The organism is Streptomyces hygroscopicus subsp. hygroscopicus (assembly GCF_030269125.1).
GTDB classification, from domain to species: domain Bacteria; phylum Actinomycetota; class Actinomycetes; order Streptomycetales; family Streptomycetaceae; genus Streptomyces; species Streptomyces hygroscopicus_C.
The window spans coordinates 1-114,137 of record NZ_BSSM01000014.1 but is presented as its reverse complement, the minus strand read 5'-3'; the positions used below and the strand labels follow the sequence as shown (position 1 = coordinate 114,137).

The window sequence follows — 114,137 nt, the reverse complement described above, 5'->3', positions numbered from 1 at the left end:
CCCGTACGAGGTGTACCGGGCCAAGGACCAGCCGCTGGTGATCGCCGTCGGCAACGACCGCCAGTTCGCGGCACTCTGCCGCGGCCTCGGCGCACCCGAACTGGCCGACGACGCGCGCTTCGCCACCAACGCGGACCGGGTGGCCCGTGTCGACGAACTGGCGGAGAGGCTGGGCGAGTTGCTCGCCGCCCGCACCGCCGCCGAGTGGTTCGAGCACCTCACGCCCCTCGGGGTCCCCTGCGGGCCGGTGAACGACCTCGCCCAGGCCTTCGCCCTCGCCGACCGGCTCGGCCTGGCTCCCCGGGTGTCGGTGGACGGCGACGACGGGTCCACGCTGGATCTCGTCGCCAACCCGATCTCCCTCTCCCGCACCCCGCCCCGGTACGACCGCCGGCCGCCCCGCCTCGGCGAGCACACCGGGGAGATCACCGACTGGCTGGACTCCTGACCGTCGGGCCCGGCGGACCCAGTGGGTTCATCGGGCCCGCCCGACCCGGCGAACACACAGCACTCAGTTCCCTCACCTTCCCGCAGATGCTGCACTGAGTGTCACAATCGGGGTCCGGGTGCTACGTTCCCGTCCATGAGCTCCAGCAGCGCGGCGCCGGCCGCGAAACCGCCGATGCGGGACGCCCTGGTCGAGGCGGCCTTCCGGCTCTTCCTCGAACGCGGCTACGAGCAGACCACGGTGGACGACATCGTGGCCCTGGCCGGGGTCGGACGGCGTTCCTTCTTCCGCTACTTCCCCTCCAAGGAGGACGTGGTCTTCCCCGACCACGAGCGCTGCCTCGCCGAGATGACCGCCTTCCTCGCCGCGGGCGGCGAGGAGCACGAGCCGGTGCGGCGGGTGTGCGACGCGGTCCGCATGGTGCTGCGCATGTACGCGGAGAACCCGGCCTTCTCCGTGCAGCGCTACCGCCTGACCCGGAAGGTGCCGGGCCTGCGGGCGTACGAGCTGTCGGTGGTGTGGCGCTACGAGCGCGCGATGGCCGAGTACCTGCGCGGCCGGTTCGCCGGCCGCCCCGACGGGACGCTGCGCGCCGACGTGCTCGCGGCCGCGGTGGCCGCGGCGCACAACAACGCCCTGCGCTCCTGGCTGCGTTCCGACGGGAAGGGCGACGCGGAGGCGACGGTGGACCACGCGCTGGAGTACGTGCGGCGCGAGTTCGGGCAGCAGGATCAGCCGGCGCCCGTCACGGGCGGCCGCACCCCCGCGGGGACCGGCCCCGTACCGGAGGAGGGGGACGGCACACGCCCCGAGGACGTGCTGGTCCTCGTCACCCGGCGGGACGCCCCGCTGTGGCGGGTGGTGCAGGAACTGGAGACGGCGCTGGGCCGCGCCTGAGCTCCGGCACCCGGGGCCGTGCCCGCGCTCGGGAAAATTCGGGGTACCGAGTACCTTTACGAGTGACACTGGGTGCCATACTCTGTCGGTCGTGCGCGGTGGCCAGGCCGCCGGGCGCACGCGTGCGGGGACGCGCACGCGGGATTCCGGCCGAGTGCAGGGAGTTGACCAGGATGTACCACCACTCAGCGATCGCTCCGCACCCGGCGGCGGGCTCCGCGGCGGGTGTACTCGATCCCGCCCCCGCGGACGCCAGGGACGCCATCCTCTTCCAGCGCTGCACCTGGTGCGGCACCGCGATGTACCACCGGCTGCTGTGCCCGGTGTGCCAGGGCAGCGACCTGCGCACCGAGCGCAGCGAGGGCGTCGGCACCGTCCGTCACTCCACGATCGTGCACCGCAACACTCCGGCGGCGCGCAATGTCTCGCTGATCGAGATGGCCGAGGGGTTCGTCGTGCGGGGCCGGGTCATGGGTCCGCCGATCGGCATCCACAGCGGCGACCGGGTGCGGCTGTCGACCGCCAAGGACCCGGTGCGCGGCGAGCCGGTCTTCCAGCTGGTGGACGAGCCGTACCGGGCCTGGACCTGACACCCGCGTACGCCCGAGCACCGCGCACCGCGCACCTGATCCTCGTACGTCCGGTCCACGCGCATGTGATCCACCGCTTCCCCCTCACAGGCAACCCACAGGCTCCGCGTTCCGTCCTCCGGGAGCGAGGGCTCCCGGGACGGCCGGGGCGCCCGAGGTCGGGGGTCGAGGAGGAACCGTGGTCCGTGCCCGGTGCATATGGGTCACCGCCGCCGCGTTATGCGCGGTGGCGGGAGCGTCTCCGGGGGTGGCGGCCGCCCAGGGTCGACCGCCGTCGGCGGCGGTGTCGGCGTCCGCGGACGGCGCTGGAGCGCTGCCGCCGGGCTGGCGGCTGACCGGCGGGGGTTCGGCGCCCCGGCTGGAGTGGCGGTCCGACCGGCCGGTGCCGATGGGCGACGCGCGCGTCGAATTCCGCTCGGGTGGACGGCTGCTGGGGGTGCCGCGGCCGGGTGGTGACGGCCGCACCTTCCGGCTGCCGCTCGACCCGGCACGGAGGAACGGGCTCGACGGGCTGCAAGCCTGGTCCGGTGGCCGCCGGCTGGACGGCCCCACGGCCGGGGCGGCGCCGGCGTCACCCGGTTCACCGGTCGAACCCGCTCCCCCGTCCCCGCTCCCCGCGAACGGCGTGGACCCGGGCAGACCGGGTCCCTACCGCACGAGGACCGGTGAGTACACCCTGAAGTCGGTGCGGCTGCCGGGTTTCGCGGCGCCGGTGGAGATGCGCGCGGTGGTCGTCGCACCCGTCGGCGCGCCCGGCGAACGGCCGCTCGCGCTCTTCCTGCACGGCCGCCACTACACCTGCTACCGGGGCAAGGACATCACCGCCGACTGGCCGTGCGGGACCGGCTACCAGCAGGTGCCGAGCTACCGCGGCTACCTGCGCGACCAGCGGCTCCTGGCCTCGCAGGGCTACCTGACCGTCTCGGTCTCGGCGAACGGGATCAACGGCCAGGACGACGAGTCGGCCGAGGACGGCGGCGCCCAGGCGCGCTCCTCCCTGATCCGGCTCCACCTGGCCCGCTGGGCCGACTGGGCCCTGCACCCCGCCACCGCGCCGGCGATCGTCCGGGACGCACCTCGTGCCGATCTGTCCCGGGTCCTGCTCGTCGGGCACTCCCGGGGCGGTGAGGGCGTCAACCGGGCCGCCCTGGACAGCCTCTATCCGCCGCCCGCCGACCAGGACGGCTATCACGGCGCGGTGCGCTGGACCGTGCGCGGCATGGTGCTCGTCGGACCGACCGTCTTCGGCCAGAACCCCGGGCCCGACGTGCCGTCCACCACGATCCTGCCCGGCTGTGACGGCGACGTCTCCGACCTGGAAGGCGAGTTGTACGTCGACGGCACGCGCGCGGTCAGCACGGGTGCCGCGCTGCACAGTGCCGTGTACGTCGTCGGCGCCGACCACAACTTCTTCAACTCCGAGTGGACGCCCGGAAAGTCGGCGGCGCCGTCCGAGGACGACTTCTACGACGACCCGGACCGTCCGGACCCGGTGTGCGGCAAGCGCGCCGCGACCCGCCTCACCGCCGACCAGCAGCACCGGGCCGGTTCGGTGTATGTCGCGGCGGCGGCACGGCTGTTCGTGGCCGGCGACGACCGGGTGCGGCCGCTGCTGGACGGCTCCGGGAGGCGGGCGCCGTCGGCGGACCCCGCACGGGTCCTCGGCCATGCCGTGGGGGCGCGCCGCGGCGGCGGGTTCCTGCCGGACGACGGGGTGTCCGTGGCCGGCGGCAGGCTGTGCGCCGCCGTGGACCCCAGCCCGGCGAAGACCTGTCTCGGCGACGACGCCCACGGCTCCTCGCCGCACTTCGCCCGGTGGGAGACCGACCGTGAGTCCGGCCGGCACGCGATCGCGCTGCGCTGGACGCGCACCGGTGCCCGGACGCGGGTGACGGCGCGGCGGCCGCTGTCCCTGTCCGGTGCCGAGGACCTGGCGCTACGGCTGTTCGTGCCGCCCAACTCCCGTGGGACGCAACTGGACGTGACCCTCACCGACACCACCGGCCACCGCGCGACGCTGGGCCGGATCCGCGCCGACGGGCTGCCCGGCAGCGAGCGGACCGCCTCCTACTGGGGCCGCGAGTTCCGGGTCCCGCTGACGGCCGCCACCCGCGCCGGGCTCGATCTGCTGTCGGTCAAGTCCCTTGAGCTGAAGGCACGTTCGTCGTCCGGACGGGCCTGGCTCGTCGACGCGTGGGGCTGGCGTCCGGGGACTCCCGAGGCCCGTGCGGCGGCGCTGCCCCGCGTGGACCTCGGCCGGCTGACGGTCGCCGAGGGCGACTCGGGTGCGCGCACCTATCACGTCCCGGTCCGGGTGTCGGGCCACGGCAGCGGCCAGGTCCGTGTCCACGTCCTCGACCCGGCCACGGGCCACGGCACGGAGCGGCTGGTGACCGTGCATCCGGGCGGCCGTGACATCGACGTACCGGTCGAGGTCGAGGGCGACACCCGCTACGGTCCGGACCGGTCGTACGACGTGCTGGTCAAGGCGGTCCACGGCGCGGTCGTCGGCTCCTACCGGGGCGGCGTCACCGTCCACGACGACGATCCCGCCCCCACCATGAAGGTCACCCCGATCGCCGCCCGGGTCACCGAGGGCCGGTCGCTCACCTGGCGGGTCTCCCTGTCCCAACCGGTCGACGTGGACATGGGCGCCGTCTTCGGCGTCACCCCGCCCGCCACCGGCCCCGAACTGTCCACGAAGGACGTCGCCGCCTCCTGGCTGCGCGACGTCTCCGGCCGGTCCCCCGACCCCGAGCGCCCGTTGTCCGAGGTGAACGGCCTCTACCTCTGGATCGACATCCCGCCGGGCCGCACCGGCACGGACATCACTCTGCCCATCGTCAAGGACCACCTCGCCGAGCCCGAGGAGTCGGTCCGCTTCCGCCAACTGGACGACACGACGGGCGAACCGCTGCCGGACGGCCTGGCGCCGACGGGGTCGGTGGTGGACGCCCCGTAGCGGGAGGAGTTCCGGGTGGCCTCGGCCGTCAGTCGCCGAGGGTCACCCGGATGCCGACCGTACCGTCCACACCGCGGCGCAGACGGCTGCCCAGCAGGGTGAGGCGGCCGAGGAGGCCGTACTTGCGGGCGATCAGGGCGCGGTAGCGGGCGGTGGTGGCGGGGTCGGCGATCTCGGCGGTGGCGGGGGTCTGGTCGCCGGTCGGATTGCCGCGCAGGTCGCAGGGGCCGACGAGGACGCCGGCGCGGTTGCGGATGCGTTTGACCTTGAAGCTGTCGGCGGCCGTCCACACGCCGAGACTCGCGCCGTCCCGGACCACCCATACCGGGGTGGCGACGGGGGTGCCGTTCCCGCGGTAGCTCGTGACCAGCAGGTACTTTCCGGCGGCGAGCCGGGCCAGGCGCGATTCGTCGTCCATGACGGGGAGTCTACGGGCTCGGTCACTTCAGGGCGGCGGCCATGCGGCGCACCCCCTCGGCAAGGATCTCCGGCGAGGTCGCGAGGTTGAGGCGTACGCGGCCCGCGCCGCCCGTGCCGAAGGGAAGGCCGGACGAGAGGGCGACGCGGCCGCGGTCCAGGAAGACCTGGGCGGGGTCGTCGCCGAGGCCGAGGGCGTGGCAGTCGAGCCAGGCGAGGTACGTGGCCTCGGCGGGGAGGGCCTGGACGGCGGGCAGGTGTTCCGCGAGCAGAGCGGTGAGCAGGCGGCGGTTGGCCTGGACCCCGGTGAGCAGGGCGTCGAGCCAGCCGGTGGCCTCGCGCAGCGCGGCGGTGTGCGCGAGGACGGCGAGGTGGCTGGCGCCGTGGCCCACCTCCTCGGGCAGCCGCGCGAGGTCGGCGGCGGCGCCGGGCCCGGCCAGGGCGAGCGCGGCCTTGAGGCCCGCGAGGTTCCAGCCCTTGGAGGCCGACATCAGGGACAGACCGCGGGCGGCGGCGGGCACGCTGAGGTACGGCACGAAGGGGACGCCTGGGGCGGTGAGCGGGGCGTGGATCTCGTCCGCGACGACCCGCACCCCGTGCCGTTCCGCCAGTTCGGCGACGGCCGTCAGCTCGGCGGCGGTGTGCACGGTGCCGGTGGGGTTGTGCGGGCTGCACAGCAGGTAGGCGGCGCGCCCGCCGCCCGCCGTGGCCCGCCGGAAGGCCGCCTCCAGCGCCGTCGGGTCGATCCGCAGATCCGCGCCGAGCGGGGCCTCCACGACGTGGCGGTCCATATGGGTGATGAACGCGAAGAACGGCGGGTACACCGGTGGGTTGACGATCACCGGATCGCCCGGTCCGGTGACCAGTCGGAGCATTTCGACCACTCCGAGCATCACGTCCGGAACGATCGCCGTGCGCTCGACCGCGATCCCGTCCCAGTGCCAGCGCCGGGCGGCGAACCCGGCGAGGGCCTCGGCATAGGCGGTGCCGGCCGGGTACCCGGTGTCGCCCAGGGCGAGCGCCTCGGTGAGGGCGTGGACGACGGGCGGGGCGAGCGGGACGTCCATCTCGGCCACCCACAGCGGGAGGACGTCCTCGGGGTAGGTGCGCCACTTCATGCTCGTACGACGGCGCAGCCGCTCCAGGTCGAGGGCGCGCAGCGGATCCGGTTCGCCGGCGGTGTCGTGCGGGAAGCTGGTCATGGGGCACAAGATAGGGGGCCGCACGGTGAGCCGGAACGGGGCGGAGGAGACGGGCGGGGCGGCGGCGCTCCGCCGGGAGGTGGCCTGTGACGAGTCGGGATCGGACGGGGAGAACCTGACCGGCGGCAACACCGAGGTGTTCGCGCACGCGAGCGTGGCGCTGCCGGTGGACGTGGCGGCGGAGTGCGTGCGCGAGATCCGGCTGCGGATCCGTTCGCCCGCGGAGGAGTACAAGGCGAGCCACCTGCTGCGGGAGAAGCACCGGGCGGTGCTGGAGTGGCTGCTGGACGAGGGCGGCCCGATCCATGGGCACGCGCATGTGCGGCTGACGGAGAAGGCGTACTTCGTGGTGGAGCGGACCGTCGAGCTGCTCCTCGGGGACGTGGCGGAGGCCCGCCCGCTGTACCGGCAGGGACCCGGTGTCTTCGGCGAGCCGGGCTGGCGGGAGTTCCTGCGCGCGGCGAACCGCCTGCTGCGCGTCCGCCCGAACGGTGATCCGCTCACGGCCGGCGATCACTTCTTCCGCACGGTCGACACGCTGGCGCAGGCGCGACCGGGCACCGAAGCGGCCGGAACCCTGCGCCGGCTGTCCGGGGCCCGCCCCCGCGCGGACGCCTACCGCGAGGGCGTCGAGGCCGCCCCTCCCCTGTTCCCGGTCCTGAACCCCCTCTTCCCGGCGATCCGGCGCACGGCCGCCCACTGGAGCGCCGACGGGGTACCGGTGACGCTGGTCCATGACCAGCAGAACGCGCTGACACCGGGCCGGATCGCGGCGATCGTCCAGGGCGCCTGGCGCGACGGGATCGCCCTCGCCGGGCTGCGGCTGGTCGACTCCCGGGACGACGCGCGCGTGCAGATCGCGGATTTCCTCGCCGGCATCGCCCGCAAGATCGCCTCCGACCAACTGGCCGGAAGCGGCGACCCGTTCCTCGCCGCGCGCCTGCGGCCGTACGTCGGCGGCTGGACGCCCGCGGGCTCGGTGCCGGAATGGGGAGGTCCGGCGGCGCGGGACAACTCGGGGGATTAGATTGCGTCTTGAAGGTTGAACTACTCCTCCAGGCACCCAGGAGCTGACGCACGTGACCGACAACCCCGCAGCCACCAACGACGTGGCGGTGTCGCTGCGCGCCCGTATCAACACCAGCCAGCCGCACACGGCGCGGATCTGGAACTACTGGCTCGGCGGCAAGGACAATTACGAGGTCGACCGGGCGGCCGGCGACCAGATCCGCCAACTGCACCCGGGCATCGGGGAGTACGCGCGCGCCGACCGGCTGTTCCTGGGGCGGGCCGTGCGGCATCTGGTCAAGGACGTGGGCATCCGGCAGTTCCTGGACGTCGGCACCGGGCTGCCCAGCGCCGACAACACGCACGAGGTGGCCCAGCGCATCGCGCCGGAGTCGCGGATCGTGTACGTCGACAACGACCCGCTGGTCCTGGCGCACGCGCGCGCCCTGCTGACGAGTACCCCGGAGGGCCGCACCGACTACCTGGACGAGGACCTGCGCAATGTGGACGCGATCCTCGAACACGCCGCGAAGACCCTGGACTTCAGCGAGCCGGTCGCGTTGATGCTGCTCGGCGTGGTCATCTTCATCGAGGAGGACGAGAAGGCGTACGGGCTGGTGCGCCAGCTGATGGACCGGCTCCCGGCGGGCAGCCACCTCGTGCTGTCGCACACGGTCACGCACCCCGCGATGCCGGACGTGGACGAGGCGGTGAAGTTCTGGAACGAGCACGGCACGCCCAAGCTGACCCAGCGCAGGCCCGCGGACGTGGCGCGTTTCTTCGACGGTCTGGAGCTGCTGGAGCCCGGCGTGGTCTCCTGCTCGCGCTGGCGCCCGGAGCACGACAACGGGGCCGCGCCGGAGGAGGTCGCGATGTTCGGCGGGGTGGCCCGCAAGGGCTGAGGACGGTCCGTGGACCCGCGACTCCCGGTCGGGGTCGCGGGTTCGCGTCGCGAGGTCAGACTTCCCGGTACGGCCGTGGGGCCGCGGCGGCCCATTCCATCACGAGGCGCTGGTACTGCTTGCGCTGCTCGGTGGTCAGCGTCCCGCCCGATCGGCGCCACAGCGCCCGGATCTCCTCGTTGACCTCCGCGGCCGATCGCTCGGAGGCGGCTTCAAGAGTGGTGGACATGCTGTGAAGCATATGCCGATCGAAGTGAAGGCGCTGTGAGCAAGTACCCCCGAATGCGGACATTTCGGACCGTGTTACTCATCACGTCAATGTGTCAAGCGGTGTGCGGGAGTTCACACCCGACCCTCACCCGGCGGCCGTACCGGAACCGCCGGGCGAGGGTGAGCGACGACGCGACGCCCGCTCGGAACGCGCGCGGAGCACGCGCGGACGATCGGACGCTCAGGTGCCGGGCTTGCGGCCGTACACGAAGACATCGTCGCCCGTCCGCAGCAGCGACCAGTACTTCTTGGCGTCCTTGGGGGTCATGTTGACGCAGCCGTGCGAGCCCGGCGGGTTCCACATGCTCAGGCCCACCGAGTGGAAGGCCTCGCCGCCGTTGAAGAACTGGCTGTAGGGCATCGGCACGTCGTAGAGGGTCGAGACATGATGGAGGTCACGCCAGTAGACCTTCGTGAGGCCGGTGCGGGTGACGTACCCCTTGCGGCCGGTACGCACGGGCACGGGACCGTAGACGAGCTTCTTGCCGTCCTGGATCCAGCTGAGCTGGTGCGTCAGGTCCACACAGGCGATGCGGCCCTTGTTCACCGGGCACTTGCCGCTCTTGTTCGGGTTCTTGCCGATGGCCTTCTGCTGGTTCATCAGGTCCATGACGCCCCAGGTGACGGGCCCGGCGTAGCCGATGGTCGGCGTGATGCCGTGCTTGGCCTGGAAGGAGCGGATGGCCTTGCAGTCGGCGGCGGACTGGCGGCCGTCGACCGGCCGGCCGAGGAACTTCTCCACCTGTTTCTGGTACGGGCCCGTCGAGGCGGTGCAGTAGCTCGCGGCCTGGGCCGGTGCCGCGGTGAGGGCGAGTGTGAGCGGCGCCACCAGGCCGGTCAGGCCGAGGGCGACGACACCTCGTCTACGTATGTCCCCCATGAGGGCTCTTCTCCTTGTCCCCGGTTCGCGGGTGTTTTCGTGCGCGATTCCCACGATCTCGGACAAGTAGACCCGAGCGGGCACGCCAGGGTTGTGGTTCTGGTCACGCTGTGACGAAACGGTGAACTTCCTCACGACGGAGCCGGCCGCTGGGGGGCCTGCGGCCGTGGGACGAGCAGCAGGGGCTGGGCACTCCGGTGCGGGCGCGCCGGTGCCGAAGGACCGGTCGAGGTAGTCGGGCACGGCCCGACGCCGGTGAGGTCGGTGCCGAAGAGCCGGAAGGCGCGCCGGTCGAGCGCGCCGAGGAGGATCCGCAGCCGGTCCTCGGGATCCTCCGGTCCACGCCCAGGGCGACGGTGACGTCGAGGCCGCGGACGACGTCGTGTCCGAGGGCCGCGGCCGGGCCGCCGAGCGGCGGCTCCCAGGGGTGGTGGGTGTGCGTGCGCAGAGAGCCGACGAGGTCGCGGGCCGGGCGAGCGGCCACGTACCGGCGGGCGAGCCGGTCGGTCGTCCGGCCCACGCTGCCGCGCTCCCTGACCGGCTCCACCAGCGTCTTCGCCGTCGGGTACCGGAACCCCATCGACATGTGCCCCACGGCCTCCCGCACGCGGCGGCCCGCGCACGGACCGGGCGCGTCCCGCCGTGCGGGAGCCAAGGCATCGGAAGATTTGGCCAGTTCGAGTCGTTCGGCAGCGGTGCGCGCGGCGATGTCCGGTGCTTGCCCCGTTCCTCGACCGAGCGGGAGCCGGGGCAACCGCTGCGGGACCGGGACACGGACCATGCTCGAACGCCTCCGCACCGAGGCCGGACTCCCGCCACACCCGCCGTGGCGGTCCGCTCGGACTCCCGGTCAGCGGTAGCCGGTGGTGTCCGCCGGGCGGCCCGCGTCCTGGACCTCGACCAGATAGCGCCAGGCGTCGGGGCGGCTGCCGTCGAGGTCCGTGAAGCCGTACTCCCGGGCGAGGCCGCCGCTGGAGAGGGACTGCCCGTTGAAGCGGGCCACGGCGGGGTCGGCGGCCAGCGCGGCGACCGCCCGGCCGGTGAAGCGCGGGGTCTCCGAGATGGCGAAGTGCGGTTCGCGGTCGAGGACTTCGCGCCAGTTGTCCTCGCGGACGCCGTACAGGTCCAGCATCAGCTCCGAGCGCATCCAGCCGGGGGTGAGGGCGACGGCGGTGGCGCCGCGCGGGCCGAGTTCATGGCCGAGGGCGAAGGCCATGCGCAGGACGGCGTTCTTGGCGAGGTCGTAGAAGAAGTTCACCCGGTAGGTGTCCCGGTTGTAGGCGGCGGTGCCGTCGGTGACCTCCACGACCAGGCCGCCGGGCCGGCGCAGCAGCAGCGGGAGCGCGAAGTGGCTGGTGACGGCGTGGGTCTCGACCGCGAGGCGGAGGAGCCTGAGCCCGTTGTCGAGGTCGTGCTCCCAGACGGGGGTGTCCCACTCGAAGAGCTTCTCGCCGCCCCAGATGTCGTTGACGAGGACGTCCAGGCGGCCCTGTTCGTCCGCGATGCGGTCCACCAGGTCGCGTACGGCGGACGGCCGCAGGTGGTCGACGGGTACGGCGATGCCGTGGCCGCCGGCCGCGGTGACGAGGTCGGCGGTGTCCTCGATGGTCTCGGGGCGGTCGTACTCGGAGCGCCGGGCGCGGGTGCTGCGGCCGGTGACGTAGACGGTGGCGCCGGCCGCGCCCAGTTCGACGGCGATGCCCCGTCCCGCGCCCCTGGTCGCCCCCGCGACCAGTGCGACCTTGCCCTCGATCGGTTCCGACATGTCCGGCCTCCCGTGCGCCGTGCGTGTGCTGTCGTCCCTCAGCGTCACGCGGAAGCCGGACATCTTCTGTCGGGTTTCGCGGCGCGGATCGATCTCTACCGGGCGAGCCGCTCGGCGAGGGCGTCGCTGTCCGTCAGGAACCACAGCTGGTCGCCCTGGTCGGCCTCGCGCACGAAGTCGCGCAGGGCGTCGCTCGCGTCGATGTGGGCCGCCATGTCACCGACGACGGCGAGCCGCACCCGGTAGTTCGCGAACTTCTGGACGACGGCGCCCGCGACGCCCGACCGCAGCCGGAAGAAATCCTCCGCGATCCGCGCCACGGGCACCTCGACCAGCTGGGCGTCCTGCCCGTAGGCGTCGCCGATCAGGTCCAGCGCCGCGCTCTCGCCGTCCAGCGGCGGGCCGTCGGGAGCGCAGCGCAGGACACGGGTGCCGTGCAGGGTCACGACTGTGTTCTTGGTCATGACCGTGACCCTATGCACGGGCCGGGGCTCAGTGCCCGCGTTTGATCCATTCCTCCAGGTGGGGCGCCTCGGCGCCGATGGTCGTGGAGTCGCCGTGACCGGTGAGGACCTTGGTCTCGGGCGGGAGGGTGAGCAGCTTCTCGCGGATGGACTCGATGATCGTCGGGAAGTGCGAGAAGGAGCGGCCGGTGGCACCGGGTCCGCCCTGGAAAAGGGTGTCGCCGGTGAAGACGGCGCCGAGACCGGGGTCGTAGAGGCAGACCGCGCCGGGCGCGTGCCCGGGGGTGTGCAGCACGGTGAGGTCGGCGCCGGCCGCCTCGATGACCTGGTCGTCCACGAGGAGCCGGTCCGGTTCGCGGTCGGGGTGGGTCATCCGCCACAGCGTCAGGTCGTCGGGGTGCAGCCAGATGACCGCGCCGGTGCGGTCGGCCAGTTCGGGCGCCGCGTCGATGTGGTCGTTGTGGGCGTGCGTGCACACGATGGCGGTGAGCCGCCGGTCGCCGACGGCCCGGACGATGGCTTCGGCGTCATGGGCGGCGTCGATGACGATCGCCTCATGGTCGTCGCCGACGATCCAGACGTTGTTCTCGACGTCCCAGGTGCCGCCGTCGAGGGTGAACTGGCCCGAGGTGACGAGCCGTTCGATACGGGCGGTCATCAGAGCACCACCACCGAGCGCAGTACGTCGCCCTGGTGCATGCGCTCGAACGCCTTCTCCACCTCGTCCAGTCGGATGGTCTCGGTGACGAACGCGTCGAGCGGCAGCCTGCCTTGCAGATGCAGGTCGATGAGCATCGGGAAGTCGCGGGAGGGCAGGCAGTCGCCGTACCAGCTGGACTTCAGGGCGCCGCCGCGGCCGAAGACGTCCAGCAGGGGCAGTTCGAGCTTCATCTCGGGGGTGGGCACGCCGACGAGGACGACGGTGCCGGCGAGGTCACGGGCGTAGAAGGCCTGCTTGTACGTCTCCGGGCGGCCGACCGCCTCGATGACGACGTCGGCGCCGAAGCCGCCGGTCAGCTCGCGGACGGCCTCGACCGGGTCGCTCTGCCGGGAGTTGACGGTGTGGGTGGCGCCCAGGGCGCGGGCCTTCTCCAGCTTGCGGTCGTCGATGTCCACGGCGATGATCTTCGCCGCGCCCGCGAGGTGGGCGCCCGCGACGGCCGCGTCGCCGACGCCGCCGCACCCGATGACGGCGACCGAGTCGCCCCGGCCGACCTCGCCGGTGTTGATGGCGGCGCCGATGCCCGCCATCACGCCGCAGCCCAGCAGGCCCGCGACCGCCGGGGAGACGGACGGGTCGACCTTGGTGCACTGACCGGCGGCGACGAGGGTCTTCTCGGCGAACGCGCCGATGCCGAGGGCGGGGGAGAGTTCCTGGCCGGTGGAGGCGAGGGTCATCTTCTGCTTCGCGTTGTGGGTGTTGAAGCAGTACCAGGGGCGCCCGCGCAGACAGGCCCGGCAGTTGCCGCACACCGCACGCCAGTTGAGGACCACGAAGTCGCCGGGCGCCACCTCGGTGACGCCGTCGCCGACCGACTCCACGACACCGGCGGCCTCATGGCCGAGGAGGAAGGGGAAGTCGTCGGAGATGCCGCCCTGCTTGTAGTGCAGATCGGTGTGGCAGACGCCGCAGGCCTGGACGCGTACGACGGCCTCGCCCGGCCCCGGATCGGGCACCACGATCGTCTCGACTCGTACGGGCTCGTCCTTGCCCGGTGCGATCACGCCGCGTACTTCCTGCGCCATGGTCTGGTTCCTTCCATCGAGTGCTTACGGTGCAGACCCTACGCGCGTCCGATCGGCGGCGGGACGGGCCACGGCGGTGATCGTGGATCTTTCCCCCGGTGGGCAGTCACGGACGCGGCGGTGCGGCTCCGGCAGCCGGTCGCGGGCGGCACGGTGGCGGCGGGCGGCAGGTTCGTGAGCGTCACCGAACGGCGCGGTCTCACAGGGACGCACCACCGTGCGTACCTTCCTGACCAGGGATTCGCCCTCGCTGTCGCCGCCGTCGCGGCGCTCGCCCGCCTCGGCGGCGTGCGGGGGCGACGGCCGGTCTTCGGCGGCGTACCGGGACGCCTCGGGCTCCGCCGCCTCCGGCTCGGTCCCGGCACCGCCGCGTGTCGCCTCCGGCAGGGCGGCCGGGCCCTCGCGGGTACGTCACGGCGGGTGCGGCGGCCGGGTGGCGCGGTGCCCGATCCGGCGCGGCCGGGGGGCGGTGCCCATGCCGCCGTCCGGCGGCCTTCCCGGCGGCAGCTCCTCGCCCACCCGCCCGGCGCCCGGGGCTTCTTGTGAATCGCGCAAGAACGCGCCCGCCGACGACGTCCGATGATGGCGATTCCTTTGCGCGGTGCGGGAACCCGCCCGGTGTGTTCCCTTACCCGGCCGTGCCTGCATGGAGGCATGTTCGCCGATGGCCGCGAGGGACGTGTCGCATTCCTGTTCTCGGCCGGCGCCTCGCCGGGCCCCGGGACGGTCCGTGAACTCGCGGCGGCTCACCCGCTGTTCGCCGAGACGTTGGACGGGCTGTGCGCGCGCCTCGATCCCTATCTCCAACTGCCTCTGAAACGCGTGATGTTCGCGGATCCCGGCACCCGGACGTCGGCGCTGCTGGGGCGGGCGCCGTTCGCCGGCCCCGCGCTCTTCGCGCTCCAGGTGGCGCAGTACCGGCTGCTGCGGAGCTGGGGCGTGCGGCCCGATGTCCTGTTCGGGCATGCGGCGGGGCGGATGGCCGCCGCGCACGCCGCCGGGGTCCTCTCGTTCGCGGACGCCTGCCATGTGGTCGGGGCGCTGGCCCGGTTGCCGGGCGGTGCCCCGGGCGAGGCGCCACCGCGGTCGGCCCTCGCCGCCTGCGGCCGTGCGCTCGCCGCGCTCCGCCTCTGCCCGCCGCGGATCCCCCTCGTCTCCGACGTCACCGCCCGCCCGGTGACCGCCGAGGCGATCGAGCCGGGGTTCTGGCTGCCGGGCCCACCGACCCGGCGGTTCGCCGATGCAGTCGCCCTGCTGCACCGCAACGGGGTGCGCACCTGGCTGGAGCTGGGCCCGGAGGACACCCTCACCCGCGCGCTCCCCGGCTGCCTCCCGCCGGGCACCGCCTCCGCCCCGGGCTCGGCCTACGCCGTGGCCAGGGACTGGGCGGTGCTGGAGGCGGGCGGCGGCCCGGGACCCGGGAACGCGCCGGCGTGAGGCGCCGGCTCAGGCCTGGACGGCCGGCAACAGGCCCGTGACCGGGGCCACGATGTCGGTGACCTGGTGGAGTTCGCTGAGCTTGTTGAGTTCGCTGACCTGGTTCAGGGCCTTGAGCTGTTCGGAGACCGCGGGCATCTCCGCCTGCTGTGCGGCCGGGAGACCCCCGGCGGCGAGCGTGTCCAGCGTGGTCATGGGGTTGATCCGCCCGGTGTGCGCGGCGCTCGCGTCCGCCGCGTTGGCGAGGGGCGCGGCCAGGCCCGTGACCCCGGCGGCGAGACCGAGGACGGCGACGATACGGCGTGTTGAGATCATGCTCTCAGCAACGCCCGCGCCCCGGGCCGGACACGGGCGGCGGCCCCCGCTCACCCGTGAGGCGGAGCGCGTCCCGTGCGCTTGCCGAGGCCGCCGGGCCGGAGGACGCTCGAAGACGGGGCCCGCACGGTCCGCCGCGCGCCGGGCCGCGAGCGCCTGAAGGAGGTCACCATGGGCACCGCGACAGGCTCTGGCTTCGACACCGAGGCACTGCGTCGAGGCATCGAGGGGAACACCGGGAACACACTGCTGGCCCTGTACGCGGACGACGCGGAGATCCGCATCGTCGACCGCAACACCCAGCCCAGCCACCCCAAGGTCCTGCACGGCCGTGGCGAGATCGCCGAGATGCTCGACGACATCTACCGCCGCGACATGATCCACAAGCTGGAACGGTGCGTGGTGCAGGGCGACCACGCCGCGTTCACCGAGTCCTGCCAGTACGGGGACGGCACCCGCGTCCTCGCCGAGTCCATGATCACGCTGCGGGACGGGAAGATCGCCGAGCAGATTCTGATCCAGGCATGGGACGAATAGGCAGGAGATTCGCCAGGATCCAGGTCAGCTCGCGGCTGACCTGGACTTTCTCGGCCCGAGCGATGGTGGGACGGGCGCGGCCTCGGCGCCGGGGGCCGGTGTCGGCGGCGAGTGTGCCGGTGACGACGGCGGTGGTGCGGTCGGTGCTGAAGTCGGCGCGGGTGCGGCCGCGTACCGCGCTGCCGCGGGTCCCCCGTCGGCGGCGCGGCGGGGCGCGGTGAAGCGGCCCTCCCGACGCGGCGGGACGCGCCGGGACGTGAGCCGAGGCCGGTCTTCGCCCTTGGTCGCGGGATCGGCGCCGGAAGGCGGGGGCTCGGCGCGGCGGGGCGCGGGCCCGGACGTCGTAGCGGAGCGGACGTGGGTGTGGTGACGGCCGGGCCTCGGCGCCGTGCGCGCCTCGGTTACGCTGTACGCGGGCCGTGACTGGCGCTGAGGTGGAGAACCACCGGGGAGCGGTCCGTGGTGGTTGCCGCGCGCCTGGGCGAGAGAATCGATCCAGCTCAGGAGTGTGCCGCATGACCCAGGCCCGTCTCATGGACGGAACCGCCCTCGCCCGCCGCATCGTCGAGGACACCGCGCGCAGGGCCGCGGAACTCACCGCGCGGACCGGCGTCGCGCCCTGCCTCGCGACCGTGCTGGTCGGCGAGGACCCGGCGTCCGTGACCTACGTCCGGATGAAGCAGAACCGCTGTCGCAAGGCGGGCATCACCTCCCGGCACGTGGCCCTGCCCGCCAGCACGACCACCGCCGAACTCGTGGGTACCCTGCGGGAGTTGTCGGCCGATCCGACGGTGCACGGGATCCTGCTCCAGCATCCGGTGGGCGACCACGTCGACGAGCGGGCCGCGTTCGAGGCGATCGCGCCGGAGAAGGACGTCGACGGGGTCACGTTCGCCTCCTTCGCCACCATGAGCTTCGGCCTGCCGGGCTTCGTCTCCTGCACGCCGGGCGGCATCCTGCGGCTGCTGGACGAGTACGGGGTCGACCCGGCCGGTAAGCGGGCCGTGGTGGTGGGCCGCAGCGCGATCCTCGGCAAGCCCGTGGGCATGCTCCTCCTGGCCAGGGACGCGACGGTGACGTACTGCCACTCGCGCACCCGGGATCTGTCGGCGGCGGTCCGCGAGGCCGACATCGTCGTCGCGGCGGTCGGCCGGCCGCGGCTGATCCGGGGGCAGGACATCAAGCCCGGCGCGGTCGTGATCGACGCCGGCTACAACGCCGGGAACGTCGGCGACGTCGACTTCGACTCGGCCGTCGAGCGTGCCTCGCTGATCACCCCGGTGCCGGGCGGCGTCGGCCCGATGACGATCGCCACGCTGCTGGAGCAGACGGTGACGGCGGCGGAGGCCGCGGCCGGGGAGCCCGAGGCGGCCTGAGGAAGCAGGAACCCGGACCACACACGCCGGCACCGAGCACCGGACGAAGACGACGGCCGGGACCACCGCCGGGGAGCCCGAGACCGCCCGAGGAAGCAGGAACCCGGACCACACGCGCCGGCACCGAGCACCGGTCGGCCGCCACCCGGAACGGGCCACCCGGCACGGTTCACGGTCCGGGCCGCCGGGCCCCCTGGCCGCCGGGCCCCCTCACCGTCACCCGTTCACCCGGTGGTCAGCACCATCCGGAACCTCGCACCCCCCGACATCATCTTCCGGTACGCCTCGTCCGCCTCCCCGAGCGGCACCTTCTCCGTCATGGGCCGGATGCCGTGCAGGACGCTGAAGGCCATCGTGTCCTCGATGTCCCGCGAGGTCCCGGAGGGATGGCCCCGGACCACGCGCCCCGCCATGAGGAGTTGGTTCGGGTTGATGTCGAGGGGGGCGACGTCCGCGCCGATGACGACCAGTTCGCCGCGGTGGGTGAGGCCGTCGACCGTGGCGGAGATGGCCTCGGAGTTGCCGGCCGTGGCGAGGACGACCTTGGCGCCGCCGAGGGCCTGGAGCGCCTCGGCGACCGGGGTGGCGGCGGTGCTGTCGACGTAGTGGTGGGCGCCGAGTCGCTTGGCGAAGTCGGCCTTCTGGGGGCCGCGGGCGATCGCGACCGTCTCGAAGCCCATCGCCGCCGCGTACTGCACCCCCAGGTGCCCGAGGCCGCCGAGGCCGAGCACCGCGACCAGGTCACCCGGGCGCCCCGCGCTGCGCCGCAGCCCGTTGAACGTGGTCACGCCGGCGCAGGCCAGCGGCCCGGCGTCGCTCGCGGCCAGCGCGCCGGGGATCCGGGCCAGGGCGTCCACGGGCGCGATCACCTGCTCGCCGAAGCCGCCGTCGTAGGCCCAGCCCGGCACCTTGAGGTTCTCGCACACGATGAAGTCGCCCTCGCGGCAGGCCCGGCAGTGGCCGCAGCTGCCGCCGAACCAGCCCACGGCCACCCGGTCGCCGGCCTGCCACCCGCGGTCGCCCACTCCCTCGCCCAGTTCCTCGATCCGCCCGGCGATCTCGTGTCCGGGCACCTCGGGGAACGTCACGCCCGGCACCGCCGCGCTGACGAACAGCGCGTCGCTGTGGCAGACGCCGCACGCCTCGACCGCGATCCGCACATGACCGGGGCCGGGCCTCGGCACCTCGCGCTCGACCAGCTCGAACGTGCCGTTCGCCGCGGTCACTTGGGCGACTCGATAGCTACTCATGGATCTCTCCGGAGAAGGGTTCGCGAGCGACGGGAGGCGGCCGGGCCGCGGGTGAACGGGCGCGACGGCCGCCGCTCCCCCGGCGCCTGCCGGGACGGCCTGACCGGGCGGCGACGACGGCCCGCCCTCCCCAGCAGACCAGTTCCGGCCCGATCACGCGCGTCGAACGTCCCGGAGCCGGGCACCGGGGCCGGCCCCGGTGCCTGGGCCGCCTGGTCGTGCGGCCGAGGACTCCCCCTGTGACGCTGGGTAACGCTCGTCATACGGACAGCGCCACAGAGCGCTCCCGCATCGGCAATGGATTAACCCTCAACCGATCCGTGCCGCAGCGCTCGCCGGGTCCACACCCCGGTCATAGAGTGACCTACATCACGCCGGACCGGCTGATAACGACTCCTGCCCGCACGGTCTGGAGGGCGCATGACCCACATCAAGGTGAATGTCGACGGCACGACCTACGAGGACGACGTGGAGCCCCGGCTCCTGCTCGCCCACTATCTGCGCGACCGCCTCGGTCTGACCGGTACCCCGATCGGCTGCGACACCTCCAGCTGCGGGGCGTGCACGGTCGAGCTGGACGGCGCGACCGCCAAGAGCTGCTCGGTGCTGGCCGTCCAGGCGGACGGGTGCGCGGTGACCACGGTGCAGGGCCTGGCGAAGGACGGAGAGTGGACGGCGCTTCAGCGCGCTTTCCACGAGTGCCACGGACTCCAGTGCGGCTACTGCACCCCGGGCATGATCATGGCGGCGCGCGACATGCTCCGGGAGAACCCGCACCCCACCTCCGAGGAGGTGCGCGGGGCCCTGGAGGGCAACCTCTGCCGCTGCACCGGCTACCAGAACATCGTCCGCGCGGTGCTCGCCGCGTCCGGACAGCAGGACGGCTCGGGACCCGCGTCCCGTGCACAGGACACCCCCGGACGGCAGGTCAGCGAGGAGGTCACGGCATGACCGATCAGGCCGTAGCGGGCGAGGCCGAGGCCGGGCGGGAGGTCGGCCGCTCCCGGCTGCGCAAGGAGGACGCCCGGCTGCTCACCGGCCAGACCAACTGGACCGACAACATCCAGGTCGCCGGGCTGCTGCACCTGGCCATCCTGCGCAGTCCGATGGCGCACGCCCGCCTCACCCGTGTCGATGTCGCACCCGCGCTCGAACGCCCCGGGGTGCTCGCCGCGTTCAGCGGCGCGGATCTCGCCGAGGGGCTCGGCTCGCTGCCCTGCGCGTGGCCGGTGACGGAGGACATCGTGCTGCCCGACCATCCGCCGATCGCGGTGGAGGAGGTCCGTTACGCGGGCGACCCGGTGGCGGTCGTCGTGGCCCGCGACCGGTACGCGGCGGCCGACGCGCTGGAGGCGATCGAGGTCGACTACGACCCGCTGCCGCCGGTGCTCGACCTGGAGGCGGCGCTGGCCGAGGGCGCCCCGCTGGTCCACTCCGACAAGGGCACCAACCGCTGCTACACCTGGCCGCTGACCACCGGCGAGCCGTTCGACGCCGTGCGCGAGCGCGCCGAGGTGACGGTCAAGCGGCGCTACCACCAGCAGCGGCTCATCCCCAACGCGATGGAGCCGCGCGCGGTCGTCGTCACCCCGCTCGCCGCCTCCGGCGAGTACACCGTGTACTCGGCCACCCAGATCCCGCACATCCTGCGGATCATGCTGGCCACGGTCACCGGGATCCCGGAGCACAAGCTGCGGGTGATCGCCCCGGACGTGGGCGGTGGCTTCGGCTCCAAGCTCCAGGTGTACGGCGAGGAGGCCCTGGCCCTCGCGGTCGCCCGCAGGCTGGGACGGCCGGTGAAGTGGACCGAGTCCCGCTCCGAGGGCTATCTCGCCACGCACCACGGGCGCGGCATGATCCAGGACATCGAGGTCGCGGCCACCCGCGAGGGCCGGCTGCTCGGCCTGAAGGTGGACCTGATCGCGGACATGGGCGCCTATCTGATGCTGGTCACGCCGGGCATCCCGATCCTGGGCGCGTTCATGTACCCGGCGATCTACAAGATGGACTCCTACGAGTTCAACTGCACCGGCGTCTTCACGACGCGCACCCCGACCGACGCCTACCGGGGCGCCGGCCGCCCGGAGGCCACGTTCGCCATCGAGCGGATCATGGACGAGCTGGCCGTCGAACTGGGCCTGGACCCGGTGGAGCTGCGGCGCCGCAACTGGATCCGGCGCGAGGAGTTCCCGTACACCACGATCGCCGGACTGACCTATGACAGCGGCGACTACGAGGCGGCGACCGCGAAGGCCCTGAGCCTGTTCGGCTACGACGAACTCCGCGCCGAGCAGCGTCGGCGCAACGAGCGCGGCGACCCGGTACGCCTCGGCATCGGCGTGTCCACGTTCACCGAGATGTGCGGTCTGGCACCGAGCCGCGTGCTGCGCGACCTCAGGTATGGCGCGGGCGGCTGGGAGGCGGCGAGCATCCGGATGCTGCCCACCGGCAAGGTCGAGGTGGTCACCGGCACCAGCCCGCACGGGCAGGGCCACGAGACCTGCTGGAGCCAGATCGCGGCGGACGTGCTCGGCGTGCCGTTCGAGGACGTCGAGGTGCTGCACGGCGACACCAAGTCCTCGCCGCAGGGCATGGACACCTACGGTTCGCGGTCGCTGGCCGTCGGCGGCGAGGCCGTGCACCGGGCGGCGACCACGGTGGTCCACAAGGCCCGCAGGGTCGCCGCGCACCTGCTGGAGGCGAGCGAGCAGGACCTGGAGTTCCGGGACGGCGTGTTCTCCGTGAAGGGCTCCCCGGAGGCGCGCAAGTCCATCCAGGAGATCGCCTTCGAGGCGTTCACCAACCACGACCTGCCTGACGGCGTGGAACCGTCCATCAACGCGGAACACGTGGTCGACCCGGAGAACTTCTCCTTCCCGCACGGCACCCACCTGTGCGCGGTCGAGGTCGACACGGAGACCGGGTACACGAAGATCAGGTCGTACGTCTGCGTCGACGACGTCGGCCACGTGGTCAACCCGATGATCGTCGAGGGGCAGGTGCACGGCGGGCTCGCGCAGGGCATCGCGCAGGCGCTGTACGAGGAGGCCGTCTACGACGACGAGGGCAACCTCGTCTCCGGCACCATGGCCGACTATCTCGTGCCCTCGGCCGCCGACCTGCCGGAGTTCGTGACCGACCGGACGGAGACCCCCGCGTCGTCCAACGCGCTCGGGGTCAAGGGGGTCGGGGAGGCCGGGACGATCGCCTCGACGCCCGCCGTGGTCAACGCCGTCGTGGACGCGCTGCGGCCGTTCGGCGTGGACGACGTACGGATGCCCTGCACCCCCGAACGGGTGTGGCGCGCGGTGAGGGAGGCGACGGCATGATTCCCCCGGCATTCGAGTACGCCCGTCCGCAGACCGTCGAGGAGGCCGTACGGCTGCTCGGCGAGGCGGGCGACGAGGCGAAGGTGCTGGCCGGCGGCCAGAGCCTGCTGCCGCTCCTGCGGCTGCGCCTCGCCTTCCCCGAACTCGTCGTGGACGTGGGCCGGATCCCCGGCCTGCGCGGGGTGCGCGAGGACGGCGACACGCTGGTCATCGGCGCGCTCACCACACACCACGACGTGGTCCGCGATCCGCTGGTGCGCCGCCACGCCGGGCTGCTGGCGGCCGCCACGGCCACCGTCGCCGACCCCGCGGTCCGCCACCGGGGCACGCTCGGCGGCTCGCTGGCGCACGCCGACCCGGCCGGCGATCTGCCCGCGGTCGTCCTGGCGCTGGACGGCGAACTGGTGGCGGTCGGCCCGAACGGCGAACGCACGGTTCCCGCCCGGGAGTTCTTCGTCGACTACCTCCAGTCCGCCCTCGCCCCGGACGAGGTGCTGGTGGAGGTGCGGGTGCCCAAGGCGGACGGCTGGGGCTTCCACTACGAGAAGTTCCACCGGGTGGCGCAGTCCTGGGCGATCGTCGGCGTCGCGGCGATGGTGCGGCGGGAGAACGGGCACATCGCCGAGGCGCGGGTCGGCCTGACCAACATGGGCGCGACCCCGCTGCGGGCGGCCGCGGCGGAGTCGGCGCTGGCCGGTGCCGACGGGCCGGAGGCGGTGACGCGGGCGGCGCGGTCGGCGGCCGAGGGCGCGCAGCCGGGGCAGGACGCGTCGGCCTCGCCCGACTACCGGACGCATCTGGCACAGGTGCTGACCAAGCGGGCGGTGCTGACCGCGGCCGGGATGGGGTGAGCGCCGATCACCCGGATGGACGGCCCGGAGCAGGTGCGGGCCCGCCTGGAGGAGACGGGGTACCTCGTCGACGAAGGGCTGGCCGTCACCTGCTACCTGGCGCTGAGGCTGCACCGGCCGCTGTTCTGCGAGGGCGACGCGGGCGTCGGCAAGACCGCGCTCGCCTCCGCCCTCGCCGAGGCACTGGACGCGCCGCTGATCCGGTTGCAGTGCCACGAGGGCATCGACGCCTCGCAGGCCCTGTACGACTGGGACTTCCCGCGTCAGCTGCTGCACCTGCGGGCGGCGGAGGCGGCCGGCGTCAAGGACGCGGACCGGTTGGAGAGCGAGCTGTACGACCGGCGCTTCCTCATCGCCCGACCGCTGCTCCAGGCGTTGCAGACGCAGCCGTCGGTGCTGCTGGTGGACGAGATCGACCGGGCCGACGACGAGTTCGAGGCGTTCCTGCTGGAGCTGCTGTCCGAGTACGCGGTGACGATCCCGGAGCTGGGCACGCTGCGGGCGGAGGTGCCGCCGGTGGTCGTCCTCACCTCCAACCGGACCCGTGAGGTGCACGACGCGCTGAAGCGGCGGTGCTTGTACCACTGGTTCGACCATCCCGGCTTCGCCCGTGAACTCGCCATCGTGCGCCGCCGGTTGCCGGGAGTGTCGGCGCGCCTCGCGGAGCAGGTCACCGCGCTCGTCCAGGCGCTGCGCGGCGCGGACCTGGTGAAACCCCCGGGCGTCGCGGAGACCATCGACTGGGCCGAGGCACTGGACGCGCTGGGTGCCACCGAGGTCGACGCGGAACTCGCGGTCTCCACACTGGGTTCGGTCCTGAAGTACCGGGAGGACACGGACCGGGCCAGAGGGCTCGATCTGGCCGCGGTACTGGCGGCGCGAGGAGTGTGAGCGCTGTGACCGGCGACGGGCGGGAGGAGGCACGGGGGGCCGGGTTCGCGGGTCCGGGACCGGCGGGGGCCGACGCCGTACTGCTGGGTTTCGTACGGGCGTTGCGCGCGGCGGGAGTCGACGCGAGCACAGAGCGGGCGTACGCCTTCCTGCGCGCGGTGTCCGTGCTGCGGCCCGGCGTGCGGGCGGATGTGTACGCGGCGGGGCGGGCGACACTGTGCGGCGGGCCGGACGATCTGGAGCGGTACGAGCGGGTGTTCGCCGCCTACTTCGGTACCGTCCAGGGGTCCCCCGCGCGGCCGACGGTGCGCACCCCTCCCCCGCCCCGGCCGCGGCTGCGCGCGAGGGACGTGCCGGACGGCAGCCGTGCCCCCGGCCCACGCGACCCGTCGGGCCCGCCCACCGCCGCGCTCGCCAGCTCCACCGAGGTGCTGCGGCACCGTGACGTCGCCACGCTGGACGCCGGTGAGCGGGCCCAGCTCCAGCGGTTGCTCGCGGCGTTCGCGCTGCGCGGCGAGGCGCGGCGGTCGGCCCGGCGGCGGCCCGCGCGGCGCGGGGACGTGGACCCGCGCCGTACCGTCCGCGAGCTGCTGCGGCGCGGCGGCGAACCGGCCCGGCTGCGCCGGCACGCGCGCGTGGACCGGCCGCGCCGGGTGGTGCTGCTCGTGGACGTGAGCGGCTCGATGGCGCCGTACGCGGACGCGCTGCTGCGTTTCGCCCACGCGGCCGTACGGGGTGGCCGTGCGGAGGTCTTCACCATCGGCACCCGGCTCACCCGGGTGACGCGTGAACTCTCCCATCGCGACCCGGACCTGGCGATGGCGGCGGTCGCGGCGGCGGTGCCCGACTGGCGCGGCGGCACCCGGCTGGGCGAGCTGCTGCGCGAGTTCCTGAACCGGTGGGGGCAGCGGGGCATGGCGCGCGGCGCGGTCGTGGTGCTGCTGTCCGACGGCTGGGAACGCGACGATCCCGCGCTGCTGGGCACCCAGATGCGCCGGCTGCACGCGCTGGCGCACCGGGTCGTCTGGGCCAACCCCCGCAAGGCGCGTCCGGGTTACGCGCCGACGGCCGCGGGGATGGCGGCGGCGCTGCCGAGTGTGGACGAGTTCGTCGAGGGGCACAGCCTGGCGGCGCTGGAACGGCTCGCGGCGGTGGTGCGCGGGGCGGAGGCCGGTGCGGTGCCGAAGGCGGGGGTCGGTGACGGGGCGGTGCCGGTGGCAGGGGCTGAGCCTTGGTCCCCGATGGCTGAGCCTTGATCCCCGATGCCGATTCCCGACTCCTGATCCCTGATTCCCGATTTCCGCTTCCCAAGGAGCAAGTCATGGAGATGCACCACGAGTTCACCGTTCCGGTGCCGGTCGATCGGGCCTGGCCCGCGCTGCTCGACATCGAGCGGGTCGCGCCGTGTCTGCCGGGCGCGGTGGTGGAGGAGTACGACGGCAAGACCGTGACCGGCTCGGTGAAGGTCAAGGTCGGCCCGGTGACGGTGACGTATCGCGGTACGGCGGTGTTCGAGGAGCAGGACGCGCGGGAGCACCGGATGGTGCTGGTGGCGAACGGCCGGGAGACGCGCGGGCAGGGCACGGCCAGGGCGACGGTCACCGGCACGCTGACCGAGCGGGACGGCGGTACGGCGGTGTCGGTGCGGACCGACCTCACGGTGACGGGGCGGCCCGCGCAGTTCGGGCGCGGCGTGCTGGCGGAGGTGGGCGACCGGCTGGTGGGCCAGTTCGCCGACTGCCTGGCCTCCCGGCTGGCGGAGCGGCCCGGTGCGGCCACCGGGGCGGCGGGGATGGGCGAGGAGGCGGCGGGAACCGGGGAAGCGGCCGGAGCCGGGAAGGCGGCGGGGGCCGGGAGGGCGGGGGCGCCCGAGGCACGGCGTGCCGGGGAGGAACCGCCCCCACTGGACCTCCTGCGCACCGCCGGGGTGCCCCTGGCCAAACGCGCGGCACCGATCGCCGCGGCCCTCGCCGCGCTGGTCGTGGTGGTGCTGCGGCTGCGGCGACGCGGGCGGGGCCACGGGCGCAAGCGGCGCGGGTGAGGACCGCCGACGGGACTCACCGAGCCCCGGTGGCACGACCTGGGGCAGCCAGGCCGAACCGGCACCCTCGAACCGCGGGCCACACGGTGAACACCGGTACGAGGGGCACGGGCGCGAGCGGTCTCGGCCCGTGAGGGAAACGGCCTCGACTCGTACCGGAAAACGGCCGGGCCGCGCCTACTCGGGGTCCCCGGCCACCCGCGCGTGCAGATGCTGGTCGTGCCACCCGTCCGCGTGCAGCAGCGCGCCGCGCATCGTGCCCTCGGCGGTGAAGCCGGCCTTCTCGGCGACCCGGCAGGAGGCGGGGTTGCGGGTGGAGTGGCACAGCCGCAACCGGTGCAGGCCCAGGTCGTCCAGGGCCCAACGGGCCAGGCGCCGGGTAGCGGTGACGGCGAGACCGGCGCCGCGGGCCTCGGGCAGCAGCCAGTAGACGAGTTCGGCGGCGCCGCCCGCGAGGTCGATGTCGTTGAGCCCGATCAGTCCGATCACGACGCCGCCGGGGCGGGCGATGGCCCAGACGGCACCGGTCTCGCCCCGCCACCGCTCGTGCATCCTGGCGATCCGCTGCCGGGCGTCGGCGTGGTCGGCCACCGTGAACAGGTTCCACTGCCGGATCGAGGGGTCCCGCGCGGCACCGAGCAGCACACCGGCGTCGTCCGGGTGCCAGGGCCGCAGCTCTAGGCCCTCGGCGAGATCGAGAACGGGTTGCCCGCCGTCGGCCATGCGGCCCGCGGGTACGACGTCGGGTATCCCTGCGCTGGAGATCATCCGGCGATGATCGCACGCGGGCTACCGTCGCGGCAGCCGATGCAGGGTCACCCCGGTGAGCGCCCCGTCCCGGACTTCGGCCGTCAGATAGGTGCAGTGGGGCTGGCGGCGGCGGTCGGTCGGCGAACCGGGGTTGAGCAGCCGCAGCCCGCCGGGCGCCGTGCTGTCCCAGGGGATGTGACTGTGCCCGAACACCAGCACGTCCAGGTCGGGGAAACGGGCGGCACAACGGGTCTCGCGCCCCTGCGCCGCCCCCGTCTCGTGCACCACTCCGAAGCGCAGACCGCCGAGTTCGGCGTACGCCACCTCGGGCAGGCGCGCGCGCAGCTCGGGCCCGTCGTTGTTGCCGTACACCCCGACCAACCGGCGGCTGCGGCTCTCCAGCAGATCGAGCGTGGCGGCGTCCACCCAGTCCCCGGCGTGGAACACGACGTCCGCGCGCGGGAGTTCGGCCAGCAGCTCGTCCGGGAGCCGCTTGGCGCGCCTGGGCAGGTGGGTGTCGGACATGAGCAGGAGGCGCACGGCCCCAGCCTAGGCCGCGGAGCGCGTCAGGCGGCGGACGCCCGCGACGGCGGCGAGGGTGGCCGCGCCCGCGCCGAGGGCGGTGGTGCCGGGATGGCGCAGGAGGGCCTCCTGCCAGGAGTGGGCGTGGGCCTCGTCGTCGAAGGCTCCGTGGGCGCCGTGGTCGTCGGCGGGGGCGCGGTCGGCGGGGGTGAAGAGGTTGTCGTCGCCGGTGGGCGGGACACGGTCGGTCTGCTGGGCGTCGTAGCCGGTGCGGGCCAGGTAGCGGTCGAGGAGGGCGGGGAAGAGGCGGTTGGCCCAGATGGTGGCGGCGGTGGAGCCGCCGATGTAGTACTGCTTGCGGTGGGGATGGTCGGCTGCGTACACGACGCCGCGGGCGGCGACCTCCGGCTGGTAGATCGGCGGGACCGGCATGGGGTGCCGGCCCAGGCGGGAGCGGACCCAGTCGAACTGCGGGGTGTTGACGGCGGGCATCTGGGCGATCGTGAGGTGCACCCGGCTGCCGCGGTGCAGGAGTTCGGTGCGCAGGGACGAGCTGAAGCCGTTGACGGCGTGCTTGGCCCCGCAGTAGGCCGACTGGAGCGGGATCGAGCGTTCACCGAGCGCGGAGCCGACCTGCACGATGGTGCCCCGGTCGCGTGGGAGCATCCGGGCGAGGGCGGCGCGGGTGCCGTTGACGAAGCCCAGATAGGTCACCTCGGTCACGCGCCGGTACTCGTCCGCCGTGATCTCGTCGAACGGCGCGAAGACGGACGCGAAGGCGCAGTTGATCCAGACGTCGATCGGTCCGAACTCCCGCTCGGCGTCCGCCGCGACGCCCTCCGCCTGCGCCGGGTCGGCCATGTCGGCGGGCCGGACGAAGGGGCGGCCGCCGAGCGCCGTGACCTCGTCGGCGGCCGCCCTGAGGCCGCCCTCGCCGCGCGCGACCAGGACGACGTTGGCGCCGCGCCGTCCGTAGCGGCGGGCGGTGGCGCGGCCGATCCCGGCGCTGGCGCCGGTGATGACGACGGTCGTGGACATGGTCGGTTCCCTTTCCTCTTCGGTGAGTTCCTTTTCGGTGAGTTCCTCCTCGGCGAGTCCCTTTTCGGTGACGTTTCGGTGAGGAGGACGCCGCCGAGGAGCGGCCGCTCGATGCGGACATGGTCCTGGAACCGGGTACGGCTCGGCGCGTCGGTACGGCGGCTCCCGGGACTCCCGATCCCCGATCTTCACGGCCCCGGTGCGGACGGCGGTGTCGCGCGCGTCGATGGCGGGCCGGTCGCTCATGCGGGGCTCCTCAGGCGCGGCGCCGCAGCAGGCGCAGTCCGAGGGCGGCGCCCGCGGGGAGGGCGGCGGCCGTCGCCCAGCGGGCCGCGCGGGATGGCGGTGAGGGGCGGTCGGCCAGGCGCTCGGGGCGGTCGCTCGGCAGGTTGCCGTCGAGGGCGAACGCCAGCGCCTCGGCGAGGTGCAGGGCGCGGCGGCCGGTGCCCCCCTCCTCGATCTGGGTGCGGCAGCTGAAGCCGTCCGCGAGGAGCAGGCTGTCGGGGGCGGCGCCCCGGACGGCGGGCAGGACTCCCTGTTCGGCGACGGCCATGGACACCTCGTGGTGGCCGCGTTCGAAGCCGAAGTTCCCGGCGAGTCCGCAGCAGCCCTCGTCGAGGACGTCGGCGTCGAGGTGGGCGCGCTCCATCAGGGCGCGGTCGGCGTCGTCCTTCATGACGGCGTGCTGGTGGCAGTGGGTCTGCACGACGGCCCGGCGGGCGAGCCGGGGTGGCCGCCAGTCGTCCGGGGCGTGGTTCACGAGTTGTTCGGCGAAGGTGCGGACCTGTCCGGCGAGGCGCTGGACGTCCTGGTCCGCGGGGAGCAGTTCGGGGGCGTCGGCGCGGAACACCGCGGTGCAGGACGGTTCGAGCCCGACCACGGGGGTGCCGGCCTCCAGGTAGGGCGCGAGCGTGCCGAGGGTGCGTCGCAACACCCGTTTGGCGGTGTCGAGTTGGCCGGTGGAGATCCAGGTCAGGCCGCAGCACACCGGTTCCGTCGGGACGGCGACCCGGAATCCGGCGTCCTCCAGGACTCGGACGGCCGCGCGCCCGACCGCCGGGTGGAAGTAGGTGGTGAAGGTGTCGGGCCACAGCAGGACCGTGCGCGGGTCGGCCGGGTCCGGCGGCTCCCCGTCGCGGGCCCGCCACCACTGCACGAAGGACTCCTCGGCGAACACGGGCGCCGCACGGGCCCCGTCCACACCTGCCAGCAGCTTGCCCGCGCGGGCCAGACCGGGCGCGTGCAGCGCGGAGTTGACCAGGGACGGCGCGGCGCGGGACAGCCGGGCCCAGAGCGGCAGCCATCCCAGGGCGTAGTGCGCGGCGGGCCGGGGGCGGCCCTCGTAATGGTGCGCGAGGAACTCCGCCTTGAGGGTGGCCATGTCGACGCCGGTCGGGCAGTCGGACTTGCAGCCCTTGCAGGCCAGGCACAGGTCGAGCGCGTCGCGTACGGCGGTGGAGCGCCAGCCGTCCCGGATCGCGGAGTCGGCGTGTCCGTCGAGCATCTCGAACAGCAGCCGCGCCCGGCCGCGCGTGGAGTGCTCCTCCTCCCGGGTGGCCCGGTACGAGGGGCACATCACCCCGCCCGAGTGGCTGCGGCAGTTGCCGATGCCCACACAGCGCAGCACCGCGCGGGTGAAGGAGTGCTCGTCGTCGGGGAAGCCGAAGTGGGTGTCGGGGGTGGCCGGCCGCCAGTCGGCGCCGAGGCGCAACTGCCCGTCGACCGGCTGGGCCCGCACGACCTTCCCCGGGTTCATCCGGTCGTCCGGGTCGAAGAGTGCCTTCAGCTCGCCGAAGGCCGTGACCAGCCGTTCGCCGAACATCCGGGTCAGCAGTTCGCCCCGGGCCTGCCCGTCTCCGTGCTCGCCGGACAGCGAACCGCCGTAGGAGGTGACGAGGTCGGCCGCGCGCTCCAGGAAGCGGCGGAAGTCGGCGACGCCCTCGGCGGTCCGCAGGCCGAAGGGGATGCGGGTGTGCACGCAGCCCTGCCCGAAGTGGCCGTACAGGGAGGGGTGGTCGTAGTCGAACTCCTGGAACAGCCCCTTGAGGTCGCGCAGGTAGTCGCCCAGGCGCTCGGGCGGCACGGCGGAGTCCTCCCAGCCCTCCCAGGTCTCCCGGTCGTCCGGGGGGCGCGCGGTGACGCCGAGTCCGGCCTCGCGGGCCTTGAGCATCTTCTGCTCGCGCTCTGGGTCGTCGGAGAAGGCGATGTTCGCGTCCTTCTCGTCGCGGCCGACGGCGCGGAGCAGGGCGTGGGCCTGCTCGTCGACATCCTCCTGGCTGTGGCCGCTGTACTGCACCATCAGCCAGCTGTCGCCCCGGGGAAGGATGTTGAGGGAATCGAGGTAGGCTCCCTCCTCGCGCATCAGCTGGGCCATGCGCCCGTCCAGCGCCTCCAGCTGGGTGGGCGAGCAGTGCTCCAGGAGGCGGGGGACGTCGTCGGCGGCGGCGCAGATGTCGTCGTAGCCGAGGACGAGCAGCGACTGGTACGGCGGCACGGGCACGAGGTCGAGTTCGGCGCGCAGTACGGTCACGAGGGTGCCCTGGCCACGTCGAAGCCGTTCTCGGGCAGCAGGGAGTCGAGGTTGTAGCCGGAGACCCGGCGCGGGATCCTGGGGTAGCCGCGGCGGATGTCGGCCAGGTATTCGGTGGCGATGCGGTCGAGGCCGGCGTAGATCCCGGCGAGCCGGCCGCCGCCGGCGATGATCCGCGCCCGCTCGGCCGGCGGGGTGGGCCCGACCCAGGCGCGCTGCCCGTCGTAGGTGAGGATCTCCAGGCGCCGGACGTTGTCGACGGTCTTGCCATAGGCCTGGGCGGAGGCGCCGCAGGAGTTGTTCCCGATCATGCCGCCGAGGGCGCAGTGGCTGTGGGTGGACGGCTTGGGTCCGAACTGGAGCCGGTGGCGGGCCAGTCGGTGGTTGAGTTCGTCGAGGACGATCCCGGGCTCCACCACGCAGGTGCGCCGCTCGGCGTCCACGGTGATCAGGCCGGTGCAGTACTTGCTCCAGTCGATCACCACCGCGGTGTTGGTGGACTGCCCGGCCAGGCTGGTGCCGCCGCCCCGGGACAGGACGGGGGCGTCGAAGCGGGCGCACACCGCGACCGCGCGGGCGCCCGCCTCCACCGTGCGCGGGACGACGACACCGAGGGGCACCTGCCGGTAGTTGGAGCCGTCGGTGGCGTAGGCGCCGCGGCTGCCCGCGTCGAAGCGGATCTCGCCGTCCACCTCGGCGCGCAGTGCCGCGGCCAGCGCCGCCATGTCGCCCGTGCCGCCCATCTCACCAGAGGTCATCCGTACTCCTCGCGTCCGCCTGACCGCTTCTCGGGCCGAGCGCCGAGTACCCCGGGAGTTATTCAGGCAAAGCTGAACAGTTTCAGCTGGACAGCCATTCCTGACGGACCTAGGCTGACCGGCATGGAAGACATCTCCGACGCGGCCGCCCGCGCGGCGCGCGACCTGCGGGTCGTGTTCAGCCGGTTGCGGCGCCGTATCCGCGAGGTCGCGCGGGACGCGGACCTGACCCCCTCGCAGGAGTCGGCGCTGAGCCTGGTCGGCAAGCACGGCGCGGCCACCGCGAGCGCGCTGGCCGCCGCCGAGGGGGTGCGCCCGCAGTCCATGGCCACCACGCTGGCCGCGCTGGAGCAGCACGGCCTGATCCGCCGCACCCCCGACCCGGACGACGGCCGCCGTCAGATGGTCACCCTGACCGACGCCGGCCGGGCCCGCGTCGAGGGCAACAGGCAGGTGCGCGAGGAGTGGCTGGCGCGCGCCTTGCAGGACCGGTACTCCGACGAGGAACGGCAGACGATCCTCGCGGCTCTGGAGCTGATGCAGCGGCTGTCGCGGCCGTGACGGCGCGGCGCCGCCGCACCCTGCCCGAGGTCTCCTGCTCCGCAGCGGGCCGACCCTCCGAAGACCCGGCGGACCCCCGGAAACCCCCGAAGAACCCTGGAAAGGCCTGACCGACCCATGTCGCTCACCACGCTCGACCCCCGTACCGCCCTCGTCGTGATCGACCTCCAGCGCGGCATCGTGGGCTCCCCCACCCAGCCGCACTCGGGCGCCGACGTCCTGTCCCGCTCGGTGGAGCTGGCCGAGGCGTTCCGCGCCCGGAACCTGCCCGTCGTGCTGGTCCGGGTGTCCTTCGCCGCCGACTTCTCCGACGCCATGCCCGGCCGCACCGAGCAGCAGGGCGGCGGCGCGGCGTTCCCGGAGGGCTGGGACGTCATCGTCGACGAACTGACGGGCCACGACGGTGACATCCTGGTCACCAAGCACAACTGGAGCGCCCTCTTCGGCACCGACCTGGACGTGCAGCTGCGCCGCCGCGGCGTCACCCAGATCGTGCTGACCGGCATCGCCACCAGCATCGGCGTCGAGTCCACCGCGCGTGACGCGTACGCCATGGGCTACCACGTCACCCTCGCCACCGACGCGATGGCCGACCGCGACGCCGCGACGCACACGCACAGCGTCGAGAAGATCTTCCCCAGGCTCGGTGAGACCGGCACGACCGCCGAGGTCCTGGAGCTGCTGGCGAAGACGCACGGCTGAGCGCGGCGGCCGACCGCGCACGGCGGCCCGGTTCCCTCGCCGGTGGGGAACCGGGCCGCCGCGTTCTCCGGGCCGTATGCCGGGTGCCCGCGGACCAGGCACCGGGGCGCCGTGACGATGATCAGGCGCCCGAGTGCCGTGGGGGCGAAGCCCCGCAGGACGCACCGCCGTCGGCGCGCCGTACCGGGAGGAGCCCGTAGGACGGACCGCCGTCGGCGCGCCGCTCGGTCCTCGCCCCGCACGATGTCGTCCTCCGCGTACCGCCCCTGCCGCCGGGCCCCGGGGCGGTCAAGGACGGCGGGGACGCAGGTACGCACCCCTCGGTCCCGTCGGCCATGGGCTTGCGCCCACCCCGTCTCGGCCTGCGGTACGCACTGCTTCCCGGTCGTCTGCGCGGTCACGTCGCCTCATCCGCTTTCCGTCTGCCCTGGCCCCCCGGGGCCGGAACGTCGGCGCCGTGCGGACCTGGTGTGAGCTGTCCGGCGCGGGTAACCGCCCGGCGCGGCCCGCGAACGCCGGCCGCCCGGACGCGGCCGCTCAGGTGCGGCCGCCCCCACCGCCGCCGAAGGACCCGCTGGACCCGGGCGACCAGCGCGGACGGCTCTGGTCGTCGGCGCGCCGGGAGCGGATGTTGTCGAGCTGGTGCGGGGTGAGCCGCTCGCTCTCGTCGGCCGCCCTCGGCACCTCGCGCGGCTCGCGCATCTCACTGGTCTCGTGCACCGGGCCCGTCGGCGGCAGCTTGGGCTGCTCCTCGGGGCGCGGTGGAGCGGGCTCGCGCCGGCGCACCTCGAAACCCAGCCGGAAGGCCCAGATCAGTCCGCCGACCAGGACGACCCCGGCGACCAGGACGAGGACGTATCCGAAGGCCTGCCTGCCGGTGGCCGCTTCGTACATGGCAGTGTTCATGGACCCCGGGTACCCGGCGCGGGGAGACGGATACCAGGGTTCGCGCCTGTGCCGGCCCCGGCGCGTCAGCCGGCCGGCGGTCTCTCGCCGTGCCGCGCGGCGGCGCGTTCCACCTCGGCCTCGATGTCGGCGCGCGGACGGCCCGTCTCCTTCGCGTACTCGCTCAGCGCGGTCTGCGCATCGCGGGCGAGGTCACGCCAGGCGCGCAGGGCGGTCTCGTAGGTGCCCGACTGGGCGCCGGTCATGCCCCGTTCGGCCGGGGGACCGTACGTCTCCCGCAGCCCCTCGACCGTGGTCTGGGCCGCGTCGGCCGCCCGCTGCTTCTGCACCAGTTCTTCGAAGGTGTGTGCCACCCCATCGAATCTAGGCGCGGTCCGGCCGGCGCGCCTGTCCAACCGGCAACCGAGGCCCCCACGCGGCGAAGGCACCGAACGGCCTTCTCCTTGCCGAGACACGGCGCGTTCGCGCGGCGGTACGTCGTGGACGAGCGCGGCACGCCGGTCCCCGCGGTGGCGGACGGCACCGGCAGGCCGGTCCCGGACCGGCGAGCGCCGTCCTTCCAGGTGCCGGAGTTCCCGCGGCCGCCGCCGGGTGGTGCCGAAGGAGGGCCGGCGGCGCGCGGGGCCGGCCGCCGACGGGGCGGACGCGGTGACCCGGCTGGAGCGGGGGAAGGCGTTCACCGCACGGCGGGCCCTCCGAGGAGCGTCCCGGCCCGCACCCTCGACCGGGCCTCGCGCGGGGCGCTCGCCGTGCGCTGGGCGCCGCCACGGAGGAGTCTTGGTCCCGAGTGCGACACGCGGCCGTAGGAGGAGGTGGTCGGCGTGTCCGAAGGGCCAGGGCCCACGCGGGCACCGGCGGCCGCCGGGAGACCGGGCGGCGAGCCGGTGCTGTCGGTCGCGCTGGCCTCGATGATGGAGGAGGTGCACGCCCACTCCGGCGCCGTGTACCTGCTCCGTCGCGACGAGCCGGTGCTGGAGATGGCGGTGCACGCGGGCCTGCCCCGGGCGTTCGCGGCGCCGTGGGAGCGGCTGGGGCTCGGCGCGCCGCTCCCGGTCGTGGACGCGGTGCGGCGGCGGGAGCTGGTGTGGGTGAGCGGCGAGGAGGAGATGGCGGGGCGCTATCCGCGGGTCGCGGTGGTGCTGCCGTACCCGTTCGCGCTGGCCGCGCTGCCGGTGGCGACGGAACACGAGGTCTACGGCGCGGTGTTCGTGACCTGGCCCGGCGGGCATCCGTCGGAGCTGTCCGCCGAGGAGCGCGCCCGGCTGACCGCGGCCTGCGAGCGGCTGGCGGTCCGCCTCGAACGGGCCTCGGCGGAGCACAGGCCGCTGGGCCGTGAGCACGATCTGCTCGCGGCGCCCGCGCCGGAGCTGGCGGGCACGCTGGGCACCGTCGAGGCGGCCCGGATGGTGGCCCGGCTGCCGTACGGCCTGGTGTCGCTGGATCTGCGCGGCCGCATCGGCTACGTCAGCCCGGCCGCCGCCACCCTGCTCGGGCTGACCGCGGAGGAGCTGCTCGGCACCCTGCCGTGGGTGTCCGTGCCCTGGCTGAACGATCCGACGTACGAGGACCGCTACCGGGCCGCGCTGCTGAGCCAGCGGCCTACCTCGTTCGTGGCGCTGCGGCCGCCCGGCGACTGGCTGTCGTTCCGGCTGTACCCGAGCCTGACCGGGCTCAGCGTGCGCGTCGGACGGGCGCGGCCGATGGGCGACGTGGCCCCGGGCAGCGCGGTGGCGGAGTCGGGCGCGCCGCGGCTGGTGACGATCTCGCAGGTGCTGAGCCTGGCGGGCGCGCTGACCGAGGCGGTGGGGGTGCGGGACGTGGTGCGGCTGGTGTGGGACGAGCTGGCGCCGACGGTCGGCTGCCGGGCGATGGTGATGGCCTCGGCCGAGGCCGGGCGGCTGCATGTGCTGGGGCACCGCGGGTACACCGATCCGCACGCGGTGGACCGGTTCGACGGGCTGCCGCTGTCCGAGCGGACCCCGGGCATGCGCGCGCTGAGCAGCGGGGTGCCCGCGTTCTTCGAGTCCCGGGAGCAGCTGAGGCGGCTCTATCCGGAGCGCGGGGAGAGCCCGGACGGCTTCGCGGCCTGGGCGTACCTGCCGCTGATCGCCTCCGGTCGGCCGGTCGGCGCCTGTGTGCTGGCGTACGCCGAGCCGCGGGTCTTCCACGCCGACGAACGGGCCGTGCTCACCGCGCTCGGCGGGCTGATCGCGCAGGCCCTGGAGCGCGCGATGCTGTACGACGCCGAGCACCAGCTGGCGCACGGACTGCAACAGGCGCTGCTGCCGCACTCGCTGCCGGCGCTGCCGGGTGTGGAGGCGGCGGCCCGGTACCTGCCGGCCACCCAGGGCATGGAGATCGGCGGCGACTTCTACGATCTGGTGCGGGCCGGCCCCTTGGCGGCGGCGGTGATCGGGGACGTGCAGGGGCACAACGTCACGGCGGCGGGCCTGATGGGGCAGCTGCGCACCGGGGTGCGGGCGTACACCGCGGTGGGGCAGGGCCCGCACGAGGTGATGGTCAGCATCAACCGGCTGCTGGTCGATCTGGGCTCGGAGTTGTTCGCCAGCTGTCTGTACCTGCGGCTGGATCCGGTGGCCGGACAGGCCGTGATGGCGCGCGCGGGGCATCCGCCGCCGCTGCTCAGACGCCCCGACGGCCGGGTGCGCGTGCTGGACCTGGCCGGGGGCCCGCTGCTCGGCATCGAGGCGTCGGCGTCGTACCCGACGACGGAGGTGTCGCTCGCGCCCGGCTCGGTCCTCGTGCTCTACACCGACGGCCTGGTGGAAGCCCCGGGTGTCGACATCGAGGACGCCCTCTCCGAGCTGGGTGCCCGGCTCGCGGAGGCCGGCGATCTGCCGTTGGAGGCCCTCGCGGACGAGCTGATCCGCGCGAGCGTGCCGGCGGGGGCGCGGCTGGACGACGTGGCAGTGCTGCTCCTGCGGGCGGGCGACGGCTGAGTCCCCCACCCGGAACGACACGCTCCGCGGTCGATCGGTGGCGGTCGGTTCCCGTCGCGTACCGGAAGCCACGCTTCAGGGAATCTGCACATTGAATGCTCAACGAAGGCACCGCGGTCGGCTCTTCTGCACATCCGCGCGCCGCCTGCCCGCCTCCGGCGCGCGCGATTGCCGGGCACGGCGCCCGAGGCAAGCCCGCGGCCGCGACGATGCGGTGCGGCATGTGAAAAAGTCGCCGACAAGACGTGCCCGCGCCTGCACGGTTGAGTCCTCTCGTGCATCAAGTTCCCTGGTGAGGGCCCTGATTGAGTGGAAGCGCGCGCGGCCCGCGTGCTTTGATCCTTCGCACCGCGGGGGGCCGACGGGCCCCGGCGACGGAGCCCGCCACCCGCGGCCGCGGCCTTCCGTCCGTTTCCCGGCGGGGGCCGTTCCCCCCTTGTGAAGATCCATATGAAGGGAAGTTCCATCATGAACTCCACCCCCCAGGTCGAGACCGCCGAGATCGCCGACGCCGAGCTGGACGCCGTCTCCGGCGGTCTGCAGGTGAACGCCCTCGGCACCGTGACCGGCGCCGTCAACGGCATCGCCCCGGTCTCCGACCTGGCCGGCACGGCCATCGGCACGGTCGAGGGTGTCACCGGCCTGAACGTGGCCCCGGTCACCGGCCTGGTCGCCGGTCTCTGACCACCCTCCTCACGCCCGGCAGTCCCGGAGCCGCCCCGGCTCCGGGACTGCCGGGCGTCCCGAAACCCCGTCATCCGCACCACAGGTGAGGGAAGTTCCGTGCAGTTCCGCCAACAGGCTCTCGCCAAGCTCCGGTCGCCCCAGGAACTGGACCTCCCGGTGCGGCTCGCCCGCCCGCAGGGCCGGCTCGCGCTCGGTGTCACCGTGGCCGTCATGGCCGCGGCCTCCGTCTGGGCGGTCACCGGTTCGGTCGCCTCCACGGTGAACGCGGACGCCATCCTCACGCACGGGCAGGGAAGTTATGTGCTGCAGAGTCCCGTGGCGGGGCAGGTGACGGCCGTCCTCACCCGGCAGGGCGAGCAGCTGCCCGCCAACGCCCCGGTGGTCAAGATCCGTACCGCCCAAGGGGATTCAGTCGTGCGCACGGTCGCCGCGGGCCGCGTCACCACGCTCGCCGCCACCATCGGGCAGATCGTCCGGACCGGCACCGACGTGGCCGCCGTCGAGAAGGTCGCCCACCCCGGGGACCCGTTGTACGCCACCGTGTACGTGCCCGCCGAGAACGCCGCCGCCATCCCCGCACACGCCTCCGTCGACCTCACCGTCTCCTCGGTGCCGGCGCAGCGCTACGGCGTGCTGCACGGCCGGGTGCGCTCGGTGGACCGGTCCGCGCAGTCCGCCCAGTCGATCGCCGCGTTCCTCGGCGACAGCCAGCTCGGCCGGCAGTTCACCAGGGACGGCCGCCCGGTCGCCGTGACCGTGCGCCTGGACGACTCCGGGGAGACCAGGAGCGGTTACCGGTGGTCGACCGCCGACGGGCCGCCCTTCCGTCTGGAATCCATGACCCTCGCCTCCGCCTCGATCCGGCTGGCCGACCAGCACCCCGTCGATTGGCTGCTCCCGTGACGCCCGCTCCCCCGCAGACCCACGGCCGCAGACGCGCCGCGCCCGCCCGGCGTCCGGGCCCGAAGTCCCGTACCGGCAGGGCCCGTACACCCACCGTGCTCCAGATGGAGGCCGTCGAGTGCGGCGCCGCCTCCCTCGCGATGGTCCTCGGCCACTACGGCCGCCATGTCCCGCTGGAGGAGCTGCGCATCGCCTGCGGCGTCTCCCGGGACGGCTCGCGCGCCAGCAACCTCCTGAAGGCGGCGCGCGGTTACGGCCTGACCGCCAAGGGCATGCAGATGGACCTGGCCGCCCTCGCCGAGGTGCGCGCCCCGGCCATCCTGTTCTGGGAGTTCAACCACTACGTCGTCTACGACGGCATGGGCCGCCGCCTGGGCCGGCGCGGCATCCACATCAACGACCCCGCCAAGGGCCGCCGTTTCGTGCCCCTGGAGGAGTTCGACGGCAGCTTCACCGGTGTCGTCCTGGTGCTGGAGCCCGGCGCGGACTTCACCCGGGGCGGGCGCAAGCCGGGCGTACTGGGCGCGATGCCGGCCCGGCTGCGCGGCACCGCGGGCACCCTGCCCGCCGCGGTGCTGGCCAGCCTGCTGCTGGTCGCGGTCGGCGCGGCCGTACCGGCGCTGAGCCGCACCTACATCGACATGTTCCTGATCGGCGGCCAGACCTCGCTGCTCGGCGTGCTGTTCGCCTCGATGGCCGCCTGTGTGCTGCTCACCCTGGTGCTGACCTGGTTGCAGCAGGCCAATCTGCTGCACGGCCGGATCATCTCCTCCACCCTGACCAGCGCCCGCTTCCTGCGTCATCTGCTGCGGCTGCCGGTGACGTTCTTCGCCCAGCGCTCCCCCGCCGACCTGGTGCAGCGCCTCCAGTCCAACGACCAGGTCGCCGAGACCCTGGCCCGCGACCTCGCGGCGGCCGGTGTGGACGCGATCGTGGTCGTGCTCTACGCGGTGCTCCTCTACACCTACGACGCGCAGCTGACGCTCGTCGGCATCGGTGTGGCCCTGCTGAACGTCCTCGCCATGCGGCTGGTCGTACGGCTGCGCGCGACCCGTACGGCGAAGCTGCGCGCGGACACCGCCCGGCTGACCGACACCGCTTACACCGGGCTCCAGCTGATCGAGACGATGAAGGCGACCGGTGGTGAGGACGGCTACTTCCGCAAGTGGGCCGGGCAGCACGCCACCACGCTGGAGGAGCAGCAGCGGCTCGGGGTGCCGAGCGCGTGGCTCGGGGTGGTCGCGCCGACGCTGGCCACGTTCAACAGCGCGCTGATCCTGTGGATCGGCGGTCTGCGCGCCGTCGAGGGCCATGTCTCGGTGGGTCTGCTGGTGGCCTTCCAGGCGCTGGTCACCCGCTTCACCGCACCGCTCACCCGGCTCAACGGGGTGGCGGGCCGCATCCAGGACTTCGCGGCCGACGTGGCCCGCCTCAAGGACGTGGAGGACTTCCGGGCCGACCCGCTCCACGCCCGCGGCGGCCCCGGAGACTCCACCCGCCGACTGCACGGCCACGTCGAACTGGAGAACGTCACGTTCGGCTACAGCCCGCTGGACAAACCGCTGCTGACCGGCTTCGACCTGACCGTGGGCCCCGGGCGGCAGGTGGCGCTCGTCGGCGGCTCGGGCAGCGGCAAGTCCACGGTGTCCAGGCTGATCTCGGGACTGTACGCGCCCTGGGACGGGGTGATCCGCATCGACGGCCGCCGCCTGGAGGACATCCCGCGCGGCGCGCTCGCCGCCTCCGTCTCCTTCGTGGACCAGGAGGTCTTCCTCTTCGAGGGCTCGGTCCGCGACAACGTCGCCCTGTGGGACCCCTCGATCCCGGACGAGGCGGTGGTGGAGGCGCTGAAGGACGCCGCCCTGTACGAGGTGGTGGCGCGGCGGCCCGGCGGCATCCACGGCGAGGTCGAGCAGGACGGCCGCAACTTCTCCGGCGGGCAGCGCCAACGGCTGGAGATCGCGAGGGCGTTGGTGCGACGGCCGAGCATCCTGGTGCTCGACGAGGTGACCAGCGCGCTGGACGCGCAGACCGAGCTGGTGGTGATGGACAACCTGCGCCGCCGCGGCTGCGCCTGCGTGGTGATCGCGCACCGGCTGAGCACGGTCCGCGACAGCGACGAGATCGTCGTGCTCCAGCACGGCACGGTGGTCGAACGCGGGCGGCACGAGGAGCTGGTGGCGCGTGGCGGCGCGTACGCGGCGCTGGTCAGGGAGCGTTGATGACGTCTGTTCAGGAGGGGTACGACGGCGACCTGGTGCTCGGGGCACTGGGCACCCTCGGCACCCGGGTCGACTGCGCCGGGTTCACCCGCCTCGACCTGGCGGGGCCCGAGGTGCTGTGGCTGGTGGCGGCCGGCGCCCTGGACCTGTTCGCGGTGGACGCCGGCCGGCAGGGCCACTGGCACCACCTGGGCCGTCTGGAGGCGGGCGCGCTGCTGCTCGGCCCGGTCACGGGTCCCCAGCACACCCTGGTGGCCCGCCCGGTGCGCGACTGCGTGGTGCACCGGGTGAACCTCCGCGAGCTGTACCAGCCGGCGGGCACCCAGACCTGGTCGTACGACGAGTACGGGCGGCCCCAGTACGTGCCGCCCGCCTCCAGCCCGCTGGAGTACGCCCTCGCGCTCGGCGTCGGCCGCGGCCTGTCCGTCCTCTTCCAGGCCCCGATGGCCGAGGAGCGGCCCGAAGTCCCCACGGACGACGACGTGTTCTGGATGCAGGTGCCGCCCGGCAGCGTCCAGTACGGCTCCCTGTACGGCGCGGAGGCCGCCGCCGATCTGCTGGTGGACCCGGCGCTGTGGCAGTCGATGGTCGACCAGCAGTACCGGCTGCTGACCGCGCTGGACCGTTGGATCGAGCAGCTGGAGCGCAGCCACGAGACCCGGACGGCCGCCGGTATCAAGGCCGGTGAGGCCGCGGGCGCCCAGGCGGACCGCACCCTGCTGGCCTCGATCGGCCGCCGCTCGGGACGTCGTACGACGGCCGCCGACGCCGACGCCACGTACGCGGCCTGCGTGCTGGTGGCGGAGGCGGCCGGGATCACGCTGGCCGAGCCCGCGCGCAGCGGCACCGAGAGCGAGCGCCTCGATCCGGTCGAGCGGGTGGCGCTCGCTTCCCGGGTACGCACCCGCGCCGTACGCCTCGAAGGCCGCTGGTGGCGGGAGAACGTGGGCCCACTGGTGGGGCGGCGGGCACTGTCCGGGGCGCCGGTCGCGCTGCTGTGGCGGCGTGGCGGCTACGCGGCCGTCCACCCCGGCACCGGCCGGGAGACCCCGGTCGGCAAGGTGAACGCCGAGGACTTCGAGCCGCGCGCGGTGATGTTCTACCGGCCGCTGCCCGACCAGGCGCTCTCCCCGCTCGGCCTGCTCCGCTTCACCATGAGCGGCGCCCGCGGCGATCTGCTCGGCCTGCTGCTCGCGGGGCTGGTGACGGTGGCGATCGGAGCGCTGGTGCCGATCGCCACCGGCAAGGTGCTCGGCGAGTACGTGCCGAGGGCCGAGGAGGGCCTGATCGTCCAGGTGTGTCTGGCGGTCATGGTGAGCGGGGTGGTGTCGACGGCGTTCACACTGCTGGAGAACCTCTCCATCCTGCGCCTGGAGGGCCGCGTCGAGGCGGCGCTGCAACCGGCCGTCTGGGACCGGCTGTTGCGGCTGCCCACCCGGTTCTTCACCACGCGCTCCACCGGCGAACTGGCCAGTGCCGCCATGGGGATCAGCGCGATGCGCCGGATGCTGGCGGGCGTCGGCCCGGTGGTCGCCCAGTCGGTGACGGTCGGCGCGATGAACCTCGGCCTGCTGCTGTGGTACAGCGTGCCGATGGCGCTCGCGGCGGTCGGCATGCTGGTCGTCATCGCGGCCGTGTTCCTGGGGCTCGGGCTGTGGCAGGTGCGCTGGCAGCGGCGGCTGGTGGTGCTCGGCAACCGGCTGAACAACCAGGCCTTCCAGACCCTGCGCGGGCTGCCCAAGCTGCGCGTCGCGGCCGCGGAGAACTACGCGTACGCCGCCTGGGCACGGGAGTTCGCGCGCGGCCGGGAGCTCCAGCGGAAGGCGGGGCGGATCAAGAACCTGACCACCGTGCTCGGCGCGGTCTACCTGCCGGTGTGCTCGCTGCTGATGTTCATGCTGCTCGCGGGACCGGCGAAGGGCACACTGTCGGCGGCGGACTTCCTCACCTTCAACACGTCGGTGACGATGGTGCTGACCTCGGTCACCCAGCTGACCGGCTCGCTGGTGTCGGCGGTGGCCGCGCTGCCGCTGTTCGAGGAGATCCGGCCGGTCCTGGACGCCGCCCCCGAGGTCCGCGCCGCGAGCACCCGCCCCGGGCCGCTCTCCGGCGCACTGGAGGCCCGCCGCCTCTCCTTCCGGTACGCCGACGACGGCCCGCTCGTCCTGGACGACGTCACCTTCACGATCCGCCCCGGCGAGTTCGTCGCGGTCGTCGGCCCCAGCGGTTGCGGCAAGTCCACCCTACTGCGGCTGCTGATCGGCTTCGACCGGCCGGTCTCCGGCAGCGTCCTCTACGACGGCCAGGACCTCGCGGCGCTGGACCAGTCGGCGGTGCGCCGCCAGTGCGGGGTGGTGCTCCAGCACGCCCAGCCGTTCACCGGATCCATCCTCGACGTCATCTGCGGCACCGAGCCGTACACCCCCGAGGAGGCGATGGCGGCGGCGGAGATGGCGGGGCTCGCGGAGGACATCGAGCGCATGCCGATGGGCCTGCACACCATCGTCTCCGGCAGCGGCTCGGTCTCCGGGGGCCAGCGCCAGCGCCTGATGATCGCCCAGGCGCTGATCCGCCGCCCCCGCGTCCTCTTCCTCGACGAGGCGACCAGCGCCCTGGACAACGACACCCAGCGCATCGTCATCGACAGCACCCGCAAGCTCCACGCCACCCGCGTGGTCATCGCCCACCGCCTGTCCACGGTCCTCGACGCGGACCGGGTGATCGTGATGGAGGAGGGCCGGGTCGTCCAGCAGGGCAGCCCCGCCGAACTGCTCGCGGACACCACGGGACGGCTGCACGAACTGGTCCAGCGGCAGCTGGCGTGACGACGCGCCCCGGCACCGGGCCCGCCTACGGACTCGCCGCGCGCCGGGCCGGCCGTGGGGGATGCCGGTTCGGCGACCGGGGACGGCTTCGCGACCGGGACGGCGGCCCCGGAGGCCGGGGACGGCTTCGCGACGAACGGCGAACCCGACAGCCGGGGCGACGACCCGCAGGCCCGGAAACCGGGGCCACATCCCGAGAACCGGAAACCCCGACCCCGGCCACGACAGACCGAACGACCCGGAACCCGATCCCGAGGCACCAGGCCCAAGGGCAGGACCAGGCACGGCGATCCGCACACGGCGAGCCCGGAGCCCGGGGCGACGCCCCGGAGACCCCGAGTCCGAAAGCCGGGGACCACGACCCGGCCACGGCGGGCCCAACGCCCCGGAACCACGGCTCCGAGGCGGCGGGCGACGACGCGGACACGGTGAACACGAGACGCCCTGGCCGACGACCCGGAGACCCGCGACATCCGCAGGGGATCCGGTTCGCGGGCCGGGGGGTCGGAGCGGGTGTCCGCCCGGACCGTGAGGCGCGGCAGGGGACGCCGACGGCCGATCACCCGCGAGGAGCCGTCGTCCGTGTCTCGGGACACGCCGCCGCGGCTCCGTACGCCGTCCCGTCCTCCCGGGGGCCGGGCGACGTGCACGCGGAGGGTCAATGCCGGCCGCGGCGGGACACGGCGTCACGGAGGTGGTCCCAGGGGCCGCGCACCGGGGCGGCGCTTCTCCCCGCCGGGGCCGGTCCGGGTGCGCCCGCCCCGGGACGGGTCGGCGCGGAGGGCTCCGCTCCGCACGCCTTCGATTCCAGTTCTTGCAGGACATCGGCGGGACAGACCCCTTGGAGGCGCGGGAAGAGGAGCTGTTCCTGCACGACGACGTGTTCCGTCACCCGGGCGACCACCGAGACCAGGAGTTCCCCGAACCGCTCGTCGTCGGGCTCCCGAGCCTCCAGCAGGGTCAGCAGCTCCTCGATCTCGCGGTACTCGGCGAGCCGGCCCTCCGCGTGGGTACCGCCGTCCGGCAGGTACCGGCGCAAGGCCGGGCCCAGGTACTCGCGCTCCACCGCGAAGTGCCGGACCAGACGGGTGCACAGCTCCTCGACGAGCGTCTTCCGCCGGCTGCCACCGGGTGGCGAGCAGCGGATACGGTCGACAAGACGTTGGATCCTCCGGTGGTCCGCCGTCAGTACCTCGATGATGCCGCTCCGACTGCCCACTCCCACTCCCTGGTGGCCTTGTGCACCGCTCGGCGTCGTGTGCCGGGACGCGAACGGGGACGTCCGCCCGCTCGATCACCGCTGAAAAGCGTGCCCCCTCGGCATGCCTGCGCAACGCGCCTCGGGATCACGATCAAGATTGAAGCACGCGGCACTCGGCCGCTCCCCGGCACGCGGCCGACCGAGGCGCGCTGCGCGGTGCGGCACAAGACGTGGAGGAGCGTGGTGCGGCATGCTGCGGCAGCGCAGAGCGAGGGCGAAGGCGAAGGCGCGACAGGCGGCCTTCCAGGCGTACGTGGTGATGGACCGGCGCGCGCCGATCTCGGAACTCGCCGGACAACTGTTGCGCAAGGCATTCCCCGACCACTGGTCCTTCCTGCTCGGGGAGATCGCTCTCTACAGTCTCGTCGTCCTGGTGCTCACCGGCAGTTATCTGACGCTCTATTTCGATCCGAGCCTGGCCCAGGTGACGTACTCCGGCTCGTACGGGCCGTTGCAGGGCGTTCTGGTCTCGAAGGCGTACGAGTCGACCCTCCACGTGAGTTTCGACGTGCGGGGCGGCCTGCTGATCAGGCAGATGCACCACTGGGCCGCCCTCGTCTTCGTCGCCGCCATCGGCGTCCACATGCTCAGGATCTTCTTCACCGGCGCCTTCCGCAGGCCGAGAGAACTCAACTGGGTCATCGGCGTGACCCTGTTCATGCTGGCCCTCCTGGAGGGCTTCTGCGGCTACTCGCTCCCGGACGACCTCCTGTCCGGCACCGGCCTGCGCACCGCCAACACCATCGTGATGTCGATCCCGGTCGTCGGCACCTACCTGGCTCTCTTCGCCTGGGGTGGCGCCTACCCCGGCACCGTGCTCGGCCAGCGGCTCTACATCCTGCACGTGCTGTTCGTCCCGGGCCTGCTGATCGCCCTCGTCGCCGTGCATCTGTTCCTGGTGGTCTACCTCAAGCACACGCAGTGGGCGGCCCCCGGGAAGACCAACCGGAACGTGGTGGGGCAGCCCATGTACCCCTCGTTCGCGGTCAGGTCGACCGGGCTGTCCCTGATGGTCTTCGGCGTCACCGCGCTGCTGGCGGGCGTGGCACAGATCAATCCCGTGTGGGACTACGGCCCGTACGTCACCGACCAGGTCTCGACCGACGCCCAGCCCGACTGGTACGTCGGCTTCCTGGAAGGGGCCCTGCGGCTGATGCCGGCCGCGGAGACCGACATCGCCGGGCACACCTTCATGTGGAACGTCCTCCTGCCCGCGGTGGTCCTGCCCGCACTGCTCTTCGCCCTGCTGTACCTGTACCCCGTCTTCGAGCGGTGGGTGACCGGGGACCTGCTGGAGCACCATCTGTGCGACCGGCCCCGCGACCGGCCGGTGCGGACGGGTCTCGGCGTGGCGGGCATCGTCGCATACGCCGTGCTGCTCATGGCGGGCGGCAACGACGTGACGGCCTTTCTGTTCGGTTTCTCCGTCAACAGCCTCACCTGGGTCTTCCGCATCGCCCTCGTCGTCGGCCCCGTCGTCGCGTACCTCGTCACCAGGCGCGTCTGTCTCGCGCTGCAACTGCACGAGCGCCATCTGTACCAGGAGGGGGTGGAGACCGGTGTGGTCCGTCAGGACCTCGCGGGCGGCATGGCCGAGCGCCACACGGGCCTCGACCGGGCGCGCCGCTACCGCCTGCTGGTCAGGGAGCTTCCCCGGCCGCTCAAGGCCCCCGGACGCCAGGCACCGCTGCGCTCACGCCTTCGGGCGTCGCTGAGTTCCTGGTACTACCGGGACCGCGTCGAACCCCCCACGACGGCGGAGGAACGCCTGCAGATCGCCGGTCGCACGGCGGATCCGGTAGCGGGCGGCGTCGACGCCGAGGAGTGACCGGCGTCGTCACCCGGGGTGGGGGCTTCTCACTGGCCGACGGCGAGGAACAGGGCTCCGACCACGACCGACAGGACGATCTCGTAGCCGAGGACGACGCAGGCCAGCGTCACCACTCCCTTTTGCCACAGACGCGGTCCGCGGTAGGGAGGGAGCGGTGGCTGGAGCGACGGCTGGTCCGAGGGTCGGAGCGCCGCGTCGGTCGCGGTCGTGCCGGCCGCCGCGTGGGTGCGCCACCAGTCCCCCAGCGTTCGGACCTTCGCTTCGAACTCCGAGTCCCAGAGCACCCGTCCGACACGCGGTACCGGCAGGGGCGTCCGGCGGCCGTCCGCTTCGAGGAGGACCGGCCTGCGCCCGCCGCGGTGGCGCTCGACGGCGATCCCCCGGATCTCGTCCCGGGGCACGGTTCGGGGCCGAAGCCCTCGTACGACCAGGTGGTCGGCGGTGAGGACGACGCCTCTGCCGAGACTCAGGAAGCCCGCGCCCAGCAGCAGCGACATCGCGACGAGTGCGCCGAGCGTGCGGCTGAGGAGCGTCGGGTGGGCGGAGCCGGGACCCTCGGCGAACCCCGCCATCAGCGCGTCGGCCGCGAGCCAGCCGAGCAGCAGGACCGCGGGCACCGACCGGCTCGGCGCAGGTCGCATCACCAGTCGCTCGGGCAGCCGGCCGTAGGTGTGCCCCCATGCCTCGGGTTCACCGGCCGTGTCCTCGACTCGGGCCACGCCCCCGCCGGCGAGCCACCAGCCCCGGATGGCCGCGGCCTTCTCGTCGAACCGGCGGTCGCGGGACAGGAATCCGGAACTGGGCACGCGGAGCGGGGTACGGCGGCCGTCCGTCTCGTAGAGGACCACCCGCCGTCCTCCGGTGAACGGCTCCACCGCGACCTCGGCCACCCGGCTCCACGGGATGGTCCGGCGGCGCAGGTTGTGGACGACGACCGCCTCGGGGGTCAGGGTCACCCCGACGTAGCGGCTCAGCACCCACAGTTCGAGCGTGATGAGGAGCGGCAGCACCAGGGCGAGGATCCGCGAGCCGAACGGCATGTCGAACAGTCCGGGCCGCTGGTGCGCCCACAGCAGGGGGTTCGACCACTGCGTCAGCACGACGGCACCGAGGATCAGCGCCAGTGGCAGGGTCTGCTGCCACGAAGCCCGGTAGCGGACTCGGCCGATGGTTCCCGACGATTCCGCTCCGCCGTCGCGGGCTTCCTGGTTCACAGCTGTCGCACCCCTGCCGGACGATCAATGCGAGGCATCATGCCCGGCCGGGGACCGTTCACGCAATGGCCGGCGGCGGCCCCGGCCCGACGGGCAGCGGTCGGCCGCAGGGAGGGCGTTCCTCCTGGCCGGGGCGCCCTTGAACGACCTCACCGGCTCTCTCGGTTTCCGAACTGGAAGACCAGGCCGAAGACTCCCGGCCACAGGAGTCCGAACCCGATGATGATGATCCATACGCCGTAGACGATCCCGACGGCGATCACAGCCGCGCCCAGCGCGGTGACGACCGGGTAGCCGCTGTACGGGGGGAAGAAGTCCAGCGTACCGGTGCGCTCACGGATGTCGGAGTCCGGCCGGTCCTCGGGGCGCACCCCCTTGCGCCGGTAGTTGATCAAACAGAAGAACGAGATCACCGACGCCATGCCGAACGAGACGGTCAACGCGGCGATGCCGGCGGGTTCGCGCGCGAACCAGATGTAGGCCGCGTCGGTGAGGAGGAAGAACAGCGCGACGCCGGCGAAGAGGTACGCCTCGGATTTCATTCGCTCTGCTCTCCCAAGGTGTCCGGGGTCGGCTCGACCGTTCCGCGAGCCGACGGCCCCAGTTCCTCCCGCACCTCGGGGTGGTGCAGATCGAACGCCGGTGAGTCGGACCGTACGCGCGGCAGCGCGGTGAAGTTGTGGCGGGGCGGGGGGCACGACGTGGCCCACTCCAGCGAGCGGCCCCAGCCCCAGGGATCGTCCATGCCGACCTCGGGGGCGTGCTGCGCGGTCTTCCACACGTTGTAGAGGAAGGGCAGGGTGGAAAGGCCGATCAGGAAGGCGCCGATCGACGAGATGGTGTTCAAGAGGGTGAAACCGTCGGCCGGCAGATAGTCCGCGTAGCGGCGGGGCATCCCCATCTCACCGAGCCAGTGCTGCACGAGGAACGTGGTCTGGAAGCCGACGAACAGCGTCCAGAAGTGGATCTTCCCGAGGCGTTCGCCGAGCATTTTCCCCGTCATCTTGGGCCACCAGAAGTAGAAGCCGGCGAACATGGCGAAGACGATCGTGCCGAACAGGACGTAGTGAAGGTGGGCGACGATGAAATACGTGTCGGTCAGGTGAAAGTCCAGGGCCGGGGAGGCGATGAGGACACCGCTGAGCCCCCCGAGCAGGAACGTCACCAGGAAGCCGGCCGCCCACAGCATCGGCGTCTCGAAGGAGACGCTGCCCCGCCACATGGTCCCGATCCAGTTGAAGAACTTCACGCCGGTCGGAACGGCGATCAGGAAGGACATCAGGGCGAAGAACGGCAGCAGCACCGCGCCCGTGGCGAACATGTGGTGGGCCCACACGGTGGCCGACAGCATCGTGATCGAGATCGTCGCGGCCACCATGCCGACGTATCCGAAGACCGGTTTGCGGCTGAACACCGGGATGATCTCCGTGACGACGCCGAAGAACGGCAGTGCCACGATGTAGACCTCCGGATGGCCGAACCACCAGAACAGGTGCTGCCACAGCAGCGCGCCGCCCGAGGCGGAGTCGAAGACGTGCGCCCCGTAGGCCCGATCGGCCACCAGGGCGAACAGGATGGCGGTGAACACAGGGAAGGCCAGCAGCACGAGGATCGACGTGAAGAGGATGTTCCAGGTGAAGATCGGCATCCGGAACATGGTCATGCCCGGCACCCTCAGGCACACGATCGTGGCGATGAAGTTCACGGCACCGAGCGTGGTGCTCACGCCCGCCACCGCGAGCCCCATCGCCCACAGGTCGCCGCCGTGCCCGGGAGAGTGCACCGCGTTGTTCAGCGGGGCGTAGGCGAACCAGCCGAAAGGCGCCGCACCCTGGTCGACGAAGAAGCCGGACAGGACGATCAGTCCGCCGAAGAGGAAGAGCCAGTACGACAGAGCGTTCAGACGCGGGAACGCGACGTCCGGGGCACCGATCTGCAACGGCATGACGGCGTTCGCGAACCCGGCGAACGTGGGGGTCGCGAAGAGCAGCATCATGATCGTTCCATGGATCGTGAACAGCTCGTTGTACTGCTGGTTGGTGACGATCTGCAGGCCCGGACGAACCAGTTCCGCCCGCATGATCATCGCCAGCACACCGGCGAGCAGGAAGAACCCGAACGAGGTGATGAAATACAGATGGGCGATCTTCTTGTGGTCGGTGGTCGTCAGGTAGTCCCGGATCCGCACTCCGGAGGGCACCCGAGGTTCACGGGTGGTGACCTGCTGTTCGCCCGACCCTGGAAGAGTCTGTGCCATGAGCGCCCTCCACGCGCTGAGTCAATCGAAGCGGCCCCCGCGGGGGCGCGGTCGTCGCCATGAGGGTCGGTCCCCCGAGGTGAGCGCGAGGTCCAGGGGTGCCGGGCACCCGCACGTCCCATGCCGTTCGCGCCGCCCACGGCGTGTCGTCGGCGGTGCGGACCGGGGAGGCGGTGGGCGTGCCGACGCTCGGCACGCACGTTTGTGGCCGCTGTCCGCCCGCGCCTACGGCCGAACACCGAAGTGCCGGAGGCCCCGGCCCTGGTGGCGGAGTCCGGAAACCTCGTGGGCCACCTTGCCGGTTGACACGGCGTCAGCATGGCAGAGATGACCGCTCGACGCCTGTGACGCGACGGTGCCATCCGGGTTCACTCACCATCCGGCGGTCACCAGGTCGGTCTTGCGAGCCGACGACACCGCGGGCCTCGGTGTCCGGACGGGTGGGTTCATGGCGGCCGGATCCGCCGCAGGGACCGCAGCGCTCGCCGCGGTGCCCGACGCCGTCCCGGCCGGACTCCAGCAGCCGGGACGAGGGCGAGGGGACGGAAAGCGGGAGGGGGAAGGGCGCGGGGACAGCACGCAGGAGTGCCGGGGCGGCCACGTACGGCTGCCCCGGCCGATGTGCCGGCGTGTTCGTCGATCGTCTCCGGACCGACCGCCGGGCGCTGTGGCGTCGGCCACCGCCGTGCGCCATCCGGCGGAAGCGGAGAATGCCGGTAGCGGCGGGGGGTCCGTCGGCACCGGCACGTGCTCACGCCAGTTCGATGCCGACCTCCGGTGGCTGCTTGAGCGTGTTGTGGACGGTGCAGTGCGAGGCCACGGCCAGCAGACCGGCGCGGCGCTCCTCGGGAAGTTCCGGTGGCGCGACGATCACGATCCGCAGGGAGGCCACGCGGGCCGGACGGTCGGAGGCCATGGCGTACTGCGCACGAACCCGCAGTCCGGAGCGGGGCAGGCCGTGCCGGTGCAGGTAGCTTCCCGCGTAGAAGGCGACACAGGTGGCCAGGGAAGCGGCGAACAGTTCGACGGGCGTCGGCGCGGTGTCCGTGCCGCCCGCCTCGATGGGCTGGTCGACCTGGACGCGGTGCCCGCGGATGTCGACGCTGTAGGCGTCGCCGCCGACATGGGTGACCTCGAATCGGTGCACGTCGGCTTCTCGTGCCTGGGTCGTGCCACTGGTCTGGTGAGTGGTGCCGGTCATGACGTGCCTCTTCTGCCTGCGGACGTCCGGTGGTGGTCCCAGTGGACCGCGGACGGCTCGCCGGTGCGATGGGCCGACAGGGTGCCGCCGGGCCCGACCGGCCCTCCCCGGTGAGGCCACGCGGCGCCCGCGAGTCGGCACGCCGAACCGGGGTCCGCCTCGCTCGCCGGCCGCGGGGTCCGCCATGGGTGCGGGCGAACGGCCGGATCACCGCGCGAGGGGGGAGGGAGGCGTGCCCGGCGGGAAACCGTGTCCGGGAGGTCTGCGGCTTGCCGACGGGACGGAGAACACGTGAGGGCCACGACCACGGCCACGGGCCGGGCGGCCACGGCGGCGCCGGACAGTATCCGGCTGCCGGGGATCATCCCCGGGGTGCAGCTGGACGACTAGGGTTCCCTGTCCTCGTCGTGGTCGGTGTCCGGGTCGTCGTGGTGGTGGTCCGGCATCCAGTGGTGCTCGCAGAACCAGCGGCCGAACACGGCGCCGCCGTAGATGACGAAGCCGACGCCGATCAGCCAGGACTCCAGGACGAGGACGGTGCCGACCGCGCCGTAGCTGAGGGCGTTGGTGACGATGAGGGGCGTGAAGACGAGGTAGGAGAAGGCGCGCAGGCCGGCGAGACCCACCACGGTGGCCAGCGCGCCCGGCAGCAGTTCGCGCCAGCGGACCTGGTTGCCCAGCAGGAAGTGCTGCCCCCACCAGAAGAACAGCACCCCGCTCACCCCGGACAGCATGATCCGCTGGGAACCGTGCAGCGCCGCCTTGGTCGCCACCTCCTGGTAGAGGTACGCCGTGAGCACGACCAGCCAGGTGGCCTGCCGCCAGACCCGGTGCCAGGGCCCGGCGGCGAGGCCCCAGATGCGCTCGTAGGCGTTCTGCACGCTGCCCCCGAAGGACACGCCGAACACGGCGAGCAGGAGAGCGCTCCAGGCGCTGGTGGTGCCGATGACGCTGTGCGGAGGGCTGATGACGTCCGTGACCACGCGCGCCGACCGCCCGGACAGCCCCATGCCGTCGGTCAGCCAGGAGGCGAACCCGCCCTGCACCAGCGGGTCCGCGGCCGCGACCACGATGAGCAGGGGGGCCAGCGTCACCAGGGCCAGGGTGGCGAAACCCATGGCCCGGTGCATCAGCTCCAGCTCCCGGCCGTGCTCGAACAGGGCCTGGACACGGATCCACGCCCACGCGCGGTGCAGGCCGCGCCGCCACCGACTCACGGCACCTCCCGTGCTCACCGCGGCGCGCGTGCGGGCCCGACATGAACGCGCGCCTCCGATTCACTGTGGCACGGACCGGGCCCGACGCCACGGAGGAGGCGGCCAGTCGGGTCGACCGACGGGTACGGGCGGGCCGCGCGGCCGGTTCCCGGCAGCGTCCCGCACCCGCCGACGGACGCACCGAAGCCGTACACCGTCCGGCGGAGACACGCCCAGGACCCGGAAGCACCGAGCGCCCCAGGACAGGCAGCCACACCGCACGACCGGGACCACGACGGGCCACTGGCAGCAGGCCGCCCGAACCGGACCGTGACAGCGGCGACCGAACCCGGCCCGCGCGGCGGTCGGACACGCACCGCCAGCGACCCGGCGCGTGTCCGACCGGCCGACCGAGATGCCGGGGCATGTGCCCCGGCCCGCCGACCGAGGATCAGCGCAGCCCGTGCTCCCGCAACGGCCCCACCGTCAGCCCCGCCTCCCGGCAGTCCCCGACGACGGCCGGCAGCGCGGCGAGGGCCGCCCGCCAGCAGCCCGGCGCCGCCAGTCGGTCCGAGTCGTGGAGCAGGATCGTGCCGCCGCCCCACAGCTGCGCGGTGACCAGTGCGTGGACCGATTCCGGCGTGGCCTCCGCGCGCCAGTCCTTGCCCCAGGCGGTCCAGAGGACCGGGCGCAGGCCCGCGCGGCGGGCGGCCAGCCAGCGGGGGGAGGTGAGGATGCCGTAGGGCGGGCGGTACCAGCGGGGGCGGTGGCCGGTGAGGTCCCGTACCGCGCGGGCGGTGCGGGTGACCCCCTCGGACTCACGGGCGACGGCGGGGCGCCAGGGCCGGTCGTGGCGCCAGCCGTGCACCGCGACCTCGTGCCCGCGCCGGGCGGTCTCCGTGACCAGTGCCGGATGGCGCACCGCCTGCTCGCCGAGCACGAAGAAGGTGGCGCGCACACCGAGCACGTCCAGCGCGTCGAGGAAGCGCGGCGTGGCGAGCGGGTCGGGGCCGTCGTCGAAGGTCAGGGCGACGTGGTCGTGCCTCCCGGTACCCGCGAGCCCCGGGAACCACGGCAGCCGCACGCCGGGGAGCCACGTGGCGGCCGGACCGGCGTGGACGCCCGCGAGCGCGAGCGGCAGCAGCGTGGCGGCCGCGCGGAGGGCGCGGGCGGACGGCCGGGCCGCGTGTTCACTCATCGCGTCTCCCCGGGTGCCTGCCGCCCCGTTCGCCGGGGGTGTCCCAACCCCGGCGGACGGAGGACGCGTTCGCCAGTCCGATGCTGCCCGCGCCGATCAGCGCGATGCCGATGATCTCCGGGATGATCCGCAGCCCGAGCTGGACGGACTCCTCGAACAGCGCCCAGCCGAGCGCCACGCTGGTGAGCGCGTCGCCCAGGGTGAGCGCGGGCTGCGACGCGGCCAGCGACCCCGCGCCGAGCGCGCTCTGCAGCAACAGGAAGGCCACGAGCCCGACGGCGGCGGTGGCGTACGGCGACCAGTGGGAGAACATCGCGCCGGGCCCGAACCGCAGCTGCCCCACGGTCTCCTTGAGCAGCGCGGCGGTGGTCGCGAAGGACACCGCGGCGCCGAGCCCGAACAGCACCGCGCGGGCCGCCCCGTGTACCGTACGGGCGACCAGTACCAGCAGCACCACGACGCAGCAGGCCACCCCGCCCGCCATGAGCCACGCCCGGGACGTCGCGTCGGTGCGGCCCGGTCGCGGCGCGGCCGACAGCAGGAAGACGGCCAGCCCGACGGCGAGGGCGACGAACGCCGTCCACGTACGGCGGTCCGGGGGGCGCCGGAAGACGAGGCTGCCCACCAGCAGGGTGAACAGCAGCTCGGTGGCGAGCAGCGGCTGCACCAGCGAGAGGCTGCCCACGGCGAGCGCCCAGCCCTGGAGCACGGCGGACAGCATCAGCAGACCGACGCCCGCCAGCCAGTCCGGGCGCCGCAGCAGCCGCAGCAGCGCCCGCAGCATCCCGCCCGCCCCGCCGGCTTCCGCGGGGGCGTGCACCGCGGCGGCCCGGCGTTGCAGCACCGAGGAGGCGGCGTTCGCCAGCGCCGAGCACAGTGCCAGTCCGACGGTCAGCACGGCCGCTCACCCGAAGCGCGCGGCGAGCCGCCGGTAGAGCCCCGGCGCGGCGCCGCGCACCCGGGCGGGCAGCCGCAGCCAGCCGGGGACGTAGACCTCGTCCGTGCCGCGCCGCACGGCGGTGAGCACGGCGTCCGCGACCCGCTCGGGCGGCACCGGCCGGGGCCGGGACCGCCGGTAGGGGGCGCCCCGCCGGTCGAAGAAGGGGGTGTCGACCACGCCGGGGACCACATGGGTGACGCCGACGCCGGTGCCGCGCAGCTCGTAGCGCAGCGCGTCGGCGAACACGGCCACGGCGGCCTTGACCGCGGAGTACACCGCCTCACCCCGCACGCCGACGCTGCCCGCGACGGAACCGAGGAGCACGATCCGTCCGGACCCCGCCGCGACCATGTGGGGCAGCAGGCCGCGCACGAGGTGCAGGGTGGCCAGCAGGTCGGTGCCGACGAGTTCCTCGATGCGGGCGCGGGGCATGCCGGTGAAGTCGCCGGCCCAGCCGACGCCGGCGCCCGCCACGACCAGGTCCACGCGGCCGAGGTAGTCGAGGGCGGCCTCGGCCACCTCGCGGTCGGCGCCCGGCCGGTTGAGGTCCGCGGCGACGGTCACGGCCGACACCTCGGCGGCCACCTGCTCCAGACGGGTGAGGTCGCGGCCGTTGAGCACCATCCGCCAGCCGCCCTCGGCGGCCAGCCGGCGGGCCACGGCGGCGCCGATACCGGAGGACGCGCCGGTCACCAGGGCCGTGCCGCGGGGGGCCGGCTGATCGGCGTGCCGGGCGTCGGGGGCCGCCGCCGGGCCGGACCTCGTCACCGGCCGGGCGCGGTTCGACGGTCCTGCGGGGGGCGGGGCTTGGGACATGGTGGCGACCTCACTGCGACGGCGTGCGGTGTCCGCGAGTTCCTGGGCCGGACCTTCGCGGTGTATCCAGGGCGCCACAGCCTGAAAGTCCCCGCACCTCGGTGAGCGCGAACCGGGGTGCGGCGCCGGCCGGGTTCCGGTTCCGCCACGACGTACACGGCGCGCTTTCCCGGGCCCCATCGAAACGTTGCCGTTTCGCTGAAGCTCGTCTAGCCTCAAGGCGTACGAAACCGTTTCGTTTATGTCCGGCGCATGCCCCACGCGTGAACGACTTCCCCGGAGTGGTTCCCATGTCCCAGAAAACCCTGACCGACGCCCCCCGAACGGGGGCAGGGACCGCGGCACAGCACGTCGCCCCGCCCCGGCGCTGGTGGATCCTCGCGGTCATCGCCGTCGCCCAGCTGATGGTGGTCCTCGACGCCACGATCGTGAACATCGCCCTGCCCTCCGCCCAGCGCGACCTCGGCTTCTCCGACGGCAACCGGCAGTGGATCGTCACCGCGTACGCGCTGGCGTTCGCCTCGCTGCTCCTGCTCGGCGGCCGCATCGCCGACCTGTTCGGCCGCAAGCCCGCCTTCCTCGTCGGCGTCGTCGGTTTCGCCGCGGCCTCCGCGCTCGGCGGCGCCGCGAACGGCTTCGCCATGCTGGTCACCGCCCGCGCGCTCCAGGGTGCCTTCGGCGCGCTGCTCGCGCCGGCCGCGCTGTCCCTGCTCAACACGACGTTCACCGACGCCCGCGAGCGGGCCCGCGCGTTCAGCGTCTACGGCGCGATCGCCGGCGCCGGCGGCGCGGTCGGCCTGCTGCTCGGCGGGCTGCTCACCGACGCCCTGGACTGGCGCTGGACGCTGTACGTGAACGTGGCCATCGCGGTCGTCGCCTTCGCGGGCGGCTGGATCCTGCTGGGCAACCACCGCGACGCGGGACACGCCAGGCTGGACGTGCCCGGCACCGTGCTGGTCGCCGCCGGCCTCTTCTCCGTGGTCTACGGCTTCTCCAACGCCGAGACGCACCACTGGCACTCGCCACTGACCTGGGGCTTCCTGCTCGCGGGCGGGCTGCTGCTCGCCGCGTTCACCTGGTGGCAGACCCGCGCCGCGCATCCGCTGCTGCCGCTGCGGATCCTGCTGGACCGCGACCGGTCGGCGTCCTTCCTCGCGGTGCTGATCACCGGCGCCGGCATGTTCGGCGTCTTCCTCTTCCTCACCTACTACCTCCAGCTCAACCTCGGCTTCAGCCCCACGAAGACCGGCGTGGCGTTCCTGCCGATGGTCGGCGCGCTGATGGTGGCCGCGCAGCTCGGCACCACGCTGCTGGTGCCCCGGGTCGGACCGAAGGCGGTCATCCCGCTGGGCTTCGCGATCGCCACGGCCGGCATGGCCTGGCTGACCGGCATCGGCCTCGGCTCGCACTACGGCAGCGCCGTGCTGCCGCAGCTGATCGTGACCGGCCTGGGCCTCGGCCTGGTGATGCCGCCCGCCATGCAGCTGGCCACCGGCGGGGTCGCGGCCGAGGACGCGGGCGTGGCCTCCGCGAGCGTCAACGCGATGCAGCAGGTGGGCGGTTCGGTCGGTACGGCCCTGCTGAACACCCTCGCGACCAGCGCCGCGACCCACTACGTGGCCGGCCGTGACGCCACCAGCAAGCTGGTCCGGGCGCAGGCGACGATCGAGAGCTACACCACCGCCTTCTGGTGGTCGGCCGGCTTCTTCGCCGCGGGCGCGGTGCTCGCCTTCCTGCTCTACCGGCGCGGGGTGCCGCGCCAGGACGCGGGTGCGGTCGCGGTCGTCCACATGTGACGGCCGGCGTCGTGTGACAGCCCGGTCCGTACGCTCCGCCGAGCCGCGCCGTGCACGCCGGAGCCATCCGGTTCCGAGCCGCACCCACGGAGACACCCGGGCCGAGGAGCGATCAGAGGAACCGTCCGGGCCGAGGGGCCGCCGTCCGCAGGGGGACGGCGGCCCCTCGGCCGTGCGTGGGGACGGCCGCAGCGGGTAGCCGGAGCGGATCAGGACGACGCCGGTGGAAGGAGACACCATGTCCGGCGGGGACGACAAGCGGCCCGAGACGGCGCTGGAGGAAGTGCTGCACGAGGCCGAGGAGGCCGAGCGGCACGGCGAGGAGGGCGACGGCGGCGGCGAGGCGGCGGACGCCATCACCCCGAACACCGGGGCCCAGGAGCAGTCCCAGGGTGACCGGACGGCACCCGGACGGCGGCACTGACCTGGCCGGACCCGGGTACCCGGTCGCCATGAACCCACGAGGACCCGAGCTGCCGCCCGCGCGGGGCCCGCTGTCGGCCGCGCTCGTCGGCCATCTGCGCGGCGCCGGACCGCTGCCCGAACCCACCGGCGCCGAGGACCCCTACGGCGACGACGCGCAGCTCGCCCTGTACCTCTGCTACGAGCTGCACTACCGCGGCTTCGCGGGCGTGCCCCCCGACGCCGAGTGGGACCCGGACCTGCTCCGCCTGCGGGCCGCGCTGGAGTGCCGCTTCCTGGCCGCGCTGCGTGCCGACACGCCGGTGCACGAGAGCCTGGACGACGCGCTCGGCGTGCTCCTGGTGGAACCGGCCGACGGCACCGGCGTCACCCGTTTCCTGTGTGCCGAGGGCGAGTCGTGGCAGCTGCGGGAGTACGCGGCGCAGCGCTCCCTGTACCACCTGAAAGAGGCCGACCCGCACGCCTGGGTGCTGCCCCGGCTGTGGGGCCGGGCCAAGGCGGCGATGGCGGCGGTGGAGTACGACGAGTTCGGCGGCGGCCGGGCCGAACGGGTGCACGCGCGCCTGTTCGCCGACCTGATGCGGGACCTGGACCTGGACACGGAGTACGGCCGCTATCTGGACGCGGCCCCGGCCGAGATGCTGGCCGTCGTCAACCTGATGTCCCTGTTCGGCCTGCACCGCGCGCTGCGCGGCGCGCTGGTCGGCCACTTCGCGGAGGTGGAGATCACCTCCTCCCCCGGCTCCCGGCGGCTCGCCGAGGCGCTGCGCCGCACCGGCGCGGGAGAGGCCGCGCAGTTCTTCTACGACGAGCACGTGGAGGCGGACGCGGTGCACGAGCAGGTGGTCCGCCACGAGGTGATCGGCGGACTCCTGGAGGAGGAGCCCGAGTTGGCGGCCGACATCGCCTTCGGCATCGACGCGACCGAGTACCTGGAGGACCGGCTCGCCCGGCGGCTCCTGGACGCGTGGCGCGCCGGGCGCTCCGCGCTGCGCGTCCCCCTCGGACAGCCGAGCGCGGCATGACCCATACATCGGGAATGTCCGGGTACTCGCGGAATGTGATCGCTTTGCTGATTCCGGGTGTGTACGCCCCCCAGGACGACACCGCGCTGCTGACCGAGGCCCTGCGCGAGGAGGCCCTGCCGACCGGGGCGCGAGTGCTCGACGTGGGCACCGGAAGCGGGGCGCTGGCGCTCGCGGCGGCCCGGCGGGGTGCCGAGGTGACCGCGGTGGACGTGTCGCGGCGGGCGGTATGGACGGCCCGGATCAACGCCTGGCTGACCCGGGTGCCGGTGCGGATCCGGCGCGGGGACCTCTTCACGCCGGTGCGCGGACGGACGTACGACGTGATCCTCGCGAACCCGCCCTACGTCCCCGCCCCGCACTCCGGGCACGGGCCGCGCGGCCGGTCCCGGGCCTGGGACGCGGGGCACGACGGGCGGCTGCTGCTGGACCGGATCTGCCGGGACGCACCCCCGCTGCTCGCCCCCCGGGGCGTGGTGCTGCTCGTGCAGTCCGCGCTGAGCGACCCCGAGCGCTCCCTGGAACTGCTGCGCGACGCGGGCCTGAAGGCCGCCGTGGTACGGCGGCGCTGGATCGGCCTCGGCCCGGTGCTGCGCTCCCGGGAGGAGTGGCTGCGCCGGCGCGGGCTGCTCGCGCCGCACGAGAGAACGGAAGAGCTGGTGGTGATCCGTGCCGAACGAACCCGCTGAGCGTGCCCACGAACCCGCCGGCCGTGCCCGCCGGATCACCGTGCAGCGCCGGGGGCCGCTGCTCGTGGAGGGGCCGGTCGAGGTCGAACTGGAGGACGGTACGACGGTGTCCTCGGACCGCTTCCGTGTCGCTCTGTGCACCTGCCGACGCAGTCGGCGCTACCCCTGGTGCGACACAAGTCATCGCCGCAAGACCTGAGCACCGTTCGTTTTTCGCCGCTCCCCGGTAGGCCCCCCACGGACCTGCCCGGGGAGCGGCTCTGTGTGCCGGCAAGCCGGCGGGCGACCCCACTTCGCCCGACGGTCCGGCGCGAGATCGCGGGTACCCCGCTCCGAGAGGGCCGCACTCCCCAGTCACGGTCCTGATCCGGCGTCCACGGGGTCCCTGCGATCCCGGTCCTCGGGCAGCCTTCGCTAGAACGCGAAGAGGCTGCCGCCGACGGCGTCCCGCTCGCAGGAGTTGCCGAAGGTCCGCTCATAGGAGACCCGCCGGCCCTGCCACACACCCTGGGCGGTGACGACCACGGGGTCGTACAGCTTGTCGCACCACACGTCCTCGCGCGCCTGGAGGGCGTCGAAGTCGCCACCGACGGCGTGCAGTTCGGCGCACGCCTCGGGGGCGTCCGGGTGGGTGCCGGAGGCGCCCGGGGCGCAGCTGAGGGTGACGGCGCGTTCGGGGGTCGCGGTGGCCGCGTCGCCGCCGTGGCCGACGGTCAGCACCAGCGCCGACGGGGCGTAGAGCGAGGCCGGGGCGGCCTCCGGGGCGGCGACGGCGGCCCCGGTCAGGGGTCCGCAGACGGCGACGGCGGTGAGGCCGAGGGCCGCTGCCCAGCGCGCGGTGTTCCGCATGGTGTGCATCCTTCCGCTCGAACTAGACGGGTGCCGGCCCCGTTTCCGGTGGGACGTCGGAGCGGCGAGCGCCACTCTGCCGAGTCCCCCGCCGAAACACACATCGACCCCACAGGTTTCGGTAACATTTCGTGTTGAATCAGTGGCGTGAAGTCACGGAATTCGAACGACGGGACCCTGGAACTGGGCGGCGACCACTCCTGGGGAGTCGTCAATTGGCTGAAAATGAGCGGTTATTTAATCGTCCGGAAACATTCCGACACGGCCGCCCCGGACCCCCGTCATGACTCCCCGTGTTCATGTGGTGATCACCACCGCGATCGGCGGGCCGAGGGCACGCACGCGAAAGCCGGCGACCGGCAGTCTCCTGCCGGTCGCCGGCTCAGGCGCCTCGGGGCGGGCGAACCGCCGGGCCGTTCCCCGGGGTTCAGGACTCCGGGGCCGGGCGCGGGATCAGGGCGTGCACGACGCCGGCCAGGAGGGCGATGCCGACGCCGGTCAGGCACAGCACCCGGGCGGTCACGCCGTGGTCGACCAGGATGCCGCCGAGGGCCGCGCCGAGGGCCTGGCCCAGGTAGATGCCGGAGGAGTTGAAGGAGATCACGACGCTGGGCAGTGTCGGCGCGAGCGCGGTCAGCCGGTGGTTGTTCGGCGTGGCCACGGCCCAGCCGGCGGCACCGTTGAGCACCATGACGACGATCACGACGACCATCGAGGTACTGACCGTGAGCGCCGCGAGGGTGACGATCAGCAGGGCGATGGCGATGGTGAGAGTGCGTGCGGCACCCAGCCGGTCGGTGAGCCAGCCGCTGCCGAAGGAGCCGAAGATGCCGCCGACACCCCAGGCGAGCAGCGCGGTCGCGAGGCCGGTGCCGTGGATGTGGGCGATCTGCCCGAGCACGGTCGCCGTGTAGGTGTAGACCATGATGCTGGCGCCGCTGGCCAGGAGCATGAAGGCGACGATCGCCACGACCCGGCGGTTGGCCAGCACGGCGAACCGCTGCGCGAGCGGGATCGCCGGCGGGATCGGCAGGCCGGGCAGCACCAGCAGGACGCCGAGCAGGGCCAGCGCGCCGACGGCCGCGACGAAGACGAGGCTCGCCTCCCAGGAGAGGTGCTGGCCGATGGCGGTGCCGACGGGGACGCCGAAGACGGTGCCGACGGTCAGGCCGCCCAGGATCACCGACAGCGCGCGGCCGCGGCGGGCGGGCCCGGCGAGCGCGGCCGCGGCAGCCGAGGCGTTCGGGGTGTACAGGGCCGCCCCGAGGCCCGCGACGACGCGTGCCGTGAGCAGTAAGGGCAGGTTGGGCGCGGCGGCGGAGGCGAGGTTGGCGAGCACGAACAGCGCGAGCGCGACCGCGAGCAGGGGCTTGCGGGGCAGCCGGCTGGTCAGCGCGGCCAGGAAGGGCGCCGCGAGCCCGTAGGTCAGGGCGAACGCGGTGATGGTCTGCCCGGCGGCGCCGGTGGAGATGTGCAGGCCGTGGGCGATCTGCGGGAGGATGCCGGCCAGGACGAAGGAGTCGGTGCCCATGGCGAACGAGCCGAGGGCGAGGACGGCGACGGGCCTTCCCCAGGCGGGCGAAGACGAGGCGGGGGCGGGGCTGTTGATACCCGCGGTGGTGGATGACGTGGTCACGGGAACAGAGTGCGCCGCCTCGTGAAGCGGGTACAGAGGGGCAGTCATGCTGGTGTAATGACCACCAGGACAGGGCCGTTCGGGAGGTGCTTGTATGACCGACATGCAGCGTGAGCTTCTTGCGGCGTTCCTGCGGTCCCGGCGGGAGGCGCTCTCCCCCGAACAGGCCGGGCTGACTCCCGGGCGGCGGCGCCGTACCCCGGGGCTGCGCCGCGAAGAGGTCGCCCAGCTGTCCGGCGTGAGCCTGACCTGGTACACCTGGCTCGAACAGGGCCGGGACATCCGGGTGAGCCGGCAGGTCCTCGAGGCGCTCGCGCACACGCTCCAGCTCACCCGGGCCGAGCGTCGGCACCTGTTCACCCTCGCGGAGACGGCACTGCCGGCCGAGCGGCCGGAGCCGGTCGCGGTGAACCCGACCCTGCGCAAACTGGTGGAGACCCTCGACCCGTTCCCGGCGCACGTGATCAACGACAACTGGGACCTGCTGGCGGCGAACCGCGCCTACGCCTCCCTGGTCGGCGGTCTCGAACAGTTGCCGCAGGAGGAGCGCAACAGCATCTGGCTGCTGTTCACCCGGCCGCAGATGCAGTCGCTGCTGGTCGACTGGCAGCGCGAAGTCCGCGACATCCTGGGCCAGTTCAGGATCTCGGTGGGCCGCAACCCCGACGACCCGCGGACCGCGGCGCTCATCGACACCCTGACCCGCTCCAGCAGCCAGTTCCGCGCGCTGTGGTCCGAGCACCCCGTGCAGGCGTTCCGGCCGACCCTGAAGCGCTTCAGCCATCCGACGGCCGGGCGGCTGGACCTCAACTACACCAAGCTGGACGTGGCGGACACGCCGGGCCAGCACCTGGTGGTCTTCATGCCCGCCGCCGAGGAGGACGAGCGGGCCCTGGCGCGGCTGGTCGCCGAGTCCGGCCAGGCGGCCCTGCTGTAACGGGGACGAGTCCCGTCGTAGCGGGGCGGCCGTAGCGAGGCGGCCGTGACGCCGCGTCCCTGACGGGGAGTCCCGAGGCGTCCCCGGCGGGGCGCGCGGCGAGGCGCCCGTGGCGGCGGAGCCACGCCGTCGCGCGCGCCCGCCCGCACCCCACCGCTCGATCCCCTACCGCCCACGCCCACCCCGGAGCGGCCCCCACCCCGGAGCGGCCCCCACCCCGGAGCGGCCCCCACCCCGGAGCGGCCCCCGCCCCGGTGCCTTCGCGCGCCCGAGGACACCACGCCCACGCCGGTCCTCCCCCGCCCTGGCGGAATCCCACTTGACTGCCTGCCACTGCGTCAACCTGCGAAAATGACAGAGCAGTTGACTCCACATGACTCGTGCTGTTGAATCACTTTCATCGACAAGTCGGCCTGGAGGGCGGGACAAGCGATGGGGGACGACAGCACGGTCGGCATCATCCTGGCGGGCGGCAGGGGGGAGCGGGCGAAACCCATCACCCTCCAGTCGGCCGACTACATCCGCAGCAAGGCGCTCATTCCGTTCGCCGGCAGGCCACTCATCGAGTGGATCGTGGAGGCCTGCCGTGATCAGGGCATACGTCGCTTCTACGTGGTCGCGCAGGGGATGGAGAACCGCAGTCAGATCAAGCTGGTCCTCGGTCACGGAGAGCGCCACGGCGTGGAGATCGACTACTCACGGGCCCGCTTCGACCCGTACAACGTCGGCTCGGGCGCGGCCACCCTGCACAACCTGGAACAGTGGAACCTGACGGGGACAGCGCTCGTGCTCCCCGTCGACTCGCTGTTCGAGTTCTCGCTGGAGAGGCTGCTCACCGCCCAGCGGAACACCGACGCGGTGGTCACCGTGGCCGCCGTCTCCCGCACCCCCGAGGTGATCGCCGGCAAGTACGGCGTCATGCGGACCACCCCCGAGCACCTGGTCTGCGGCTTCCTGGAGAAGCCGCGCCTGTCCGTCATCGAGCGGGAGTTCCCCGAGATCACCCGGCCGGGCGGACCGCGCACCCTGGCCACCAACGCCGGGATGTACCTCATCGACTGCGCCCGGCTCCGGCTCGCCGCGCGCACCCCCGAACTCATCCGCCTCGCCCAGCAGCGCCTCGACTGGGGCAACGACCTGCTGCCGCGCCTCGTCGGCCTCGGCCACCCGGTGGCCGTCGAACCCATCGCCCGCCTGGGCGACCTGGGCAACATCCACGACTACCTGGACACCCTCGGCGACGCGCTCAACGGGCTCTACCCGCAGCTGGACCGCGCCCTCGGCGCCCCGCTGAGCACGAACCCGCGGTACTGGATCCACGAGTCCAGCCTGCGCTCCAAGGACCACATCACCGGCACCACCCTCGCCCAGAAGATCGCCGAGGGCAGCGTCGTCATCGGCCCCGGCGTGCGCATCGGCCGGCACGTGGAGGTCGGCGCCGGCGTCCGGCTGCGCGCCACCGACGTCGGCGACGGTGTCGACCTGCACGAAGGCGCCCAGGTCGAGGGCAGCGTGCTCGGCGACTCCGCCGTCATCGGGGCGTACGCGCACATCAGCGACTCGTACGTGGGCCCGATGGTGCAGGTGCGCTCCGACGCCCGCGACCCGGTCCGGCTCGAAGCCCTCTCCGCCGTCGGCGACGGTGCCCAGCTGTGGTCGGGCACCCGGCTGTCGGGCGTCAGCGTCTATCCGCGGCTGCGCGTGCCGGCCGTCTCCGGCGTGCCCAGCGGCACCCAGCTCACCAGCTCGGACGACGTCCTGCGGTGGGTGTGAGACCCACACCCCCGCCACCCCCCTCAGGAGAGCACCGTGAACACTGCCATCGCCGTGATCGGCGGCACCGGCCGGGTCGGCCGGATCGTCACCCGCAAGTTACTCGACCGCGGGGAGAGCGTCCGCGTGATCGGCCGCAGCACCGAGCGCGCCCGGCGCCACCTGCCGCCCCGCGCCCGCTTCTTCCTCGGTGACGTACGCGACCCGCAGTCCCTCTCCGTCCCGCTGCGCGACTGCTCGGCCGTCGTCTACACGGTGGAGCCCGGCACCGACACCACCGGACCCGACAGCCCGCAGAGCACCCTGCACTCCGGTGTGCTGAACACCCTGGACGCGCTGCTGCGCCAGGACGCCTTCGGGCGCGCCCAGTTCGTGCTCGTCAGCCAGCGCCATGTGACCCGCCCCGAGCACCCGATGAACGCCTACGGGCGGATGCTCGACTGGCGCCTCGCCGGCGAGAACGCGGTCCGCGCCTCCGGGCTCGACTACACGATCATCCGCCCCGGCTGGCTGACCGACCGGGCCGAACTGGCCGACGACGGCCGCGTCCACCTGGAACAGGGCGACCGCCGCGACGGCTACGTCGCCCTCCAGGACGTGGCCGAGGCCTGCGTGCAGGCCCTGTACTGCCCGTCCGCGAAGGGCCTGACCTTCGAGATGCGCAACGGCGCGGGCAACCCGCCGGGCGACTGGGAGCAGTTGTTCGCCGGGCTCAGCGCCGACGAGTCCGTGCCGGCGCGCGCCCTGGCCTGACCCCGGTCCGCCGCCGGACCGGACCCCGCAGACCCCCATCGTCGTCACACCGGCACCCGTACACCCCCATTGTCGTGAAAACGGAGACCACCATGACCGAGGCGCCGCAGATCTCGGCGGGACGCCCCCAGCCTCTGGGTTCCACCGTCGTCGACGGCGGAGTCAACTTCTCCGTCTTCTCCGAGCACGCCACCCGCGTGGACCTGCTGCTCTTCGACAAGTGCGACGACCCGGAGCCCTCGCAGACCATCCACCTGCACCCGGACAAGCACCGCAGCTTCCACTTCTGGCACTGCCATGTCGCCGGGATCGGCGCCGGGCAGGTCTACGCGTACCGGATGGACGGACCGCGCGACCCCAAGCGGTCCGGCACCCGCTTCGACCACCGCAAAGTGCTGCTCGACCCGTACGCCCGCGCCAACATCAACTCCCGCTGGAACCGCACGCTCGCCATCGGCCTCCAGGACAACGTCGAGACGTGCATGCGCAGCCTCGTCGTGGACCTGGACGACTACGACTGGGAGGGCGACCAGCCGCTGCGCACGCCGATGCAGGACACGGTCATCTACGAGATGCACGTGCGCGGCATGACGGCCTCCCCCACGTCACGGGTCGCGCACCCGGGGACGTTCTCCGCGGTCGTGGAGAAGATCCCGCACCTCAAGCGGCTCGGCGTCACCGCCGTCGAGCTGCTGCCGGTCTTCGACTTCGACGAGACACAGGTCCTGCGCGCCGGTCCGGACGGCACCCCGCTGCACAACTACTGGGGCTACGACCCCTACGGCTTCTTCGCGCCGCACACCGGCTACTGCACGTCGCCCCATCTGAACACGCACATCGCGGAGTTCAGGGACATGGTCAAGGCGCTGCACCAGGCCGGCATCGAGGTGATCCTCGACGTCGTCTTCAACCACACCAGCGAGGGCAACGAGTTCGGCCCGACCATCAGCTTCCGCGGCCAGGCCAACGAGGCGTACTACCACCTGTGGCCGCAGGACCGCAGCCACTACATGGACTTCACCGGCTGCGGCAACGCGGTCAACGCCAACCATCCCTTCGTCGCCAAGTTCATCATCGAGTCCCTGGAGTACTGGGTCACCGAGCACCACGTCGACGGCTTCCGCTTCGACCTGGCCTCCGAACTGTCGCGAGGCGACCAGGGCTACGAGATGGCGGTGCCGCCCGTGCTGTGGGCGATCGAGCTGTCCAAGGTGCTCGCCGAGACGAAGATCATCGCCGAGCCGTGGGACGGTGGCGGCCTCTACCAGGTGGGCCGCTTCCCCGGGAAGCGCTGGGCACAGTGGAACGGGCCGTTCCGGGACGACGTACGGCGCTTCGTGCGCGGCGACGCCGGGGTGGTCGGCGATCTCGCCAAGCGGCTCGGCGGCTCCGAGGACCTGTTCGGGCCGCAGAAGGAACTGCCCACCAACAGCATCAACTTCGTCACCTGTCACGACGGCTTCACCCTCAACGACCTGGTGAGCTACGACCACAAGCACAACTACGCCAACGGCGAGGCCGACACCGATGGCGCGCACGAGAACTTCAGCTGGAACTGCGGGGCCGAGGGCCCCAGCGACGACCCCGCCGTGGAGCGGCTGCGGGTGCGGCAGATCAAGAACCTGCTGTCGATCATGATGCTCAGCAGGGGCGTGCCGATGCTGCTGGCGGGCGACGAGTTCCGCAACAGCCAGAGCGGCAACAACAACGCGTACTGCCAGGACAACCCGACGTCCTGGCTGGACTGGGAGCAGGCGGAGAAGGAGGAGGAGACCTTCGAGTTCACCCGGCGCCTGATCGAGCTGCGCCGCCGCTACCGCACCTTCCGCGCACCCCACTTCTACACCGGGCACCTCAACTCCAGGCAGCTGCCGGACATCACATGGCACGGCACCCGACTGGAGCAGCCCGGATGGGAGGACACCAACGCCCGAGTCCTGGCCTGCACGCTCGGCGGGTTCCACGGCGATCCCGACCTGCATCTGATTCTGAACATGTACCACCTGGGACTGGACTTCGAGCTGCCGAGGGTCCGCGGACACCGCTGGCACCGCGTCCTCGACACCGCCCAGGCCGGCCCGCGCGACCTCCTTCCGGCCGGCCAGGAAGAGCGCCACGACGACGACACCTTCCACGCCCAGGGCCGCAGCGTCGTGCTGCTCGCGGCCCTGCCTGAAGCGAAGGAAACCCCCCGATGAGTGGAACCGCAGCACGTCGCCGCACGTTCTCCGACACTCTCGCCGGTTACGTCACGTACTTCAGCCCCACCGGCCGCCGCTTCGGTCTGCGCACCTCGGACGACCGGGAGTTCACCGTCCACCTGTCGCACAACGTCGCCTCCCGCATCGTGCGCAACCTCGGCGACGCCTACCGCGACACCACCGGCGCCACCCTGGACATGCTCGCCGAGGGCCGCTACCTCTTCGCGTACGGCATCCACTACGAGTGGGAGGACGGCGAGCGGTTCGAGGCGAAGGAGATCACCTTCCCCGAGGAGCGCCGCGGCAGCTACGTCTTCGAGCACCCGTCCTGGTGGGTCCAGCAGGCGGCCGCCATCGCCGACTTCTACCTGCGCGGCCACTTCCCCGACGGCACGTACGACTGGCGCAACTTCCGCACGCAGCTGACGCTGCACGGCACGCACCTGCCCGACTTCGACGGCGAGGACGTGCGCCAGGAGACCGACACCATCTCCCGGCTGGTGTACGGCCTGGCGACGGCGTACCTGCTGACCGGCGAGGACCGCTTCCTGGACGCGGCCGAGTCGGGCACCGAGTACCTGCGCGAGCACATGCGGGTCGCCGACGACCAGGACGGGTTCGTCTACTGGTACCACGGCATCGACGTCACCCCGAACGGCCAGCGCAAGGTCTACGCCTCGGAGTTCGGTGACGACGTCGACGCGATCCCGATGTACGAGCAGATCTACGCGCTCGCCGGTCCCACCCAGACCTACCGGATCACCGGCGATCCGCGGATCCTCAAGGACATCGACGGCACGGTCGCGCTGTTCGAACGGTTCTTCCGGGACCGGGAGCAGGGCGGGTTCTTCTCGCACCTCGACCCGATCACCCTCGACCCCGGCGCCGACTCGCTCGGGCCCAACCGGTCGCGCAAGAACTGGAACTCGATCGGCGACCACGCCCCGGCGTACCTGATCAACGCGTACCTCGCCACCGGGCGACAGGACTTCGCGAACCTCCTGGAGGAGACCGCGGACACGATCGTCGAGCGCTTCCCGGACGAGCCGAACAGCCCGTTCGTGCAGGAACGGTTCCACGCCGACTGGTCCCCCGACCGCACCTGGGGCTGGCAGCAGGACCGGGCCGTCGTCGGCCACAACCTGAAGATCGCCTGGAACCTGACCCGCATCAGGTCCCTCGTGGACAAGGACGGTTACGGCACGCTCGCCGAGCGCATCGCGGAGATCATGCCGGCTGTGGGCAGCGACCAGACGCGCGGCGGCTGGTACGACGTGGTCGAGCGCAAGGCCGACCCGGACAGCGGGATGCACCGCATGGTCTGGCACGACCGCAAGGCCTGGTGGCAGCAGGAGCAGGCGATCCTCGCCTACCTGATCCTGGCCGGCACCACGAACGACCCCGAGCACCTGCGTCTCGCGCGCGAGGCGGCGTCGTTCCACAACGCCTTCTTCCTCGACTACGACGACGGCGGCGTGTACTTCAACGTGCAGGCCAACGGCATCCCGTACCTGCTCGGCACGGAGCGCCTCAAGGGCAGCCATTCCATGGCCGGCTACCACTCCCTGGAGCTGTGCTACCTGGCCGCCGCCTACACCGGCCTGCTCATCAGCAACGACACCCTCACCCTGCACTTCCGCCCGCGCCCCGACGACCTTCCGGAGCGCACGCTGCGGGTCGCGCCCGATCTGCTGCCCGCCGGTTCCGTGGAGCTGACCGGGGTGTGGGTGGACGGGCTGCCGCACCACCACTTCGACGCGAAGGAACTGACCGTCCGGCTGCCCGAGGGCGGCGAACCGGTGCGGGTGCGCGTGGAGTTGGAGGCCGCGCAGATGCGGCTGCGGATGCGCACCGAGTTCGACGGCGGCACCGCGCACGTGCGCTGCGCCGGTGTCATCGACACCGCGGAGCTGGAGAAGTTCCGGCGCATCCTGGCCGAGGTGATGGCGGCCGAGCCCCAGCGCGTGGAGTTCCACCTGTGCGAGGTCGCGGCGATGGGCCGGCCCGCCATCAACGAACTCCTCTTCCAGCGCACCAAGGCCGGGCTCGACGTCGACTTCGTCATCGTCGGCTGCGCCCTGCCCGACGTCGCGGACGCGCTGCTCGCCACCGACGCCTTCCTCCTGGAGGGCGGGGACGCGTGCGCCCATGACTGAGTCCCTGTTCACGCCCTTAGATCCGCACCGCCTTGGGAGCATTGTGTCCTCTCCGACTCCCCCCTCCGCCCTGTCCTTCCAGTCGTACTGCGGCGACCTGTTCCGGGAGCTGGCCCGCTCCGACCAGCGGCGCTGGGGCGAGGTCTATCTGCGCGGCCTGCTGTCCGTGCCCGGCCGCAAGACGCCGACCCGGATCTCCGAGCATGTGCTCGGGCGGCCGGCCGTGCAGCAGCTCCAGCAGTTCGTGCACCAGAGCCCGTGGGAGTGCGGCCCGGTGCGCCGGCAGACGGCGCTGCGCCTGGCCCGAGCCTTCGTGACCGAGGCGTGGTCGGTGGACGAGGTCGTCTTCGTCAAGAACGGCGACCGCTCGGTGGGTGTGGCACGCCAGTACGCGCCGTCCCAGGAGCGCACCGTCAACTGCCAGCTCGCCTGTGCCGTCTCCCTGGTGGGCGCCGGCGGGGGCCTGCCGGTGAACTGGCGGCTGCTGCTGCCGCCCCGCTGGGACGGCGACGAGCAACTGCGCCGGGCCGCGCACGTGCCCCCGCAGGAGCGCTCCAGGCCCCGCTGGCAGTCCGTCATCGAGGCGATCGACGAGATGACCGAGGAGTGGCTGCTGGAGCCGCGTCCGGTGCTCGCGGACTGGCGCCACGAGGCGGAGACCGATCCGCTGCTGTGCGCCCTGGAGGCGCGCGGCCTCGGCTATCTCGTGCAGGTGTCGCCGCGCACCGCCGTCACCATGCCCCGGCCGCACTCCGCGCTGCCCGCGGTGCGCGGCACGGTCGGCGACCTCGCCGAGCACGTGGCCCGGCGCACCGAGCGCACCCCGGTCAGCTGGCACGACCGGGTGAGCGAGCGCAGGCACCGCTCGCAGTTCCTGTCCACGCCCGCGCTGCTGTGCTCACCGCCGGCGGCCGGCCGGGCCACCCCGGCGCACCGGCCGGTCCCCCGCTACCTGGTCACGGACTGGCCGTTCGGGCGGCCCGAGCCGCGCGCGTACTGGCTGACGAACCTGCCGGCCAGGCGGCTCGCCGAGGCGCTGCCGCTGGCCCACCTGCGCTCCCTGGCCGGTGCGGGCCTGCGCCGGCTGCACGAGGACTTCGGGCTCGGGGACTTCGAGGGCCGTTCGTTCCGCGGCTGGCACCACCACGTCACGCTGGCCTCGGCCGCGCTCGGCTACGCGGCGCTGCGCGCGGCGGCGCCGCTGCCCGAGCGGGTGCTCAGCGGCTCCGCGGTCTGAACGGCCGTGGCGCGCCCGTCCGTTCACCACCGGACGGGCGCGCCCGTGGCATGTCCGGCGCGCGGGCTACGACGGTGTCCTCGCCGCCTTGGTCCAGCCGACCTTCGTCCAGTCGATGTCGCCGAGCCCCGGTATCCCGTAGTTGGCGAGCCCTTCGCGGACCGCCATCATCTGCGGGCGCTGGTACAGCTCGATGTCGTGGCCGAGGCTCCAGATCTCGGCGTCCGCCTGGTTGTAGAGCGCCGTGGCGCGTTTCTCGTCGAGGGTGCCGGCGGCCCGGCGCAGCAGCTGGTCGACGGACGCGTCGCCGACCCTGCCGTAGTTGAGGAAGGACTGGGCGCCGCGCGGCCGTCGGTAGATCGACAGGACGTCGCTCGGGTAGGTGAGGTCCACGAAACGGAAGATCGCCAGGTCGAAGCCGCCCTGGTCCAGGTACTTGGCGATGTAGTCGTTCGCGGGCACCTTCACGATGTCGACCTCGATGCCGGCCTGTCCCAGCATCGACTGGACGAGCTGCGAGAGGTCGAGACCGAGGCGGTTGGTCGCCGCGCTGATGACGAACTCGAGCCGCAGCGTCCTGCCGTCCTTGGTGCGCGGCGCTCCGGCGGTCCGCTGCCGCCAGCCCGCCCGGTCGAGGATGCGGCGCGCCCCGGCGAGGTCGTACGTGCCCCACGCCGCGGAGTGGTCGACGTAGCCGGGCTGGTTGGTCATGAAGATGTGGTTGCCGAGCAGCGGCACGCCGACGGGCAGTCCCTTGGCGGCGACGTCCGCCAGCGCCTGCCGGTCCACGGCCTTCTGGACGGCGTGCCGCACGTCGATGTCGGCCAGCGGACCGGCCGCGCCGTTGAGCGCGATGTGCACCTCGTCCCAGGCGGAGCCGCACCTGATGGTGCTGTTCTCGGCGCCCTTCAGCTGTGCGTAGTCCTCGGTGGTGCCGGCGTTGACGGCGTCGATCTCCCCGTTGCGGTAGGCCTGGAGCGCCGCGTTGGGCAGCAGGGTGCGCAGCACGATCCGGTCGAGCCGGGGCCGGGCGCCCCACCAGCCGGGGTCGCGGACGACGGTGGCGGTCTCCGTGGTGTTGTCGAGCGAGGCCGTCCTGAACGGCCCCGCCGTGACCGGGACCTGGTCGAGCCAGCCCTTGTTGAACTGGGCGGGGGTGCCGGTCGCGGAGGCCGGGTACAGGGGGGTGAACAGCCGCTGCCAGTCGGTGTAGGGGGTGCGGAAGACGACCTTCACGTCGTGGGCGCCGGGCCCCTCGCTCACCGAGGCGATCTGGTCGTAGCCGGTCGGGTCGGCGACGTGGTAGCGGTCGTCGCCGAGGCCGATGGCCCGCCACTGGGCGGCGAAGTCCCGGACCCCGAGGGGCCGCCCGTCGGACCAGTGGGCCTTGGGGTTGAGCCGGTAGACCACGGTCTGCGGCGCGGCACGGGTGACCCTCGCCGACAGGAGGTAGTCGGCGTCGGGATGCGGGATTCCCCTGGCGTCGCGCAGGAAGAGGGCGGGTTCCACCAGTTGGACGAGCCGTGCCACCTCGTCGGTGGCGCCGTCGACCTGGTGGATGTTGAGCTGGGTGGGCCAGGCGGGGATGCCGAGGGTGAGGGTGCCGCCGTCGCGGAGTCGGTCGACGGGGGCGGCGCCGATGCCCTGGGCGCCGTACTTCTCGGCCGCCGTGGTCCGCTGCGCGTCCGGTGGGCCGCCGGAGCCGCTGCATCCCACGAGCACTGTCATCACCAACAGTCCGAGAACGGCTCCGGCGCGACGTAATCGGCTCACAAGGTCCCCCTGGTCAATGCGAGAGATCACCAAAAATGCGAACTGACTTACGAACGAACTTGGTTGAATCTACCATCGTGGTGTATCGCGCTCATGAACTCCGCGTGCTGCCCCCATTCTTCGAGGAGACCCATGGCCGGCCGTGCGCTGCCGCGCATCACCCGCAGTATCGCGCTCCTCCTCGTGTCGGTCCTCGTGTCGTACGTGGTCGCCTCGGCGGCGCTGTGTCCGCGCGCCCATTTCGAGGACCGCACCCCCCGTCCGCCCGCCGCGGCGGTCGACCACGAACTGGCCGCGGTCGGGCTCGACGACAGCACTCCGGTCCTCGCCCGGTTCGGGCACTGGGCGTGGCGGGCGCTCCACGGCGACCTCGGGCGCACCATCGACGGGGGCTCGGTGAACGCGCAGCTCGGGGAGCGCATCGGGGTCTCCGTGCGGCTGCTCCTGGTCGGGACGCTGGCCGGGGCCGGGCTCGGGGTGCTCGCGGGCGTGTGGGCGGCGGTGCGCCGGGGCCGGCTGCCGGACCATGCGATGACGGTCCTCTCCTTCCTCGTCCTGTCCGTCCCCACGTTCGTGCTCGCACTCCTGCTCAAGGACGGCGCGCTCTCCTTCAACCACTGTCTCGGCCACACGGTCATCCGCTACACGGGCGAGTCCACGCCGGACCACAAGGGCACCTGGACTTCCCAACTGGCCGATCGATCCTCCCATTTGGTGCTGCCGGCCGCCACCGTGGCGCTCGGCTCGATCGCCTCGTACAGCCGCTACCAGCGCGCCGCGACCCTCGATCTGCTCGCCGCCGACCATCTGCGCACGGCGCTGGCCAAGGGGCTCACACCCGGCCGGGCGCTGCTCCGGCACGGACTGCGGGTCTCCCTCATCCCGATGACGACGTTCTTCTCCTTCGGCTTCCTGACCCTGTTCACCGGTTCGGTCTTCGCGGAGCAGATCTTCGGCTGGCCCGGCATGGGCAGCTGGTTCCTGGAGGCGGCGCAGGAGGGCGACGTCAACTCGGTCGTCGCGGTCTGCCTGTTCTCGGCCGTGACGGTGCTGCTCGCGGGGCTGCTCGCCGACGCGCTGCTGCTGGTCCTGGACCCGCGGGTGCGCCGGTGAGACGCATGCTGCCGCCCCTGCCGGGGGCGCTGGTGGGCCTCGCCCTGATCACGCTGCTGGGCCTGTACGCGGTGCTCGGCCCCTACGTCTCCCCGTGGTCCCCCACCGACATCGACTACCGGGCGCTGAGCGTCCCGCCGGGCGCGGGACACTGGTTCGGCACCAACAGAATCGGCCAGGACGTGTTCGCGCAGACCGCGCGCGGGCTGCGCAAGTCGCTGCTGATCGGCTTGTTCGTGGCGCTGGCGAGCACCGCGTTCGCCGCCCTGGTCGGCACCTGTGCCGGGTACTTCGGCGGCTGGACCGACCGTGTGCTGACCTTCGTGGTGGACCTGTTCCTCGTGGTCCCGGGCTTCCTCGTGCTCGTCATGGTGGCGCCCGCGCTGCGCGCGGCGGGCTGGGTGGCGTACGCGGGGGCGTTCGCCGCACTCGGCTGGATGCTCACGGCGCGGGCGGTGCGGGCGACGGCGCTCTCGCTGCGCGAGCGCCCCTATGTGACGGCGGCCCGGCACATGGGCGTACGCCCGCTGCGCATCGTCCGCCGCCACATCCTGCCGCACATGGCCTCGTTCCTGATCACCCACGCGACGATCGCCACGGCCGGCGCGGTGATCAGCGAGGCGGGCCTGTCCTACTTCGGCTTCGGCGTCCAGCCGCCCGACGTCTCCCTGGGCACGCTGATCGCGGACAGCACGGAGGTGGCGCTCACCTATCCGTGGATGTTCTTCTTCCCCACCGGCATGCTGCTCTGCTTCGTCCTCGCGGTGAACCTGGTCGGCCAGGCACTGCGCCGCGTGCTCGACCCGTCGGCCGCCGGGGCGGAGGTCCCCGCATGAGCACGGTCCTCGAACTGCGCGATCTGCACGTCGGGTTCGGCCCGGAGCACGCCGCCGTGCGCGGCGTCGACCTGGTCCTGCGCCGCGGTGAGGTGCTCGGCCTCGTCGGGGAGTCGGGCGCGGGCAAGACCGTCACCGCGCTCGCGGCGCTCGGCCTCCTGCCCAGCCGGGCGACGGTGCGCGGCTCGGTGCGGCTGCTCGGCACGGAGCTGGTCGGCCTCCCGGTGCGCGATCTCGCGCGGTTGCGCGGCCGCCGGATCGCCATGGTCTTCCAGGATCCGCTGGCCGCGTTCACGCCGGTGCACCGGGTCGGCGACCAGATCGGCGAGGTGCTGCGCATCCACGAGCGGCCGCGCCCCGGCCGGCGCTCGGCGCGGCAGCGGGCCGTCGAGCTGCTCACCGAACTGCGCGTGCCCGAGCCGCAGCGGGTGGCCCGCGCCTACCCGCACGAACTCTCCGGGGGCCTGCGGCAGCGTGCCATGATCGCGATGGCGGTGGCGGGCCGCCCCGACGTCATCGTCGCCGACGAGCCCACCAGCGCCCTCGACGTCACCGCGCAGGCGGAGATCCTCGCCGCGCTGGAGGACGCGCGTGCGGCGACGGGAGCGGCCCTGCTGCTGGTCAGCCATGACCTCGGGGTGGTCGCGGGGGCCGCGGACCGGGTGGCGGTGATGTACGCGGGCCGTGTCGTGGAGACGGGCCCGGCGCACCGGTTGTTCGGCAATCCCCGGATGCCGTACACCATGGGTCTGCTCGCCGCCGCCCCCCGGCTGGACGCGGCCCACGCCCTGTCCCAGATGCCGGGAGCGCCGCCGGCGCCGGGGGAGCCGGTGGAGGGCTGCGCGTTCGCGCCACGCTGCCCGGTGGCGCGCCCCGAGTGCGAGAGCGACGACCCCGTGCTGACGCCGGCCGACGGGGCGCCGGCGCGGGCCGACGACGGGCATCTGGTGGCCTGTCTGCACCCCGGGGTCACGGCCGCCCGCACGGCGGCGGACCTCTATCCCACTTCGGCGCCGCCGGCTCCCCGTCCCCCGGGGGACGTCACGGCCCTGCGCGTCACCGCCCTGCGGGCGTCCTACCGGGGCCGGCGCGCCGTCCACCACGCCGACCTCCAGGTCCGGCGCAGCGAGACCGTCGCGCTGGTCGGCGAGTCAGGTGCGGGCAAGTCGACCACGCTGGAGCGGATCATCGCGCTCGGCGCACCGGAGTCGGGCCGGATCGAGGTCCTGGGCCGGGACACGGCCCGCCTCGGCCGGTCGGAGGTCCGGCGGATGCGCGGGCGCGTCCAGATCGTGCTCCAGGACCCCTCGGCGACCCTGGACCCGCGCATGACGATCGCGCGCATCATCGCCGAGCCGCTGGAGGCCCAGCGCGCGCCGCGCGACCGTACGGCCGCCCGCGTCCGTGAGCTGCTGGCCGAGGTGGAACTGGACCCGGGGACCGCCGGCCGGCGCCCGCCCCAGCTGTCCGGCGGCCAGCGCCAGCGCGTCGCCCTGGCCCGCGCCCTCGCGGTCCGCCCCGAACTGCTCCTGCTGGACGAGCCCGTCTCCGCGCTCGACGTCTCGGTGCAGGCCGGGATCATCGCCCTGCTGCGCCGGCTGACCTCCGCGCCCGGCAGCCCGGCCTGTCTGCTGGTCTCGCACGACCTCGCGGTGGTACGGCAGCTCGCGGACCGGGTGGTGGTGATGCACGGCGGGCGCACCGTGGAGTCCGGCCCCGTGGACGCGGTGTTCGACCGGCCGCGGCACCCGTACACCCGGTTGCTGCTGTCCGCCGTACCGACCCTCGGGCGCCCCCGGCCCGCCGGGCCGCCCGCCGCCTTCGAGGAGGCCGCCGCGGCCACCGGTTGCGGCTTCCGAGCGCGCTGCCCCGTCTACCGCGGACTTCCCGCGGAACAACGCCTGTCGTGCGAGCGCGACCTGCCCGCGCCGGCGGTGGACGGCGTGGCGTGCCACTTCCCGCACGCGGACGGGGGGATGCCCCTGCGCGGCCGCCCGGCCTCGAAGGGGCATCCCCCGGTGCAGTGACCCTCCCCGGCGCTCAGCGCGCCGCCATGGCCTCCGCGTAGACCGCCATGGTCCGCTCGGCGGCCCGGTCCCACGAGAAGTGCGTCACGGCACGTTCCCTGCCGGCCACGCCGAACCGCGCCGCGCGCCCCGGGTCGACGATCAGCTCGGCAACGGCGCGGCCGAGTCGCTCGGCGAACTTCTCGGGATCGGCCGGCTCGCCCGTGGCGTCGGGCACCGCCTCGAACCCGACGAGGGTGCCGGTCTCACCGTCGGCGACGACCTCGGGGATGCCCCCGACGGCCGACGCCACCACCGCCGTGCCGCACGCCATCGCCTCCAGGTTCACGATGCCCATCGGCTCGTACACCGAGGGACACACGAACACGGTGGCATGGGTGAGCAGTTGGCGTACGGACGTGCTGTCGAGCATGCCGTCGATGCGGAACACCCCATCGCGGGCGGCGCGCAACTCCTCGACGAGCGCCGCCACCTCGGCGGCGATCGCAGGGGTGTCCGACTGCCCGCAGCACAGCACCAGCTGTGCCTCGGGCGGCAGGCCGAACGCCGCGCGCAGCAGATGCGGCAGCCCCTTCTGACGGGTGACCCGGCCGACGAACAGCGCGTACGGCCGGTCCGGGTCGACACCGTGGCGGTGCAGCGCGTCGGTCCGGGGATCGGGCCGGTAGGCGTCCGGGTCGATCCCGTTGTGGATCACCCGTACGCGCTCCGGCGCGACCTGCGGATAGACGCGCAGGACGTCCTCGCGCATCGCGGCGGACACCGCGACGATCCGGTCCGCCGCGCCGATGGCCGCGCGCTCCATCCAGCTCGACAGCGCGTAGCCGCCGCCCAGTTGCTCGGCCTTCCACGGGCGCAGCGGTTCCAGGCTGTGCATCGTCATGACGTGTGCCGCCCCGTGCAGGGTGCGGGCGAGGTGGCCGGCCATGTTGGCGTACCAGGTGTGGCTGTGCACGACCGCCGCGCCCGCGCAGTCGCGGGCCATCGCCAGGTCCGCGCCGAGGAAACCCAGCGCCGCGTCGGCGGCGAGGAGTTCGGCGTCGACCGGGTAGGCGGTGACGTTCTTCTCCCGCCTGGGCTCCCCCAGGCAGCGCACTCGTACGTCCGTGAGCCGCCGCAGACCGCGGGACAGCTCGGCTACGTGGACTCCCGCGCCGCCGTAGATCTCGGGCGGGTACTCGCGGGTGAGCAGGTCCACGCGGGGAGAGGTCACGCGGTCAGCAGCAGACGGCACCGCTGTCACTCTCCTGCTTGCTGACCGGCACCGGCCGGCCGGGACCGGCCGACTCGACGTACCAGCCGAGTACGGCGGTCGCGCCCACACAAAGGACCAGAAGGAACGCCATCAGGCTCTTCCGCATCTCGTAGCCCCCCAATCGTCATGCACTCGAGCGAGTTGACAAGATGAGTCAAACGCCAGTCAGTTTTGTAGTCAAGTGGCTGCACGGCAAAGCCTGCTGGCCGGTATGCATATCTACCGACTCGCGCCAAATAAGGGAGACTTCGACCACAGCTCTGGGCTTCGAAGAGTCACGCTGGTAACTTTGTGTTGTCACATGACCAGTCATGAACTCCGGAAGGAGTCCCCATGGATCACACCAAGGCGGAACCGGCAGAGGGCCTTGGGGGCCGCGTAAGGACCCTTCGGATGCGGCGCGGGCTGAAGCAGCAGGACCTGGCCTCGGCGGACGCCTCGACGAGTTACATCTCCCTGATCGAGTCGGGCAAGCGGGTGCCCTCCACCCCGGTGCTGGCCTCCATCGCGGAGAAGCTCGACACCTCGCCGGACTACCTGCTGACCGGTATCGACGACCACCGCGCCGAGGAGAACCGGCTGAAGCTGGCCTTCGCCGAGATGGCGCTGCGCAACGGGGACAACGGCGAGGCCCTCCAGTCCTTCGGCGAACTCCTCGCCGGCCGCGCGGCGCTGGACGCCCCGATGGTCCGGCGCGCCCTCATCGGCCAGGCCACCGCGCTGGAGAAGACGGGCCGCCTCGAGGCCGCCATCTCGGTCCTCGACACCCTGCACCGCGACCCCGCCATCGCCGTCGGCTCGGACGAGTGGTGCCGCATCGCGGTCGCCCTGTGCCGCTGTTACCGCAACGCCGGGGACATCGCGCTGAGCATCGACATCGGCGAGCGCGCGGTGGGGCGGCTGGACGGTCTCGGCCTGGAGACCACGATGGACCACATCCAGCTCGGGGTCACCCTCATGGGCTCGTACCACATGCGGGGCGACCTGACCCGGGCCCAGCTCCTCGGCGAGCGGCTGCTGCCCGCCGCCGAGACCCAGGGCTCGCACGGGGCGCGGGGCGCCGTCTACTGGAACGCGGGGCTCGTCGCCGCCTCCCAGGGGCGGCTCAGCGAGGCGATCGCCCTGACCGAGCGCGCCCTCGCGATGATGGCGGAGGGTGACAACACCCGCCACGCGGCCATGCTCAGGATGAACTACGGCTCGCTGCTGCTCCAGTTGGACCCGCCCCGTCCCGAACGGGCCCTGGAGCTGCTGGAGTCCGCGCAGGAGGCGCTGGCCGAGGTGGGCAACGCCAGTGAGCTGTCCCGCTGCGAGCTGAACCTGGCCAACGCCGAGAAGCAACTGGGCCATTGGGACGCGGCCGCCGCCCACGCGGAGCGGGCGCTCGGGCTGCTCGGCTCCGACGCCATGGTGCTGTCGGCGCGGGCACGGGCGTACCTCGCCGAGATCTGCCTCCTTCAGGACAACCCGGAGGCGGCCGTGCAGCACCTCCACTCCGCCGCCCGCCAGTTGCGGCAGCTGCCGCCCTCGCAGGACTCCGCGCACGCCTGGCGCCACATCGGCGACCTGTGGCGCCGCTTCAAGAGCCACGACGAGGCCCTCAAGGCGTACGACATGGCGCTCACCGCCGCCGGCCTGGCCCGCACCCGCGCCCCGGAGGCGGCCCTCACCGACCGTCGCTGAGCACCACGTCCACCACCCGGTCCCTCAGCCGCCCCATCGCCGCGACCGTCCCCGCCTCCACGTTCACCCGGACGACGGGGCCGGTCCCGGGGGCGCGCACGTTGAACCAGGAGCCGTCGGCCAGTTCGCCGGTCACCCCGTCGAGGTGGTCGAGCGCCGTGCCGTCCGCGGCGAAGTGCCGTACCACGCGCTGCAGGGCGGCCGGCGGATCCGTCACCGGTACGTCGATGGCGCCGGAGGAGGCATAGCGGTCGTGCCGGGCGGCCAGCTCCGACAACTCCGAGCCGGAATCGCCGAGTTCGGCCAGCAGATGCAGCGCGGCCAGCATGCCCGTGTCGGCGTACCAGACGTCGCGGAAGTAGTAGTGCCCGCAGTGCGCGCCGCCGAACGCCGCGTCCTGTTCGGCCATCAGCGCCTTGATGGCGGCCGGTCCGACGCGGGAGCGCACGGGGATGCCACCCGCCTCCTTGATCGCGTCGATGGCCGAGGTCGCGGTGACCAGGTCGTGGACGACGGCGGCGCCGGGGCGGCGGGCCAGCTCCCGGCCGGCCACCAGCGCGATCACCGCGGCGGGCGGCACCACCGCGCCGCGCTCGTCCACCGCGAGCAGCCGGTCGCCGTCCCCGTCGAAGGCGAGGCCCACGTCGGCCCCCGACTCCCGCACCGCCTCCCGCAGCCCGCTGACGTCGGCCAGGTCCGGCCCGCGGCACGGGAAGGCGCCGTCCAGCTCGAAGTGCAGCGGCACCAGTTCGATCGACGGATGGCCGAGCACCAGCGGGGCCGTCAGGCCCGCCGTCCCGTTGCCCGCGTCCACGACGACCTTCAGGGGGCGGATGTCCGAGAGGTCGACCAGCGCGCGCAGGTGCCCGGCGTAGTCGGCGAGGACGCGGGCGGGGAGCACCGAGCCGGGCCGGTCGGTGGTCAGCGGCGGGCGCGGCCCGCGCAGCCGGCGGCGCAGCGGTTCCATGCCGGTGCCCTCGTCCAGGCCGACGGCACCCGCGCGGCACAGCCGGATCCCGTTGTACGGGGCGGGGGCGCGGCCCGCCGTGATCATGGCGCCGGGCACGTCCAGGAGGCCCGAGACGTAGTGCAGGTAGTCGGTGGAGCCCAGCCCGGCGTCCAGGACGTCGGCACCCTGGTCGAGGACGCCCTGGGCGAACGCGTCGGCGAGCGGCGGCGAGGAGGTGCGCGCGTCGTGCGCGACGGCGATCGCGGCCGCCCCGGTCAGCTCGGTGAACGCGGCGCCGGCGCGGTAGGCGAGGCCGGGGTCGAGTTCGGCGCGGAAGCGGCCCCGGATGTCGTACGGGGTCACGATCCGGTCGTACAGGTCGCCCTCGGGGTCAGTGTGCATCGAGGTCGTCCTCCTCGGGACCGGGAGCGGAGCCGTCGACGGGCTCCAGCCACACCACCGCGAGCGGGGGCAGGGTGAGGGCGGCGCTGTGCGTGTGCCCGTGCCAGGCGGTCCGCTCGGCCCGGACCACCCGGTCGCCCCGTACGCCGCCGCCCCCGTAGCGGGCGGCGTCGGTGTTCAGCACCTCGCGCCAGGCGGGGGCGTCCGGCAGGCCGACGCGGTAGCCGGTGTGCACGACGGGCGAGAAGTTGGCGACCACGACGAGGGGACGTCCCGCCGTGTCCCGGCGGACGAAGGACAGGACGTTGGCCTCGGCGTGCGAGGCGTCGATCCAGGAGAAACCGGCCGGGTCCGCGTCCAGCTCCCACAGGGCCGGCGTGGCGCGGTAGCGGGCGTTGAGGTCGCCGACCAGGGCGCGGATGCCGTGGTGGTCCGCGTGTCCCGGCCATGCCTCGTCCAGCACCCACCACTGCGGTCCGGCGTCGTGGTCGAACTCCTCGCCCTGGCCGAACTCCTGCCCCATGAAGAGGAGTTGTTTGCCCGGATGGGCCCACATGAAGGCGTACAGCGCCCGCAGCGTGGCGCGCCGCTGCCACCAGTCGCCGGGCAGCTTGGTCACCAGGGCGCCCTTGCCGTGCACGACCTCGTCGTGGGAGAGCGGCAGCAGGTAGTGCTCGCTGTAGGCGTAGACCATGGCGAAGGTGATCTCGTCGTGGTGCCAGGCCCGGTGCACCGGGTCGCGGGCGAGGTAGCCGAGCGTGTCGTGCATCCACCCCAGGTTCCACTTGAGGTCGAAGCCGAGGCCGCCGAAGCCGTCGTCGCCGGTCTCGTAGGTGGGCCGGGTCACCCCCGGCCAGGCCGTGGACTCCTCGGCGATGGTCAGGGCGCCGGGCGCGGCGCGCCGGACGGTGTCGGTCAGCTCCTGGAGGAAGGCGACCGCGTCCAGGTTCTGGTGCCCGCCGTGCTCGTTCGGACTCCATCCGCCGTGCGGGCGCGAGTAGTCGAGGTACAGCATCGAGGCGACGGCGTCCACGCGCAGCGCGTCCACGTGGAACTCCGTGCACCAGTAGACCGCGCTGGCGACGAGGAAGTTGCGGACCTCGCGGCGCCCGTGGTCGAACTCCAGGGTGCCCCAGTCGGGGTGGTGCGCGCGCCGCGGGTCGGACGGTTCGTACAGCGGCTCGCCGTCGAAGCGGGCCAGCGCGAACTCGTCCTTCGGGAAGTGCGCGGGAACCCAGTCCAGGATGACGCCGACGCCCGCCGCGTGCAGGCAGTCGATCAGGTACCGCAGGTCGTCGGGGTCGCCCAGGCGGGAGGTGGGCGCGAAGAACCCGGTGACCTGGTAGCCCCAGGAGGCGCCGTAGGGGTGCTCCATGACGGGCATGAACTCGACGTGGGTGAAGCCGAGTCCGGCGACGTAGGCGGGCAGCTCCGCGGCGAGCCGGCGGTAGTCGAGTCCGGGCCGCCAGGACGGCAGATGCACCTCGTACACCGACAGCGGGCGGGCGTGGCACACCTCGCCGCCGCGGCTCGCCATCCAGTCGGCGTCGCGCCAGGCATGGGCCGAGGTGTGCACGACGGAGGCGGTGGCGGGCGGGACCTCGGTGGCGCGGGCCAGTGGATCGGCCTTGTGCAGGAGCCGGCCGTCGCGGGTGTGGATCTCGTACTTGTAGCGGGTGCCCGTGCCGACGCCCGGCACGAACAGCTCCCACACGCCGCTGGAGCCGAGCGAGCGCATCGGGTGGGCGGTGCCGTTCCAGCCGTTGAAGTCGCCCATGACGCGCACCCCTTGGGCGTTGGGCGCCCAGACGGCGAAGGATGTGCCGGCGACACCGTCGAGGGTGCGCACGTGGGAGCCGAGGACGCGCCACAGCAGTTCGTGGCGGCCCTCGGAGATCAGGTGCAGGTCGATGGCGCCGAGGGTGGGCGGGAAGCGGTAGCCGTCGTGGTGCAGTTGCTCGACCCCGTCGTCGTACGTGACCAGGAGGTGGTGGTCCGCGCCCGTGCCGGGGAGCGTGCCGGTGAACAACCCGTCGCGCTCATGGGCCAGTTCGGCCCGCTCCCCGGTCGGGCGGACCGCCACGACGGTGCGGGCCAGGGGCTTCAGGGCGCGTACGACAGTGTGTCCGTCGCCGGTGGGGTGGGCGCCGAGGAAGCTGTGCGGGTCGTGGTGGGCACCGACGAGGATGCGGTCCAGGTCGACGTCCGTGGGGGGAGTGGTCACGGGCAACGTTGCGGTCCTCTCGGGCTGGCCCTTCGCCGGAGGGAGGCGGTCCGTCGGGGGCGGGTGCGGTCGTGGGTGGTGGCCGGCTCGGGGCCCGGCGGACGCGGCGCGCCGGGCCCGTCGTCAGGTGCGGGCGAGGCGGTGGACCGCCGCCAGCGGGATGGGCAGCCAGTCCGGGCGGTGCCGGGACTCGTAGACGGCCTCGTAGACCGCCTTGTCCGCCTCGTAGGCCCGCAGCGGCAGGGGGTGGCACCGCGGGTCCGTGCCGCCCGTGTCCGCGTAGCCGGCGAGGAAGGCGCGGCGGTTGCGCGCCGCCCACGCCCGCGCGCGGCGTGCGCGGCGCAGCCGGGGGCCCGGGGTGTCGTCCGGGTCGCGTTCCCCGAGCACCCGCAGGCCCGCCTGGGCGGCGTAGTCGAAGGAGCGCAGCATGCCCGCCACGTCCTTCAGCACCGGCTGGGCGGCGGCGCGTTCGGCGGCCGGCCGGGCCGGTTCGCCCTCGAAGTCGATCAGCCGCCAGCCGGCCGGTGTGGGCAGCGCCTGGCCCAGGTGCAGATCGCCGTGGACCCGCTGGGCGAGGATCGGGCAGCCGCGCGCGCCCGCCTCGGCCCAGGCGTCGTAGAGCCGGGTGACGCCGTCGCGGTGGCGGGCCAGCGCCGGTACCTCGCGCGCCGCCAGGGCGAGGCGCTCGGTCATCCGGGCCGCCTCCCGCGCGATGTCGTCAGGGGTGAGCCGGACGCGTGGGAAGGAACCGGCCAGCGCCGTGTGCACCTCGGCGACGGCCGCGCCCAGGGCTCGGGCGCGCGCGGTGAAGCCGCCGGTCGCGGGGACGGCCGTACAGGTGCCGTCGACGCAGTCGGCGACCTGGCGCACCGCGGCCTGCCAGCCGTCGCCCTCGGCCGGCAGGAGGTCCTCCATCAGCCCGAGGACCAGTCCCGTGTCACCGCCGAGCAGGATGCCGTGCAGCCGGGGGGTGCGGGGGCAGCGCGCGGCGGTGAGCGAGCGCAGCGTCTCGACCTCCAGGTGCGGGCCCGGCTCGGGCCGCCGGTAGATCTTCAGCAGCAGCCGGTCGCCGTAGCCGACGGCGCTGTTGCTCTGGTCGGCGGTCAGCGGCCGGGCCGGCAGGCTCACCGGCAGCGGCATCGGGGTGGTGCGCTCCAGGCGCGGCCCGCCGCCCCCGCCGCGCACGAGGTGGTGCAGGAGGACGCCCATGAGCACGGCGTCCTCCGTGGCCTCGTACAGCGTCCAGCCGAGCCAGCTCCCCTCCCCCACACGCCCGATGGCCGCGTCCGCGAGCCGTCCGGGCAGTTCGGGGCGCAGGCCGAGGAGGAACTGGTACAGCCGGCCGGAGCCGGTGCGCAGCACGGCGTGCAGCAGGACGGGCGCCTCGTGCCGTACGACGTCCACCACGACCGGGACGAGGCGCTCGGCCCCCGCCTCGGCCGCGTACCAGCGGCGTGTGCGCAGCCAGGGGCCGAGCAACGGCAGCAGCGGGGCGAGGAGCCAGCGCGGACCGGCCTGTGTCGCCACGGCCGTCATGTCCCCTCCCGCAGCGGGACCAGGAGGTGGGCCGGGCCGCGCCCCGGTTCCAGGCGGAAGTACGTCTGGGAGCGCCAGGCGTGGATCTCGCCGGTGAGTTCGTCGCGCATCTTCAGGGAGCCGTCGTCGGGCAGGCCGAGCGCGGCCAGGTCGAAGGTGACGGTGCCCTCGGCCGGGTGGTGCGGATCGAGGTTGACGACGGCGAGGACGGTGTCCACGGAGCCGTCGGGCAGCCGCACCTGCTTGGAGTAGGCGACGACCTCGGGGTGCGGCACGCTGTGGAAGCGCAGGTTGCGCAGTTCCTGGAGGGCCGGGTGGGCGCGGCGCAGCTCGTTGAGGCGGGTGATCAGCGGGGCGATGGAGCGGCCCTCGGCCTCCGCGGCGGCCCAGTCGCGCGGACGCAGCTCGTACTTCTCGGAGTTCCGGTAGTCCTCGGTGCCCGGCTCCAGTGCCTCGTTCTCGCACAGTTCGTACCCCGCGTACACGCCCCAGGCAGGGGCCAGCGTCGCGGCGAGCACGGCGCGGGCCTCGAAGGCCGGGCGGTCGCCGTTCTGGAGGTAGGCGTGCAGGATGTCCGGGGTGTTCACGAAGAGGTTGGGCCGCAGGAAGTCCGCGCTCTCGTGGGCGAGTTCACTCGCGTACTCGGTCAGCTCCTCCTTCTCGTTCTTCCAGGTGAAGTACGTGTACGACTGCTGGAAGCCGGCCTGCGCGAGGGCGTGCACCATGGCCCGCCGGGTGAAGGCCTCCGCGAGGAACACCACGTCCGGATCGCGGTCGTTGATCTGCGCGATCACCCGCTGCCAGAAGCCGACGGGCTTGGTGTGGGGGTTGTCGACGCGGAAGATCCGCACCCCCTGCTCCATCCAGAACCGCAGCAGCCGCACGCTCTCGGCGACGAGCCCCTCGAAGTCGCGGTCGAAGGCGAGGGGATGGATGTCCTCGTACTTCTTGGGCGGGTTCTCGGCGGGCGCGACGGAGCCGTCGGCACGCTGGGTGAACCACTCGGGGTGCTCGGTCAGCCACGGATGGTCGGGCGAGCACTGGAGGGCGAAGTCCAGCGCCACCGCGAGGCCCGACTCCGCTGCCGCCGCGACGAAGCCGCGGAAGTCCTCCAGGGTGCCGAGGTCCGGGTGGACGGCGTCGTGGCCGCCCTCGGCCGAGCCGATCGCCCACGGCGAGCCCACGTCGTGCTCGCCCGCGACGAGGGCGTTGTCCCGCCCCTTGCGGTGGGTGCGCCCGATGGGGTGGATCGGCGGCAGGTACACCACGTCGAAGCCCATCGCGGCGATCGCGGGCAGCCGTCGCGCCGCCGTCGCGAACGTGCCGCTGACCGGCGGTGCGCCGTCGGCGAGCCGGGCGCCCTCCGAGCGCGGGAACATCTCGTACCAGGCGCCGACGAGGGCCCGGCGTCCCTCCACAAGGAGGGGCAACGGCCAGGAGGGGGTGACGAGTTCGCGCAGCGGGTGGCGCCGGAGCGCGGCGACCGCCTCGGGTGCGGCGGTCGCGGCGAGCCGCAGGAGGGCCGGGCTCGTCTCGTCGCGCAGGGCTCGCGCCACCGCGTTCACCGCCTCCCGGCGGCCGGTGTCCGGGATCCCGAAGGCGGCCCGCTCGTACAGCAGCGCGCCCTCGGCGAGCGTGAGTGCGACGTCGACCCCGGCGGGGATCTTCAGCTCGGCGTCGCGGCGCCAGGTGGCGACGGGGTCGGCCCACGCCTCGACGCTGTACGTCCACCGGCCGGGTTCGCCGGCCACGACGGTGGCCTCCCAGCGGTCGGCGTCGGGATCCACGAGGGTCATCGGGGTCCAGGCCCCGGGCCGTCCCGTCGGGTCCCGCAGCACGACGTTGGCGCCGATCCCTCCGGAGCCCTCGCGGAACACCGTGGCACTGATGGTGAGGGTCTCCCCGGTGACGGCCTTCACCGGCACGGCGCCGTCGCGCACCCGGGGGCGGACGTCGCGGATCGGAATGCGGTCGCCGACCGGAACGCGGGCGCCGGGGTCCATGACGGCGGTCATCGCGCGCCTCCCAGCGCCGCGGCGCGGGTGACGCCCCGCGCCCGTGCCGCCCGTTCCCGGTCCCGGTCCCGCAGGGCGATCAGGTCGATGATCGTGCGGGCGAAGAGATGGCAGTGCGCGCCGGTGCGCGCCGTGACCAGGTCCTCGTCGACCACCACGTCCTCGTCGACGTACAGACCGCCCATGTTGCGCAGGTCGCCGAGCAGGTTGTTGTGGACGACGGCCCGGCGCCCGCGCACCAGGTGCGGCACCGGCGCGGTCAGCCACATGCCGTGGCAGATGATGCCCTTGACGATGGCCGGGTCCTGGAAGGCCCGACGCAGGAACCGCGCCGCGGGCGGGAGTTCCGCCGGGTCCTCGGTGTAGCGCAGCCGGTCGGAGACCATCCCGGAGGGGACGATCACCGCGGAGAACTCCTTGAGCGCGAACTCGTCGATGTCCTCGAAGGACTCGCGCACCACGAACGGCATCCGGTGCTCGTGCCCCTGGAAGGTGATCTCGTCCTGGCCCCACATCCGGGACAGGAAGTGCACCTCGGCGCCTTCCTCGGGGAAGCGGTGCTGGTAGTAGAGGATCTCGGGTTCGTAGAAGTCGCTCTCCAGCAGTATCGCGATCTTGTGCCCCGTCAGTCGCACGGCTCACTCCTCTCTTCCTCGCCCGGTGACCAGGTCGATCAGGAAGGGGCCCGGGGTGCCGAGCGCCTGCTCGACGGCCGCCTTGGCCTGCTCGGGTTTCTCGACGCGGACGCCCGGGACCCCGAGGGAGCGCGCGAGCGTCACGAAGTCGATGGCCGGCGCGGACAGGTCGAAGATCGGCGGCTGCTCGTGCGCGGCGACGCCCACGCTCCTCCAGTACTCCTCGATGTTGAGTTCGAGGAGCTTGTAGCTGCTGTTGTTGCAGATCACGAACTTGGCGCCGATGTCGTAGCGGGCCGCCGTCCACAGCGCCTGGATGGTGTACATGGAGCCGCCGTCGCCGGTGAAGCCGACCACCGTCCGCTCGGGATGGGCGAGTCGGGCGGCGATGGCGCCCGGGATGCCGACGCCGAGGGAGCCGCCCCGGGTCTGGTGCCAGTGGCCGGGGCGGGTCGGCGGCAGGTGGCGGGTGAGGTCGGGGGACGCGGTGAGCGCCTCGTCGAACACCACGGCGTCGTCCGGCAGCCGTCGCGCCAGCTCCTGGAGGAAGGCGGTCGTGGGCAGGGCGTCCGCGTCGAGCGCGGCCTCGTCCCGCCGCAGGGCCGCGGCGCGTTCACGCGAGCGCCGGGCCGACCGCTCCTCGGTCCACTCGGCCGCCCGAGCCCGGCCGCGCGGGCTCATCCGCCGCTCCAGCGCGTTCGCGAGGCCGTCGAGCGCGCGCCGGGGGTCGGCGGCGATGCCCAGGTCCACGGGGAAGTTCTTGGCGATGGCGTCGGTGTCCAGGTCGATGTGGACGACGGGGGCGCCGTCGGCGAAGACGCCGTCGAGGGCCGGGTACACCTCGGGCAGCGCGTAGGTGCCGACGATCAGGACGGCGTCCGCGGCACCGGTGACCTTCCGGCTGCTTTCGCCGAACATGTGCCCCAACTGCCCGGCATACGCCGGGTGTTCCACGGAGAGGTTCACCTCCGCCCAGTCCGCCCCCCACACCTCGGCGCCCCAGGTCGTGGCGAGCCGACCCAGCTCCTGCTGGGCGCCGGCGAAGTGCACGCCGTCGCCCGCGATCACGATCGGCCGCTCGGCACCGGCCAGCAGCGTGGCCGCCCGGTCCAGCACCTCGGCATCGGGCGTGGCCGCGAAGCCGACGTACGAGGTGGGCACGGCCGGCTCGCCGGTGTCCCGGTCCATGACGTCGGCGGGCAGCACGACGAGGACCGGGCCGTACGGCGGGGTCGCGGCCATCTTGAAGGCGCGGCGCAGCACCCGCAGCGTCGAGCCCGGGTCCACCACGCGCGTCGCCCACTTGGTGACGGGCTCGGCCATGGCGACCAGGTCGACGGCCATCTGGGCGTCCATGGCGTCGTAGCGCAGCCCCGCCTCGCCGGCGATGGCCACCAGCGGGGCGTGGCCGCGCTTTGCCTGGTAGAGCATGCCGACCGCGTTGCCGACGCCGACGCCGGTGTGCAACTGCATCACGGCCGGGGTGCGCGTGGCCCGCGCGTAGCCGTCGGCGAGGCCGACGACACTGGACTCCTGGAGCGCGAGGATGTACTCGATGTCCGGGAAGTTGCGCAATTCGTCGAGGAAGCCCTGCTCGACCGTGCCGGGGTTGCCGAACATGTGGCGCACCCCGTCGGCGCGCAGTTGTTCGAGGATCGCGACCCGCGCGGGCCTGCTGACCATGACGTGCACCTTTCTGCGAAGGCCTACGTGACGGACGTGCCGGCGAGGGTCAGTCGGTGGCCTTGAAGCCCCACTGCCGCAGGCCGTCCTCCAGGACCTCGACGAGCTTCTGGCCCGTCAGGTACGAGTCCGGGGTCGAACGCCCCGTGATGAACGGGTAGTCGACGATGACGGACGTCTCCTTGCCGAAGTTGCCGTGGAAGGCGCCGCCGGGCGCGGTGGCGTCCCGCAGGATGTACTCCAGCGGGTAGGGCGGCGGGCCGATCACGAAGTCGGTGCCCATGAAGCCGGTGCCGTCCTTGTAGTCGTACTCGATGCAGTGGCCGGTGACGTGCTTGCCCCGGATGATCGAGACGCGGTCCTCCTGGTCGCGGGCGAAGGCCAGCGGCGCGACGCCGTAGCACTCCGCGGCGATGGGCAGGTCCAGGGCGTGGAAGGCGAGGATCAGGTCGTGCACCCGCCAGTTGTTGGCCAGGTCCACGATGGGCCCGGAGCCGCCGACGATGAGCAGCGCGTCGTAGCGGTCGGCGATCTGCTCGCGGATCTGCTCCAGGCGGGTGTTGTACGCCTCCCAGTCGCGCAGGAAGTACGGCTTGGAGCGGTAGGGCCGGTCGGGCAGCCAGGACGACAGATCGAGCGGGCCGTCCAGGCGCGGGGAGTTGTCGATCGCCCGGACCTTGTCGGCCATCTCGGGCGTGGTGACGGAGCGGCCGAGCGGCGGGTCGACGTAGTCGGGGTCCATGCTCGGGGGCAGGGCGACCGGGCGCTTGCCGGTGGGGGTGGCGAAGGTGACCTGGTAGCCGGCCTTGTCGAAGGTCTCCAGTGGGCCGATCAACTCCTCGCCCCAGTAACCGTATTCGGACAGGACGACGAGGATGCGCTTGCTCATGGGTTGTCCTCTCGTGCGACGCGGGTCGAACGGGACCGGTCGAACTCATGTCTACGGTCCGCACGCCGGGCCGGACAGGGGTGGCCCCGCCGGTGCCCCCACATCCCCAAGTGGCCGGATGTACTACGGCATTTCGCCGATCGACGTCGGCAAGCACACCGCCCGACCTCACGCAATGCGGCTGCCGGGCACCGTGGACCGGGCCCCGGCGCGGGCGGTCGTGGCGCAATCGTCCGGGACCCGTCCGGGGGACACCGGACACTCCTTCAGCGAGGAGGACTTGGCATGACGACCGCACAGAGTCCGCGGACGCGGCCCGGCCGGGAGGCCGCCGCGTTCGTCCAGCACTGGTACGACATCCTGAGCAGCCACGAGCCGGTCGAGGACCTGCTGCCGTTCGTGATCGACGACGGCCTGGAGATGGTCTTCCCCGAGCGCACCCTGCACGGCCACGCGGACTTCCGCGAATGGTACGCGGCCGTGGGCGAGGCGTTCGGGCCGCAGAGCCACATCGTGGAGAAGCTGCGCACCGACGAGCACGAGGGTCACGTCGACGTCGAGGTGACCGTGGTGTGGACCGCCAAGAACCTGTCCGACGGCAGCGTCTCGGCCCTGCGCATCGAGCAGACCTGGCAGCTGGTGCGCGATCCCGCCGACGGGTCGCTGCGGATCCGCACGTACCACGTCGGCGACCTGAACCCGGCCTGAGCCACCGAACCGGGAGGTTCCCATGTCGTACGACTACGTCGTCGTCGGCGCCGGCAGCGCGGGCTGCGCCGTGGCGAGCCGGCTCACCGAGGACCCGGACATCCGCGTGCTGCTCCTGGAGGCGGGTGGCTGGGACGAGCGGCCCGAGATCCACCGCACCGACGCGGCCTCCCTCCTCGCCCTGCTGACCAGCGAGTGGAGCCCCACGATCGACTGGGGCTACGCGACCGAGCCGGAGGCCGCGCTCGACGGCCGGCGCGTCCCGGTGGCCCGCGGCAAGATGGCGGGCGGCTGCAGCTCCGTCAACGCCCTGATGTGGGTGCGCGGCAGCCGCCACGACTACGACGGCTGGGCGGCCGCGGGCAACCCCGGCTGGTCGTACGCGGACGTGCTGCCCGCGTTCCGCCGCGCCGAGGACTACGACCGCGGCGGCGACGCGCTGCGCGGCAAGGGCGGCCCGGTGCGGGTGCGCGACCACACCGATCCGACCCCGATCGCGCAGGCGTTCGTCGCGGCCACCCGGCACCTCGGCTTCGACGCGCCCGGCGACGACTACAACGGCGAGCGCCAGGACGGCTACGGCTTCCTGTACCAGACCACCCGCACCGACGAGGGCACCCGCGCCTCGACGGCGACCGCCTATCTGCGCCCGGCGCTCGACCGCCCGAACCTGACCGTGGCGACCGGCGCCCACGCCACCCGTCTGCTGCTGGACGGCACCCGCGTCACCGGCGTCGAGTACCTCCTGGACGGGCAGCGACAGCGGGCGTGGGCGGACGAGGAGGTCGTGGTCAGCGCGGGCGCCTTCGAGACGCCGAAGCTGCTCATGCTGTCCGGCATCGGCCCGGCCGCGCACCTGCGCGCGCACGGCATCGCCGTCGTCCAGCACCTCCCGGGCGTCGGCGGCAATCTCCAGGACCATCTGTTCGTGCCGGTGTGCTACCAGTCCCGCGAGGAGCATCCCGAGGGGGCGATGCTCTCCGAGGCGGGCCTGTTCACGCACACCCGGGGCGGCGCGGAGGACCGGGCGCCCGATCTCCAGTTCACCTTCGGGCCGGTGAAGTTCCTCGCCCCGAACGCGCCCGCCGAGCAGCAGGCCGGCCCCGGCTTCACGTTCGCACCGATCGCGCTGCTGCCCGAGAGCCGCGGCCGGGTCCGGCTGCGCTCCACCGACCCGGCGGCCCCCGCCGTCGTCCAGGCGGGCTACCTCACCGCGGCGGCCGACACGGACGTCCTGGTGCACGGCGTGCTGCTGGCCCGGGAGCTGGCCCACACCACCGCCTTCGACCGGCTGCGCGGCGCCGAACTCGGGCCCGGCGCCGACGTCCACGACCCCCGGGAGCTGCGCGCCTACGTCGCCGCGCGCGCGACCACCCTGTGGCACCCGGCCGGCACCTGCCGCATGGGCACGGGGACGGACGCGGTCACCGACCACGAGCTGCGCGTGCACGGCATCGCCGGGCTGCGCGTCGCCGACGCCTCCGTGATGCCGACGATCGTCGCGGGCAACACCCACGCCCCGAGCGTGATGATCGGCGAGCGCGCGGCCGAGCTGATCAGGGACTCACACCACCGACGGACCGAGGGGACCGACCATGCCCACGTCTGACCGCAACTCCGCGAGCGCCGCACTGTACCGGCGCTTCCTCGACGCCTTCAACGCCGCCGACTACGACACCGTCACCGAGGTCATCGGCGCGGACTTCACCGACCACCACCCCGGCTTCGAGATCAAGGGCCGGGAGGACTACCTGGCCGCGCTGCGGGGCGCGCACGCGACGTTCGCCGTCAAGGGGGAGCTGGAGGAGGCGCTCACCGTCGACGGCGCGGACGACAAGGTCGTCACGCGGGTGCGGCTGACCGGGACGCACCGCGAGCCGGTGTTCGGCTTCCCGGCGACCGGGCGCGCCGTGGAGTGGACGACCACGGAGATCTGGCGCGTCGAGGACGGCCGGTTCGTGGAGCGCTGGGCCCAGGACGACCTGCTCGGCCTGCGCGAGCAGGTCTCCACGGACGCCGCGAACCTGGCGACCGTGCAGGCGGTCAGCGACGCCGTGAACGAGCGCCGCTACGACGACCTGGACGAGCTGTTCGGTCCGACCTTCCGGGACAACAACCCGGCCTGGGACGTGTCGAGCCTGGACGAGCTGAAGGTCATCATCAAGGCCGCCCACGACGCCCTCGACTTCACCGTGCACCTGGACGCCCTGTACCCGGCCTCGCCGGACAAGGTGATCATGCACATCACCTTCCACGGCAAGCACGTCGCCCCGTTCTTCGGCCAGGAGCCCGACGGCCGCGAGGTCTCCTGGACCAGTCTGGAGGTGTACCGCCTGGAGGACGCGAAGGTGGTCGAGCGCTGGGTGCAGGCCGACACCGCGGGCCTGATGCGCCAGCTCGACGTGCCGCTGCCCTGACACCGTGACCCGCCGACCGCTCCGCGCCCAGGAGGCCGCGATGAACACCCGTGAGATCGTCGACACCTACTACCGGCTCGCCAACTCCGGCGACTGGGACCCCTGGTGCGATCTGTTCGCCGTCGACCAGACGATGGACGAGCAGCTCGCCGGGCATGTGGAGGGCCGCGAGACCCTGCGGGACATGATGAAGGGGTTCCCGCAGATGTACGCGTCCTTCTCCAACGTCCCCGTGCACACCGTCATCGAGGGCGACCAGGCCGCCGTCGTCTCGCACATCTCCGCCCGCACCCCGAAGGGCGAGTCCGTCGAGGCGGACGTGTGCAACTACTTCCGCATCGCCGACGGGCTGATCGTCTACATGACGAACGTGCACGACACGGTGCCTTTCGCCCCCGTCACCGGCGGGGCGTGAGGCCCGTGTCCGCACCCCGGAAGGCCCGTTGGTCGCATGTCGGCCTCAACTGCCGTGACCAGCAGGCCACGGAGGAGTTCTACCGCCGCTGGTTCGGCTTCGAGCGCGCCCGCGTGGTCGAGGCCGACGGGAGCCGGGTCGTCTTCCTCAAGAGCGGCCCGGTCTACCTCGAACTCTTCCCCACCACCGCCGAGCCCGCCTTCGCCACCGCGAAGGACGGGCCGGACCACCCCGGTGCCGCCCGCCACCTCGCCTTCCAGGTGGACGACGTGGACGCGTTCCTGGCGGCGGCCGGACACGAGCTGGAGGTCCTGCTCGGGCCGCTGGCCTTCGACGAGTTCATCCCCGGATGGAAGACGGTCTGGGTCCGCGACCCCGACGGCGTCGTCGTCGAGGTGAGCCAGGGCTACACCGATCAGACCCCCGAAGAACTGCGGTCCTACGCGTGAGCACGTGATCGCGTACGACCGCGACCGGGCACGGCCGGCCGAACTCGGCCGGCCGTGCCCCAGCCATGTTCCGACGCACACGAGGAAAAACATGAGCCCTGTCAGCGAACAGACCATTCTCATCACCGGCGCGACCGACGGGCTCGGCCGCGCCCTCGCCCATGAACTCGCCGAGCAGGGCGCCACCTTGATCCTGCACGGCCGCAGCCCCCGCAAGGGCGAGGAGCTGCTGGAGGAGCTGCGGGCGAAGACCGGCGCGGACCGGTTCGGCTACGAGCTGGCCGACTTCTCCTCGCTGGAGGACATCGGCAAGCTGGCCGACCGGGTCCTCGCCACGTACGACCGGCTCGACGTCCTCGTCAACAACGCCGGCATCGGCGTGGAGCTGGCCCGCCAGCAGAGCCAGGACGGCCTCGAACTCACCTTCCAGGTCGACTATCTGGCCGGGTACGTCCTCAGCTGCCGGCTGGCCCCGCTGCTGGTGCGCTCCGCCCCGGCCCGCATCGTCAACGTCACCTCGGCGGGGCAGGCCCCGATCGACTTCGACGACGTGATGCTGGAGCGCCACTGGGACGGCGGCCAGGCGTACTGCCAGGCCAAGCTCGCCCAGATCAGCCTCACCAAGGACCTGGCCGAGCAGCTCGCCGGCACCGGGGTCACGGTCAACGCCCTGCACCCGGCCTCGTACATGCCGACGAAGATCGTGGTGAACCTCTTCACCCCGCAGAGCAGCGTCGAGGAGGGCATGCGCAACACCGCCCGCCTGGTGACCGACCCTGCGCTCGCCGGGGTGAGCGGTGAGTACTTCAACCGGAGTACCGTCGCGCGGGCCGGCGCGCAGGCGTACGACCCGGCGGCGCGGGCACGGCTGCGGGAGCTCAGCGAGTCACTGACCGGCGTGGTCTTCCCTGCGCTCGGCTGACCCGGGACGGCCGCGGCCCCACCCTGGTTCCGGGGTGGGGCCGCGGTGCGTTCGGTCAGGACGCCGTCACGGACAGGGCGTGGTGGAAGACGTTGTTCGGGTCCCACTTCTTCTTCACGGCCTGGAGGCGCGGGTAGTTGCCCTTCCAGTACAGGGTCTGCCAGGGCACCCCGGAGGCGTTCCAGCGCGGGTCGGTGAGGTCGGGGTCGGGGTAGTTGATGTACGACCCGTCGGCGTCGCCGTCCGGCAGCGGGACGCCCCCGGTGGCGGCGTAGAAGTCCTGGTACAGGGCGCGCAGCCAGGCCACGTGGCGGTCGTCCTCGGCGGGGTCCGTCCAGTAGGTGAGGAAGTTGGCCTTCAGCATCGAGTCGCGCTGGGCGAGGGCGGTGGCGTCGGGGGCGACCGTGGTGACCTGGGCCCCGTAGGAGAAGAGGATCGCGCCGCCGTGTCCGGTGTACGCCGGGTCGCTGAGGTTGCGGTAGAGGACCGCGAGCTGCGCGTCGGACCAGCCCTTGCGCAGATAGGCGCCCTTGAACTTGCCGCGGTTGTACAGCCCGGTGTCGTAGTGGTCCTTGAGGGACTCCTTCAGCCAGGGCGTGCTGTGGGCGCTGGTGGTGTGCGCGGTACCGACGCCGTCCGCGATCGCCGCGATGTAACCGTCCATGAGCGCCTGCGAGTCGGGCAGCGAGCCGTCGATCTGGGCGGTGAGGCTGACGGCCCCCTGGACGCGGTTGTACAGCAGGAGGGCGCTGTTCAGGGTGTCGTAGTCGGTGCCCGGTGTGTTGTTGGCGGCGTGCCAGGCGTTGTGGTTGCGCACGATGCGGGTGAAGTCGGCCTCGGTCAGGTCGGTCCAGGCCCATCTGGTGGAGGACTTGAGCAGGCTGTGCGGCGGCTTGGGCAGCAGGCCGGCCGGGTCCGTGCCGGTGGCGTCCGGGGAGCGGAACCAGAAGGTGGTCACGATCCCGAACTGGCCGCCGCCACCGCCGGTGTGGGCCCACCACAGCTCGCGGTTGGGGTCGGCGGCGTCACGGGTGGCGACCACGCAGCGGGCGGTGCCGGAGGCGTCGACGTACACCACCTCGACGGCGTACAGGTGGTCGACCACGGAGCCGTACTTGCGGTTGAGGGGGCCGTAGCCGCCGCCGGAGACATGGCCGCCGACACCGACGGTGGGGCAGTCGCCGCCGGGTATGGTCACGCCCCATTCGAGGTAGAGGGTGCGGTAGACCTGGCCGAGGGTGGCGCCGCCCTGTACGGAGAACGCGCGGCGGGAGGGGTCGTAGCCGATGGCGTTCATCTCGGACATGTCGATCAGCGTCCGCACGCCCGGGTCGTCCACGAGGCCGTCGAGGCAGTGTCCGCCGCCGCGCACCCCGATCCGGGCCCCGGCCGTCACCGCCTCCTGCACGGCGGCGACGACCTGGGAGGTGGAGTGCACGAGTCGTATCGTGTCGGGCCGCGCGGCGAACCGGGCGTTGTATCCGCGCTGGGTGAGGTCCAGGTAGCGCGGGTCGGACGGGGTCACGGTCACCGTGCCGACGACGGCGCCGGAGTCGGCCGCGTCGGGGGTGGCCCGTGGCGCCGCCTGCGCGCTCTGGGCGCCGAGGACGACGGCACCGCCGACGCCGGTGGCCGTGCCGAGGAAACCCCTGCGGGTCAGTCGAGTCATTCCGACTCCTTCGTGAGCGAGTGATGCGAAACGGACGTGGACAGGTGGGAAAAAAGGGCTGCCGCTCCTGGAGCGGGCTCCGGGAACGGCAGCGAGGCGGGGCGGAAGGGTCAGCCGGCGGCGCGGGCCGGGTCCGGTCCGGCGGCGGTCTGGGCGCCGACGGGGACGGCGACCGGCGCCGACCGCCGCGCCACCAGCAGCGCCGCGGCCACCGCGGCCACCATGCCGATCAGCGGCACCACGGCGAGCACCCCGATCGCGGTGGACAGGCTCATCGCTCCGACCATGCCGCCGACGGCGGCGGAGCCGAGCGAGCCACCCGTGATGAACACGAGCTGGAACACACCGGCGGCCACCCCGTGCACGGAGCTGTCGACCAGGTGCGGCACCGCGGCCATCAGGGCGACCTGGCCCGCGCTGAATCCGGAGACGCAGGCGGCCACCGCGATCACCAGGGCGACCGGCTGGCGCCCCGCGAGCGCGGCGAGCAGCAGCCCGGCGGCGCTGAGCACGGTGAGCACCGTGACCAGGCGCAGCGGACCGACCTTGTGGGCGAGGCCGCCGGCCGTGCGGGACAGGACGGCGCTGACCACACCGGTGGGCAGCAGGATCAGACCGATCTGGGTGACGCTGAGGTCGTGGTCCATCAGGATCAGCCGGGGCGCCGCGAACTGGATGATGAGGTAGCCGGCGAAGAGCGTGAAACCGGCCGCGGCCGCGAGCACGAAGCGGCTGTTGCTGACGACCAGGCGCGGCAGGAACCCGTCGGGCACCCGGCGCACGTGCCACACCGTGGCCGCGGCCAGCGCGATCGCGAGCACCGCGAGCACCAGGACCAGGTCCTCCTTCAGGTGGGTGGTGCGGGCCTGGAGGAGGACGGCGAGGGCGGCCGCGAGGGCGAGGCAGAGCACGGCACCGCGCGCGTCCAGGCGCTCCTTGCGCGGCTGGGTGACGGGCGCGATGCGCAGCACCCGCAGCGCGGCGATCGCCGAGAGACCGGGCAGCGCGAGGGCCGCCTGCCAGCCGATCAGGTCGGTCAGGGCACCGCCGAGCAGCGCGCCGCCACCGGAGACGATGCCGACGACGGCGCCCATCGTGCCGATGGTGCGGCCGCGTTCGCGCGGGTCGGTGAAGAGCCGGTTGGCGACGCCGAACGAGAGCACGGCGGCGACGCCACCACCGATGCCCTGGAGCATCCGGCCCGCGATGACGGCCGGGAACCAGGGGACGGCGACGACGAGGACCGTTCCGGCGAGCAGCACGATCATGCCGGTGACGATGGGCATGCGCAGACCGCGGATGTCGGCGAGGCGGCCGGCGAGGGCGGAGGCGACGGAGAGGGTCAGGGTGTAGCCCGCCAGCACCCAGGCCGTCGCCCCGGAGGCCACCGAGAGGCTGTCGCCGAGCGCGGGCAGAGCGATGGGCGTCGCGGACATTCCGAGCGCGCTGGGCGCCAGGAACGCGCCCAGCACGAGCCCGGCGGAGAGCGCGCCGGGGCGGGTTTGGTCGGACATCTCTACCTCAATCAACATTGACGTACACGGTCTTGTACTGCAGGTACTCCTCGATGCCCTCGGGGCCCAGCTCCCGGCCGTAGCCGGAGGACTTGTAGCCGCCGAAGGAGGTGGAGTTCTCGAACGCCGCCCAGGTGTTGACCCAGACGATGCCCGCCTGGAGCCGGGCGGCCACGGTGTGGGCGCGGCGCACGTCGCGGGTGTGCAGACCCGCGGCGAGCCCGTACGGCGTGCCGTTGGCGATCTCGACGGCCTCCTCGTCGGTGTCGAACGGCAGCACCGTGACGACCGGACCGAAGATCTCCTCCTGCGCGATGCGCATCTGGGGGTTCGCGCCGGTGAAGAGCGTGGGCTGGTGGAAGTAACCGGGCCCGTCGTGGCCGCGCGCACCGCCGTAGGCGACGGTGGCGCCCTCCTCCTGTCCGATGCCGACGTATTCGACGACCTTGTCGAGCTGCTGGCGGTGGGCCAGCGGGCCGAGCACGGTGGTCTCGTCCAGCGGGTCGCCGACGGGGATCGCGCCGAGTACGCCGGTCAGCGCGTCCACCACCTGGTCGTGCACGGAGCGGTGCACCAGCAGCCGCGAGCCGCTCATGCAGAACTGGCCGGTGTTGAAGAACCCGGCCTGGAACGCCGCCTGCACGGCCGGTTCGATGTCCGCGTCGCCGAAGACGATGTTGGCGCCCTTGCCGCCGAGTTCGACGGTGACCTTCTTCAGCGTGCCGGCCGCGGCCGCGATCAGCCGCTTGCCGGTGGCCGTGGAGCCGGTGAAGGAGATCTTGTCGATGCCGGGGTGCTCGACGAGGGCCGCGCCGACGGTCGCGCCGCCGCCGGTGACCACGTTGTGCACGCCCTCCGGCAGGCCCGCCTCGGCCATGATCCGGGCGAGCGCGAGGGCGGTCAGCGGGGTCTGCTCGGCGGGCTTGTGGACGATCGTGTTGCCCGCGGCGAGCGCCGGGGCGATCTTGTTGACCGCGAGGTTCAGCGGGAAGTTGAAGGGGGTGATGGCACCGACCACGCCGACGGGCTCGCGGCGCGTGTACTGGAGCGAGCGGGCGCCGGCCGGGCGGGCCGCGCCCTCCAGCTGCTCGACCATGCCGGCGTAGTAGCGGAAGATCTCGGCCGCGGCCCGTACGTCGAAGCCGCGCGTGAAGGTGATCGGCTTGCCGACGTCGAGGGTCTCCAGCAGGGCCAGCTCCTCCCCGGCGGCCTCGATGCCGTCGGCTATGCGCAGCATCAGCCGGCCGCGCTCCTTGGCCGGCATCGAGGGCCAGGGCCCCACGTCGAAGGCGCGGCGCGCCGCCTGCACGGCGCGGTCGAGGTCGCTCGGACCGGCCCAGGCCACCTCGCATATCGGCTGCTCTGTCGCCGGGTTGATGTCCTGGACGGTCTCTCGGGAGTCTGCGGGCTGGAACTTGCCGTCGATGAACAGATTGCCGTCGTCGACAGCCTGGGTCGTCGGGATCGTCATCGGAGCACTCCTTCGCGAACGGTTGCCGGGGCTGTCACACGCCGCACGCCGCGGCCGGGCACCCGAGAAAGCTAGGGGCGGGCGGGAGGCGGTCGCCGGTCGGCGGGGCGGGGATCGTGCACTGCGTCAAGTCGCCATCGGTACCTGGCCACTTGAGGGTGAGTCCGGAGGGGGCGCCGGGCGGTGGGGCATCCGTCCCGGTGCCTGGCCCGGCGCCGGTCTCCGCGCCGGTCGTCAGCGCCGGTCTCAGCGTCTGACGAAGATCATCGGTACCTGCCGGCCGCCGGTCAGGAGCCAGTGCTCCAGGCCGTTGACGGCGACGAGCACGAACGCCACGGCGCCGAGCGTGGCGAGGCCCGGGACCAGGGGCGCGGCGACGGCGAGGCCGAGCAGCGCGAGTCCGGCGGCGAAGCGGGTCAGGGAGGCGGCCCCGAACATCCTGCGGCGGGTGTAGCAGAAGGTCAGGGTGAACAGGGCGGCGCCGACGGGCAGCAGTCCCGCGGCGAGCCGGTGCGGGGTCGCGGACGGTTCGGCGACGATCCGGTCGGCACCCACGGCGACCAGCAACAGACCGGACACCAGGGCGAGATGGCCGTAGCTGAGCACGTCGCGCACGACGACGGCCGGTGTGGGATGGGTGCGCAGGGCGTGCGCGACGGCGGACGCGGCCAGGTGGAAGTAGAGCCACCACAGGCCGCATCCGGTGAGGAACGCGAGGGCGACGGCGGCAAGTTCGGTCGCACCGAGGCGGCGACCGCCCACCCAGGCGCCGACGGAGACGACGTTCTCGCCGAGCGCGATGATGATGAACAGGCCGAACCTCTCCGGTAGGTGGTTGACGCCGAAGGCCAGCTGCCGCAGATGGCTGCTGAGGACGAGGGGTGCGAGGATCTCGGCGACCACGGCGATCGCCCACCCGGCGACGCGCATCCGGTCCGGCAGCGCGGTCACCGCGAACAGCGCCAGCGCGAAGGCGAGTCCCGCCCGGTAGGGGTGGATGGTGTAGTGGGCGCACTCACGCCGGATGGCCTCGCCGATGAGCAGTCTCAGGGCGAGATAGCTGCCCGCGTACAGGAGCGCCTCGGGTCTGCTCTCCAGCGCGTGCTGCGCGGACATGCCCATCCCGTAGGTGGCGAGGCCGGCCAGCAGCAGGAACACACGCTGCATGTTGGTCTCGTGCACGGCGTTCATCGCCATCACGACGTCGACCCACGCCCACCACAGCGGCACCAGGACGAGCAGGCAGCTGCCGAGGCGCGACCAGCCGGGGTGCAGGGCGAGCACGTGGGCGACCTGGCTGACCCCGAAGGCGAGCACCAGGTCGTAGAAGAGTTCCGTCCATGTGGCCCGGTCGCGTACGTCCACGTGCGTCCGGGCAGTGACTTCGGCCACCGCTGCACCAGCTTCCCTCTCGGCCTACGGACTGCGACAGGAATCGCGGATCGCGGGACCGACTGTGCGCGGCGGCCGCGGGCAGGGGCGACGGCGGGCGGCGCGCAGGGGACATTCCGGGAAGTCGGCGGACGGTCTGTCCCAACTCGACCGCCGGGCGGGGATGTTCAGATCTGCCAGGAGCGGAGCCGGTCGGCGGCCCCGTACACGTCGGTCTTGCCGGAGATCAGATCACGGGCGAGGTCCACCAGCGCGCCGTAGGGCGGGTCGATGCCGACGCCGCTGACGAACATGTAGGCGACCGCGGTGGCGCAGGCGAAGCGCGCGTTGGCCGCGGGCAGCGGCTTGAGCAGGGCGAGGGTGTGCAGCAGGGCGGCGGCCCGCCAGGCGGGATCGGAGTCCACGCCGAGCCGGGGCGGGTCCACCCGGTGCCGGGCGACGGCGGCGACCAGCGCGGAGAAGTCGTCGACCGCGGGCTGTTCGGGCAGGACCTCCTCGTGCCGCTGGAGCAGCCACGGGACATCGATGTGGATGACGGGCGGCATCACTCAGGCGGCCTCGCCCCGCGCGGGCGGCTCGTCCTCGGGGAACGCGGCGGCGAACTCCTCGGCGTGCGTGGTGAAGAAGCTGCGGAACGCCTCGGCGCCCTCCTTCAGCGCCCGGTGGCGGGCGATGTCGGCGGCGGCGGCCTCGCGGACGAGGGCCTTCATCGACGTACCGCGCTCCTTGGCGATCTGCCGCAGGTCCTCTAGTTCCCGGTCACTGAACTCCACGTTGAGAGCTGGCATGGGCCAAACCGTACCCCTCGGGTACTCAGCCGTAAATATCCGCAGGTCAGCTCATATGCGGTGGGGTACCTGCCCTTACCCGGGACGGCGGAGGGCCATGTCCGATTCCCGCCGGTCCCGGGCCGTTCGGCGCAGCAGACTCGACCGCGGAACGGAAAGCCTTGCGAGGAGGACCGATGAGCAAGGGACCGATGAGCACCGTCCACACCCTCCACCCCAGCCCCCCGGGCGAGCTGCCGCTGACCGGGGCGCGCTCCCCCGCCGGGTCCACCCTCACCCCGCTGTCCCTGCCCGCCTGGGAGATCCCGTCCGGGGAGCGTGACGACCGCCCGTTCGCCGAGGCGCACCGGCGGCTGGACGCGTACTTCGCGGGCAGGCTCCCGCGCTTCGAACTCCCCCCACCGCCACCGGGACGCCGTTCCGGCAGGCGGTCTGGCGGGCCCTGGAGGACATCCCCTACGGGACGACGACCGCCTACGGCCGACTGACCGCGCCCCTGGGCCTGCCCCGGGCCCGTACCCAGGCCGTGGGCCGGGCCCTCGGCGCCGACCCCCATCCGCGCTGCGCCAGGGCCACGGGCTGGTCTTCACCACCCGGGACCGCCCCGTGCGCTCCCGCCGCGGCTGGTCGGCCGGCGCGATGCGGCACGGGGTGAGCACCGTACGCTCCGGACGGCGGCGCACGCTGGGCCTGGTCTTCCACGACGCGAAGTGACCACCGCCGGCCTTCCGCCGGCAAGAGCGGCGCGGCGTCCTTCCTCCCGCGGCCGCACGGCGGGGGCGGCACGGACCGGCCGCCACTCACCGCGCGCGTCAGGCACCCGCGCTCCCGGCCCCACCCCGCCCGGCGCTCACCCCCGGGCGCGAAGCACTAGGCTGGAAGTCGCGAGACGTGCCAACTGATCACTGTGAGTGTGCGCTTGGGAGCGGCGACGATGAGCCGGGGCTATCCGTTCGACGAGGCGGCGACGGCCCGAGCGGTCATCGATGACGACGGAACGCTGGTGGAGTGGAACGAGGGCGCGCGGCGCCTGCTCGGCCACGCCGCCGAGGCCGTCGTGGGCCACCCCGCCACCGATCTGCTCACCGGCCCCGCCCCCGCCCTGCCCCGGCGCTCCCGCTGGCACGGCACGCTCGCGCTGCGCCACCACGACGGCCACAGCGTCGACGTGTGGCTGCTCGCCCGGCACCATCCGGCCGCCGACGGCGACGGGGGCCGGTGGATCCTGGTCACCCCGCTGACCGGCGCGGAGCCGCCCGCCGAGGACGATCCGCTGGCCGAGGCGGGCCTGATCCAGTCGCCGTGCGCCATCGCGGTGTACGACGAGGAACTGCGGTTGCGCCGGATGAACGACGCCATGGCCGCGGTCTCCGGGCTCCCGGAGGAGCACGCGCGGGGCCTGCGCTTCTCCGAGCTGGTCGAGGGGCCGCAGAGCGAGGAACTGACGCGGAGCATGCGCGAGGTGCTGGCCACCGGCCGGCCGCTGGACGTGCAGACCGTCATGCGGGCGGGCGGCGAGCTACGGGCGCACGCCTGGCTCGCCCGGATGGCCCCGGTGAAGGACCGCGCGGGCCGGGTGCGCGGTGTGTGCCTGGCCGCGCACGACGTCAGCGACAGCCAGCGGGCCCGGCAGCGGCTTCAGCTGGTCAACGAGGCGAGCGTGCGCATCGGCACCACCCTCGACGTCACCCGCACGGCGCAGGAACTGGCCGACATGTGCGTGCCGGCGCTCGCCGACTTCGTCACCGTCGACCTGCTGGACCCCGAGGAGCACGGCGGTGAGCCGCCGGCCCGCGTCGCCACCCCGGTCACCCTGCGCCGGGCCGCCCACCGCTCGGTCCTGGAGGGAGTGCCGGAGGCGGTGATGAAGCCGGGGCAGACCGAGCGCTACCCGAGCGGCTCCCCGCAGGCGGACTCGCTGACCGCGGGCCGCACCATCATCGCCTCGAAGATCGCGGGCGACATGAACACGTGGATGAACTGGAACAGCGCGCGCACCCGGTCGGTGCGCCTCTTCGGCATCCACTCCGCGATGTCGGTCCCGGTGCGGGCCCGCGGCCTCACCCTGGGCGTCGCGGTGTTCATCCGGCACCGGCGCCCGGACGGCTTCGACGCGGACGACCGGATGCTGGCCGAGGAGATCACCGCCCGTGCCGCGGTCTGCATCGACAACGCCCGGCGCTACTCGCGCGAGCGGGAGACCGCCCTCGCCCTGCAACGCAGCCTGCTGCCCCGCACACTGCCGCACACGGCCGCGCTGGAGGTCTCCTCCCGCTATCTGCCGGCGGCGCGGGCGGGTGTGGGCGGCGACTGGTTCGACGTGATCCCGCTGTCGGGGCTGCGGGTCGCGATGGTCGTCGGGGACGTGGTCGGGCACGGCATCCAGGCCTCGGCCACCATGGGCCGGCTGCGCACCGCCGTACGCACCCTCGCGGACATCGACCTGGCCCCGGACGAGCTGCTGACCCACCTGGACGACCTGGTGGTGCGGCTCGCGGAGGAGGCCGGCGACGGCGGCGCGGGAGTCGGCGCGACCTGTCTGTACGCGGTGTACGACCCGGTGTCGCGGGCCTGCACGCTGGCCCGCGCCGGGCACCCGCCCCCCGTGCTGCTGCCGCCGGCCGGCCGCCCGCACGAGCTGGACCTGCCCGCGGGACCGCCGCTGGGCCTGGGCGGGCTGCCCTTCGAGTCCGCCGAGGTGCGGCTGCCCGAGGGCACCGTGCTCGCGCTGTACACGGACGGCCTGGTCAAGTCCCGGGAGCGGGAGAGCGACATCGGACGCGCGATGCTCTTCGAGGCGCTGGGCGCGCCCGCCCGCTCGCTCGACGCCTCCTGCGACCACGTCCTGCGCACCCTGCTGCCCTACGGCGGCGCCTCCGACGACGTGGCGCTGCTGCTCGCCCGCACCCAGGGCCTGCCCGCCTCCCAGGTGGCGACCTGGGACATCCCGGCGGACCCGGCGCTGGTCGCGCCGATCCGCAAGCAGGCGGTGGAGCAACTGGACGTCTGGGGGCTCAGCGAGGCCACGTTCACCGCGGAGCTGGTGGTCAGCGAGCTGGTCACCAACGCCATCCGCTACGGCGCCCGTCCGATCCGTCTCCGGCTGATCCATGACGCGGCCACACTGACCTGCGAGGTCTCCGACACCAATCACACCGCCCCGCACCTGCGCCGGGCCAAGACCTTCGACGAGGGCGGCCGGGGGCTGCTGCTGGTCGCCCAGCTCACCCAGCGCTGGGGCAGCCGGTACACCGCGGCCGGCAAGACGATCTGGGCGGAGCTGTCCGTGTTCGAGGAGGACCGGTAGCCGTCGTCAGAAGCCCGTGAGCCAGGGTCTCACCTGTCTGCGGGCCTCGTGCAGACGGGACTTGAAGGTGCCGAGCGGGACGCCGGCGCGCTCGGCGGCCTCGGCGTAGTCCAGTTGGCAGATGTCCCGGTAGACCAGCGGCGCGACCAGCCGCGGGTGCTCCCGCTCCAGCCGCTCCAGCGCCTCCAGCAGGTCCACCCGGGAACCGGCGATGACGCTGGTGGTGCGCGGGTCGACCGCGTGCTCCCGCTCGACGGGGAAGGGCTGTTCGGCGGCCCGCCGCTTCAGCTCGCGGTACTTCTGCCGGCAGCAGTTGGCGACCACGGTGTACAGCCAGGTGCCGAAGCGGCTGCGGCCCTCGAAGGTACCCACGCGGCGGGCCACTTGGAGCAGCACGTCCTGGGCGGCCTCCTCGGCGTCCTCTCGGCAGGGCAGGAAGCGCCCGCAGCGGCGTACGACCTCGGGCCGCACCTCGGCCAGCAGCCGGTCCAGGGCCTCGGTGTCCCCGGCGGCGGCACGCCGGGCGAGTTCCTCCACCGGCGCCTCGTCCCGCACGTCACGGCCCCCTTCGAGTCGATCTCAGGGCAGGCATGATAGTCGTATGCACTCCCTGGAGCGGATCGGCCGGTACCGTCTCGAACGACCGCTGGGCACCGGCGCGTTCGCCACCGTGTGGCTCGCCCACGACCCGGAGCTGGAGGCCCCGGTGGCGGTGAAGGTCCTCGCCGAGAACTGGTCGCACCGGCTGGACGTCCGGGACCGTTTCCTGTCCGAGGCGCGGCTGTTGCGCCGGGCCGGGTCCAGCCGGGTCGTGCAGGTCTACGACATCGGTGAACTCCCGGACGGCAGGCCGTACTTCGTGATGGAGTACGCCGACGGCGGCACCCTCGCCGAGCTGCTGAGGGACGGTCCGCTGCCGGTGCCGGAGGCGCTGTCGCTGACGGCGGAGGCCACCCGGGCCGCCGCCGCGCTGCACGAGGCGGGGATCGTGCACCGCGACATCAAGCCGACGAATGTGCTGCTGCACACCGCCCCGGACGGCACCCGGCGGGTGCTGCTGGCCGATCTGGGGCTCGCCAAGAGCCTGGCGCAGGGCTCGGTGCTCACCCTGGCGGCGGGCTCGGCGGGCTACCGGCCGCCGGAACAGGCGGAGCCCGGCGCGGGCATCGACGAGCGGGCCGACGTCTACAGCCTGGGCGCGGTCGGCTACGAGCTGGTCACCGGGTGCGTGCCGGGTCCGCCGGGCAAGGTGGTACCGCCCGCGCGGCTGCGCCCCTCCCTCGCCGACGACGTGGCGCGGGCCCTGCTGCGCGCCCTTGAGCCGGACCGGGCCCGGCGCTGGCCTGGCGCGCGGCAGTTCGCGGCCGAGCTGGACCGGCTGGCGGCGGGTCCCGGGCAGCAGCGGCGGCGGCTGGACCGGGTGCGCGGCCGGCTGAACACGGCGACGCTGTCCGTGGCCGCCCTGGTCGCGGCGGCGGTCGCGGCGGTCACGGTGACCGTGGTGATCCACCGTGGCGGCACCGCCGAGCAGGCCCGGGTGGCGGACTCGGAAGGCAGGGTGAGCGTCCGGGTACCGGCGGCCTGGGACCGCGAACTGCGCGACTCCGGCTGGGACCCGCGGGTGCTGGGCCTGCGCGCGGGGCGCGAGCCGGGCCTGGTGGTGGCCTCCAGCCTGTCCCGCTGGCCCGACCTCGGCGCTCCCGTCGACGGCGTGTTCGTCGGCGTCAGCGAGCACGGCGACGTCACCGCCCGGGTGAAGGCGCTCGCGCACACCGGATGCCACTACGCCGGCGGCCGCGGCTTCCGCAGTGCCGGCTGGCACGGCCTGGTGCGGTCCTGGAGCGGCTGTCCGGACGGCGGTTCGATCACCGAGTCGGCGCTGGTCCCGGCGGACGGCGCCGCCGAGCCGCAGGTCTATGTGCAGCTACGCCAGCGGGGTGACGGCGACGCCACCGATGGCGTACTGCGTTCACTGCGGGTGCGCTGAGGGGTCGGCCGGGGACCGGAGCGGGGAAAAGAACCCCTGTGTTCCGAACTTTTCCCACGGTCCGTGCATCGGAGTGGGGTGACGGCGCACTCGGCACCGTAGGCACGCGTCGCGTGCCCCGATCTTCCAGGAGTGTTGAGCGACATGGTGTACACCCCACGGTCCGCGCGGCGCGGGGCCCTGTTCGCGGGCTCGGTCGCCGTGCTGGGCCTGCTGACCGCCTGCGGCAACGGCCAGGACGTGCACAGCAATCCGCCCATGACGGCCTCGGGTACGGCCGCGCCCGCGACCGGCGACCCGACACCGCCGGCGTCCCGCACCGCGGCCACGCCCTCCCCCGCCTCCTCCGCGCCCACCGGCGCCCCCTCGACGCCGGTGTCCCGGACGACCGCCACCTCGGGCGGCGGCGGGACGACCCCGGCGGCGAGCACCCGCTGTCACACCTCCGAACTGCGCGCCTCCGTGGGCCGCAACGACCCGGGCGCGGGCCAGGAGAACTTCCCCCTGGTGCTCACCAACGCCTCCGGCCGCACCTGCACGGTGCGCGGCTTCCCGGGCGCGGCCTTCGTGAACGCGAGCGGCGCCCAGCTCGGCCCCGACCCCCGGCGCGAGTCGGGCTCGGCCACGACCGTCACCCTCGGGCCGGGCCAGAGCGCCTGGGCCGGCCTGACCTTCTCCAACCCCGGGGTCAGCGGCGCGAAGACCGCGAGGCCGGCCGCGCTGCTGATCACCCCTCCGGACGAACGGGACCATCTGAAGGTGACGTGGACGGGAGGTGAGGTGCCCGTCTCCGGGAACTCCTCTTCCGTGTTCCTCACCGTGTTCAGCCCCGGCACCGCTCCCTGACGCGTCGCACCCCGGCCGTCGCCGGGCGGTCGGGGGCATCTGTTTTGATGGGCGGGAAAGCGTGATCGATTCCGGAGGGACCCGCCCTGAACAGCTCGCTCGCCGAAGCACTCTCGGTCGTACTGCTCCTCGCGGTACTCGCCTTCGCCGTCGTACGGCCCTTCGGGTGGCCCGAGGCGGCGATGGCCGTACCGGCCGCCGGCATCGCGATCGCCACCGGCGCCATCTCCCTCGACCACGCCCGCGCGGAGGTGGAGCGGCTGGGCCCGGTGGTCGGTTTCCTCGCGGCGGTCCTGGTGCTCGCCCACTTCTGTGCCGTGGAGGGGCTGTTCCGGGCCTGCGGGGCGTGGATGGCCCGCTGGGCGGCCGGGCGTCCGGTACGGCTGCTCACGGCGGTCTTCGTGCTCGCCTCCGCGATCACCGCCGTGCTCAGCCTGGACGCCACGATCGTGCTGCTCACCCCGGTGGTGTTCGCCACCGCCGCGCGCACCGGCGTACGCCCCAAGCCGCATGTGTACGCCTGCACGCATCTGTCGAACACGGCGTCGCTGCTGCTGCCGGTGTCCAATCTGACCAACCTGCTGGCGTTCGCGGCGAGCGGGCTGAGCTTCACCCGGTTCGCGGCGCTGATGGCGCTGCCGTGGCTGGCGGCGATCGGCGTCGAGTACCTGGTGTTCCGGCGGTTCTTCGCCGGTGACCTCGCGGCGGCGGCCCCGGCGGGCCGGGACACCGGCGAGCCGCCCGTCTTCCCCCGGTTCGCGGTGGTGACCGTCGTCTGCACGCTGGCCGGGTTCGTGGTGGCCTCGGCCTTCGGCGTCGAGCCCGCATGGGTGGCGGCGGCCGGTGCGCTGGTCCTGGCCGGGCGGGCGCTGGTGCGGCGCGAGGCGACCCCGTCGGCCGTGGTGAAGGCGGCGGCCCCGGCGTTCCTCGCGTTCGTGCTCGCGCTGGGCATCGTGGTGCGGGCGGTGGTGGACAACGGGCTCTCCGACGTGCTCGGGCGCGTCGTGCCGGGCGGCACCGGACTGCCCGCGCTGCTGGGGACCGCCGTGCTGGCCGCGGTCCTCGCGAACATCGTCAACAACCTGCCCGCGGTGCTGGTCCTGCTGCCGCTCGCCGTGCCGGCCGGGCCCGGCGCGGTGCTGGCCGTGCTGCTCGGGGTGAACATCGGCCCGAACCTGACCTACGCCGGCTCGCTGGCGACGCTGCTGTGGCGGCGGATCGTGCACCAGCACGAGCACGACGTGAACCTCGGCGAGTTCACCCGGCTGGGGCTGCTCGCCGTGCCGTCCTCCCTCGCGGTCGCGGTGGTGGCACTGTGGGGGTCGCTGCACGTTCTCTGACGGGAGGCCGACCCGATGCGTGTGATCGCCTGGCTGGTCGAGGGCACCTGGCCCGCCTGTGTGGACGCCCTGCGCACACATGCGCCGGAGTCCGCCGAGGTGGTGCTGCTGCACGTCAGCGGTCCCGATGTGCCCGGGGTCGCGCACGGCGCGTTCGCCGGGCTGCTGGGCCGCGGGCACCCGGAGCGCGACCCCGGTGTCCTGCTGGAGGAGCTGGGTGGTTCGTCGGCGGCCGAACTGCTGGCCGCGGCGGCCGAACGCCTCGGCCGGTCCTGTGTGCGCGAGGAGCGCGCGGGCCGGGTCGAGCGGGAGGTGGTGGCCGCCGCCGAGAGGGCCGACCTGCTGGTGCTGGCCCGGGACGGCGACCGCTCCCGGCTCGGGCCGCACAGCCTCGGTCCGGCGGGCCGCTTCGTCGTCGACCACGCCCCCTGCCCGGTCCTCCTGGTCTGGCCGGAACCGGCCCCGGGGCTCGCCACCATCCCTCCTCCGCCCCCGCACCACCCCTGAGCGTCCGCCGTCCTCACGGCCGTCCCGCGCGGCGGCCCCACCCCGGTGCCCGTCATCCCGCCCCGGGCGACGTGCTGTTCTCCCACGGCGGCCCGGGGGCGGCTCGGGCCCCCACCGCGCCACCGACCGGTTCCTCCGCTCCTTCCTCGGGCACGCCGTGGGCCGCTCGGATCGGCGCACCCGGGCCTGCTGCCGGATCCCCACGACGTCCCGGCGAGCGGGTCCCGCGGCCGGAGCGCGAGGGCGCGGGTCCGTACGGCACGGCGTTCGCGCCGAAAGGCCCGCCGCCCCGGCGCGCTCAGTGGCCGCTGATCGCCCGCGGCGTGTACGGCCGCTCCAGCTCCTCGATCTCCTTGTCGGCCAGCGTGAGCCCGACGGCGGCGACCGCGTCCTCGATGTGCCGCGGCCTGGCGGCGCCCACGATCGGCGCGGTCACCGGGGCCTGGTGCAGCAGCCATGCGAGGGCCACCTGGGCGCGCGAGACGCCCCGCTCCCCGGCGATCCGGGTGACGGCCGCCACGATCGAGCGGTCGGCCTCCTGGTACAGCCTGCTGCCGAAGGCGTCGTGCTCGCTGCGCTCGGTGACCGTGCCCCACTCGCGGGTGAGCCGGCCCCGGGCGAGCGGGCTCCACGGCAGCACGCCCACGCCCTGGTCGACGCAGAGCGGCAGCATCTCCCGCTCCTCCTCGCGGTAGAGCAGGTTGTAGTGGTCCTGCATCGAGACGAACTTCGTCCAGCCGTGCCGCTCCGCCGTGTACTGCGCCTTGGAGAACTCCCACGCGTACATCGAACTGGCCCCGATGTAGCGGGCCTTGCCCGCCTTGACCACGTCGTGCAGCGCTTCCATGGTCTCCTCGATCGGCGTCGCGTGGTCGTAGCGGTGGATCTGGTAGAGGTCGACGTAGTCGGTGCCGAGGCGGCGCAGGCTGTGGTCGATCTCGGTCATGATCACCTTGCGGGACAGCCCGGCGCCGTTGGGGCCCGGCCGCATCCGGCCGTGGACCTTGGTGGCCAGCACGATCTCGTCGCGGTGGGCGAAGTCCCTGAGGGCCTTGCCGACGATCTCCTCGCTGGTGCCGTCGGAGTAGACGTTGGCGGTGTCGAAGAAGGTGATGCCCGCCTCCAGCGCCTGCCTGATCAGCGGACGGGCGGCCTCCTCGGCCAGGGTCCACTCGTGGTTGCCGCGCTCCGGCACCCCGTAGGTCATGCAGCCCAGACAGACGCGCGACACGTCCAGGCCCGTCGAACCGAGCTTCACATACTGCATCGTTGCTGCTCCTGCCTTCGGGACGGTGATCACGGCCGAGCCTACGACCCGGCCCGGTACCGGCTTGACGGCCGAAGCGTCCAAACGCTTCGATCCTGACATGTTCCGCACCGTGTCACTCCTCGTCCTGGCCGTCACCGTCTGCGCGCTGACGGGCTGCGCCACCACCCGGGGGGACGACGGCACCAGTCCGCCCTCGGTGCGGCTGCCGCCCCGGCACGCCGGGTTCGACTACCAGATCGGCGGCGCCTATCCCCCGCCGGCCGGTGTCCGGATCGTCAGCCGCGACCGCTCCGACTCCCCCGCGCCCGGCCTGTACAACATCTGCTACGTCAACGCCTTCCAGGCCCAGCCCGCCGAACGCGCCTCCTGGCCGCGCGACCTGCTGCTGCGCGACGCGCACGGCGGGACCGTCGTGGACCGGGACTGGGACGAGGCGCTGCTCGACATCGGCACCCCGGCCAAGCGCGAGCGGGTGGCGCGGCGGGTGGACCGCTGGATCGACGACTGTGCGCGCAAGGGCTTCGACGCCGTGGAGCCGGACAACTACGACAGCTACACCCGCTCCCGGGGGCTGCTCACCGCGTCCGACGCGACCGCCTTCATCACCCTGCTGTCGCGGCACGCGCACGCACGCCATCTGGCCGTCGCGCAGAAGAACACCTCCCAACTGGCGGATCAACGACGCCGCGCGGGGCTGGACTTCGCGGTGACGGAGGAGTGCGGGCAGTACGACGAGTGCGGGGTGTATGCGAAGGCGTTCGCGGACCGGGTGGTGGACATCGAGTACACCGCCGGCGGGCTGCGCAAGGCCGTCGCCGGCTGGGGGAAGCGGCTGAGCATCGTGCGCCGGGACCGGGACGTCTCCACCCCGGGCGACTCCGGGTACGTCCGCGCCGTCCGCTAGCCAGGGCCGCCGGGGCGGATGTGTTGCTGCCCTCAGGTGACCGTCCGGCGTGGGAGACGACGGATCGTCGTACCGTCGGATGATCCTCGACCGCAGGTGACCGGCGCCCGGCCGGTCACGGCCGTGCGGGAGGAATGCGGTGCCGACCCATCCGACCACCCTGAGAGCGCTGACCGGGGCGGCGCTGCTGCCCCTGGCCCTCGTCACCCCCGCCTGGGCCGGCACGGGCGCGGCCCCGGCCCCGAAGGCCGAGGAGCCGGCCACCCTGTGCGCGGTCGGCGGGACCCTGCGCGGCGACCACGGCCAGCACGCGCTGGTCAGCCTGTGCGCGGGCAGCGGCACCCCGCAGTTCGCCGTCTCCGCCCCGGCGTCCTGCGGCCGCGCCGGCACCCGGGTCCGCTACAGCTGCCGGACCGACGGCACCTGGACCGCCAGGCGCGCCGGAAAGACCCTGTCCAGTGGCGCGCTGCCCGGTTCGGGCGCCTACCCGGGCCCCGGAACGTACGACATCACGGCCACCGTGCGGGTACGGTCCGCGCCCACCGGCGTCGACCTCACGGGCCGGGTCCACGCCACCCTGACGCTGACCGCCCCCAAGCCCCGGCCCACCCACGCGATCACCGTCGACCGCACGGCGTTGCACCGCGGCGGCACCACCACGTTGACCTACACCGTGCGCCGGGACAGCACGGAGGGCGACGGCAGCGCCCGCTTCGGGCTGATCGGGCAGGCGGGCACCGGCGTCCGGTTGGCCACCTCGGACGCCCGCTGCGTCCACCCGCTGGTCGGGAGGTATCCGGAGAAGACCCGGCTGCCGTACTCCCTGGACTGCGCCCTGACCGAGCTTCAGCCCGGCCACCCGGAGCGGGTCGAGGTCCGCGTCACCGTCGGCGCCACCTGCTCCACCGTGGTCTCCAAGCTCGGCTACTGGATGCCGGACGGCCAGGCCCTCTACACCGGCGGCATGCTGGAAGGCCCCGAGCTGACCTGCGACTAGGGTCTGTTGCGAAAGTGGATCTTGATCGTGGACGATCACGTTCTGCGGGGCGTGGTGATCTGACGAACGGCCAGTGGGCCCGGCTGGAGTCGTCGTTGCCGCAGGGCGTCAAGCCGGGTCGTCCGCCTGTGGACCCGACGGCAGCTGATCGACGGCGTACGGTGGCGGACCCGGACCGGTGCGCCCTGGCGTGATGTGCCGGACCGCTACGGACCCTGGGATCGATCAGAGTGCCCCGCATCGGTCCTGGCCGACCTCGCAACAGGCCGGACCGCGTACGCGCCGACAGAGCGTACGACTCCCGCCGCAACCGAGACTGCCTACGCAGACGCGGGATCAAGGCGACCATCCGGTCCCGTCGGACCGCGTCCGCAACCGTCGGAAGCTGGGCTCCCGAGGCGGTCGGCCGCCGACGTTCGACAAGACCGATTACCGCGAAAGTCATGCCGTCGAGTGCGGCATCGACCGCCTCAAGCGTCACCGGGCCGTGGCCACGAGGTACGACAAGCTCGCCGTCCGCTACGAAGCGACCGTGCTGGTCGCAGTCCTCAACGAGTGGCTGTGACCGACACGGTCCAGCAACGCTTACACGGTTTGCCAGGGGTTGGTCTCGTAGCAGTTCACGAGCAGGTCTGTCACGTCGGGATCGACGGTCAACACCGCCTCATCGATGCTCGCGACCGGGACGGCCGGCGAGATGGAGTTCGAGAGGAAGGCCGCGAGGGCAGGAGAGCCGGACGCCCAGGCTCCGAGGTCTCGGAGGTGGATCTCACGCCGCTCGGACGGGATGCCCTTGGCCGCCAGTCCTCGCTGCAGAAGCTGCATCATGATTCCCGGCAATACGGCGGCCTGGGGCCAGATGACCCTCTCGCCGTCGAAGAAACCGATGTTCGAGATCGATGCCTCGCTGATCCGGCTGTTGCGATCGGCGAACAGAACGTCGTCGTACCCGGCGAGCACCGCCTGGCGCCGGCGAAGGCTGAGTCCGAATGTCCCGGCGTGCTTGACGTGGGGCAGATCCCGCTCGTACTCCACTGTCCGCAGGCGCACAGGTGAGGTCCGCGACGCGATGGGAGCGCTCGTCGTCACAGCCACGTCCGGCTCCACCTCCTCGCCGCGCAGCACAGCATCCTGGTGGCGGCTGAAGACGGTCACGCGAATCGTCACCGCGTCCGGGGAAGCAAGGAGCGCGTGCCGCACACAGGACCGCACCCGATCGCCGTCCAGCCCCGTTCCGAACAGCTCCCGCGTACTGTCGTCCAGCCGCTTCAGGTGCAGATCCAGTCCTCGGACCGCTCGACCCCGCACCTGTAACGAGGAGAAGTGCGAGTAGTTGGCCCGCGCGAGCACCTTCAGGTCTTCGCTGCCCGCTTCGGCACCGTTGACTTCCACCCGGTCGATGTCGGCCCCTCCCTCATCCGTACCCAGCCCCACGGCCATCTCTCGCCCACCCTAGGCACCGCATGGACGTCACGCGCACTGGATCGCCTTTCGCACCAGGCCCTAGTTGTGCTGTTCGGACAGGTTGGTGACGCGGCTGGCTGGTGGGTGGCCGTCGATGCCGGTGTGGGGTCGGTGGTAGTTGTACCAGTCCAGCCAGTCGGGGAACGCCGCTTGCCGTTCGGTGTCTGAGGTGTAGGGCCGGATGTAGGCCCATTCGTCGAGCAGGGTGCGGTGGAAGCGTTCGACCTTGCCATTGGTCTGGGGCCTCCAGGGCCTGGTCCAGCGGGGGCTGATGCCCAGGTCGCGGCAGGTATCGCGCCAGGTGTTCTTCGTGTAGGCCCAGGCGTTGTCGGTCAGGACGCGTTCAACGGTGATGCCGTGGGCGGCGAACCACGCGGTTGCCCGTCGCAGGAAGCCGGCGCAGGTCGCGGCGGTCTCGT

97 protein-coding genes, 5 pseudogenes and 1 riboswitch (1 of these 103 running past the window's edge) are annotated in these 114,137 nt (G+C 73.2%); of the genes and pseudogenes, 55 read left to right on the top strand and 47 right to left on the bottom strand.

The window, feature by feature from the left end; all coding sequences use genetic code 11:
• The 4 genes from QSK45_RS27860 to QSK45_RS27845 form a co-directional block, all read left to right on the top strand.
• Positions 1–448 carry the 3' end of a CaiB/BaiF CoA transferase family protein gene (locus tag QSK45_RS27860; protein ID WP_285561648.1) on the top strand. 707 nt of this gene lie to the left of the window's left edge, so only the last 448 of its 1,155 coding nucleotides appear in the window; its start codon lies off the left edge, out of view; the stop codon is at positions 446–448.
• A gap of 135 nt (positions 449–583) precedes the next feature.
• Complete coding sequence (locus QSK45_RS27855; RefSeq protein ID WP_285561647.1) at positions 584–1,345, top strand: TetR family transcriptional regulator; 762 nt, start codon at positions 584–586, stop codon at positions 1,343–1,345.
• Between the two features lie 173 nt (positions 1,346–1,518).
• Positions 1,519–1,935: a Zn-ribbon domain-containing OB-fold protein gene (locus QSK45_RS27850; RefSeq protein ID WP_285561646.1), complete on the top strand. Its 417-nt coding sequence runs from the start codon at positions 1,519–1,521 to the stop codon at positions 1,933–1,935.
• A gap of 178 nt (positions 1,936–2,113) precedes the next feature.
• Entirely contained in the window at positions 2,114–4,897 is a 2,784-nt protein-coding gene (locus QSK45_RS27845; RefSeq protein ID WP_285561645.1) for an alpha/beta hydrolase, read from the top strand.
• Positions 4,898–4,925: 28 nt separating this feature from the next.
• Here the strand turns inward: QSK45_RS27845 and QSK45_RS27840 are convergent, their stop codons facing one another.
• Positions 4,926–5,315 (bottom strand): PPOX class F420-dependent oxidoreductase, encoded by a 390-nt coding sequence (locus tag QSK45_RS27840; RefSeq protein WP_285561644.1) that lies wholly within the window; start codon positions 5,313–5,315, stop codon positions 4,926–4,928.
• A gap of 22 nt (positions 5,316–5,337) precedes the next feature.
• The gene (locus tag QSK45_RS27835; protein WP_285561643.1) at positions 5,338–6,516 is read right to left on the bottom strand and encodes a MalY/PatB family protein; all 1,179 of its coding nucleotides are present in this window, start codon (positions 6,514–6,516) and stop codon (positions 5,338–5,340) included.
• Here QSK45_RS27835 and QSK45_RS27830 point away from each other — a divergent pair.
• Both QSK45_RS27830 and QSK45_RS27825 read left to right on the top strand, forming a co-directional pair.
• The gene (locus QSK45_RS27830) at positions 6,515–7,543 is read left to right on the top strand and encodes a hypothetical protein (RefSeq protein WP_395484656.1); all 1,029 of its coding nucleotides are present in this window, start codon (positions 6,515–6,517) and stop codon (positions 7,541–7,543) included. The two genes, QSK45_RS27835 and QSK45_RS27830, sit on opposite strands and share 2 nt — an antisense overlap.
• Before the next feature lie 52 nt (positions 7,544–7,595).
• Positions 7,596–8,426 (top strand): SAM-dependent methyltransferase, encoded by an 831-nt coding sequence (locus tag QSK45_RS27825; protein ID WP_285561642.1) that lies wholly within the window; start codon positions 7,596–7,598, stop codon positions 8,424–8,426.
• 55 nt (positions 8,427–8,481) lie between these two features.
• On the opposite strand, the gene QSK45_RS27820 is transcribed toward QSK45_RS27825, so the two are convergent.
• From QSK45_RS27820 to QSK45_RS27795, 6 genes are all read right to left on the bottom strand, one after another.
• Positions 8,482–8,667 (bottom strand): hypothetical protein, encoded by a 186-nt coding sequence (locus QSK45_RS27820; RefSeq protein ID WP_285561641.1) that lies wholly within the window; start codon positions 8,665–8,667, stop codon positions 8,482–8,484.
• Positions 8,668–8,877: 210 nt separating this feature from the next.
• A complete protein-coding gene (locus tag QSK45_RS27815; protein WP_285561640.1) occupies positions 8,878–9,576 on the bottom strand; it encodes a L,D-transpeptidase family protein in 699 nt (232 codons plus the stop codon).
• 850 nt (positions 9,577–10,426) lie between these two features.
• Entirely contained in the window at positions 10,427–11,341 is a 915-nt protein-coding gene (locus QSK45_RS27810) for an SDR family oxidoreductase (protein ID WP_285561639.1), read from the bottom strand.
• A gap of 95 nt (positions 11,342–11,436) precedes the next feature.
• Entirely contained in the window at positions 11,437–11,805 is a 369-nt protein-coding gene (locus QSK45_RS27805; RefSeq protein WP_285561638.1) for a DUF4180 domain-containing protein, read from the bottom strand.
• A 28-nt stretch (positions 11,806–11,833) separates the two neighbouring features.
• Entirely contained in the window at positions 11,834–12,463 is a 630-nt protein-coding gene (locus tag QSK45_RS27800) for an MBL fold metallo-hydrolase (protein ID WP_285561637.1), read from the bottom strand.
• The gene (locus QSK45_RS27795; RefSeq protein WP_285561636.1) at positions 12,463–13,551 is read right to left on the bottom strand and encodes an S-(hydroxymethyl)mycothiol dehydrogenase; all 1,089 of its coding nucleotides are present in this window, start codon (positions 13,549–13,551) and stop codon (positions 12,463–12,465) included. Before QSK45_RS27795 ends, QSK45_RS27800 begins: the two co-directional genes overlap by 1 nt.
• 654 nt (positions 13,552–14,205) lie before the next feature.
• On the opposite strand from QSK45_RS27795, the gene QSK45_RS27790 reads away from it, so the two are divergent.
• Positions 14,206–14,988: an acyltransferase domain-containing protein gene (locus tag QSK45_RS27790; RefSeq protein ID WP_285561635.1), complete on the top strand. Its 783-nt coding sequence runs from the start codon at positions 14,206–14,208 to the stop codon at positions 14,986–14,988.
• A 9-nt stretch (positions 14,989–14,997) separates the two neighbouring features.
• On the opposite strand, the gene QSK45_RS27785 is transcribed toward QSK45_RS27790, so the two are convergent.
• Positions 14,998–15,303 (bottom strand): hypothetical protein, encoded by a 306-nt coding sequence (locus tag QSK45_RS27785; RefSeq protein ID WP_285561634.1) that lies wholly within the window; start codon positions 15,301–15,303, stop codon positions 14,998–15,000.
• A 171-nt stretch (positions 15,304–15,474) separates the two neighbouring features.
• Between QSK45_RS27785 and QSK45_RS27780 the strand changes: the two genes are divergently transcribed.
• Positions 15,475–15,840 carry a nuclear transport factor 2 family protein gene (locus tag QSK45_RS27780; protein ID WP_285561633.1) on the top strand — a complete coding sequence of 122 codons (366 nt, stop codon included), beginning with the start codon at positions 15,475–15,477 and terminating at the stop codon, positions 15,838–15,840.
• A gap of 409 nt (positions 15,841–16,249) precedes the next feature.
• A riboswitch (ZMP/ZTP riboswitch) is annotated at positions 16,250–16,330 on the top strand.
• A 25-nt stretch (positions 16,331–16,355) separates the two neighbouring features.
• Positions 16,356–17,216, top strand: coding sequence for a bifunctional 5,10-methylenetetrahydrofolate dehydrogenase/5,10-methenyltetrahydrofolate cyclohydrolase (locus tag QSK45_RS27775; RefSeq protein ID WP_285561632.1), 861 nt, complete (start codon positions 16,356–16,358; stop codon positions 17,214–17,216).
• Between the two features lie 224 nt (positions 17,217–17,440).
• Here the strand turns inward: QSK45_RS27775 and QSK45_RS27770 are convergent, their stop codons facing one another.
• Positions 17,441–18,466 (bottom strand): alcohol dehydrogenase catalytic domain-containing protein, encoded by a 1,026-nt coding sequence (locus QSK45_RS27770; protein WP_285561631.1) that lies wholly within the window; start codon positions 18,464–18,466, stop codon positions 17,441–17,443.
• Between the two features lie 420 nt (positions 18,467–18,886).
• Between QSK45_RS27770 and QSK45_RS27765 the strand changes: the two genes are divergently transcribed.
• From QSK45_RS27765 to QSK45_RS27740, 6 genes are all read left to right on the top strand, one after another.
• Complete coding sequence (locus QSK45_RS27765) at positions 18,887–19,417, top strand: (2Fe-2S)-binding protein (RefSeq protein ID WP_285561630.1); 531 nt, start codon at positions 18,887–18,889, stop codon at positions 19,415–19,417.
• Positions 19,414–21,795, top strand: coding sequence for a xanthine dehydrogenase family protein molybdopterin-binding subunit (locus tag QSK45_RS27760; protein WP_285561629.1), 2,382 nt, complete (start codon positions 19,414–19,416; stop codon positions 21,793–21,795). The genes QSK45_RS27765 and QSK45_RS27760 overlap by 4 nt, the downstream gene beginning before the upstream one ends.
• Entirely contained in the window at positions 21,792–22,646 is an 855-nt protein-coding gene (locus QSK45_RS27755) for an FAD binding domain-containing protein (protein WP_285561628.1), read from the top strand. Before QSK45_RS27760 ends, QSK45_RS27755 begins: the two co-directional genes overlap by 4 nt.
• 15 nt (positions 22,647–22,661) lie before the next feature.
• Complete coding sequence (locus tag QSK45_RS27750; RefSeq protein ID WP_285561627.1) at positions 22,662–23,537, top strand: AAA family ATPase; 876 nt, start codon at positions 22,662–22,664, stop codon at positions 23,535–23,537.
• A 5-nt stretch (positions 23,538–23,542) separates the two neighbouring features.
• The gene (locus QSK45_RS27745) at positions 23,543–24,793 is read left to right on the top strand and encodes a vWA domain-containing protein (RefSeq protein WP_285561626.1); all 1,251 of its coding nucleotides are present in this window, start codon (positions 23,543–23,545) and stop codon (positions 24,791–24,793) included.
• A gap of 65 nt (positions 24,794–24,858) precedes the next feature.
• A complete protein-coding gene (locus tag QSK45_RS27740; protein ID WP_285561625.1) occupies positions 24,859–25,578 on the top strand; it encodes an SRPBCC family protein in 720 nt (239 codons plus the stop codon).
• Positions 25,579–25,755: 177 nt separating this feature from the next.
• Here the strand turns inward: QSK45_RS27740 and QSK45_RS27735 are convergent, their stop codons facing one another.
• From QSK45_RS27735 to QSK45_RS27720, 4 genes and pseudogenes are all read right to left on the bottom strand, one after another.
• Entirely contained in the window at positions 25,756–26,346 is a 591-nt protein-coding gene (locus QSK45_RS27735) for a GNAT family N-acetyltransferase (protein ID WP_285561624.1), read from the bottom strand.
• Positions 26,347–26,367: 21 nt separating this feature from the next.
• Positions 26,368–26,868, bottom strand: coding sequence for a metallophosphoesterase family protein (locus QSK45_RS27730; RefSeq protein WP_285561623.1), 501 nt, complete (start codon positions 26,866–26,868; stop codon positions 26,368–26,370).
• 9 nt (positions 26,869–26,877) lie between these two features.
• A complete protein-coding gene (locus QSK45_RS27725) occupies positions 26,878–27,888 on the bottom strand; it encodes an SDR family oxidoreductase (RefSeq protein WP_285561622.1) in 1,011 nt (336 codons plus the stop codon).
• A 256-nt stretch (positions 27,889–28,144) separates the two neighbouring features.
• Positions 28,145–31,176: pseudogene (locus tag QSK45_RS27720) on the bottom strand (FAD-binding and (Fe-S)-binding domain-containing protein).
• Positions 31,177–31,299: 123 nt separating this feature from the next.
• On the opposite strand from QSK45_RS27720, the gene QSK45_RS27715 reads away from it, so the two are divergent.
• Both QSK45_RS27715 and QSK45_RS27710 read left to right on the top strand, forming a co-directional pair.
• Positions 31,300–31,737: a MarR family winged helix-turn-helix transcriptional regulator gene (locus QSK45_RS27715; RefSeq protein ID WP_285561621.1), complete on the top strand. Its 438-nt coding sequence runs from the start codon at positions 31,300–31,302 to the stop codon at positions 31,735–31,737.
• A 117-nt stretch (positions 31,738–31,854) separates the two neighbouring features.
• On the top strand, positions 31,855–32,439 hold the full coding sequence (locus tag QSK45_RS27710; protein ID WP_285561620.1) for a hydrolase: 585 nt from the start codon (positions 31,855–31,857) through the stop codon (positions 32,437–32,439).
• 537 nt (positions 32,440–32,976) lie between these two features.
• On the opposite strand, the gene QSK45_RS27705 is transcribed toward QSK45_RS27710, so the two are convergent.
• Positions 32,977–33,345: a DUF6479 family protein gene (locus QSK45_RS27705; RefSeq protein ID WP_285561619.1), complete on the bottom strand. Its 369-nt coding sequence runs from the start codon at positions 33,343–33,345 to the stop codon at positions 32,977–32,979.
• 65 nt (positions 33,346–33,410) lie between these two features.
• Complete coding sequence (locus QSK45_RS27700) at positions 33,411–33,698, bottom strand: hypothetical protein (protein ID WP_285561618.1); 288 nt, start codon at positions 33,696–33,698, stop codon at positions 33,411–33,413.
• A 96-nt stretch (positions 33,699–33,794) separates the two neighbouring features.
• Between QSK45_RS27700 and QSK45_RS27695 the strand changes: the two are divergent.
• From QSK45_RS27695 to QSK45_RS27670, 6 genes and pseudogenes are all read left to right on the top strand, one after another.
• Positions 33,795–34,017, top strand: a pseudogene (locus QSK45_RS27695) (class III lanthionine synthetase LanKC N-terminal domain-containing protein); the annotation flags it as partial.
• A gap of 149 nt (positions 34,018–34,166) precedes the next feature.
• Positions 34,167–36,305: a SpoIIE family protein phosphatase gene (locus QSK45_RS27690; protein WP_285561617.1), complete on the top strand. Its 2,139-nt coding sequence runs from the start codon at positions 34,167–34,169 to the stop codon at positions 36,303–36,305.
• A 468-nt stretch (positions 36,306–36,773) separates the two neighbouring features.
• Positions 36,774–36,989, top strand: coding sequence for a type A2 lantipeptide (locus QSK45_RS27685; protein WP_285561616.1), 216 nt, complete (start codon positions 36,774–36,776; stop codon positions 36,987–36,989).
• A 99-nt stretch (positions 36,990–37,088) separates the two neighbouring features.
• On the top strand, positions 37,089–37,895 hold the full coding sequence (locus QSK45_RS27680; protein WP_285561615.1) for an HlyD family efflux transporter periplasmic adaptor subunit: 807 nt from the start codon (positions 37,089–37,091) through the stop codon (positions 37,893–37,895).
• On the top strand, positions 37,880–40,117 hold the full coding sequence (locus tag QSK45_RS27675) for an NHLP family bacteriocin export ABC transporter peptidase/permease/ATPase subunit (protein ID WP_490993624.1): 2,238 nt from the start codon (positions 37,880–37,882) through the stop codon (positions 40,115–40,117). Before QSK45_RS27680 ends, QSK45_RS27675 begins: the two co-directional genes overlap by 16 nt.
• Complete coding sequence (locus tag QSK45_RS27670; RefSeq protein ID WP_285561613.1) at positions 40,117–42,942, top strand: NHLP bacteriocin export ABC transporter permease/ATPase subunit; 2,826 nt, start codon at positions 40,117–40,119, stop codon at positions 42,940–42,942. Before QSK45_RS27675 ends, QSK45_RS27670 begins: the two co-directional genes overlap by 1 nt.
• Before the next feature lie 658 nt (positions 42,943–43,600).
• Here QSK45_RS27670 and QSK45_RS27665 read toward each other — a convergent pair.
• Positions 43,601–44,161, bottom strand: coding sequence for a hemerythrin domain-containing protein (locus QSK45_RS27665; protein ID WP_285561612.1), 561 nt, complete (start codon positions 44,159–44,161; stop codon positions 43,601–43,603).
• Between the two features lie 232 nt (positions 44,162–44,393).
• On the opposite strand from QSK45_RS27665, the gene qcrB reads away from it, so the two are divergent.
• Entirely contained in the window at positions 44,394–46,031 is a 1,638-nt protein-coding gene (qcrB, locus tag QSK45_RS27660; protein ID WP_285561611.1) for a cytochrome bc1 complex cytochrome b subunit, read from the top strand.
• Positions 46,032–46,060: 29 nt separating this feature from the next.
• Here the strand turns inward: qcrB and QSK45_RS27655 are convergent, their stop codons facing one another.
• The 8 genes from QSK45_RS27655 to QSK45_RS27620 form a co-directional block, all read right to left on the bottom strand.
• A complete protein-coding gene (locus tag QSK45_RS27655; protein WP_285561610.1) occupies positions 46,061–47,248 on the bottom strand; it encodes a hypothetical protein in 1,188 nt (395 codons plus the stop codon).
• A 149-nt stretch (positions 47,249–47,397) separates the two neighbouring features.
• A complete protein-coding gene (ctaF, locus tag QSK45_RS27650) occupies positions 47,398–47,790 on the bottom strand; it encodes an aa3-type cytochrome oxidase subunit IV (RefSeq protein WP_285561609.1) in 393 nt (130 codons plus the stop codon).
• Complete coding sequence (ctaD, locus tag QSK45_RS27645; protein ID WP_285561608.1) at positions 47,787–49,505, bottom strand: aa3-type cytochrome oxidase subunit I; 1,719 nt, start codon at positions 49,503–49,505, stop codon at positions 47,787–47,789. The genes ctaF and ctaD overlap by 4 nt, the downstream gene beginning before the upstream one ends.
• A 751-nt stretch (positions 49,506–50,256) precedes the next feature.
• Positions 50,257–50,706: an OsmC family protein gene (locus QSK45_RS27640; RefSeq protein ID WP_285561607.1), complete on the bottom strand. Its 450-nt coding sequence runs from the start codon at positions 50,704–50,706 to the stop codon at positions 50,257–50,259.
• A 386-nt stretch (positions 50,707–51,092) separates the two neighbouring features.
• Positions 51,093–51,923 carry a ribonuclease BN gene (locus QSK45_RS27635; protein WP_285561606.1) on the bottom strand — a complete coding sequence of 277 codons (831 nt, stop codon included), beginning with the start codon at positions 51,921–51,923 and terminating at the stop codon, positions 51,093–51,095.
• Positions 51,924–52,353: 430 nt separating this feature from the next.
• Positions 52,354–53,100, bottom strand: a complete 747-nt coding sequence (locus QSK45_RS27630) for a polysaccharide deacetylase family protein (protein WP_285561605.1) — start codon at positions 53,098–53,100, stop codon at positions 52,354–52,356.
• The gene (locus tag QSK45_RS27625; protein WP_285561604.1) at positions 53,093–53,998 is read right to left on the bottom strand and encodes a DMT family transporter; all 906 of its coding nucleotides are present in this window, start codon (positions 53,996–53,998) and stop codon (positions 53,093–53,095) included. Before QSK45_RS27625 ends, QSK45_RS27630 begins: the two co-directional genes overlap by 8 nt.
• Positions 53,999–54,004: 6 nt before the next feature.
• Entirely contained in the window at positions 54,005–54,856 is an 852-nt protein-coding gene (locus QSK45_RS27620) for an SDR family NAD(P)-dependent oxidoreductase (RefSeq protein ID WP_285561603.1), read from the bottom strand.
• 290 nt (positions 54,857–55,146) lie between these two features.
• Between QSK45_RS27620 and QSK45_RS27615 the strand changes: the two genes are divergently transcribed.
• The 5 genes from QSK45_RS27615 (at position 55,147) to QSK45_RS27595 (ending at position 58,988) form a co-directional block, all read left to right on the top strand.
• The gene (locus QSK45_RS27615; protein ID WP_285561602.1) at positions 55,147–56,652 is read left to right on the top strand and encodes an MFS transporter; all 1,506 of its coding nucleotides are present in this window, start codon (positions 55,147–55,149) and stop codon (positions 56,650–56,652) included.
• Between the two features lie 238 nt (positions 56,653–56,890).
• Complete coding sequence (locus QSK45_RS27610; RefSeq protein ID WP_285561600.1) at positions 56,891–57,076, top strand: hypothetical protein; 186 nt, start codon at positions 56,891–56,893, stop codon at positions 57,074–57,076.
• Positions 57,077–57,104: 28 nt separating this feature from the next.
• Positions 57,105–58,100, top strand: coding sequence for an iron-containing redox enzyme family protein (locus QSK45_RS27605; protein WP_285561599.1), 996 nt, complete (start codon positions 57,105–57,107; stop codon positions 58,098–58,100).
• 14 nt (positions 58,101–58,114) lie between these two features.
• Positions 58,115–58,789 (top strand): HemK2/MTQ2 family protein methyltransferase, encoded by a 675-nt coding sequence (locus QSK45_RS27600; protein ID WP_285561597.1) that lies wholly within the window; start codon positions 58,115–58,117, stop codon positions 58,787–58,789.
• Positions 58,770–58,988, top strand: coding sequence for a CDGSH iron-sulfur domain-containing protein (locus tag QSK45_RS27595; RefSeq protein WP_285561595.1), 219 nt, complete (start codon positions 58,770–58,772; stop codon positions 58,986–58,988). The genes QSK45_RS27600 and QSK45_RS27595 overlap by 20 nt, the downstream gene beginning before the upstream one ends.
• Before the next feature lie 215 nt (positions 58,989–59,203).
• Here the strand turns inward: QSK45_RS27595 and QSK45_RS27590 are convergent, their stop codons facing one another.
• Both QSK45_RS27590 and QSK45_RS27585 read right to left on the bottom strand, forming a co-directional pair.
• On the bottom strand, positions 59,204–59,638 hold the full coding sequence (locus QSK45_RS27590) for a subtilase-type protease inhibitor (protein WP_285561594.1): 435 nt from the start codon (positions 59,636–59,638) through the stop codon (positions 59,204–59,206).
• Between the two features lie 427 nt (positions 59,639–60,065).
• Entirely contained in the window at positions 60,066–61,274 is a 1,209-nt protein-coding gene (locus QSK45_RS27585) for an MFS transporter (protein WP_285561592.1), read from the bottom strand.
• 94 nt (positions 61,275–61,368) lie between these two features.
• Between QSK45_RS27585 and QSK45_RS27580 the strand changes: the two genes are divergently transcribed.
• The 6 genes from QSK45_RS27580 (at position 61,369) to QSK45_RS27555 (ending at position 70,331) form a co-directional block, all read left to right on the top strand.
• Positions 61,369–62,211 (top strand): helix-turn-helix transcriptional regulator, encoded by an 843-nt coding sequence (locus tag QSK45_RS27580; protein WP_285561591.1) that lies wholly within the window; start codon positions 61,369–61,371, stop codon positions 62,209–62,211.
• Between the two features lie 432 nt (positions 62,212–62,643).
• Complete coding sequence (locus QSK45_RS27575; protein ID WP_285561589.1) at positions 62,644–63,984, top strand: nucleotidyltransferase family protein; 1,341 nt, start codon at positions 62,644–62,646, stop codon at positions 63,982–63,984.
• A 36-nt stretch (positions 63,985–64,020) separates the two neighbouring features.
• Positions 64,021–64,737 (top strand): SDR family oxidoreductase, encoded by a 717-nt coding sequence (locus QSK45_RS27570; protein WP_285561587.1) that lies wholly within the window; start codon positions 64,021–64,023, stop codon positions 64,735–64,737.
• Positions 64,738–64,829: 92 nt separating this feature from the next.
• Entirely contained in the window at positions 64,830–66,935 is a 2,106-nt protein-coding gene (gene glgX / locus QSK45_RS27565) for a glycogen debranching protein GlgX (protein ID WP_285561585.1), read from the top strand.
• A complete protein-coding gene (locus QSK45_RS27560) occupies positions 66,932–69,094 on the top strand; it encodes an AGE family epimerase/isomerase (RefSeq protein ID WP_285561583.1) in 2,163 nt (720 codons plus the stop codon). The genes glgX and QSK45_RS27560 overlap by 4 nt, the downstream gene beginning before the upstream one ends.
• Positions 69,095–69,137: 43 nt before the next feature.
• The gene (locus tag QSK45_RS27555; RefSeq protein WP_285561581.1) at positions 69,138–70,331 is read left to right on the top strand and encodes an IS701 family transposase; all 1,194 of its coding nucleotides are present in this window, start codon (positions 69,138–69,140) and stop codon (positions 70,329–70,331) included.
• 66 nt (positions 70,332–70,397) lie between these two features.
• On the opposite strand, the gene QSK45_RS27550 is transcribed toward QSK45_RS27555, so the two are convergent.
• Positions 70,398–72,059 carry an ABC transporter family substrate-binding protein gene (locus QSK45_RS27550; protein ID WP_285561579.1) on the bottom strand — a complete coding sequence of 554 codons (1,662 nt, stop codon included), beginning with the start codon at positions 72,057–72,059 and terminating at the stop codon, positions 70,398–70,400.
• Positions 72,060–72,236: 177 nt separating this feature from the next.
• Here QSK45_RS27550 and QSK45_RS27545 point away from each other — a divergent pair, with 177 nt between their 5' ends.
• The 3 genes from QSK45_RS27545 to QSK45_RS27535 are packed head-to-tail and all read left to right on the top strand — an operon-like array spanning position 72,237 to position 76,080.
• Positions 72,237–73,217 carry an ABC transporter permease gene (locus QSK45_RS27545; RefSeq protein WP_285561577.1) on the top strand — a complete coding sequence of 327 codons (981 nt, stop codon included), beginning with the start codon at positions 72,237–72,239 and terminating at the stop codon, positions 73,215–73,217.
• 5 nt (positions 73,218–73,222) lie between these two features.
• Positions 73,223–74,053 (top strand): ABC transporter permease, encoded by an 831-nt coding sequence (locus QSK45_RS27540; RefSeq protein WP_285561726.1) that lies wholly within the window; start codon positions 73,223–73,225, stop codon positions 74,051–74,053.
• Positions 74,050–76,080 carry a dipeptide ABC transporter ATP-binding protein gene (locus QSK45_RS27535; protein ID WP_285561575.1) on the top strand — a complete coding sequence of 677 codons (2,031 nt, stop codon included), beginning with the start codon at positions 74,050–74,052 and terminating at the stop codon, positions 76,078–76,080. Before QSK45_RS27540 ends, QSK45_RS27535 begins: the two co-directional genes overlap by 4 nt.
• A 13-nt stretch (positions 76,081–76,093) precedes the next feature.
• Here QSK45_RS27535 and glgA read toward each other — a convergent pair whose 3' ends face one another.
• The gene (glgA, locus tag QSK45_RS27530) at positions 76,094–77,278 is read right to left on the bottom strand and encodes a glycogen synthase (protein ID WP_285561725.1); all 1,185 of its coding nucleotides are present in this window, start codon (positions 77,276–77,278) and stop codon (positions 76,094–76,096) included.
• Between the two features lie 19 nt (positions 77,279–77,297).
• Positions 77,298–77,426 carry a hypothetical protein gene (locus tag QSK45_RS27525; RefSeq protein ID WP_285561573.1) on the bottom strand — a complete coding sequence of 43 codons (129 nt, stop codon included), beginning with the start codon at positions 77,424–77,426 and terminating at the stop codon, positions 77,298–77,300.
• Between the two features lie 242 nt (positions 77,427–77,668).
• On the opposite strand from QSK45_RS27525, the gene QSK45_RS27520 reads away from it, so the two are divergent.
• Positions 77,669–79,018, top strand: coding sequence for a helix-turn-helix domain-containing protein (locus QSK45_RS27520; protein ID WP_285561571.1), 1,350 nt, complete (start codon positions 77,669–77,671; stop codon positions 79,016–79,018).
• On the opposite strand, the gene QSK45_RS27515 is transcribed toward QSK45_RS27520, so the two are convergent.
• The 7 genes from QSK45_RS27515 to QSK45_RS27485 form a co-directional block, all read right to left on the bottom strand.
• Entirely contained in the window at positions 79,002–80,369 is a 1,368-nt protein-coding gene (locus QSK45_RS27515) for a phosphohexomutase domain-containing protein (RefSeq protein WP_285561570.1), read from the bottom strand. The two genes, QSK45_RS27520 and QSK45_RS27515, sit on opposite strands and share 17 nt — an antisense overlap.
• On the bottom strand, positions 80,359–82,593 hold the full coding sequence (gene glgB / locus QSK45_RS27510; RefSeq protein WP_285561569.1) for a 1,4-alpha-glucan branching protein GlgB: 2,235 nt from the start codon (positions 82,591–82,593) through the stop codon (positions 80,359–80,361). Before glgB ends, QSK45_RS27515 begins: the two co-directional genes overlap by 11 nt.
• Positions 82,594–82,716: 123 nt before the next feature.
• On the bottom strand, positions 82,717–84,129 hold the full coding sequence (locus QSK45_RS27505; protein ID WP_285561565.1) for a maltokinase N-terminal cap-like domain-containing protein: 1,413 nt from the start codon (positions 84,127–84,129) through the stop codon (positions 82,717–82,719).
• On the bottom strand, positions 84,126–86,144 hold the full coding sequence (locus tag QSK45_RS27500) for an alpha-1,4-glucan--maltose-1-phosphate maltosyltransferase (RefSeq protein WP_285561564.1): 2,019 nt from the start codon (positions 86,142–86,144) through the stop codon (positions 84,126–84,128). Before QSK45_RS27500 ends, QSK45_RS27505 begins: the two co-directional genes overlap by 4 nt.
• The gene (locus QSK45_RS27495) at positions 86,141–86,779 is read right to left on the bottom strand and encodes a DJ-1/PfpI family protein (RefSeq protein ID WP_285561562.1); all 639 of its coding nucleotides are present in this window, start codon (positions 86,777–86,779) and stop codon (positions 86,141–86,143) included. Before QSK45_RS27495 ends, QSK45_RS27500 begins: the two co-directional genes overlap by 4 nt.
• A gap of 3 nt (positions 86,780–86,782) precedes the next feature.
• Complete coding sequence (locus tag QSK45_RS27490) at positions 86,783–88,462, bottom strand: thiamine pyrophosphate-binding protein (RefSeq protein ID WP_285561559.1); 1,680 nt, start codon at positions 88,460–88,462, stop codon at positions 86,783–86,785.
• Between the two features lie 49 nt (positions 88,463–88,511).
• On the bottom strand, positions 88,512–89,351 hold the full coding sequence (locus QSK45_RS27485; RefSeq protein WP_285561557.1) for a type 1 glutamine amidotransferase domain-containing protein: 840 nt from the start codon (positions 89,349–89,351) through the stop codon (positions 88,512–88,514).
• A gap of 285 nt (positions 89,352–89,636) precedes the next feature.
• On the opposite strand from QSK45_RS27485, the gene QSK45_RS27480 reads away from it, so the two are divergent.
• The 6 genes from QSK45_RS27480 to QSK45_RS27455 all read left to right on the top strand — a co-directional run bounded on the left by QSK45_RS27480 (position 89,637) and on the right by QSK45_RS27455 (position 94,262).
• Positions 89,637–90,059: a nuclear transport factor 2 family protein gene (locus tag QSK45_RS27480; RefSeq protein ID WP_285561555.1), complete on the top strand. Its 423-nt coding sequence runs from the start codon at positions 89,637–89,639 to the stop codon at positions 90,057–90,059.
• Between the two features lie 22 nt (positions 90,060–90,081).
• On the top strand, positions 90,082–91,668 hold the full coding sequence (locus QSK45_RS27475; protein ID WP_285561553.1) for a GMC family oxidoreductase: 1,587 nt from the start codon (positions 90,082–90,084) through the stop codon (positions 91,666–91,668).
• Positions 91,655–92,476, top strand: coding sequence for an ester cyclase (locus QSK45_RS27470; protein ID WP_285561551.1), 822 nt, complete (start codon positions 91,655–91,657; stop codon positions 92,474–92,476). Before QSK45_RS27475 ends, QSK45_RS27470 begins: the two co-directional genes overlap by 14 nt.
• 40 nt (positions 92,477–92,516) lie before the next feature.
• Positions 92,517–92,891, top strand: coding sequence for a nuclear transport factor 2 family protein (locus QSK45_RS27465; RefSeq protein ID WP_285561549.1), 375 nt, complete (start codon positions 92,517–92,519; stop codon positions 92,889–92,891).
• A gap of 5 nt (positions 92,892–92,896) precedes the next feature.
• Positions 92,897–93,340, top strand: a complete 444-nt coding sequence (locus QSK45_RS27460; RefSeq protein ID WP_285561548.1) for a VOC family protein — start codon at positions 92,897–92,899, stop codon at positions 93,338–93,340.
• Between the two features lie 91 nt (positions 93,341–93,431).
• Positions 93,432–94,262 carry an SDR family NAD(P)-dependent oxidoreductase gene (locus tag QSK45_RS27455; RefSeq protein WP_285561546.1) on the top strand — a complete coding sequence of 277 codons (831 nt, stop codon included), beginning with the start codon at positions 93,432–93,434 and terminating at the stop codon, positions 94,260–94,262.
• Between the two features lie 55 nt (positions 94,263–94,317).
• Here the strand turns inward: QSK45_RS27455 and QSK45_RS27450 are convergent, their stop codons facing one another.
• The 6 genes from QSK45_RS27450 to QSK45_RS27425 all read right to left on the bottom strand — a co-directional run bounded on the left by QSK45_RS27450 (position 94,318) and on the right by QSK45_RS27425 (position 101,096).
• The gene (locus QSK45_RS27450; protein ID WP_285561544.1) at positions 94,318–95,931 is read right to left on the bottom strand and encodes an FAD-binding oxidoreductase; all 1,614 of its coding nucleotides are present in this window, start codon (positions 95,929–95,931) and stop codon (positions 94,318–94,320) included.
• A gap of 110 nt (positions 95,932–96,041) precedes the next feature.
• Entirely contained in the window at positions 96,042–97,445 is a 1,404-nt protein-coding gene (locus tag QSK45_RS27445) for an MFS transporter (protein WP_285561541.1), read from the bottom strand.
• 7 nt (positions 97,446–97,452) lie between these two features.
• Complete coding sequence (locus QSK45_RS27440; RefSeq protein ID WP_285561539.1) at positions 97,453–98,916, bottom strand: aldehyde dehydrogenase family protein; 1,464 nt, start codon at positions 98,914–98,916, stop codon at positions 97,453–97,455.
• Positions 98,917–99,162: 246 nt separating this feature from the next.
• Positions 99,163–100,308, bottom strand: a complete 1,146-nt coding sequence (locus tag QSK45_RS27435) for a low temperature requirement protein A (RefSeq protein WP_285561537.1) — start codon at positions 100,306–100,308, stop codon at positions 99,163–99,165.
• Positions 100,309–100,475: 167 nt separating this feature from the next.
• Positions 100,476–100,853 (bottom strand): toxin Doc, encoded by a 378-nt coding sequence (locus QSK45_RS27430; RefSeq protein WP_285561535.1) that lies wholly within the window; start codon positions 100,851–100,853, stop codon positions 100,476–100,478.
• Positions 100,854–100,856: 3 nt separating this feature from the next.
• On the bottom strand, positions 100,857–101,096 hold the full coding sequence (locus QSK45_RS27425) for a hypothetical protein (RefSeq protein ID WP_285561532.1): 240 nt from the start codon (positions 101,094–101,096) through the stop codon (positions 100,857–100,859).
• Positions 101,097–101,538: 442 nt separating this feature from the next.
• On the opposite strand from QSK45_RS27425, the pseudogene QSK45_RS38625 reads away from it, so the two are divergent.
• From QSK45_RS38625 to QSK45_RS27410, 3 genes and pseudogenes are all read left to right on the top strand, one after another.
• A pseudogene (locus tag QSK45_RS38625) lies at positions 101,539–101,595 on the top strand (hypothetical protein); the annotation flags it as partial.
• A gap of 62 nt (positions 101,596–101,657) precedes the next feature.
• Positions 101,658–101,810: pseudogene (locus QSK45_RS27415) on the top strand (2OG-Fe(II) oxygenase); the annotation flags it as partial.
• A gap of 220 nt (positions 101,811–102,030) precedes the next feature.
• Complete coding sequence (locus tag QSK45_RS27410; RefSeq protein WP_285561530.1) at positions 102,031–104,403, top strand: SpoIIE family protein phosphatase; 2,373 nt, start codon at positions 102,031–102,033, stop codon at positions 104,401–104,403.
• A 6-nt stretch (positions 104,404–104,409) separates the two neighbouring features.
• Here the strand turns inward: QSK45_RS27410 and QSK45_RS27405 are convergent, their stop codons facing one another.
• Positions 104,410–104,958: an RNA polymerase sigma factor gene (locus QSK45_RS27405; RefSeq protein WP_285561528.1), complete on the bottom strand. Its 549-nt coding sequence runs from the start codon at positions 104,956–104,958 to the stop codon at positions 104,410–104,412.
• A gap of 46 nt (positions 104,959–105,004) precedes the next feature.
• Here QSK45_RS27405 and QSK45_RS27400 point away from each other — a divergent pair, with 46 nt between their 5' ends.
• The 4 genes from QSK45_RS27400 to QSK45_RS27385 all read left to right on the top strand — a co-directional run bounded on the left by QSK45_RS27400 (position 105,005) and on the right by QSK45_RS27385 (position 109,083).
• Positions 105,005–106,390, top strand: a complete 1,386-nt coding sequence (locus QSK45_RS27400) for a serine/threonine-protein kinase (protein ID WP_285561526.1) — start codon at positions 105,005–105,007, stop codon at positions 106,388–106,390.
• 144 nt (positions 106,391–106,534) lie between these two features.
• Positions 106,535–107,236: a DUF4232 domain-containing protein gene (locus QSK45_RS27395; RefSeq protein WP_285561524.1), complete on the top strand. Its 702-nt coding sequence runs from the start codon at positions 106,535–106,537 to the stop codon at positions 107,234–107,236.
• Between the two features lie 86 nt (positions 107,237–107,322).
• The gene (locus QSK45_RS27390; RefSeq protein ID WP_285561724.1) at positions 107,323–108,576 is read left to right on the top strand and encodes an arsenic transporter; all 1,254 of its coding nucleotides are present in this window, start codon (positions 107,323–107,325) and stop codon (positions 108,574–108,576) included.
• A gap of 15 nt (positions 108,577–108,591) precedes the next feature.
• Entirely contained in the window at positions 108,592–109,083 is a 492-nt protein-coding gene (locus tag QSK45_RS27385) for a universal stress protein (RefSeq protein WP_285561522.1), read from the top strand.
• Between the two features lie 298 nt (positions 109,084–109,381).
• Here QSK45_RS27385 and QSK45_RS27380 read toward each other — a convergent pair whose 3' ends face one another.
• Positions 109,382–110,350: an aldo/keto reductase gene (locus QSK45_RS27380; RefSeq protein ID WP_285561520.1), complete on the bottom strand. Its 969-nt coding sequence runs from the start codon at positions 110,348–110,350 to the stop codon at positions 109,382–109,384.
• A gap of 100 nt (positions 110,351–110,450) precedes the next feature.
• On the opposite strand from QSK45_RS27380, the gene QSK45_RS27375 reads away from it, so the two are divergent.
• The 3 genes and pseudogenes from QSK45_RS27375 to QSK45_RS38620 all read left to right on the top strand — a co-directional run bounded on the left by QSK45_RS27375 (position 110,451) and on the right by QSK45_RS38620 (position 112,819).
• The gene (locus tag QSK45_RS27375; RefSeq protein WP_285561518.1) at positions 110,451–111,257 is read left to right on the top strand and encodes an endo alpha-1,4 polygalactosaminidase; all 807 of its coding nucleotides are present in this window, start codon (positions 110,451–110,453) and stop codon (positions 111,255–111,257) included.
• Between the two features lie 139 nt (positions 111,258–111,396).
• Positions 111,397–112,254 (top strand): hypothetical protein, encoded by an 858-nt coding sequence (locus tag QSK45_RS27370; RefSeq protein WP_285561516.1) that lies wholly within the window; start codon positions 111,397–111,399, stop codon positions 112,252–112,254.
• A 14-nt stretch (positions 112,255–112,268) separates the two neighbouring features.
• A pseudogene (locus QSK45_RS38620) lies at positions 112,269–112,819 on the top strand (transposase).
• A gap of 20 nt (positions 112,820–112,839) precedes the next feature.
• Here the strand turns inward: QSK45_RS38620 and QSK45_RS27360 are convergent.
• Both QSK45_RS27360 and QSK45_RS27355 read right to left on the bottom strand, forming a co-directional pair.
• The gene (locus tag QSK45_RS27360) at positions 112,840–113,694 is read right to left on the bottom strand and encodes an aminotransferase class IV family protein (protein WP_285561514.1); all 855 of its coding nucleotides are present in this window, start codon (positions 113,692–113,694) and stop codon (positions 112,840–112,842) included.
• 63 nt (positions 113,695–113,757) lie between these two features.
• On the bottom strand, positions 113,758–114,137 hold a 380-nt coding region (locus tag QSK45_RS27355), incomplete at its 5' end, for an integrase core domain-containing protein (RefSeq protein WP_285561513.1).

What these genes read in the sequence shown, in the direction of transcription:
- QSK45_RS27855 (WP_285561647.1), top strand. Translation starts at nt 584, where the DNA reads ATGAGCTCCAGCAGCGCGGCGCCGGCCGCGAAACCGCCGATGCGGGAC.
- QSK45_RS27850 (WP_285561646.1), top strand. Translation starts at nt 1,519, where the DNA reads ATGTACCACCACTCAGCGATCGCTCCGCACCCGGCGGCGGGCTCCGCG.
- QSK45_RS27840 (WP_285561644.1), bottom strand. Translation starts at nt 5,315, where the DNA reads ATGGACGACGAATCGCGCCTGGCCCGGCTCGCCGCCGGAAAGTACCTG.
- QSK45_RS27830 (WP_395484656.1), top strand. Translation starts at nt 6,515, where the DNA reads ATGGGGCACAAGATAGGGGGCCGCACGGTGAGCCGGAACGGGGCGGAG.
- QSK45_RS27835 (WP_285561643.1), bottom strand. Translation starts at nt 6,516, where the DNA reads ATGACCAGCTTCCCGCACGACACCGCCGGCGAACCGGATCCGCTGCGC.
- QSK45_RS27820 (WP_285561641.1), bottom strand. Translation starts at nt 8,667, where the DNA reads ATGCTTCACAGCATGTCCACCACTCTTGAAGCCGCCTCCGAGCGATCG.
- QSK45_RS27815 (WP_285561640.1), bottom strand. Translation starts at nt 9,576, where the DNA reads ATGGGGGACATACGTAGACGAGGTGTCGTCGCCCTCGGCCTGACCGGC.
- QSK45_RS27810 (WP_285561639.1), bottom strand. Translation starts at nt 11,341, where the DNA reads ATGTCGGAACCGATCGAGGGCAAGGTCGCACTGGTCGCGGGGGCGACC.
- QSK45_RS27805 (WP_285561638.1), bottom strand. Translation starts at nt 11,805, where the DNA reads ATGACCAAGAACACAGTCGTGACCCTGCACGGCACCCGTGTCCTGCGC.
- QSK45_RS27800 (WP_285561637.1), bottom strand. Translation starts at nt 12,463, where the DNA reads ATGACCGCCCGTATCGAACGGCTCGTCACCTCGGGCCAGTTCACCCTC.
- QSK45_RS27795 (WP_285561636.1), bottom strand. Translation starts at nt 13,551, where the DNA reads ATGGCGCAGGAAGTACGCGGCGTGATCGCACCGGGCAAGGACGAGCCC.
- QSK45_RS27790 (WP_285561635.1), top strand. Translation starts at nt 14,206, where the DNA reads ATGTTCGCCGATGGCCGCGAGGGACGTGTCGCATTCCTGTTCTCGGCC.
- QSK45_RS27785 (WP_285561634.1), bottom strand. Translation starts at nt 15,303, where the DNA reads ATGATCTCAACACGCCGTATCGTCGCCGTCCTCGGTCTCGCCGCCGGG.
- QSK45_RS27780 (WP_285561633.1), top strand. Translation starts at nt 15,475, where the DNA reads ATGGGCACCGCGACAGGCTCTGGCTTCGACACCGAGGCACTGCGTCGA.
- QSK45_RS27775 (WP_285561632.1), top strand. Translation starts at nt 16,356, where the DNA reads ATGACCCAGGCCCGTCTCATGGACGGAACCGCCCTCGCCCGCCGCATC.
- QSK45_RS27770 (WP_285561631.1), bottom strand. Translation starts at nt 18,466, where the DNA reads ATGAGTAGCTATCGAGTCGCCCAAGTGACCGCGGCGAACGGCACGTTC.
- QSK45_RS27765 (WP_285561630.1), top strand. Translation starts at nt 18,887, where the DNA reads ATGACCCACATCAAGGTGAATGTCGACGGCACGACCTACGAGGACGAC.
- QSK45_RS27760 (WP_285561629.1), top strand. Translation starts at nt 19,414, where the DNA reads ATGACCGATCAGGCCGTAGCGGGCGAGGCCGAGGCCGGGCGGGAGGTC.
- QSK45_RS27755 (WP_285561628.1), top strand. Translation starts at nt 21,792, where the DNA reads ATGATTCCCCCGGCATTCGAGTACGCCCGTCCGCAGACCGTCGAGGAG.
- QSK45_RS27750 (WP_285561627.1), top strand. Translation starts at nt 22,662, where the DNA reads ATGGACGGCCCGGAGCAGGTGCGGGCCCGCCTGGAGGAGACGGGGTAC.
- QSK45_RS27740 (WP_285561625.1), top strand. Translation starts at nt 24,859, where the DNA reads ATGGAGATGCACCACGAGTTCACCGTTCCGGTGCCGGTCGATCGGGCC.
- QSK45_RS27735 (WP_285561624.1), bottom strand. Translation starts at nt 26,346, where the DNA reads ATGATCTCCAGCGCAGGGATACCCGACGTCGTACCCGCGGGCCGCATG.
- QSK45_RS27725 (WP_285561622.1), bottom strand. Translation starts at nt 27,888, where the DNA reads ATGTCCACGACCGTCGTCATCACCGGCGCCAGCGCCGGGATCGGCCGC.
- QSK45_RS27715 (WP_285561621.1), top strand. Translation starts at nt 31,300, where the DNA reads ATGGAAGACATCTCCGACGCGGCCGCCCGCGCGGCGCGCGACCTGCGG.
- QSK45_RS27710 (WP_285561620.1), top strand. Translation starts at nt 31,855, where the DNA reads ATGTCGCTCACCACGCTCGACCCCCGTACCGCCCTCGTCGTGATCGAC.
- QSK45_RS27705 (WP_285561619.1), bottom strand. Translation starts at nt 33,345, where the DNA reads ATGAACACTGCCATGTACGAAGCGGCCACCGGCAGGCAGGCCTTCGGA.
- QSK45_RS27685 (WP_285561616.1), top strand. Translation starts at nt 36,774, where the DNA reads ATGAACTCCACCCCCCAGGTCGAGACCGCCGAGATCGCCGACGCCGAG.
- QSK45_RS27670 (WP_285561613.1), top strand. Translation starts at nt 40,117, where the DNA reads ATGACGTCTGTTCAGGAGGGGTACGACGGCGACCTGGTGCTCGGGGCA.
- qcrB (WP_285561611.1), top strand. Translation starts at nt 44,394, where the DNA reads ATGCTGCGGCAGCGCAGAGCGAGGGCGAAGGCGAAGGCGCGACAGGCG.
- ctaF (WP_285561609.1), bottom strand. Translation starts at nt 47,790, where the DNA reads ATGAAATCCGAGGCGTACCTCTTCGCCGGCGTCGCGCTGTTCTTCCTC.
- ctaD (WP_285561608.1), bottom strand. Translation starts at nt 49,505, where the DNA reads ATGGCACAGACTCTTCCAGGGTCGGGCGAACAGCAGGTCACCACCCGT.
- QSK45_RS27640 (WP_285561607.1), bottom strand. Translation starts at nt 50,706, where the DNA reads ATGACCGGCACCACTCACCAGACCAGTGGCACGACCCAGGCACGAGAA.
- QSK45_RS27630 (WP_285561605.1), bottom strand. Translation starts at nt 53,100, where the DNA reads ATGAGTGAACACGCGGCCCGGCCGTCCGCCCGCGCCCTCCGCGCGGCC.
- QSK45_RS27620 (WP_285561603.1), bottom strand. Translation starts at nt 54,856, where the DNA reads ATGTCCCAAGCCCCGCCCCCCGCAGGACCGTCGAACCGCGCCCGGCCG.
- QSK45_RS27615 (WP_285561602.1), top strand. Translation starts at nt 55,147, where the DNA reads ATGTCCCAGAAAACCCTGACCGACGCCCCCCGAACGGGGGCAGGGACC.
- QSK45_RS27610 (WP_285561600.1), top strand. Translation starts at nt 56,891, where the DNA reads ATGTCCGGCGGGGACGACAAGCGGCCCGAGACGGCGCTGGAGGAAGTG.
- QSK45_RS27605 (WP_285561599.1), top strand. Translation starts at nt 57,105, where the DNA reads ATGAACCCACGAGGACCCGAGCTGCCGCCCGCGCGGGGCCCGCTGTCG.
- QSK45_RS27600 (WP_285561597.1), top strand. Translation starts at nt 58,115, where the DNA reads ATGTCCGGGTACTCGCGGAATGTGATCGCTTTGCTGATTCCGGGTGTG.
- QSK45_RS27590 (WP_285561594.1), bottom strand. Translation starts at nt 59,638, where the DNA reads ATGCGGAACACCGCGCGCTGGGCAGCGGCCCTCGGCCTCACCGCCGTC.
- QSK45_RS27580 (WP_285561591.1), top strand. Translation starts at nt 61,369, where the DNA reads ATGACCGACATGCAGCGTGAGCTTCTTGCGGCGTTCCTGCGGTCCCGG.
- QSK45_RS27575 (WP_285561589.1), top strand. Translation starts at nt 62,644, where the DNA reads ATGGGGGACGACAGCACGGTCGGCATCATCCTGGCGGGCGGCAGGGGG.
- glgX (WP_285561585.1), top strand. Translation starts at nt 64,830, where the DNA reads ATGACCGAGGCGCCGCAGATCTCGGCGGGACGCCCCCAGCCTCTGGGT.
- QSK45_RS27560 (WP_285561583.1), top strand. Translation starts at nt 66,932, where the DNA reads ATGAGTGGAACCGCAGCACGTCGCCGCACGTTCTCCGACACTCTCGCC.
- QSK45_RS27550 (WP_285561579.1), bottom strand. Translation starts at nt 72,059, where the DNA reads ATGACAGTGCTCGTGGGATGCAGCGGCTCCGGCGGCCCACCGGACGCG.
- QSK45_RS27545 (WP_285561577.1), top strand. Translation starts at nt 72,237, where the DNA reads ATGGCCGGCCGTGCGCTGCCGCGCATCACCCGCAGTATCGCGCTCCTC.
- QSK45_RS27540 (WP_285561726.1), top strand. Translation starts at nt 73,223, where the DNA reads ATGCTGCCGCCCCTGCCGGGGGCGCTGGTGGGCCTCGCCCTGATCACG.
- QSK45_RS27535 (WP_285561575.1), top strand. Translation starts at nt 74,050, where the DNA reads ATGAGCACGGTCCTCGAACTGCGCGATCTGCACGTCGGGTTCGGCCCG.
- QSK45_RS27525 (WP_285561573.1), bottom strand. Translation starts at nt 77,426, where the DNA reads ATGGCGTTCCTTCTGGTCCTTTGTGTGGGCGCGACCGCCGTACTCGGC.
- QSK45_RS27520 (WP_285561571.1), top strand. Translation starts at nt 77,669, where the DNA reads ATGGATCACACCAAGGCGGAACCGGCAGAGGGCCTTGGGGGCCGCGTA.
- QSK45_RS27515 (WP_285561570.1), bottom strand. Translation starts at nt 80,369, where the DNA reads ATGCACACTGACCCCGAGGGCGACCTGTACGACCGGATCGTGACCCCG.
- QSK45_RS27505 (WP_285561565.1), bottom strand. Translation starts at nt 84,129, where the DNA reads ATGACGGCCGTGGCGACACAGGCCGGTCCGCGCTGGCTCCTCGCCCCG.
- QSK45_RS27500 (WP_285561564.1), bottom strand. Translation starts at nt 86,144, where the DNA reads ATGACCGCCGTCATGGACCCCGGCGCCCGCGTTCCGGTCGGCGACCGC.
- QSK45_RS27490 (WP_285561559.1), bottom strand. Translation starts at nt 88,462, where the DNA reads ATGGTCAGCAGGCCCGCGCGGGTCGCGATCCTCGAACAACTGCGCGCC.
- QSK45_RS27485 (WP_285561557.1), bottom strand. Translation starts at nt 89,351, where the DNA reads ATGAGCAAGCGCATCCTCGTCGTCCTGTCCGAATACGGTTACTGGGGC.
- QSK45_RS27480 (WP_285561555.1), top strand. Translation starts at nt 89,637, where the DNA reads ATGACGACCGCACAGAGTCCGCGGACGCGGCCCGGCCGGGAGGCCGCC.
- QSK45_RS27475 (WP_285561553.1), top strand. Translation starts at nt 90,082, where the DNA reads ATGTCGTACGACTACGTCGTCGTCGGCGCCGGCAGCGCGGGCTGCGCC.
- QSK45_RS27470 (WP_285561551.1), top strand. Translation starts at nt 91,655, where the DNA reads ATGCCCACGTCTGACCGCAACTCCGCGAGCGCCGCACTGTACCGGCGC.
- QSK45_RS27465 (WP_285561549.1), top strand. Translation starts at nt 92,517, where the DNA reads ATGAACACCCGTGAGATCGTCGACACCTACTACCGGCTCGCCAACTCC.
- QSK45_RS27455 (WP_285561546.1), top strand. Translation starts at nt 93,432, where the DNA reads ATGAGCCCTGTCAGCGAACAGACCATTCTCATCACCGGCGCGACCGAC.
- QSK45_RS27450 (WP_285561544.1), bottom strand. Translation starts at nt 95,931, where the DNA reads ATGACTCGACTGACCCGCAGGGGTTTCCTCGGCACGGCCACCGGCGTC.
- QSK45_RS27445 (WP_285561541.1), bottom strand. Translation starts at nt 97,445, where the DNA reads ATGTCCGACCAAACCCGCCCCGGCGCGCTCTCCGCCGGGCTCGTGCTG.
- QSK45_RS27440 (WP_285561539.1), bottom strand. Translation starts at nt 98,916, where the DNA reads ATGACGATCCCGACGACCCAGGCTGTCGACGACGGCAATCTGTTCATC.
- QSK45_RS27430 (WP_285561535.1), bottom strand. Translation starts at nt 100,853, where the DNA reads ATGCCGCCCGTCATCCACATCGATGTCCCGTGGCTGCTCCAGCGGCAC.
- QSK45_RS27425 (WP_285561532.1), bottom strand. Translation starts at nt 101,096, where the DNA reads ATGCCAGCTCTCAACGTGGAGTTCAGTGACCGGGAACTAGAGGACCTG.
- QSK45_RS27410 (WP_285561530.1), top strand. Translation starts at nt 102,031, where the DNA reads ATGAGCCGGGGCTATCCGTTCGACGAGGCGGCGACGGCCCGAGCGGTC.
- QSK45_RS27400 (WP_285561526.1), top strand. Translation starts at nt 105,005, where the DNA reads ATGCACTCCCTGGAGCGGATCGGCCGGTACCGTCTCGAACGACCGCTG.
- QSK45_RS27395 (WP_285561524.1), top strand. Translation starts at nt 106,535, where the DNA reads ATGGTGTACACCCCACGGTCCGCGCGGCGCGGGGCCCTGTTCGCGGGC.
- QSK45_RS27385 (WP_285561522.1), top strand. Translation starts at nt 108,592, where the DNA reads ATGCGTGTGATCGCCTGGCTGGTCGAGGGCACCTGGCCCGCCTGTGTG.
- QSK45_RS27380 (WP_285561520.1), bottom strand. Translation starts at nt 110,350, where the DNA reads ATGCAGTATGTGAAGCTCGGTTCGACGGGCCTGGACGTGTCGCGCGTC.
- QSK45_RS27375 (WP_285561518.1), top strand. Translation starts at nt 110,451, where the DNA reads ATGTTCCGCACCGTGTCACTCCTCGTCCTGGCCGTCACCGTCTGCGCG.
- QSK45_RS27360 (WP_285561514.1), bottom strand. Translation starts at nt 113,694, where the DNA reads ATGGCCGTGGGGCTGGGTACGGATGAGGGAGGGGCCGACATCGACCGG.